Source organism: Staphylococcus sp. ACRSN, assembly GCF_022346615.1.
Taxonomy (GTDB): Bacteria; Bacillota; Bacilli; order Staphylococcales; family Staphylococcaceae; genus Staphylococcus.
In genome coordinates, this window is sequence record NZ_JAKRNS010000006.1 from 1 (window position 1) to 115,343 (window position 115,343).

Consider the following 115,343-nt stretch of genomic DNA (forward strand, 5'->3'; position numbering starts at 1 on the left):
CATATTTTTCTGCTTTATCCATTGATAGTCCCTTATCTGTAGAATTGAATATATACGTAATAAGTATATCCTTATTCATATCAATAACTATGTCTGGATGAGTAAATATTTCTGCGATGTTGAGTGCAATGATTGAATATCGACTACTAAATAATTTTTCTAAACCAGGAAATGTTTGATGGAGTAATTCAACAATCTCAACTTTAAGACGATTTTGTTCATTTTCAATCTCTAGATGAAAACGGGCACGTTCTCTTAATTCAAAGAATATTGTCTCATGTTTAGGTAAGCTGTCCGTTTGTTTGAGAGTAGGCGCTAAATGAGCGAGTTTGTGAGCATCAGACTGATCAGTTTTCCATGATCTTAAAGAACTCGTTCTAAATTTGGCCTCTAACGGGTTCATTTCAATATAGTTGATTTGATTTACACGACAAAATCGTACCATAGCTCTTGAATAGATACCTGTAGATTCAAAAATAATTTGTGGATGATCTAAGTCGTTCAAATACTTTGATAAATAGTTATAGCCATTTTTATTATTTTGAATGGTAAATTCCTCTTGGAATTTTTCATCTTTATAATGTGCAACTACACTATTTCTTTTACTAATATCAATCCCTAAACAATCGATAACTAAAACCTCCTTGTTTAATTTGAGAAGTTTAAACTTTACTTAACCTTTCTCATTTCATTTTCCTATACACGGTTTCAAGAACCCAACATACTACAAACGAATTTCAAAAGGCGAGAGTAAAGCTGACTAGTTTTTTATACGGGTTTAAAACCCAAGAGTCCGCACAGTCTACTCCTCTCTACAACTATAAAAAATAGCTGCGAAAAAATCTATCGTCATAGATTTCTTCACAGCTAATCTTAGTATGTTTATTATTCATTGCTATTTAATACTTTAGAAGAAACGTCTCATTGCTGTAGACATTGGTGGTAATTCATCTAAGTCTAATTTTTTGTCTTCTGTAATTGATCTATATGCCCATTTACCATAATTAATTGCTTCATCTTTTACAATTTTACCTGGTAATGGTGCAGCAGTTGGATCAACATATACGTTAACAATTGTAGGTTTATTTTGACTCATCGCATCTTCAACAACTTCATCAATGCGCTGAGGATCTGTCAATGTATAACCAACACCGCCACAACTTTCAGCAAATTGCGCTAAATCAATATCCGTAAAGTCGATTGCGTATTCTAATTCACCTGCAGCTTGTTGCTCATATTTAATAAATGATAATTGTTGATTGTTTAATACAAAAATTGTCATAGGTAAATCATATTGAACTGCTGTTGCAAAATCTTGCATAACCATTTCAAATGCACCATCACCGGCAATTCCCACGACTTGACGATTTGGGTATGCACGTTTAGCTGCAATAGCACCTGGTAATGCACAGCCCATTGTACCTAACCAACTTGAAATTATAAATTTATTATTTACTGTTAAATCTAAATAACGTGTCGACCAAACCGTTGATGTACCTACATCTATAGAGAAGATTGCATCATCTGTTCTCACTTTATTAATTGCATCCATTAAACGTTCAGGTCGAATTGGGCTACTTTCATCTTGTTTATCTGCAGCCATCCATGAATCCCAAGTTGCTTTACGTTCTAATGTTTTATTTAGGAAATCTCTATTTGATACAAATTTAACTGAATCAGTAAGTTGTTGTAATGCATATTTACTATCACCAACAATTCCAACATTGACATCAAAACGATGTCCAATTGCTTCTGGGTTTGTATCTATTTGTATTGCTTTAATATTTTTCTTAGGTAAATAATCTACATATGGATAATTTGTACCCACCATGATTAATAAATCTGCTTCTTGAACTGTTTGATAAGAAGTTTTAGTACCTATTTTACCTAAGTTACCAATGTTATATGGATGTGCATCTGGTAAGATGCCTTTCGCAGGTAATGTAATAATTGACGGTATTTTTGCTGCTTCAATAAATTCACGAACTTCATCTTTAGCATGCTTAGCACCTGTACCAATTAACATTACCGGGCGCTTACTTTTATTAATCAATTTAGTAGCTTTTTTAATACTTCTTGGTTTTGGTGCAATACGTGCTGGTGGTGCTGTATCGACAGCTGTGTTCGTATTATCCTTAACTTTATTTGTTAATAAGTTATTAGGTAAAATTAATACTGCAACGCCTTTTTTCTCATATGCTGTGCGAATTGCTTCATTAACAATACCGAAAATATCTTTATCGTTTTCAGAGATTTGACGATTGTACACTGCTACATCCTCAACCATTTTGCTAATATCAGTTTCTTGGAAGGCTTTCGTTCCTAATGCTGTACTGTTCGTTTGTCCAGATAGAATTAATTGCGGTACGTTATCCATTTTCGCGTCATACATACCATTTAATAAGTGAACAATACCAGGGCCACCAATACTTAAAGCAACACCAATTTTTCCAGTCAGTTTTGTATAACTTGCTGCTGCTAAACTAGCAACCTCTTCATGTCTTACATGTACAAACTCGATATTCTCTCTTACTGTTCTTAGACTGTCCACGACAGCATCTATTGAATCTCCTGGAATACCATATAAGTGATCAATATCCCAAGCCTGTAAAGCTTTGACCAACGCATGATTTGCTTTAATTTTTGCCATTTAAAATAGCTCCTTTCAAACATTTCACTATATATTTTTTTAAACTTCCAAAATCCAAAATCTATAAAAACAAATACTTTAGTATAAGAAAAGAATGAGTAAAGGTAACAACACAGAGCTCATCACTGCAGTTAATATCATACCTATTGAACTAAAAGCACCGGATTCTATATCCATCTCTAATGCTTTTGCAGTTCCAAATGCATGCGACGCATTTCCATATGTTAAACCTTTAGCAATTGATGTTTCAAATCTACCGAATCGTAAGAGATAAGAACCAACAATACTACCAATTAAACCTGTAGCTACGATAAACATAACAGTAATTGTGTCTATACCACCTAATTGATGAGATACTTCAATTCCTACTGCTGCAGTCATTGATCTAGGTAACATCGTCACAATAACTTCTTTGGAATAACCAAAAATTTTAAGCACGCTATAAACTAGTATGAAATTTAATAACACTGCTGCAAGTACACTACTAAAAATAATTTTCAAATGAGCCATTATCTTTTGACGGTTTTGATAAAGTGGAAAGGCCAGACATACGACCGTACAATTTAATAAATAATTTATCCATTGTCCACCTACCATATAGTCTTGATAACCTCTATTAGATAATAATAATACAATGATGATACCTATGGATGATATGAGTGCTGGATTTAAAAATGGGCTTTTATATCTTTGTTGTAATTTCTTTGCTCCTATATACATGATTACCGTTAGAACAATCATAAATATTGCTTTAAGTATTAACATCTAATTTTGTCCATTCCCGTATCTTGAAATTTTAACCATTTTTTCTGCAATAAAACCTGAAATTAATGCCACACAACATGTTCCAAAAATAACCATTGTAAAGAACAAAATAAAGTTTAAATCAATTTCTGATACAACATCCATAACACCTACGACTGAAGGTATAAAGAAAAATACCATAAAAGTCAAAAAGAAATTCGCACCATCATTCACCCATTTCGATGGAATAATTTTTAGTTGTAATAATATGAAAAATAAAAACAATCCAACAATACTACCAGCAATTGGGATGTGTAAAAATTGCTGTAGTACATTGCCAACATACGTAATTCCCATAATAACTACGATTTGAATGAGTGTTCTTATGATTTTATGTGTGATATGCAATACTCATCATTCCTTTAGAACAGTTATCTCAAACTGCTATATTTTGAATACATTTATAAGTATAGGCTACAAAAACCCATAATAAAAATATTGATTTTCAATACAAAGCATTACTTTTTTCTATGTAATCGTTTTATATTATAGTTATTTATAATCATTCAATATATAACCTTTAAATCCCTATTCTTTGTAAAACATATTAAGAAGCCTTCTAACCATCCAATCAAGATGTTAAAAGACTCCTTACTGTTATACTATATGTAGTTCTCGAATTACCATTATAGATGTAATTTCATAAAATCAATCCACTGTCTTGTGGCATGGCTTAAATATTTATCTTTTTTCCATATTACACCCAGTTCCCAACGCATCGCTTGATCCACAATTTTTATATTTTTAAAATTACTATCTAGCATATTCACAATATTTTCGGGCAATATACTCACACCAAGGTGTGCATTTAATAAGTTTTCTATAAAATTCCATTGTGAAATCTTAGATATTGTATTAGGTATAAAGCCAGCATTTTTAGCTGCTTCTATAATCTTATCATTTAAATAAAAGTCTTCATTAAACAAGATGAAGTCTTCATCTCTAAGCATATGCATTTCAATTTCATCATATTTGGCTAAATCATGCTCTTTATTTAAAACTAAGCGTAAATCTTCTTGATATAAAGGAATCGAATGAAAAATTGTCTTATCGACTGGTAAAGTTGTAATACCAATATCAATTTCATCATTGATAAGTTGTGTTTCTATCATTTTACCGCCGTTTTCAACTAGATTATAAGTTACGTTAGGATATTGTTGGTGAAATTTTCCGAGTATATGAATAAATTGATTCATATTCATTACAGCAGATAATCCAATACTAATATGTCCTGTTTCTAAACCAAGTAAGCTATTGATTTCCTTAGGCAAATCATTATAGAGCGTTAATATTTCCTTACACTTTTGATAGAATATCTTGCCTGCATCCGTTAAAACAAGTTGGCGTTTACTTCTATCAAAAAGCGGCATATTTAATTCTCGTTCTAGGTCTTTAATCGCTTTACTGATAGTAGGTTGCGCAATATACAACGCCTTAGATGCATTCGTCATACCATCTTGGTTTACAACCTCTACAAAGTACTTCATCTGCTTAATATCCATGTACTTCTCTCCTAATTTGAACAAAATGAATGTTTGATTACAATTAGTATAACACTTCTCTAAATGTGACAAAAAAATGTTAGTCACCCTGTTTAGTCATTAAAACTTGTAGGCATCAACTCAATCTACATCATCCGACATCACCAAAGTATCATCTACTTTTCAGTAATATTATTCATATATCTAGCAAGATGTAACATTTCTTAAAAACTTCACTGAATGTCCATGTTTATAATTTCCAAGCTTATTAAACTAACTCTGTTTTTTTATTTTGATTCAATTGATTATCGTTACTTCCATCTAATTTAACAATTTTAAAGCCAATATAGCCGAAAATAATTGAAATGATTGGCACAGTATAATTCAAAATGGCATATGGTGCGTATTCCATTACAGATACACCTAAAGTAGATGCAATAAATACACCACAGGTATTCCAAGGTACGAATACAGACGTAAGTGTCCCTCCATCTTCTAATGCCCTTGATAAATTTTTAGGGTGTAGATTTCTATCTTTAAACGTACGCGCATACATTCTTGAAGGAACAATAATTGAAATATATTGCTCTGAACATGTAATATTTGTACCAATACATGAAACAATAACAGATGTAATAAGTGCTCCAGTTGATTTGGCAAACATTAAAACAACAGATATTAAAGCCGAAAGCATACCAGAATATTCTAATACACCACCAAAAGTCATCGCTACTAACGTTAATGATATTGTATAGAACATAGATTCGAGCCCACCACGATTAAATAATTCATCAACTAATTTATTTCCTGAGTCAATTGTATAGCCTGTTTGTAACGCAGTTAATGCTTCAGTCAAATTACCACCTTGTACTAATATTTGTGCAAAAAATCCTAATATAATACCTACAACAATTGCTGGTATTGCTGGTACTTTGACAACAACTAAAACAATGACGATAAGTGGAATTAATAATAACCACGGTGTAATGACAAATTGCACTTGCATGGTATGTAATATTTTATCGATATTTTTAGTATCAAAATGACTTGCTCCAAATTTCTGTCCAATAACGAAAAAAGCGATTAATGTAATTATCAATGCAGGTATCGTTGTATAAAACATGTGCTTAATATGTTCAAATAAAGCGACACCACTTAATCCAGATGCCAAATTTGTGGTGTCAGAAAGTGGGCTCATCTTATCTCCAAAATAAGAACCACAAATAACAGCTCCAGCAACCATTCCTGGAGATATGCCCATACTAATTCCAATACCCATCGAAGCTACACCAACTGTAGCCATTGTCGACCAACTACTTCCAATAGCTAATGCAACAATTCCACATAACAATACTACAACTGTTAAAAAAAATTTCGGATCAATCAACTGTAAACCATAATAAATCATCGTAGCAACAACACCACTACCGATCCATGATCCTATGATTAATCCAACTAATATAATAATAACAATAGCTGGCAAAGCATGACGAATTCCTTTATACATCATCTCTTCGACTTCATCAAATGTATAACCATGTAACATCGTGACTATAATTGCTACCGCTGTACCAATCATAAGTGGGATATGCGGTTGCTTTTCAAGAATAGCAACTGTAAATAACATACAAATAATCATAATTGCCAATGTGAATACTGCTGAAATAATACCGATTTCTTTTTTCGTTGTGACTTTGTCTTGTTCAGTTCCTTTTTTCTTATTAAACATTTCTAGCGCCTCCCTTTGTTAAATAAATCATACCTAAAAAAGAAAGCGCTTTCAATATTGTTTTTCGTTCTATATTCTATATAAAAAATTAGAAACTTAAATTCAGATTGTTCTTTAATTTTTTCAGAAAACAAGACAATAATAATAGAGTGAGCACACGTAATAACATGCACTCACAACAATTTCATCTTCTATTAATGGAATTGGTAACTATGGTGCCCATTTGCAAATCCTTTTGCAGTAAAAATCCAAGATGCACCATCATTTTCAATATCATTTGCACAAATTAGCAGTTGATTTGTGCCAGGTATAAAAGCGGGATGTGTAGAACGTAACATCTCTCCTTTATCTCTTCCTGGTATTAAAATTTGACCAATTGGATACCCCTTAGGATTAAATACCAATACTCTACCTTGTCCATACATTGCGACATATAGATTATCATCTGCATCAATACAACAGGAATCCGGCCCTTCATGTCCAGTAAAATGATATGGTATTGATGCGCCAAACGGTGCAATTGTTACACCATCTTCTAATAAATCTACTCTATGCAAACGATTAGCATTTGTTTCTGTTATCCACAATGTGCGCTCATCCGTACTGAGTGCAATACCATTAGCCACTGCCAGATTCAGTAGTACTGGTGTTATAGTTTTATATTCTGGATCAACATAATAAACCCCACCTTTAGGGTCAGTGGAATATCCTCTGAAATCAGTAAAATAAAAACCACCTTTACTATCAAATACTAAATCATCCACACAGTATTCTGTATCTATATCAGATAAAATCATCTGTTGTCGCTCACCTGATTGATCTACTGCATAAACGCCACCTGAATCTTTAAAATCTCCTAAATAACATATAAATAATCGACCGTCTTTATGTATTTTCACTGCTGCTGGATTATCCTTTTTTGCAGTAAATAGTTTATTTACCTTTCGTTCAGGCATCTTCACTTTAAAAATTGTTCCACCAAATACTTCACATAAAATTAAATCGCCTTGTCTATCAAAACATAGCCCCTCTAACTGTAAACCATTATCAGAAATTTTCACCCATGGTTCTGCTGTAACAGATTGTAAATTAGATTCATATGCTTGCAATGGAACTGCTGTAGCCGACGCACCTGTATATTCTAATTTTGGAATTTGATTGGACACACTATTCCCTCCTTAATTGTTTTCATACACATTTTATGATAACGCTTACTTCAATGTTAAAAGACACCTCTTATAAAAACAAGCCTAAATGCATCGACTAATAACGATAAACCAATCCATTTACCATCATTAAATATTGCATTTAGACTTACTTAGACAATTACTTTAATGATACATTTGCTCTAATTTCAGATAACAAACGTTCGGCAACCGCAGTATTCGCTTGAGGTTCTTCCTTTAATAATTGAGCAACTTGCTCAATTTCAGCTCCTTGTGCACCAACTACGATAGCTAAAGATTTAAATTGTAAGCTCATATGCCCTTGTTGAATCCCTTCAGACACAAGTGCTCGACATGCTGAGAAATTTTGTGCAAGTCCAACTGCAGCGACAACATGTCCTAGTTCTTGCGCAGAATCTACTTTCATTAAATCTAAAGCTGCCTTCGCAACTGGAAGCACCTTCGTTCCTCCTCCTACAGTTGCTAAAGTCATTGGTACTTCGATTGTACCAACCAATCTATGACGCAACTCATCGTAATGCCAAGTAGCAATACCACGATATTGTCCGTCTTTACTAGCATATGCATGAGCACTCGCTTCTGCACCCCTTGTGTCATTTCCAGTAGCTAATACAACTGCATGAATACCATTCATAACACCTTTATTATGTGTTGCAGCACGATGAATATCGACTTGTGCGAGCACAGATGCACGTTCCATGCGTTTTGCAACCGTACTTCCATCATGATTACCTTTGGTTAGTGAATCCACATCAATTTCACCTTGTACTTTCACCACTGATGCTGTTGCATGATTAGAAAGAATACTCATTAATATATCTATATCCACTAATTCATTTTTTAAGTATGCAGTTATACCTTCTAATATCGTATTTAACATATTTGCACCCATTGCATCTTGAGTATCAACATATATTTTCAACGATAATAACTGTGCTTCCGCAAATGTATCAATTTCAATTTTATGGTAACCACCACCACGTTTTAAAATAGACGGATACGCTTCATCTGCAATTTGCTTTATTTTTGGCTCTAAGGTTTGTAACTTTGCTGATAAGGCTGTCGTATCCTCTACACCATCAAATACAATTTGTCCTATCATCAAACGTTGACTTTCGACAACTTTGAACCCTCCAGTTTGATTCACTAGTTTAGCACCATAACTTGCAGCTGCCACAACAGAAGGTTCTTCCACCATCATAGGTACAATGTAAGACTTATCATCAACTATAATTTCTGGTAGTAAACCAACAGGCAAGGCACCTTGACCAATAACATTTTCAATCAAACTGTCAGCAATTTCTTCCGAAATCAGTGGATCATTTAGAAACATAGCTTTGTTTTCTTCACTTATCCAACCCTTACGCGCTAATTCTTCTAGCTTTTCTTCACGTGATAAATGACGAAATGTCTTACTTAACCTTTCCATCATTCATCCCCCTTTTCAATTAACATAGCAATACCTAAACCGCCACCTATACAAGCAGTTGCAATACCAGTTTGTTTCTGTTCTTGTGACAGTGTATTTACCAATGTTGTCACAAGTCTTGTTCCACTCGCACCAATTGGGTGTCCTAAAGCGATTGCTCCACCGTATAAATTGAGTTTTTCTTCAGGTATGTTTAAATTTTTTGTAACGGGAATGCTTTGAGCGGCAAATGCCTCAGTCATTTCAACAATATCAACTTCATCGATTGATTTGTCTGCTTTGTTTAATAGCTGCGTTACTGCATGATAAGGCGCATAACCCATAAATTCAGGATCACAACCAATCTCAGCATGTTCACCTACATATGCTAATACTTCAAAGCCTTCTTGTTTTGCATAATCTGCATCCATTAAAATCACCGTTGAAGCACCATCATTAATACTTGAAGCATTTCCACCTGTTACCGTTCCATCTTCTTTAAAAATTGTTTTTAATGTTGCCAATTTCTCTACGCTACTATTACCTCTAATGCCTTCATCTGTAGTCATCCACTCACCGTCTACATCTTTTAACGGGACAATTTCATTATCAAATTTACCGGCAACTGTTGCTTCATGTGCTTTACGTTGAGATTCATTGGCAAATTCATCTTGTTGTTCTCTCGTCACATTATATTTTTCAGCAATTTTTTCTGCTGTGATACCCATTGGTACATTCATAAAAGCATCTGTTAAGCCATCATGCATAAAGCTGGCAACTGGTGTTTCATCTTCTTTTAAAATCAGTTTAGGTGCATTGGTCATGCTTTCAACACCTCCAACAGCAACAACCTTTGCTTCCCCTAGTTGTATTAGTTGTTTACCTAAGATAATTGATTTTAAGCCCGAACCACAGACTTCATTGATTGTCATTGCTGGTACAGTATTTGGTATTCCTGCATTTATCCCAATTTGTCGAGCAGGATTTTGACCACTACCGCTCTGTAATACATTGCCATAAATGACTTGGTCTACAACTTCAGGATTAATATCAATAGCTTTCATTGCTGATTTTAATGTTTTCGTTCCTAGTTCTACTGCTGAATAATTACTTAATTTCCCTTTATATCTCCCGATTGGTGTACGTTTAGCGCTAACAATAGCTATTTTATTCATTTTATATCTCCTTTGTAACTATTTTTAAATTATTGTATTTTATTCGTTGGTTTTGGTATGATACAATTGCTTATTTATATACAGAAAGGTGTCGATACGCTTTATGACAGTTGGTATTGATCAAATTAATTTTTATGTTCCAAAGTTTTATGTAGATATGGCTAAACTTGCCGAAGCACGTCAAGTTGATCCAAATAAATTTTTACTCGGTATCGGACAAACTGAAATGTCAGTAAGTCCAATGAGTCAGGATATCGTATCTATGGGTGCAAATGCTGCCAAAGAAATCATCACGGAAGAAGACAAAAAACAAATCAGTATGGTTATTGTTGCAACAGAATCAGCGATTGATTCAGCTAAAGCTTCAGCAGTCCAAATACATAACTTGCTAGGTATTCAACCATTTGCGCGTTGTATTGAAATGAAAGAAGCTTGTTATGCTGCAACGCCTGCGATTCAGTTAGCTAAAGACTATTTAGCACAACGTCCAGACGAAAAAGTTTTAGTCATTGCAAGTGACACTGCACGATATGGTATAAAATCAGGTGGCGAGCCTACACAAGGTGCAGGTGCTGTTGCCATGATGATATCACAAAATCCACGCATTCTAGAATTAAATGATGATGCAGTTGCATTCACTGAAGACGTTTATGATTTTTGGCGTCCAAGTGGCCAACCCTATCCACTAGTCGATGGCGCTTTGTCAAAAGATGCATATATCCATTCTTTCCAAGAAAGTTGGAATGAATATGCCCGTCGTCATAATAAATCATTAAGTGATTTCTCATCACTATGCTTCCATGTACCATTTACTAAAATGGGAAAAAAAGCACTTGATTCTATTTTAACAGATGCTATTGATGAAGAAACAAAAGAACGATTGACTACTGGTTATGATGCGGCGACTTATTACAATCGCTATGTAGGTAATATCTATACTGGTTCACTTTATTTAAGCCTGATTTCATTATTGGAAACACATAACCTTACTGCTGGTGAAAACATTGGTTTATTCAGTTACGGTTCTGGTTCTGTTGGCGAATTCTTTAGTGGTAAATTAGTTGAAGGTTACCAAGATGCTTTAGACATTCAAAGCCACAAAGATTTACTTAACAATCGTACTGAAATCTCAGTAGAAACTTATGAAGCGTTCTTCAAACGTTTTGATGCGTTAGAATTTGATCATGCTACTGAGTTAGATAATGAACATAATCGTATTTTCTATTTAGAAAGCATTAATGATCATATCCGTAACTATAATACCTTAAATTAATCTTTAAATCACTTAATCGCATGTCTTAGAAAATGAAATTACGCATTTATAATTAACATCTATTTTAAAGACTTGTAATTATTAAAAAATCACCTCCACGCTTTATTTTACTAATGCGTTGGGAGGTGATTTTCACTTTTTAATCATCGTCCTGATATCATGATGCTAATCCTCAAGGTTTTGTGCTAAATTTTGGTCTATAATAATCATCCATATTCATGTCTTCTAGCTTAAATAATGCTATTTTTGTATCAATCCCTCCACCATAACCGGTAAGATTACCATCTTTACCTACAACTCTATGACAAGGAATAATAATTGAAATAGGATTACTACCAACTGCACCTCCAACCGCTTGAGATGACATCGTTGTTTTTCCTCTTTTAAGCCCAACGGCTTGAGCTATTTCACCATATGTCACAGTTTTACCATGAGGTATCTCTAACAACAAATCCCAAACTTGTTTACGAAATGCTGTTCCTTCTGGAGCTAAAGGAAAATTAATTTCTGGATTATTTCCCAAGAAATATTCATCTAACCATTGCTTCACTTTGTCAAAAACCGGCAAATCTGAAGACACAAGTTTCTCACTATAATGATTTTCATAATCCTTGTGCTTCGGTAACCACAAACCAGTAAGGTTAATGCCATCAGATGTTAAAGTAATACGACCAATAGGTGCGTCATAGTGAATTTTATAATGCATACAAAACCTTCTTTCCATTCCCTAAAATTATTAACTTTATCATAATGCTATCACTATTTGATGTAAACTAATTGCTAACCACTTGCTTTTCCATTCAAATTCAGATATTAGCAAAATAATATAAAAGGATTAATATACATTCCAATCTATATTTTTCAATTCAACTTATTTAATTTCTTCAACTCATTCACTACGTAAATCTATTATGATATTCACACTCTTATCAGTACATTTTTTTTATTGCTTTAATAAAGTACTTTTTGAAAAATCGTTGCCGATGAAGCCCTTTTCGATATTTTACAAATTGAAATGTTCCATCTTCAGAAATTAACAATTCTTCTAAAATATTCACGCACTGGTCTGTATTGGTAACCATTGTTTGATTTAAATGATTACTGTTCACACCTTCTAATGCACCGACGTACCAATAAATGTGTTGTTCATTATTAACAATAGCTTGATGTCTCATAAACGAAGTGAATTGAGGATACCAAACCGACGGCGAAATTAAGATATACTTGCCAAATATATCATTATGTTTAAACAATGCATATAATGATACCAAACCACCAAAAGAAGCACCGGCAATACCAATATCCTCTCTTTTTTGAGAGATATTAAAACACTTTTTTAAATATGGAATCAATGAGTGGGTCAACCACTCTAGATATACATCCGCTTCTCCTTTATACATAACATCTGCGACTGAAACTGGCCATGGTGTATATTCACTCGTTCTATCATGAGGCATTACACCAACAAATATCACTTCAGCATCTATATCTTTAAACAGATAATCACCATCTTGTACAATAAGGAGTGGATAGTTTCGCGTTGAGTTATTAAAATAACTCTTCGGCAGTTTAATCTTTAATTCAAAATTTCCATAACACAAATTTAGTGTTCTCATATTCATAATTCTCGCCTACTTTCCACACTGCTATCACACTCACTTTTGAATTTTACTGAAAATTATATAATCCAATTTCATTTTCATTTGCATATTCTAAAGCAAGAATTTCTAGCAGATTAATCATTGATGGATTACCTTTCACTTTAATATATTGGAATTTTAAGTTATATGCTTCTGCTCTAATATCCTGTGATTCTACTTCTTGAAAATGATGCTGTTCAATAAATGTTTTTCTAAATTTCGCTGTTCCAGCATCAGATTTTGAATTAAATTGGGCTAGTTTACTACTTAAATCTTTCTGCGTGAGTTTATGCCCGGTCATATATCCACCAGCTTGACCAACAAATAATGGCTGTTTGTCTTCAAAAATCACAAAAATACCCTTTTGATCTTGTAATTTACTTCTACTATCAGCATCAAATTTAAGTGCTTTTGCTTTGTCATATTTAAATAATTTTTTTAGTGGTTTATTATAATCTTCTATTAAAGTTGCCAATTTCTTATCGCCATTCATTAATCCATCATCCTTTGTAAATTTTCTTATTATTTTATATATACACTTAAAAATGAAAAATTAAACTAACAAGATAATGGCTTCTAATCACGAATGCTTATGTCCATCGATTTAAACATAAAAGCTACCAGCAATGATGTCAGGTAGCTCTATCTGTGAAACATTAAATTTTTCTTACTTCAATTTAAATACTTCAATACAGTTAATCCAACAGCTTCGGCTGCAACACGCATTGAAGCTTCACTGATATTAAACTTTGGATGATGATGTGGGTATGCTTTACTATCCTCGGGTGCTGCTCCAGCGTATATAAATACACTTGGTACTTCCTTAGCATAATAAGCAAAATCTTCTGACGGAGGTTGCGCTTCACAACGTTCTATATTTTTAATGGCATCTGTTTTAGCATGAGTAAGCGTATCTACTACAAATGACGTGAATTCCGGGTCGTTATATAATGCGGGATAATCATCATGATATTCGAGTTCACATGTCACACCAAACATTGCTTCTAATCCTTTAGATAATCTATGCACTTCGTACTTTATGGTTTGCTTTGTTTCATCAGTTAATGCACGCACATCCCCTTCAATTGAGACGCAATCCTTTATTACATTAAATTGACCTTTTCCATCAAAAGAACCAATCGTCACTACACCTGTTTCAAATGGATTTAGACGTCTTGAAACCACTGTTTGTAATACTGTTACGAAGTGCGCACCTGCAACAATTGCATCATTGGCAGAGTGCGGTGAAGAGCCATGGCCACCTTGCCCTATTACTTTAAGTTTAAAGAAATCTCTACCTGTTTGAACATTTTTTTCACGGTAGTATATATTTCCAACTTCCATATTACTCATTACATGCAATCCTAATACGTGATCTACACCATCTAATACACCGTCTTTTATCATACCTTGTGCACCTCCTGGAGGTACCTCCTCTGCTGGTTGATGTATGACGATTACTTTACCGTTAAATTCAGATTTAAGTTCTATTAATGTTTCTGCCAAGATAAGCATATATGCGGTATGCGCATCATGCCCACATGCATGCATAATCCCTTTATTTTTTGAAGAAAACGACAATCCTGTTTGTTCTTCAATAGGTAATGCATCAAAGTCAGCACGTATGGCAATCGTTTTCCCTTTCTTACCACTATCTATCGTAACCTTAACACCATTTGGACCAATATTTCTTTCAACTTCACAATCTTTATCTTTATAGAAATCTGCAATATACTGTGGCGTTGCTTCTTCATGAAATGATAGCTCTGGATGTTGATGTAAATAACGACGTATCTCAATCATTCTTTGTTCTTTACTTTTCAAAGCTTCAATTAGTGCTTTTGACATACTATATTCCTCCTAATAATTCTTTTTTAAATGTTAATATAATTTTCTAACTAAATACTGAACACTTATATATTTAACTACCTTGAAAGATACTGTTTGTTAGCAGTTGGTACAGTTAAACTAATAATTATAAATGAAAGCATAGCCATTATTACATTGAGCCACAGTCCCGCTAACGCTCCAATTTGAATATTTGTTATGCTCGTTACAATACCAAACAATGCACCAGATAATGCAATACCAAATGCACCTCCTAGAGATGAAGCCATTTTATAAATACCAGATGCTACACCCACTTTGTCTTCGGGAGAATTTGAAATCGCCATATCTGTTGAAGGTGTCGCATAAAATCCAAGTCCTAAACCATACAATAAATAACCAACTATACAAATAACTACGTAAAGCATGCTTGGTAAAAATGTGAATGAAATTAAAATAATTCCAATCATATTACATGCTGTTCCTAGGAGCATTGGTTTTTTAGCGCCTACTTTTTGTAACACCTTTTCACCCACACGAATCATAAATAATACTGTAATAAGATACGTTATAGATAACATACCTGTTTGAAATGCGTTGAAACCAAGTCCTTTTTGTACATATGTATTTGCTACCAACAACGCACCAGCAACACCATTAAGCAAGAAGTTAGAAAGCGTAGCACCTGTATATGCTTTATTCTTAAATAGTTTAAAATCAATCAATGGATTATGAATTTTGTATTCAACTTTAATAAAGACAATTGTAGATAATACAAACAATACTGTAAGTGCTATGATCATTGGAGATAGTAATCCAAAGGTAGCACTCTGTGTAATCACGACGTTGATACTTAACATCATAATTACGAATAAAATCAAACCTACAAAGTCAAATTTAGCTGTAAGATTACCTTTAGCTTTTGTTTCTGGTGTTCCTTTGATTAGTAACATTGAAATAAGCGCTATAAGTATCGACAATATATAAATCCATCTCCAACCAATAAAAGTGGAAACCATACCACCAAAAAGTGATGCTAATCCAGAACCACCCCAAGAACCAATAGACCAAAAACTAAGTGCACGTTGCCGCTCTTTCCCTTCATAGTAAGCTTTCATTATTGCAAGCGTTGAGGGCATAATAGCCGCAGCAGATAATCCTTGAATAATTCTACCTATTATCAAAAACAAAGGTATATTCGTAATAATAATCAATAGTGAACCGATTATGCTTAACCATAAACCAACATAAGTAACCCTTACACGGCCAATTTTGTCAGCTAAACTACCTGCTCCAACAACAAACATACCTGAAAACAAAGCAGTAATACTCACTGCTATACTAATCGTTCCAATATTACTATGGAATGATTTTTGTAATTCAGGCACAACATTTAATAATGATTGGGCAAACAACCAAAATGTAACGACGCCTAACACTATACCTAAAATCAACTTATTATTACCTTTAAAGTGTTGTGAATTGACTGTTTCTGACATATCTTTTTCCTCCTATAATATAAAATATCTACAACTAAAATTTGCTATTACATCGTGATATTCATTTGACGTATCATAATTCAAATTCATTATAGGAAAGGCACCTTGATTGATATATATTATTTTTGCTATCAATGATAGTTATTTATTACTATTTTTTATTATTTGAGTTATATGACAAAAATAAATGATTCATTTTTGATCTTTTACCATATGAGTGGACTATCCTGTTGAACTCACATTTGTTTAACTCAACTTTTGTTTAGTTCACCATTATCAGTATCCTAGCATTTCAAACCAATAATTATGTCAGTTAACAATGTATCTAGTTTATTGCGTTACTACAATATCATTTTAATCTTCCTTATTATTTGCTATATATCATGACGCTTAACATATTTTCTGTGTCGAAAATCACATTTTTCCACACATCAGTTATATACTTTCTATATATTTATTAAATTCTATAATTTGTATTGCATTCGTAGTTAATTTTATCTGATAAGTAAAATTTGAATTGATTTTAATTTCACTCACTTTTAACTTAGGATAAGTTACACGATTTACATAATCTATAGTTTCTTTATCCATACCATGTGATGTGTTGTATTGTTGCCAAACTTTATATAATGCACCGTGATTTTTATCTAGTGTAAAATGCTTAACTTTATACTTACCAGATATTACATTATTTAGCTCGATTTGATACTCACTTTTATCAGAATTCCGTTTTTGCTTATTCACTATAAAATATGGGTTGTAGTGTTCAGCATCCCATATAACGATTTGAAAATGCGTTCTTTCCCCCACTACTATGCAGTAATCATTTTGGAATAAAATTCTGCTAAATAATTTTTTATAAAACATAGCTGTGAAAAATGCTGGTCTTTTCCCATCAAATTGATGATAGAGATCAATACCAATCACTTGTGACGGCTTCTGTTCTTTATTGAATGATTGATGTATTTCATAATTCAACCAGTAACCAACACAATCTATCGATTGATTTATTTGTAATAATTGTTCAAAAATAATCCCTGCTCTAAAATACTCACCGTTTGTTAAATTTGTATTACCAGTAAGTGTATTCCAATTCAACAGTGTTAGCGATAATGATTTACCATTAGAATCTATTATCTGCTTTATAAATTGAATTTGCTTACTTATGTAATTTTTTGCAGTATCGAATTGAGTCCCCTCAAGAGATTGAAAATCTATAACATCATTTTGATTAGCGGAAAATGCGATACCATCTATCATTCCTATATAATCCTCAATATAATGCTCTAATTGATTATCTTTAAGAAATGGTAAATTCAAAATAAATCTCACTTCAACAAAATAATCACCAAATAATTGTTTAATTTCTAAGAATTGGTGTTTATGCGCACATTGAATATAAATCGTTAATACTAAACCTTCATGCTTAGTAAAAGCATTACACAAATGAATAACTAATTGTTTTAAATCTTTTAAATAACTTTCAAACCGTACTAAAGATTGAGGTGGCACAAGCTCTATACCTAAACCAATCTTATGCATTAACAAATAATTTAGACTTTCATCAATATGCATATAGGGATGGATGTTCGGTATGTTTTCATCACTTTCCATGTAATCTTGATTAAGACGACCAACTTTTATTGGATCTTTAATCAATATATGATCTATACCAATATGAACTTTAATCTCATTTAATTGCTTTTTATAACGTTCAACAAGTAAGTGTTCTAAACTTCCAATTTGAATGATCTGCTTCATTGGTTCTAATCTCTTATCTAAATGTTCAAGACTTATATTTATTACTTTCTGATTTTCAGATGGTTGATTAATGTGTTCTATATTTTGATTGATAAAAAATGAAAGATAATATAAATATTTTTGATAATTCAATGGCTCTTCTACTTTATCTCCGCTCCTTTTGTGTAATAACTTTTGGGATTTTCTTCTATACATTGAAGGCGTTTGGTCCATATCTTTTTTAAAGTATTTAATTAATGAATTAGAAGTATTAAAACCATTTTTAAATGCAATTTGTGTAACAGTTAATTTCGTATGTAACAAGTCTTCCTTTGCATTCTCTAATCTAATTTGATTGACGTATTGTGTGAATCCGATACCAATTTGTTGTTTAAATTTACGTGATAAATATGAAACACTTACATCAAATTTTTCTGCGATTTGGTATAAAGTTATTGACTCATTATAATTTTGCTCTATATATTCGCATATTGCTAAAATACGCTGATCTGTTTCAATAAGTAATGGCAAGTCTTCTTCAACAGTCGGTATATAACGCCCAATAATAAATAATAAATCAATAATCAGTTGCTCTATATAGAGTTTATGAAATCTTCCTTTTCTAATAAAAATAGTACCTAATTTAGCTATTATATGTATGAGTTGTTGGTATGTTGTTCTTTGTAACCGTTGACGATCCAACACGTAAAATTTCAAAATAGCTTCTGTAAGCAATAATTGAAGATATTTTTTAGGTAGATGGATAGTAATATAATAAGTGGTTTCAAATTCTTTAAACAAATAAACTTCATTATGATTGATTATAAAAATTTCTCCTTTTCTAAATAACAGTGCTTCATAATCTTTTTCTATCATCATACTGCCATGTAACACAAGTCCAATTAATAACCCCTCATTAACCCTCTTACGCAAATGTACTTTTCTATTAAATCCTATGTTGTATTCGTAATTCATAATTCACCTCGTTATCATTTATTTTCAATGACATTAAATGTTTTTTCTATAAAATATATTATTTGTTGAAATTTAGACAAAAAAAAGCCCGACATATAAGTCGGACTGTTTAACAATAAATTTTTAATAATTAGATGGTTTATCTTTTGCTTGTTTGTCTTGTAACGCATGACCTTCGATATCGATATTTGGCATAATACGATTCAACCAACTTGGCACATACCAAGATGCTTTACCAAATAAAGCAGTTAATGCTGGAACTAACATCAATCTCACAATAAACGCATCAAACAACACACCAAATGCTAATGATATTCCCATTGATTTAATCATTACATCTTCTTGGAATACAAAGGCAAAGAATACACTAAACATAATCAATGCAGCAGCTACAATAACTGGACCACTTTCTTTAATACCTACTCTAATAGAATATTTATTTTTACCTGTTTTGCTATATTCTTCATGAATACGAGACATTAAAAATACTTCGTAATCCATAGCTAAACCAAAGAGCAAGCCAATCGCAATTACTGGTAAGAAAGCTAGTAATGGTCCTGTTTCACTCACACCAAATATACTTGATAAAAAACCTTCCTGCATAACTAAAGTTGTAAAACCAAGCGTAGCTGCAAGTGATAATACAAATCCAAGTACAGCTTTTAACGGAATAATAATCGAACGGAATACAACCATTAATAAGATAAATGCAAGTACAACAATGACACCCGCAAAGAGTGGAATTGCATTATTTAGTTTTTGTGACATATCAATATTGATTACACTTTGTCCTGAAACTTCAGTTTTGAAGTCATAATCTTTTTTCGCTGTGTCATTATAATCTCGTAAGTCATGTACTAGATTATTTGTAGATTCTGCATTAGGACCTTTTTCAGGAATAACAGCGATTAATGCATAATCTTTATCTTTAGATAATTGTGGTTGTGTCACTAAATCAACATTTTTCTTATCTTTTAAATCTTTAGACATTTTCTGTAAATCTTGTTGTAATGCTTGTGGATTGTCCTTTTTATCTTTAACATTTACAAGCATTGCAATTTGGCCATTAAATCCTTCACCAAATTTATCTGAGATAATATCATATGCTTTCTTTTGTGTAGAATCAGATGCTTTAACACCATCATCCGGAATACCTAGGCGCATATCTTTAATTGGAATTGCTGCTAAAATCAAAATAATTAAACCTATCAATATAGCTACAAATGCCTTATCAACAACAAATTTCGACCAAAAAGTATCAACATCATTTTTAAATTCTGATTTTACTTTTTTTGGTTTAATTTGCTTATGGAATATACTAATTAATGCTGGCAATAATGTTAATGCACTTAGGACTGCAACTAACACACTAATAGCAGATGCAAATCCCATAACTGCTAAGAAGTCTATGCCAACAAGAGATAAACCACAAACTGCAATAATAACTGTAATACCTGCGAAGATTACTGCGCTACCTGCTGTACCAACAGCAAGACCTACGCCTTTCACATGATTAGTTTCTGTTTTCATAATTTGTCTATATCTAAATAAAATAAATAAAGCATAGTCTATGCCAACTGCTAAACCTATCATAATTGCTAACGTTAACGTGATATTAGGGATATCAAACACATAAGTTAATAATGAAATAACACCTATACCCGTTCCAAGACCAAGAATCGCACTAACAATCGGCATACCTGCTGCGATAAATGAACCAAAAGTAATAAATAATACTACAAAGGCTACAATAATACCAATTGATTCTGATGAACCGCCAATCTCAGTACTTTCCATACCTGTACCCATGCGTTCTACTTGTACATTATGTTTCTTTTCTATTTTATCTATCTTATCCTTTACGTTATCACGAGATGTATCAGATAGATTAGTGGCAGAAACATCATAGTTCACATCAGCAAATGCTGTCGTCTTATCTTTACTGATTTGCTTACTTTCAAACGGATCTGTCACACTTTTAACATCTTTATCATCGTCTTTAATATCATTTAAAGCCGATTTAATATCTTTCGTAACTTGGGGTTTTACAATGCCTTCTTTAGCATCACTTTTTAATACAACTCTAATTTGTGCCTTTTCGCTATCTTGCCCAAATTCATCTTCAATTTTTTTATTTGTATCAAGTGATTTCAAGCCATTCATCGTGATATCATTATCAAATTTGGGTGAATTTAATGTAAGTGGTGTAATGATTGCAGCAAGTACAATCACCCATGCTATAATACTCCACCATTTATGTTTTGCGATAAAAGACCCTAATTTATACAAAAACTTCGCCAAACTATTTGCCTCCCTATTTAATCAACGTTATATTTTAAATATATTGTGTAGATTATCTGTTACTTACATAATCATATTAACATACTAATCATTTTTGATTCTTTTATAAAGAATTAATTATATGCATATGTATATTTAAACTACAAAAAAGGAGAATTGTAGAATGAATGAGAATGATTTACGTGTAATAAAAACTAAACGTGCATTAAGTAAAAGTTTTTACACTTTATTAGAAAGTAAAATGTTTTCTTCTATTTCAGTAAATCAAATATGTGAAAATGCATTGATTCATAGAACTACATTTTACAAACATTTCTATGATAAATATGATTTACTTATTTACTTAATAACGGATTTAACTAAAGATTATTTTTCAATAGATTTAAAGGAACGTATTAATAGTCCATTCAGTACAATGGAACAAACTATCAATAATATTCATGAACTAAAAAAAATTGGAGAATTGCAACAAGGAGATAAAGAATTTGAGCGCACAACTGGCAATCATTTTATTAAAATAATACAAAAAGATATTAAGCAGAATGTACATAGAATTGAAGTTGACGCTTCTATTCCTGAAGATTTAATCTTTTATATTTATGGTTCTAGCTTATTCGGTATTATGGAATGGACTCGTGATAATGAAATGAATTGCTCTGCTCAAACACTGGATGCATACTTTCATAAGTTAATTAATATTAAAATTAAAGAGTAATTTCAGAAAATAAATTAAGATTTCCTAATACACACAGTTAACTTATCATCTATCAAATTAGACAATGATTATGCTTAAACTTAGTTATCACTGTGACTATAAGACAAAAACAAGCATAAAATATAAATAAGTTTTTAAAGAAAATAGCGACTGAGACATACTACCTCTATTTAAAGAATAAATGCTATTTAGTTTAGTGGTATTTATTTATAAGAAAATTGCTTATTTATTTTTCTATTACTGTAAAATCACATATATGTACGAAGTATTTTACTGAAACTTTTGAAGAAGTAATACTAGCAGAAGACCTAGGCTAAGACAACATACGAAGCATGCGAGCTAACAATACGAAGTGCCATAAATAAAAAATCAGTAAATGAATATAAAAACTCATTTACTGATTTTTTTCGTACTTATGTGCCAAATAATTTATCTCTATCTTAACTGATATAAGTTAGAACATTTCTGAAACTACTTTTTGCTCTAAGAAATTCAATAAGTAGTCTGGACTACCTGTCTTCGCATCTGTACCAGACATTTTGAAACCACCAAATGGATGGTAACCAACTACTGCTGAAGTACATCCACGATTTAAGTATAAATTACCTACATCGTATTCTTCTACTGCTTTAATCCAGTGCTCACGATTATTTGTGATAACAGCACCCGTTAAGCCATAGTCAGTATCATTCGCAATTTCAAGTAGTTCTTCAAAATCGTTACCTTTAACGAAGCCAACTACTGGCCCAAATATTTCTTCTTGCATGATTCGATCATTTGATTTCAATCCAGAAATAATGGTAGGTTCCACAAAGTAGCCAGTTGAATCGTCTGCACTGCCACCTTGTTCTAATTTACCTTCTTTACTTCCGATGTCTATATAATTTTTAATCTTGTCGAATTGTTTCTTATTAATTACCGGTCCCATATATGTGTTGTTCTCAGTATTACCAAGTGTTAAGTCTTTTGTTAACTTAACTGCCTTTTCTAATACTTCATCATATACATCTTTGTGTACAATCGCACGCGAACATGCTGAACACTTCTGACCAGAGAAGCCAAACGCTGAAGTAACAATAGCTTCAGCAGCTAAATCTGTATCGATATTTTCGTCGACAACAATAGCGTCTTTACCGCCCATTTCAGCAATCACGCGCTTTAAGAATTGTTGTCCTTCTTGAACTTTAGCAGCTCTTTCAAAAATACGTGTACCGGTTGCACGTGAACCTGTAAATGTTACAAAGTGTGTATGCACGCTATCTACAAGGTAATCACCAATTTCTTTAGGATCACCAGGTACAAAGTTTACGACACCTTTTGGTAAGCCAGCTTCTTCTAAAATTTCTATTAATTTATAGGCAGTTAATGGTGTATCTTCTGCCGGTTTTAACAATACTGTGTTCCCAGCAACAACTGGTGCTAAAGTAGTACCAGCCATAATTGCAAATGGGAAGTTCCATGGTGGAATCGTTACACCAGTACCAATAGGTTTGTAGAAGTAATGATTGTGCTCTCCTTCTCTATCCAATACAGGTTTACCATCTGCTAAATCCATCATAGATCTTGCATAATATTCAATGAAATCAATACCTTCTGCTGCATCGCCAACCGCTTCATCCCATGGTTTACCTGCTTCATAAACCATTATTGCTGAAATTTCTTGTTTGCGACGTCTAATAATTGCAGCAACTCTAATTAAAAATTCTGCACGATCTTTATGTGTCCATTTCTTCCATGATTTATAAGCTTCATTTGCAGCTTCAAACGCTTTATCTACGTCTGCTTTAGTTGCTTTTGAAACTTCTGCAATTACTTCACTAGTATTGGCAGGATTGATAGACTGATACGTGTCATCAGTGAATTTATGTTCTCCATTAATTACTAATGGAATTTTTTGACTTAATTCACCTTTAACTTTTTTTAAAACCTCTTTGAATGCTTCGACATTGCCACCATCAGTGAAGTCAATGCCTGGTTCGTTGTGATAATTAACTACCATTTTTCTACCCCCATGTAAGTTTGTAAATAGAAAACTGAAATGGAAACAATCCATTCTTTTTCATTGTATATGTATCGCACAACAAATGCAATCGCTTACAACCATTTTTGTGAAAATTACTATTATTTCGTCTAATTAGCATAATTTATTGTACTTTGTTATTATATTCCATAATATTTCCATATTTTCATAAATATAAACATCAAAATATTTTTACAATTTGTAAACTTAAATTTACATTCTTATATATATAGCTATGTTACATTGGCATATACGCATTAATTTCTAATCATATAAATAGAGAAACATGAAAGGAAACTTAATAAATGAAAACATATACCTCAGTTATTTTTTGGATGCGGACCATTGCTTGCCTAAGTATCGTGCTTATCCATTCAATAACGACAACATTTAGTAAAATGGATTTTGTTGGACATAGTACAATTGTGCGCTTAATTCAACTATTACTTATGTTTAGCACACCATTATTTGTATTTATTTCTGAATTCTTATTAGCTAAAAATTATCATGTGAAAACCAAACCCGGTTTCTTTAAAAATAAATTAATTTATTTAGGTATACCTTACCTATTTATCAATATTGGTATTTCATTCTTTTACTTTAAACCAAAGCATTTCGAAGATTTTCTACACTATTTAAGTGAAACAATGTTTCATGGTGCTGCAATCACGTACTTTATCGTAATTATTTTCCAATTTTACATATTACACTACTTGTTTTCTAAGTATCTAATAAAATGGAAACCGATTCCTGTTATTGTAGGTGCTACAATTTTCGCAACTGCTTACTGGGCTTTTAGACAATTCTTCCCACAGCCAGACAATCCCATATTAGGGTTGTTTTGGGAACGTGAAGGATGGATGTTATTCTTAGGTTGGATTAGTTACTTCTTACTCGGTTTTTATACAGGCGTATATTATGAAACCTTTATGAAGCGTATTAAACAATACACATGGGCAATCATACTTGGCACATTACTTTCGGTTGTTATACTGATAGGCAATTATTTATTAGGAATCAGTACTTGGGTTGAGTCCAAGCGTTTTGATATTCCTTTTTATGTAACTATGGTTATATTATTGTTTTTCTTATTTTCATCTTATATTAAATATGTACCTAAATTCGTTTTATTTATCAGTAATTACTCTTTTTGTATTTACTTAATCCATTATTTCTTTGTTCATAATTTAGGTTTACTAAGAGAAGATAGTACAATTTTAAACATTTCATTTAATTTCATCATTACAGTAACCGTATCAATTTGCTTAGCTTACTTATTTAATCTATTTAAATTTGGTAAATATATTGTTGGTGGTATTGGCAATTTACAATACGAAAAAGTATATGAAAGCTACCGAAATGGTAAGATGGACTGATCATAGCAATATCAATCACCAAAAAAGCACCTTTATGCCCTCATACGATGACGCACAGGTGCTTTTTTATTATTGTTTTAAACTTAATCTATGTTTCTAATGATACTTCCTTCAAAAGACTTTGTTATTGCAATATTCAATAAAAATTCTGATAAAATATAATTAACTCATTTTAAACAAGGGGCTGTTATTATGGATTTAAACAACACAAAACCAAATATTTTAAGGAAAATGATTAGCAATAATGAACTTATTCAGAATACAAGCGGTATGGCAAAGGGGTATGTACAAGCTAATGTCGTTATATTACCTTCAAAATATGCTTATGACTTTTTAAAATTTTGCTTCAGAAATCCAAAAACTTGTCCACTCTTAGATATCTCTGAACGAGGTAATACAACTTTTCCAATTTATGGAAATAATGCAGATATCAGATCAGAAGTGGGTAAATACCGTGTCTATGAATATGGTCAACTCGTTGATGAACCCAAAAATATATCCCATATATTCAATGATGATATGGTTAGTTTTTTAATAGGTTGCAGTTTTACTTTCGAACATGCATTGTTAGAAGCAGGCATCCCAATTCGACATATAGAAGAAAATCACAATGTTCCTATGTTTGTAACAAATATTGCTGCTCATTCTAGCGGTCAATTCTCGGGGAATATAACTGTTAGTATGCGCCCTATGACAATGACACAAGCGATACAAGCTACAGAAATTACGTCACATTATACAGCTGTCCATGGTACTCCGATTCATATTGGTTCTCCAAATACAATCGGAATCCAAAATATTACCCAACCTGATTTCGGTGAGCCTGTAACGATTAAAGATGGTGAAGTTCCGGTATTTTGGGGATGTGGCGTTACACCACAATCAGTAGCACTTAAAACACGACCAGAATTAATGATTACCCATTCACCTGGACATATGTTTATTACCGATGTGTTAGATAACCAACTTAAAAATTAAAAATATTTATCAATTGTTCTTCTAAATAAAACAAGCAACTTGTCACCGTATCATTAACGGTAACGAGTTGCTTGTTTTATTCTTAATTATTAATTGTTTTTACTGGTTTAGCTGGCGTCCCCATAGCTAATACATTATCTGGAAGATCTTTAGTGACTACACTCCCCGCACTAACCACAGTGCCAGAGCCAATTTTCACACCAGGTAAAACCACGACATTAGCACCTAACCACACGTTATCACCAATTTCAATTGGTAATGCTTGTTCAATGCCACTATTACGTGCTTGTATCTCTAAAGGATGATTTGCAGTATATAATCCGCTATTTGGCCCTATAAATACATTATCACCAATTTGAATTGTAGCACAGTCCATCAAATAACAATTATGATTTATAAAGACTTGTTTCCCTAACTTAACGTTGTAACCATAGTCCACTTGAAATGGGCTCAACAACTCTAATTGTTGTGGTTCATATTGAAATATTTTTTCCAATAATTTCTGACGCTGTTCAACTTCACTTGGTTTTGTATAGTTAAGTTCACAGCATAAATCTTTAACATGAATCCTTTCCTCACCTAATGTTTCATCAAAGTTAGCATCATACCACTCTCCAGCTAACATTTTTTCTTTTTCCATCAAGATAACCCCTCCTTAATATTTTAAAATGGTTTATCGAATTATAAATCAATTAATGATGACTTCTATTTAAAATAACTCAATATACGGCACATCAAATTACCTGTATAGTTGCCTATGACATAACCTAAAGTTCCAATAATCAATTATGGTCTGACTAATTTAATACAAATCTTCCTTTAGCTATTGCTATTGCAGCTATTGTAGAACCACCAGCTGTGGCATTACTCGCTAATAAAATTGCTTCAATTTTAAAGTTAAGCCACATTCCAACCATTAAACTTAATCCTAAATTAACGATCAATATTATCATAACAAATATAAATAACAATGACGCTATTTTAATAATAGTAACAATAGATGCCGGTATTCTGATGACTACAAACAAGATATAAATCAAAATGTTCCTATTTCAAAAACACCAGCTCGTTTTTCAAAGAAGTCACCCCATAGACTACGACACATAAAGTGAGCATTGTTTACTATAAATAAAGATCTTCCCCTTTACTTTAACCAAATGTATCGCCAAAATTTTAAAGTCTTAAAATTTCAAACTCAATTCGTTTTTTAAATTTTCTGAAAATAAATTGTCATACTGCTTCGTTATTGATATTCTTATTTTGAGAATGCTTCAAACAAGGGGGACATAATTATGAAAGAAAAAATTGGTTTGATTCTCGGACCATTATTATTTATCATTTTTTATTTTATTCCAAGTATAACTGGTTTAGACGATGCACCAAGAGCCGTATTGGCCGTTACATTATTTGTAGCAACTTGGTGGATTACTGAAGCAATTCCAATACCAGCAACTTCTTTATTACCATTGTTATTATTACCATTAACCGGTGGCACTGATGAAAAAATAGCTGCAAGTGCTTATGCAGATCCTATTGTATTTATGTATATGGGTGGGTTCATTATTGCATTAGCTATAGAAAAGTGTAATTTACATAAACGTATTGCAATGACGATTATATCAATGATGGGTGCAAATAGTAATCGTATTATTTTAGGAACTATGATTGCTACTGCCTTTATCTCCATGTGGATTTCTAATGCTGCTACAGCACTGATGATGTTACCTATCGCACTTGCGTTGATACAAGAAATTAAAGAAGCTCAATTTTTAAAACCTGAATCAACTCATAAATTTAGTAAAGCACTATTGCTTACAGTTGCTTATTCTGCGTCTATTGGAGGTTTAGCTACTTTAATTGGATCGGTACCAAATGCTGTATTTGCAGCAGTTGCCGCTTCTAGTTTAGACAGAAAAATTTCATTTGCCCAGTGGATGATTTTCGCAGTACCTGTAACTGTTATCTTACTTGTTATTCTATACTTCATGCTCACAAAATGGTTGTTTAAAATTGATGATGCAGAAAAAATATCATCTGACTTCGCTAAAAAAGCATTGCATGATTTAGGTCCAATGCGTCGTGAAGAAAAACTTACCGGCCTCGTATTTTTACTTGTCAGTTTATTATGGATATTCGGTGGACTTATCCCAGATTCTATTCATGTTTCAGATACCGTAATCGCTATTTTAGGAGCTATTCTATTATTTTTAATACCATCTAAAAAACATAAAGGCGGTCTATTGGTATGGGATGATATGTCTAAATTACCATGGGGCATCTTATTACTATTTGGTGGTGGTCTATCGTTAGCTGCTGCTTTCGAAGACTCTGGTTTAACTAAATGGTTTGGCGGTATGCTCAGTGTCGTTAAACCATTACCGATGATATTAATTGTAGTTGTAATCACAACAGGTATCTTATTCTTAACTGAAGTGATGTCAAATACTGCTGTTTCGAATATGCTGATGCCAATAAGCATTGGTTTTGCTGCTGCAATAAGTCAAGATCCATTTATCATCATGGGTATTGTAGCATTATCGTCTACATGTGCATTTATGTTACCAATATCTACACCTCCAAATGCAGCAGTATTTAGTTCTGATGAATTAGACATGAAAGACATGGTTAAAGCAGGATTTATTTTAAATATCTTCGCAATAATTGTCATTTCATTCTTTGCTTATTTTTGGTTACCGATTGCCTTTGGCTTATAAATCATTTTATTTTAGAAATAATTTAATTAATAGGGCTAAGGTATGATGGTATATCTATACTGCGGACGCATGTTAAATTCACTTGAACGCATTATAATAAGTATATAAACTTATTAAAGGAGCATTTATTATGAAGCTATTAATCAAAGGAGCTATTGCTATCTTATTAATTTTAGGTGTTGCTAAGACATTCCAAGATCATGATGTAACAACTGAAGCAACAAACTATTACAATCAAATAAGAGAAGGTGAAGTGCTTCAAAATATTGAAAATATTAATTTCGACTCATTAAAAAATTTAAATTTCGATAACCTTAATCCTTCAGATTTCTTTTAAAGTTTAGATGTATAACATGTTCAAGAGGTTGAATGTAAAGTAACATAGGCCAAAACAAACATCGCATATTTATCGACTTTTATATTCAATGTTTGTAATTCTTTTTCAGCATATTGTTTTATATACTTCAGACTAAAGTCATCACTTAGGATATACATTCTAAGTTACAAACACGCCGATTGAAATGATTTTATTTCAATCGGTTTTCTAATACTTATATACCGCTTCAAAACTTCATCTAGAACTTTTGCTAACCTTCTCATATCTCTATCTAATCAACTTCCTTTAGATAGAAAACTAAATTATTTTAGGTATTTAGTAAGTCAATTAATTTTCAATATTCATACCTTATATTTAAATTAAAAAAGCTATGAAGAAATCTATCGTTATTGCTTTCTTCATAGCTTATCTTAGTATATTTAATTTGGAAAAACTAATTCTTAAATTATACTTCTACTTCTCTTATTTAAGATGTAATATAATCTCCGCCATTTACATGAATCACTTGTCCAGTAATATATGAACTATCTGCATATGATGCAAGAAAAACATATGATGGTGCTAATTCTGCTGGTTGCCCCCTTCTTCCCATTGCAGTATCTGAACCTTGATTTTCAACTTTATCTGCACTAAATGTAGCAGGAATTAATGGCGTATATATAGGTCCTGGTGCGACAGCATTTACTCTAATACCTTTATCGATTAATGTAGTAGCTAACGATCTTGTAAAGGCAACAATAGCACCTTTCGTCGCAGAATAATCAATTAAATGACCTGAGCCGCGATAAGCAGTTACACTCGTTGTATTTACAATTGCATCTCCGTTTTCAAGGTAAGGTACAGCAGCTTGCGAAAGAAATATCATACCAAATATATTGGTTTCAAATGTTTCCTTAACTTGCTCTGGTGTTATATCTTCAAATTGATCTCTCGGAAATTGAACACCACCGTTATTCACTAAAATATTTAAATCACCGAAGTCATTGATTACAGATTCAATCAATGCTTTAGATTCAGCAACATTTTTCAAATCATGTGCATATGCGTTTGCTTTGCCACCTAACGATTCGATTTGTTCAACCACATATTGTGCATCTTCGTGTTCATTATAATAGCCGATTGCAACCTCTGCACCTTCTTTAGCAAATAGTAGCGCTACTGAACGTCCAATACCAGAATCACCACCAGTAATCAACGCTACCTTTCCTTTTAATTTACCACCACTTTGATAGGAGTCCATGATCGAAATAGGTTGGGGGTTCATATCTTTTTCAATACCAGGTTGCTTACTCTGAGTATAACCTTTAATTTGTCTGTGAAATTCAGTTAAATTCATCCAATCACTCCTTCATATTCTATTATGCCCGTACCACCTGATTGATTTTCAAAACATTACTTGAATTTAACGTTTAATATTTCCCAGGTGATAATTGCATAAAAACATATCTTATTAAAGGTTATAGCAAGTAATCTATTTTTGTATTACTATTTTTTCTTATCATAAAATAGCTAATACTTTCATAATTGAATAATTGTTTATCATCAATTTCTTTCATAACGCACTCTTAATTTTATAATTAATGCTATATTGAGTGCTTCACAATTCGACTTGAGTGTAAAATAGACATAATAGCAAATATCATAAATATAATTGAGTATACAATCATCACAACATAAACTGGCAACATATTTGTAGAGTTCATGATTTTCATATATGCCTTCGCAGCAAAATAGGCATGTAATAATGATATAACTAATGGCAATGCAAAATTAAATATTACCTTTAACGTCAATCCTTTTAACATATCTCTGTGTGTATAACCAATTTTTCGTAAAATTCTATAGTTAGACATTTCATCCTCAGTTTCATCCATTTGTTTAATATAAATGATACAACCCGCTGCAATTAAAAAGGCTAAACCAAGAAATGATGTCACAAATAATAAAATGCCAATTGAATTATCTAAATCTTGTCTAATAATTTTTTGAGATTCTATATTAGGATTAACTTGTTTTAATATTTTATTTGCAACTGGCCAATCTTTCTTATTTAATAAATTATATCCGTATTGTTTATTAATTTCTTTACTATGTGCACTGAGTTTCTCATATTGTTCTGCACTGACTAACAAAACAGGTTGCCCATAAGTCGCATCCGCTCTAAAATCAACCGTCCGTTGATCACCTATCACTTTAAAGCTTTCAGACGATTGACCTTTAAATTGAATTGTTTTATTCAAATTATATTTAACCATGCCTCCACCAATCGTGGAAACATTAATTAATTTCGCTTTATTCCCATGTACATCTTTATCTTTAAAAAACTCATTACTAGTAATAAACATAGCAGTCGGATTTGACATCAACGAATTGCCTTGTTTAACAAAAAAATCATCATTAGCAATCTTTAAATCTGCTACCTCTTTATATATTGGTTTAAATGGTATATGCGCTTGTTCTAATTTTTGTTCGAATTGTTGAGATTGTTTTTCCGAATTCAAATTAAAATCTTGAGGAGAAGATTCATAAATATTGTCGTCAATTGACGATTTACTGATTGCTCCAAAGCATAAAACGGTCACTGTTACAGCAGATAATGTAGCTATAATAGTCAGAGAAAGTGCATTTTTTTTCATTTTATGCATTATAGAAGAAGTAAATACAACATCAGTAATTGAAATCTTCCCTTGTTTTAGTCTTTTGAGGCTTTTGAAAATGAGTGATACTGAACTTCTGAAAAATAAATAGGCACCAACCGTCGTTAAGAATAATATTGCAAAGACGAGAAACATAATTGCATTACTGTATTTTCCAAACATTTCAGTAGACAAATAGTAGCCTAAGATGACCATTGCAATGCCAACAATACCTGATATTAATTCTAATAAAGTTACTTTTGCCTGATTAACTTCCGTCTTTGTATTATCATTCATCATCGTTAAAATACTACGTCTTCGTAAAAACCAAAAACATTGAATCAATATTAATATAAATGAAAGACACAATAATATGATTGTTTGCGTAACCGCAAGCGGTTGGAAAGTTAATGCGACACTTGTTCTAACACTCAACACTTTTAATACAATCATCAATAATATCTTTGATCCAAACACACCAATTATCATTCCAAGTATACCCGTAACTAAAAACATTGCTGTTTGTTCAATCAAGAGCATACGCATAATATTATTTCTTGTTAAACCAATTAATTGATATAATGCGAATTCTCGTGTTCTTCTCTTAACAAACAAGTGATTAGCATACATTAAAAATATAACAATAATAATAAATAGAAAATTCGCTCCAACCTTAGAACCTTCTTGAATAATTTTCATAGAATTATCATTATTAATACTATTTGTATATTTCAAAGTTACAAAACTAAAATAAAGCACAATACTTACAATCAATGAAAATATATACATCGCATAATGACGAATATTCTGTTTAAAATTTTTCAATACAATTTGATTAAAGCTCATTTGTTACACCACCTAAAGCCGTTTGCATATGAATAATATTCTTATAAAAGGCTTGGTTCGTATCATCACCTTGGTATATTTCTGAATGGATATTACCATCTTTTAACATAATTACTCTATTTGAAAAACTTGCCGCAACTGGATCGTGTGTAACCATAACAATCGTAGCATTCATTTTTCTGTTCATTTCTTCTAATCTATTTAACAGGTCTTGCGCACTTTTTGAATCTAAAGCACCCGTTGGTTCATCTGCAAATATGATAGCTGGTTTGTGGACAGATGCTCGTGCTGCTGCTGTTCTTTGTTGTTGACCTCCTGATATTTCATCAGGATATTTATGACCTAAATCTTTAATACCTAATGCCTCAGTTACTTCATTATAATTATTTTCTTTTTCTTGTTTAGTTAATTTTTGGATTGATAATGGCAACATTATATTTTCTTTTACTGTTAAAGTGTGTAGCACACTATAATCTTGAAAGATAAAACCTACTTCTTTTTTTCGAAAATCCGCTAATGCTTTATTACTCATTTTATTTATCTGATTACCGTTGATTTCTACTGTTCCACTCGTTAAATAATCTATAGAACTAATAACATTTAACAAAGTTGTCTTACCAGATCCTGAAGGACCCATAATCGTTACAAATTCACCTTTTTCAATAGTAAAATCGATTCCCTTTAACACTTCTTGTTGTTGATGCTTATTGCCATATTTTTTAGTTAATCCTTCAACTTTTAAAATTGTCATGTCTTTCACTCCTTGCTTACTTGTTTATAAATTTATTGTAGCGGAACATCAAAATCTTGACGTTTGATTTATATTACAAAGCATTCTATTAAAATAACAACTTTGTCACACGACCTAAAATCTATTAAAACCACTTTATACTTTACATTGAATTTTAATAACTTTTTACTTTAAATACTATGATATAATAATCCAGTTAAATTATTCTTAAGGAGTATCAAAATGATAAATAAATTAAAACGCGAATGGCTAACCGCCCCAGGTACAAATATATTAGCCGGTATTGTCGTAGCACTTGCTTTAATTCCAGAAGCCATTTCTTTCTCAATCATTGCAGGTGTAGATCCTATGGTTGGTTTATATGCCTCCTTTATAATTGCTGTTGTTATATCATTTGTTGGTGGTAGACCTGCCATGATATCCGCTGCCACGGGTTCCGTTGCTCTTGTTGTCGTCCCCTTAGTGAAAGATCATGGTTTACAATATTTACTAGCTGCCACTATTTTGATGGGTATCATTCAAATTTTATTTGGAATTTTAAAAGTTGGACATTTGATGAAATTCATTCCAAATTCCGTAATGATTGGTTTTGTGAATGCTTTAGCAATTATGATTTTCACTACTCAAATAAAGCATATCTTTGGCATCTCTATTCCGACATATCTCTTTGTCATTATCACCTTACTCATTATTTATTTGTTGCCACGTATATTCAATAAGATACCTGCGCCGCTTATTGCAATCGTATTATTAACAATTGTATCAATTTATACAAATGCTGATATAAAAACAGTTGGCGACTTGGGGGAAATTAAGCGGACATTGCCCAATTTTTTAATTCCCGATGTACCTTTCACTTTTGAAACTTTAAAAATCATTTTGCCGTATTCCCTATCTATGGCAGTTGTAGGACTAGTTGAAAGTTTACTTACCGCACGTATCGTCGATTTAGCAACTGATACTTATAGCAACAAGAACTTAGAATCACGTGGCCAAGGTATCGCTAACTTTATCACTGGTTTCTTTGGATCAATGGGCGGCTGTGCAATGATTGGTCAGTCTGTCATTAATGTACGATCAGGCGCAACAACACGACTATCAACATTAACCGCTGGATTATTTTTAATAATTTTAATCATTGTATTTGGTGATTGGGTAATACAAATTCCAATGCCTATATTAGCAGCTATCATGGTTATGGTTTCGATTGGTACATTTGATTGGAAATCCTTTAAATTTATAAAGCGTGCGCCGCGTACAGATGCAATGGTCATGATATTAACGGTAGCAATTGTATTGCTTACGAATAATCTAGCCCTTGGGGTAATCGTTGGTGTCATTGTTAGTGCATTATGTTTCGCTACTAAAATATCTAAAGTTAAAGTTGAACAAAATGTACACAATCAAACTATTCATTATAAGATCACAGGACAAATTTTCTTTGTTTCTATAGATACCATGATGAATCAATTAGATTTAAATCTAAAACATCACACAATATATTTAGACTTTAAACAAGCTCATTTATGGGATGATTCTGCAGTTAATGCTATCGACACACTAGTCGAAAATTACAGTAAAAAGCAAAATACCGTTTACGTCCAACATTTAAATAAAGACAGCAAAAAAATCGTAACTGAACTAACAAAAATTAATCACCAGCACTTATTGTAAATGTGAAATAAACTTAAAAAACCGCTCATACGCAGAACTTACTGCGTATGAGCGGTTTTTTTATAATCTTTATTGTTGACACTTATACGGGTAGGGGGTATATTGTAGTTAAATGATTGATACCTCTCCAATTAATAACTAAATAGCCTTACATAAATATAAAGGAGGATAATTTTATGTCAGAACATAAAAGCACAACATACGATATTACAGGTATGACCTGTGCTGCGTGCGCAAATCGTATCGAAAAGAATTTAAATAAACTAAATGATGTAACTGCGAATGTGAATGTTACAACAGAGAAAGCAACCGTAACTTATGACCCCAAAAATACTTCTGAAGCACAAATTACAGACAGCATCGAAAAAACGGGTTATGGTGTTGCTACGGAACACGTAGAGTTAGATATCATCGGCATGACTTGTGCCGCATGTTCAAATAGGATAGAAAAAGTGTTAAATCGAATGGATGGTGTAAATAACGCAAGTATTAACCTTACTACTGAAAGTGGCGCTATCGATTACAATCCGAACAGTGTAACAACCAACGATTTAATTAAAAAAATACAAAATATTGGTTATGATGCTCATACCAAACAAAATAATATACAAAAAACATCTAGAAAAGAAAAAGAATTAAAAGAAAAACGATTAAAACTTATTATTTCAGCTATATTAACCGCACCATTATTACTGACAATGCTTGTTCATTTATTCGGGGTACCTTTGCCGCGTATATTTATGAATTCTTGGTTCCAATTTGCACTTGCAACACCCGTTCAATTCATCATTGGCTGGCAATTCTACCTAGGTGCTTATAAAAATTTAAAAAATAAATCAGCAAATATGGATGTATTAGTTGCCTTAGGTACAAGTGCTGCTTATTTCTATAGTATTTATGAAATGATCAAATGGCTAATTCATTCAAATATGGAACCACATCTGTATTTTGAAACAAGTGCAGTACTTATCACTTTAATTCTTTTAGGAAAATATTTGGAAACACGTGCCAAAGCACAAACAACGAATGCTTTAAGTCAATTAGTGAATCTACAAGCTAAGGAAGCACGTATTTTCAAAGATAATAAGACTATAATGGTGCCATTAAGCGAAGTAAAAGTTGGGGACCATTTAATCATTAAACCCGGAGAAAAAATACCTGTAGATGGTACAGTCATTAAAGGAACAACTTCAATAGATGAATCTATGCTTACCGGAGAATCTATACCAATCGAAAAAAATATTAGCGACAATGTCATTGGTGCAACAATGAATAAATATGGCACAATTACTGTTGAAGCAACAAGAATTGGAAAAGATACCGCGTTATCTAATATTATTCAAACGGTAGAATCAGCTCAAAGTTCTAAAGCACCGATTCAGCGACTCGCTGATATTATATCTGGTTATTTTGTACCTATCGTCGTTGCAATTGCAATACTCACATTTATTATTTGGATTGCAATCGAGCAACCAGGTCAATTTGAACCTGCTCTCGTTTCTGCAATCGCCGTATTAGTTATTGCTTGCCCTTGTGCGCTTGGTCTTGCTACTCCTACTTCTATAATGGTAGGAACTGGTAAAGCCGCCGAAAATGGCATCTTATTCAAAGGCGGAGAACATATTGAACGCACACATGAAATTGACACTATTGTCTTAGATAAAACTGGCACAATTACAAATGGCCAGCCCGTTGTCACCGTATTTGAAGGTAGTAAAGATACGCTACAGTTACTTGCATCTGCTGAAAATGGTTCGGAACATCCATTAGCCGATGCAATCGTGACATATGCTATCAATAATAATATTGAGTTAATAGAACCTCAACATTTTGAAGCTATACCTGGAAGAGGTATTTCAGCGACATTTAATAACCAACATATCTTAGCTGGAAATCAACGATTAATGTCAGAAAATAACATTGATACTACAGAATACGAATACCAATTACAACAATATGAAGATGATGGACATACTGTAATGTTCATAGCCATAGATGGCCAAGCCAAAGGTATCATTGCTGTAGCAGATACTGTTAAATCAAATGCAAAAACAGCCATCAAAGCACTACATGATTTAGGAATCGATGTTGTAATGTTGACAGGTGATAATGCACGCACAGCAGATGCCATTGCTAAACAAGTCAATATCGATACAGTTATTGCACACGTATTACCTGAAGAAAAAGCCTCTAAAATTGTTGAAATACAACAAAGCAACCACAAAGTTGCTATGGTTGGTGATGGTGTAAATGATGCACCTGCACTTGTTCAATCAGATATAGGTATCGCAATAGGAACAGGTACCGAAGTGGCTATAGAAGCAGCAGACGTTACCATTCTTGGCGGCGATCTACTGCTAATACCTAAAGCAATAAAGGCAAGTAAATATACTATCCGTAATATCCGTCAAAATCTATTTTGGGCATTAGGTTATAATGTAGCTGGTATTCCTATTGCTGCATTAGGCTTACTAGCACCTTGGATTGCAGGTGCAGCAATGGCACTAAGTTCAGTAAGTGTAGTGACAAATGCTTTACGTTTAAAAAGAATGAAATTATAGTTAATTCTATACAACAATTTATAAGGAGGTGAATGTTATGGCTAAAGAAATTATCACAGTAGAAGGTATGAGTTGTGATCATTGCAAACAAGCTGTTGAAGGCGCATTAACAAATCTTAATGGTATAACTACAGCTGAAGTAAACCTTTCTGAAGGCAATGTCACAGTCGATTACGATCCATCACAAGTTACAACAAATAGCATGAAAGATGCTATTGAAGATCAAGGCTATGATGTGAAATAGCACAATAATAGAGCCTAATATCATCAAAGTGCGTTGATGATATTAGGCTCTATTTTTTTATTATATAATTAATTTACACGCAAAGAAGTATCTCCTGTTTGCAATACTTCTATCGTAGCATCTAATGCATCGACAATTAAATTTTTTACAGCTGCATCGGTATAAAAAGCGATATGTGGTGATAAAATAATATCTTTTCGTTTAATGAGCGAAAGTAATAATGGATCTTCCAATTCTACACCACGTTGATCACTCGGAAATAATCCTTTCTCACCTTCATATGTATCTAATGCTGCACCTTTAATAATTCCCTTATCAATTGCCTCAATCAAAGCACTCGTTTTCACCACTGTACCTCGAGCACAATTAATAAATACCGATCCTTCTTTAAAATTAGAAAACAACTGCGCATCAAATAAATAATCATTTTCTTCACTAGCTGGTATATGAACAGTGACAATATCAGCTTCTTGAACTATTTCTGTAATTGTATCTTTATAGGTTAGTATAGACTGTAGTTGTTCATTTTTTATGACATCATATGCTAATACTTTTGAACCAAACCCATTTGCGAATATTTTTGCAACAATACTTCCAATACGTCCTGTACCAATAACTGCTACTGTTAAGTCTTTTATAGATTTAGATAATATAGCCGGTTGCCAACGAAAGTCTTGCTCCTCTGTCTTTTGTTGTATATCATTGTAATTGCGCACTAAATTCAAGGCTTGTGAAACTGTGTATTCTGCTATTGATTCTGGTGAATATGATGGTACATTGGAAATAATCAAATCGTATTTGTTCGCTAAATCAAAATCATAACAATCATATCCAGCACTTCTTTGAGCAATTTGTTTTATACCATATGTATTTAACTTACTATAAACCATTTCAGTTAATGGTAGCTGTTGAGATAACGACACACCATCAAAACCTTGTACGCTATCAACTGTTTCTTCAGTCAATAATCGATGATCTAAATCTACAGACACTTCATTTTCCACTGCCCATGATTCAATATAAGGAATATCTTCTTCTCTCACACCAAATAGTTTAATTTTTGTCATAGATAACACGCCCTTTTAATTATATAAATAACTCAATGATTGCAAACGATTTGCTGCCTCTAAAAGCTGTTCATCATCAAGTGCTAACGAAATTCGCACATAGTTACGTCCACGGTCTCCAAATGGTATACCAGGTGCCGCTAAAATAGATTTTTCTGCTAATAAATATTCAACAAATGCTTCCCCATCATAGCCTTTCGGAGTAGCCAACCATAAAAATATACCACCCTTCATAGGTTCAAATGGGATATTTTTATCAGATAATTTAGCTTCAAATACATCTCTTCTGCGTTTGAAAGTGTCACTTTGTTCCTCTAAAAATGTATCATAATGATTTAAAGCGTATGTCGCAGCATCTTGCAATGCCCCAAACATACCTGCATGTGTGTGTGTCTGGAATTTTTTTAGTGCTTGTATCACATCTTTATTACCTACAGCGAATCCAACCCTAAAGCCAGACATATTATACCCCTTAGATAATGAAAACACTTCAATAGCAACATTCTTACTATTTGGTGCCTGTAAAATACTTGGATTTTTTTGATCAAAACCAAATGCACTATAGGCAAAGTCGTGTACGATCTTAGTCTTCGTTCCATTAAAACGTTGTATAGCTTCATCAAATACATCAGATGTTGCCACTGATCCAGTTGGATTATTAGGATATGTTAAATAGATTAGCTTCGTATTATCTAGTACAGACTGCTCAATTTTATCCCATTCTGGTAAATAGTCAGGCGAATTTAAAGCAAGTGGCTTAGGAATAGCATCTGCTAATTTTACCCCCGCTAAATAATCAGTGTAACCTGGGTTTGGTAACAAAACATACTCATCAGGATTAACTATGCACTGTGGTAAATTAACCAATCCATTTTTTGTTCCATACAATATGCAAACTTCATCTTCTTTATCTAATTCAACTTGGTATTGACGTTGATAAAAATCAACAATCGCTTGTTTAAAACTATCTTTACCATGAAAAGCAACATATTTTTGGTTTTCTGGTATATGTAACGCTTTACTAAAACACTCTAAAATACCATTAGGTGTTGCTCCATCAGGTATACCAACTGCCATATTGATTAAAGGTAAAGGTCCATGTTCTACTTTTTGCCCCATCGTCTTGCCAAAATAACTGTCAGGAATCTGAGATAATCTATCTGACATTACCATAAATTGACCTCCTTAAATAAAAAACTATATACCGAACTTTAGCGGCATATAGTCTCATCCTATGTCCCTATCTTTCAAGTCTATTGCTTGTTGGATTTAGCACAGTACAATTAAAATGTCTGTTGCTGAAGTATCATCAGGCCAATTCCCTCAACTTCTCTGGATAAGTTAATCATATTAAATTACTCATAATTTTATCAGAATATTCTAACTTGTCAATGTAAAAAAAGGACGACCCTTATGGATCGCCCTTTATCTATATTGTTAAGCATTTAATGGTTTAATTAAATCTTACCACCAGTTGTTAGATGAACGGAAAGCTAAAGCAGCGTCTACTGAACCATAACGTTCTTTAGCGTAGTTAAGCATACCTTGAGTTTGTGTTGCAACTGAACCTGTTCCCCAAGATTCTTTAGTTTGACCTAAACCTCTGTATCCTAATTCGTTAACAGCATTTGGGTTACCGCTTGATTCAGGTAATACAATAGTATTCCACATTTCTTCAGTACCACCAGCAGCTAAGAATTGAGATTTAACTGATCCACCAGTTGAAGCAGCTTGTGTTTTAGCAGCTTCGTAAGTTTTAGTAGCTGTGCTTGTTTGAGAAGTTTGTACATTTGAGTTTGATGAAGCTTTTGGAGCTTCTACTGCTTCTACTTGAACATTGCTTGATTGTTGTTGTGAACTTACTTCGTTTGATGATTTTTCATTAGTGTTTGTAGATGCTTGCGCACTTACATCTTGTTGAGCTGAGTTAGATGATACGTTAGAAGTTGCACTTTGTGCACCAGCAGCGTTATAACTCCATGAGAATGATTGACCATCTGAATCAAATTTATATTCGAATCCGCCTACTACAAAGTCATAGTGGTAAGCACCAGCGTGTAATGGTTTTTCGTTTAATTCTGAAGCATTGCTTTGAGCTAATTCAGCTAAGTGTGCTTTGTCAATGTTTTGCTCTGAAGCGTGTGCTTGATTTTGATCTGCTTGAGTTGCGTATCCTGTTACACCTAATGCTACTGCTAATGATGATGCTAAAATAGTTTTCTTCATAATAAAAAAATCCTCCAAATTTAATTCTTTTCTAAAAGTAATTTATATTTTCGTTAATAAAATTATCGTATCTGCTAATATCGTTTAAAATTTATGTCCAATTTTTTGACCACAAATAATATACCATAAATTTCGCGTATTTATATTACATGTATATAACAAAACTTTACAAAAACAGCTCATATATGTAATATTGCAATCTCTTTGTTTTATTTTGCAACGCTTATAATAGCTAAGATAGCGCTATCATATTATGTAAAAAGTTGTTATTACAGGTTAAATTACTACTTTTTCGATTAATTAATTATTTTCTGAATTATTACAACTGCTCTCTTTGTAATAATTCTGTAATATAAAGAAACGCTAAAAATTATATTTATTGGGGCAAAACTTGTAATTTTTTATTTTCAGAAAATTCAATCAGTTGTTTATATATCCCTCTATAACAGTTTTTTTATTTCTACAAAAAAAGATACCCACTTCTAATTTACAGAAATTGTGAGTATCTATTCTTATTATTAAAATAATTAACTGCATGTTAATAATATCAATTCTATGCTAAAAATTTGAAAATATCTCTATTATAAAGTTTTAGTACACGCATATAGAATGCGTTCACGAAGTACCCTATCGTGAATGGAATAATGAAAAATGCAATCACTACCATTAGTAAGTTTAATAATAGAGAATGTTCCATAAATCTAAATGCACTAATTGGTCCTACTAATCCTATAATACCAAAACCAGCTGATTCTTTTGTACCACCTATTCCAATGAATGCTCCAGCAAATCCTGTAATAAGCGCTGTTGTAAATATAGGTAACAATATAATTGGATGTCGTACCATGTTCGGTATCATCATTTTAACTCCGCCTAAAAAAATTGTTAGCGGGACACCGGCTCTATTAATTTTAATTGTTCCTGCCACAAGTACTGCTTCACAGGCTACAATACCTAATGAAGCTGAACCAGCTGCCAATCCACTGATTCCAATTGCTAATGCCGTTGCAACTGTTGAAATAGGGGATATAATAAGAAAACTAAATACAAGCGCAATCAACATTGACATTAAAACAGGCTGTAATTCTGTAAATGAATTAACTAAACTACCTATACCTGTCGTAATCATCTTTACAAATGGTAGGAGTAAAACACCTAGTAAACTTGCTAAAACACCAACAAAAGTTGGCAATATAATCAACGTAAGACTGCCAAAACGTTCTCCAATAACTAATATTATAAATACAGCTATGGCCGCAGTTATCATCGTATTAATTAAATCACCTACACCCATTAAGACCCAGGCACCTGATTTAAATTGTGCGACACCACTGCCGATAAAAGCCGAACTCGCTACGACTGCTGTTGCCAACGGAGATAATTTAAATCGCATTGCGATTAACGCACCTACTAGAATAGGTACCGTAAATTGAATACTTTCTACTATTTGAAGTAGTGTTTGAAATATTTGGTACTTAGGCGCTAATAGTTTGAACAATTCCCCTAAAATTGCATTAGGTATTAATCCAGCAACAATAGCAATTGCTACGCCCGATAATACATTATTAATAAACTGTCTCGTACTTACCTTTATCATAGAAGTTCCTCCTAAGTTGTGATAGGTACTTAATATATCATATTTTCTAAATTTTCAGAATATTAATTTCAGTTTTAAATTATATAATTTCAGTTAGAACCTTACTTCATTAATTCAGCCTTTAAGACTAAACCTTGCCGATCATTTTCGAAAAATTCTATTTTACATAGTTCATACGCATTCGATAGATTCTTATCAAACTGCTCCCATAACCAAAAAGTAATGTTTTCTGCCGTTGTATTCATTTCAGGCAATGTATCATTTAATAATTGCTTATCTAAATAAGGTGCAATGTGCTCATCATAAAGTTTATCTACAATATTAAAATCTAATGCTAAGCCATAAGCATCTATTGGAGATAAGATCTCGACATTAAAATGATATAACTGATTTTTTAAATCTTTATATGCCGTTTCAGAAAAGTAAATTCTATTATCACACACAAATTGAAATTTATTTTTGATTAATACCTTATTACTTCTATATTGATAAGTTTTAGGGGGACGAATGTGGTCAAATTTATTCATATAAATACCTCCTGTTTTAGTTTGTTTTACCCTTTTTCCACAATATAAATTGAAATACAATGTTTTTAATTGATTGTTATTGGTAAAGGTAAAAATGATATACCTTTAAAACAGGAGTGATTTTTTATGTCAATCAAGACACAACGTATTTATGATGAAAAAGATGATAATCAATTATCTGGATTACGCATTCTAGTTGATCGTGTTTGGCCAAGAGGCATCTCTAAGGAACAAGCTAACATAGACTATTGGTTAAAAGATATTGGACCTTCTTCTAATTTAAGAAAATGGTTCAATCATGATGCAGATAAATTTTTTGAATTCAAATCACGTTATCAGAAAGAATTAAAAAATAATAAAGACCAGGCTGAAGCATTTCAAAAATTAAATGAATTAATTTCTGATGCAAATGATGATGTAATTTTATTGTTTGGAGCCAAAGATACTGAACATAACCAAGCGGTTGTTTTACAATCATTATTAAAATAATTTAAGTTATATTCATTACATCAATACAAATTTTGTCTAATCATTACAACTCAAACAAACTATTTTCACCATCAGGTAATTTTTTGATAAATGCTTCTGGGTTTTCTGCAAATCGATTTCCCACCCCATCTTTCATCCTTTGAAAATGTATGTGCGAGCCGGTTGTTTGTTCTCCTGTATTACCAGAAAGTGCAATAATTTCTCCGGCTTTCACTTTATCTCCAACTTTCACTTTAAATGTATTTAAATGCATATACCATTGATGGTACTGACCATTATCTTCTTTAATTTGTACTACTTTACCACCTAATTTATCCTTAAAAGTATTTGTAACAACGCCATTTGTGGCTGCTTTGATAGGTGTATCTTCTGGCAAATCAAAGTCTATTCCATAATGTTTCCCTTCAAAATCACTATATCTATATTTCCCAAATGTTTCTGTCTTTCTACTACCATTGAACATTGTTTGAAAATCATTGTCAGATTCTCCAGGGTCATGACTTTGTTCTGTATATAACTTTGTAATTGTTTCTTTAATTTCAACATGATATTTATAAAAAAATAATATAGCTCCAATTACAATTATACTGACAATTAAAAATTTGATAAATTGCTTCAATAAAATAAAGACCTCCTATTTAATGGATTCGTATAATAATTATACGAACCTAAAAAACACAAAGCGAACAATTGATTTTATAATTATTGTTTCATGTTTATTATAAATAACTTAAACCCATGTTCTATGTTATAAAATCAACATTAAAATAGCTTTATAAAACAAAAGCGATTTAGCTAGTGTTTTATAAAGCATGATTTTAAAATTGCTATTTTTTTCATTTTAAAATGACTAGAAAATTATAATTTATTATAGCTCTGCAAAATATTTTCTATTAGATCCCAAACTTCATCTACGTGTACATCTATTGCAAAATTCGCATTTTTTTCTTTCTGTGTTATATCATTTAAATCAACTGACATAGTACCATAAGTCAATTCACTATTACATTCAATATCAATATGCGTGTATTGCATTGTAAATAACTCTGGTTGTAACAAATACAGTATTGTACATGCATCATGAATTGGACCACCATCCATATTAAAATGTGTCTTATATGTTGATTTAAAAAATTCTAATAATTCTACAACAAAACCCGCAATTTCGTTATCTATTTTCTTAAAACGTGCACTAATTTCATCTGTTGCTAATACTCGGTGTGTAACATCTAAACCAAAAACATTAATTGGCACACCACTTTCGAAGACTCGTTTTGCTGCTTCGGCATCCACCCAGATATTGAACTCTGCAGTTGGTGTCCAATTACCAAATGTGCCACCACCCATAATTGTTATCATTTCAATATTTTCAACAATTTTAGGATCTTTATTCATTGCCATTGCAATATTTGTTAAAGGTCCAGTTGCAACTATCGTAACTTTCGAGTCACTTTGATTAATTTTTTCGATAATGGTGTCTACTGCATGCATATCTGTGGGTTTTAATGCAGGTACTTTGGGTAATTCAGGACCATCTAACCCAGTTTCACCATGAATCTCTGATGCAAACGCAGCTGCTTTAATAAGCGGCCTTGAAGCACCTACTGACACCTCGATGTCTAGTCTTCCCATTATATCTAAAACATTTAATGCATTATTCGTATTTTTCTCTACTGATTGATTACCGGCTACTGTTGTTACTGCTAGTATATCCAATGGACTTTGTTTTGCACCCGCAAGTATTAGTGCAATTGCATCATCATGCCCTGGATCACAATCCATAATAATCTTCTTTGTCATTTTTCTTCACTCCAAATCACTGAAATATAAATGTACAATTTCAAATTAGTGGTGTCATGAGTGTCGTGTATGTTTTTTATACTGTTGGTACATAAGCGCTAAAATAATTAGCCACAATGGTGCAAGTAATACGCCTATTCTTGTTTCTGGATTAACTAGTAACACACCAAAAATAAAGACGAAAAATATAATTATAGCGATGGCCATCTTTCTTCCACCTGGCAATTTAAACTTACTTTGTTTGTGTAAATCTGGTCTTTGTTTCGTATACCTATAATATGCAATTGTAATTAAAGTCCATAAAAATATATTTAAGACAGTTGAAACTGTACTAATATACACAAACACCGTTGTCGCATTTGGTATAAAATAATTTAATAATACAGCAATAAATAAAAATGAACTTGTAATTAAAATTGCTGTGATTGGTACACCTTTTTTATTAGTCACTTGGAACCGTGGCGGTGCTTGTTGTCTATCAGCAAGTCCGAATAATGTTCGACTATTTGCAAAAATACCACTATTACAGGCTGATGCTGCTGCAGTTAATACAACAAAATTAATAATACCAGCTGCAAATGGGATCCCAACAAGTGCAAATAATTTTACAAATGGACTATCCTCAGGATCTAATTTGTTCCATGGAATAATTGAAATAATTACAGCGATTGCACCTATATAAAACAAGAGTATTCTAAAAGGGACACTATTGATTGCTTTTGGAATTGTCTTATGAGGGTCTTTTGTTTCACCTGCCGTAATACCTATAACTTCAATACCTAAAAAGGAAAAAATTGCCATTTGGAATGACATAAAAAATCCAGAAATACCATTTGGGAAAAAGCCACCATGTGTATAAATATTTGAAATAGATGATGTGCCATAAGGTGTTTGATAAGCCATAACAATCATGATAATACCCACGATAACTAATGCCATGATTGTCCCTACTTTTATTAAAGCAAACCAAAACTCCAATTCTCCAAATAAGCGAGTACTCAATAAATTAAAATACATTAATAGTAACACGCAAGCAAAAGCTGACAGCCAGTTTGGTATTTGTGGAAACCAAAACGACACATACTTTGCAACTGCCGTCACTTCTGCCATACCAGAAATAATCCAAGTAAGCCAGTATGTCCAACCTGTAATAAATCCAGCAAGTGAACCGACATATTCATTTGTTATATCAGCAAATGAATTAAATTTAGTATCTGAAAGTAGCATTTCTCCCATAGCTCGCATAAACATAAATAATACAAAACCAACGATTATGTAAGTCAGTAAAATGGATGGCCCTGCCAAATGTATCGACTGTCCTGCTCCTAAGAATAAACCAGTCCCAATTGCTCCCCCGATGGCAATTAACTGTATATGCCGATTACTTAATTCTCTCTTTAATTGATCAGCCATAATTTCAACCCCTTAAATTTGAAATTATACTCTTTAATCATACTACGCCTTATTGACAGTATCTAATTTAGTCTAAAGAATTAGTATTTAATTATTGTTAATGATTAAAAAATACAACAATATTTATTAATAGTTTACCCTTGCCAATATTTAAAAAACTGTTAAATTAAAATTATTAACTTATTTTTATGAAAGGCGGTATTAAATGAAAGCGATATTAATTGGTATTTTAGGTGCGATGTTTTTCTCTGTTACCTTTATCTTAAATCACGCCATGTCAGATTCAGGTGGCAGTTGGCTTTTCAGTTCGTCTTTACGTTTTATCTTTATGTTTCCATTTCTATTTATTTTTGTTTGGATTCAAAAAAGACATCATATTATTTTCAAACATATTAAAGCTCATTATATACAGTGGTTAATTTGGAGTACTTTAGGATTTGTCTTCTTTTACATACCAATTACTTTTGTATCCAATTTCAGTCCAGGATGGCTTATATCTGCAACATGGCAATTAACGATTATCTGTGGTCTCTTACTTGCCCCCTTATTTTATGAATATATAGAACATAATCAACAAACTATCAAAGTGAGAGAACGTATTTCATGGCGTTCCTTGGCAACTTCAAGCATTATGATATTTGGTGTTGTTTTGGTTCAAATACCACATATATCCAATATACAAATGCAAACTTTTATTTTATCAGTTGTGCCTTTAATCGTTGCCGCTTTTTGCTATCCACTAGGGAATCGAAAAATGATGGAGCTTGTAGACAACGAATTAACTACTGTAGAACGTATTTATGGAATGACCTTGGTTACTTTACCAATTTGGATTATAATATTTTTAATTGGTGTCCTTACAAAAGGCTTACCATCATCAAGTCAAGTCGTCCAAACATTTTCTGTCGCAATATTTTCTGGTCTCATTGCAACAGGATTATTTTTCTATGCAACTAACATAGTAAAAGACAATCAATCTAAACTAGCTGCCGTTGAATCTACACAAGCAACTGAAATTATCTTCACATTAATAGGTGAAATGATGTTTTTAGGTCTACCATTACCAGATTCAATAAGCCTTATAGGCATTGCCTTAATCACTTTTGGTATTTGTATATATAGCTTTATGAGTACATTTATAAAAGAAAAACAAACTGAAATTACGTAACGTCATTGCTATTATTCATAAATATATTTCTATATGTATACCCATTCAATCATTTAAGCTACTACATTGACATAGTGGACAGAACGACGGATACTTTAAATGTTTATTGCACATAAAAATTAAGAGGAGATGCATAAATTATGTCTACAACATACACTGATCCACGTGTTTCCAGAACTAAGGCCCTATTAATGAATGCTTTTCGTGAAATCGCAAAAGAAAAGAAAATCCATACTATTACCGTAAAAGATATTACGGACAAAGCTACGGTCAATAGAGCTACGTTTTATGCACACTTTTATGATAAATACGATATTATGGATTATACAATTTCAGAAACAATTCTTAACAATCTAAACGAGACATTAGATATTGCTGATAAATTAGATGAATCTACATTGCGCACGCTTTTTATAAAAATAACAAGCTATATCGAAGAAACACATAATGAATGTAAATTAAATAGTAAAGCCTATGGTGAAGTCGTAGAAAAACGTGTTAAAGAAGAATTAGAAGATATTTTCCTAACATTAATAGAAGATGAAAATCCAAACCAAGATAGAGAGATGCTTGCCTCTAGTGCTAGATTTCTTTCTTGGGGATTATACGGCATCGCTAAACATTGGTTTGAAACAAGCACACATTCTGCAGAAGACTACATTAAAAAATCTTTGCCTTTTTTAGTCAATCATTTATCTTACTAAATAAAAAACGCCCTATAATAAGTTGAAGTATTTCATTTAGCGTAAACATTACAATGTTACATTTCAACTTAACTTTAGGGCGTTTTTATAATTTCAAATATTTAATGATTCATGCTGACTATACTATTCGTTATTATCATTTATAAACTTCAATACGTCACCAGTAATGGCTACTGCATTATTACTTTCACCTTCGATGCCACCATGATGTAATCCAATAAGTTGGTTATTCGCATTGAATACTGGTGAACCAGAGTTACCTCCAAAAGTACTTGCATCATATGTTAATTCTGTTCCTTGATTTCCAATGATTTCACCTGTACTTTCCCACATTGTTGCAAGTGGTTTATCTCCAGGGTAACCTGTTACGGTCATTGGATCGCCTTTTGATGTCGATGCTGCGTCTTTTAGTGTTGCAGGTTGTACTACTTCACCAACCGATTGTCCCTTACTATTCGGATTAAAATGAACTACAACTAGATCTGCATCCCCAGGGTATTGCTTAACTTCTTTTTCTTTAAAAGTTCCATAAGGAAATGTATTTTCATCTTTGGCAGCTGGTGAAAATGACATATTGCCATCTGAAAGATTAGCTACATGTTTATTAGTTAAAACAGTATTTTTTCCTACTACAACACCCGTAGCAATACTATCACCCATACTTATGTATCCAATAGATTGATAGTGTCCACTTGTCGTATTATCTATTTGTTTCCTATCTTCATTCGGTAATATAACTTTTTGAGATACTTCAGGCGATTGGTTAACGTTATTATCTTTTTGTTGAGTCGTCGCTTGTGAAGTTTGGCTATCCTTATTACTTAATTGCTCATTCGTATTTGCAAAACTGTTGAATGGTGCTATTGCTAAGATTAAACCTAGTGATAAAGTAATACTACTTAATACTTTTCTCAAAAACATAAATAACCTCCAAAAAAATATTTGTCTTCTTAAATTTAAAGAATTTATCAAAAATAATCAAATGATAATAAAAATAAATTAATATATTTTCGTTAGTACAACTTTTATTTTTACATTTTTAATACACTTTTATTAGAAGTCAAACCACTATTTTCCACAACATATTTTATAATTTGTCGTTTAGACAATAAATTACATGAACTGTCGTTTGCATTGTGTTTCAAAAGCAAATACAATCTTATCTAGACAACAGGTGTTAGTTAATTAATAGATGTTGTTTAGTAAAATGTTTAAAGGAGGGATTAATATTTCAACAATACAAGCACATAACGGTTTTCATTATGCTTTTAAATCACAACGACTAACTCTTGGATTGATGATGCCATTCGATGACTCAACACATGAAGCTTTGTCATTTTCAAAACAAGCCACATTAGCAAATTATGCTGAATCACTTGGTTTTGCTAGTTTATTTGTCAGAGATAGTCCTCTTTATAGTCCAGAATTAGGAAATATCACAACTAATTACGATCCATTTGTCTTTCTTGCGTATATTAGTAGTAAAACTTCAAATATTGCATTAGGAACAGCAAGTATTGTTGCGACGTTAAGACATCCTATTCATATAGCTAAAGCAACAACATCCTTAGATTTAATTTCTAATGATCGACTATTACTCGGTATGGCAACAGGAGACCGTCAATTTGAATTTCCTGCCTTTAATATTGATAAAAAAGATTTATCTGAGCTTTTTCAAACTACAATATATAATGTCAGAGCCTTATGGAAAACGCATTCCCCTACTATGATTGGTGATGATATACAGCTATACGATGAAGCAGGTTTACAAACACTACCAAATCATAAGCAAATTCCAATGTTTGCAACAGGATACGCTAAGCAAAATATGGATTGGATTAAATCAAACATGGATGGCTGGTTATTTTATCCACAAGCCTTCCAAGAACAAAAAGCCCTATTAAAGAAATGGCATGACCAAGATGTATTTAAGCCATTTATGCACCCATTAGCTATTGATTTATCAAGCAATCCTAATGAGCTTGTCACCCCTATCAAAGGTGGCTATCGATTAGGTAGCAAAACCTTATTGAATATATTAAAAGCATATGAGCGTATCGGAACAAACCACATTATTTTAAATTTAAAATCAACGGACAGATCTTATGAATCTATGTTATCGGAAATTGGGAGTGAGATTATCCCTTCATTCCCACCACATTTATCTAAGGAGGTAAATTAAAATGAAATTATTAGATAGAATAAATACATTGGCAAATAAAGAAAAACAAGTAGCACTATCTGCTGAAGAAAAACAAGAGCAACAAGCATTAAGACAAGAATATCTAAAAATGATACGCGGACAAGTAATCAACACCTTTTCAACTTTAAAAGTCGTTGATCCTTTAGGTGAAGATGTTACACCTGACAAAGTATATAAACTTAGAGAAGAAATGGGTACTCTAGATTTACATTAGTACTTCCCATAATTCAAACTAGTGTGTAATCACACAAAACGGCAATCTCTTTTGAATATCATTAGAGATTGCCGTTTTTCATTAATTTAATTGTCTATAATTTTTAGAATTAAAGAGGATTATTATCCATACAAACAAACTCGTAAAGGCTGATATAGCTAACACATTAAAAATGGAAATATCCATTGTATTCAACCCAGAAATCACAACGTAAGATATTGGATCAAATCCTGTCATAGCAAGAAATATCAAACTCATCACTCTACCAGTCACTTGCTCATCAGTAAATTCTTGTGCCATTGTTATAAAGGGAATATAGACAAATGTATACGATATACCTATTAGTAATAGTATTAACATTTGAAGTATCAATGTGGTCACTTGAGTGAATGCAATGAGCAATACTATCATGATAAGTAATGTAAAGAGTGTTAACTTCCCTCGACCTTTTTGGAAAGTAATGACACTTAATAACCCTGTACCAACCAACATACCTACGCCCAAGCTAGACTGTAAATATGTCAGATTAATCGGTGTACCTCCGAGTGATTCTACAATAATAGGTATGCCGACACTTAATGCTCCTAAACCAAAGAAATTGGCCGTTATTAATATAATAATACCTGTTATTAGAAAACGAGATGATTTTACATAACGAAATCCTTCTACAATATCTTTTACTGGTGTATTATTTGATCTTTCTTTTGCGTCTTTTTCGTCAATAAAATGTGGGAATACAAAAATTGCTGATAAAAATACAAAGATAAGTGAAATATAAAAACTTGTAGCAATTGAATAATGTTCCATAATAATACCTGCAATGATTGGTCCGAAGATGAAAGAAATTTGTGTGCCACCCTGGAACAGTGAGTTCGCTCGTTGTAATTGGCCCTGTGTTACAACTTTAGGTATTAACGATGTACTGGCTGGACCGAAAAATGCATCTAACATGCCAAAACAAGCTGCTAATATCATTAATGGAACAAGCGATAATTGGTGATTAATAATTAGGAAATACAGAATGACAAGTATCACACATTCTGCAATATTCGAATAATACATAATCGTTGTCTTCTTAAATTTATCCGCAACCATCCCGCTAAAAGTCATCATAATTAATCTTGGTACAGTAGCAGAAACTAAAATATAACCCAATGCCATTGATGACTTTAATTCTTTTACGGCATACCATGTAATCGTTGTTAAAATTGTACTGAATCCAACCATTGCAAAAACACCCGCTAATAACATTAGCATAAATGTACGGTTAAATATCAGTTTATTAGATGTACTCAATGTTTCGCCCCCTAATTTTCCTTTTGTCATACATAATGTATAAATTTTCTAAACAAGAAAATAAATTTTATGTCAATCTATGTATTGTTGCCAAAAGTTGCATAAACAATAAAATTAATAGTTTCTTAGAAGGGTACATTTTCTTCGATGTTCTATTACTACAAACGACTAAAGAAACACTACAAACATTTTTGTTAATCATTATATAATATTTATTTTCGCAACTTGTTATCAGTATAACAAATTTAATTTGAAAATTAAGAAATTTCTAATTAAATACTAATAATCTTTTAATATAAATATAACAATATTATTTATATTCTTATTAGACAACGAATTAAATGACTTGTGGAACACTTGTATCAAAAAAACACTCAATCAACGACAACTTACTGTCTCGAAGATTGAGTGATATCTTTCCAATTCACATACTATGATGCGCTTTATTTTGTTTTTAAAATTTTGTTGATAGATTGGTCGACACTTCTTTCGTAAATACCACCAAATTTAACTAAATGAACCATTAACAAATACAAGCGATAATATTCTAAACGTTTTTCAGCTCCTTTTGCTAACGGATAATGTTGGGCATATGTCTCATAAAAATCATCCGTGAAGCCCCCAAATACAGTTGTAATACCCAAATCAAATTCTCGATCACCATATAATGGTGCTGGATCAAATAAAGCAGGGCTCCCGTCTTCTAGGAACATATAATTGCCTCCCCATAAATCTCCATGCAATAAAGAAGGTTTACTTTTATGCATTGAAAGTTCTTCCACAATAGTAGCCCTTACTTGTGCGTAACTGTTCGCATCTTCTTCAGTCCATTGGCCAGTCTTAAGTAAAGTATCCTTTAAATGGTCTAATCGTTTCTCTACAAATATTGTAATCCAACTATCTGACCAAGTATTATCAAAGGTGATATCACCACCTTGATATGGTAAATCAAATCCAAATCTTTGGTTTGGTTCATGTTTACTATGCAATTTTGCTACCAGTTCCCCTAACTGTTGTTGACTTCCTGATACGCCTTCTTGTAAATAGGATAAAATTAAATAAGCATCCCCTTCAATCACACCACTTTCTATAACTCTCGGCGCATTTATACCCGCTTCCTCAAATAACTTTAAACCTTCAACTTCTGCAGCATAAAATGCTTCACTGGTATTTCGTTGCACGAGTAAAAAATAATTTTCATCTTCTGTTGCAATTCGATATGCTTCATTGACATCACCACCACTTACAGGTGTAATACTTTGAATATGCGATATCGGTAAATATGCTTTCCACTTACTTTCCAATATGACTCACTCCAAACTATAGTTATCTTTACTATTTAGTATATCCATGTATAAAGTTTTTTAAGCATATGCTATCTACAATTTCATCGATTCACTCTAGGCATAAACTCGCTAAAATGCTAGTCTATTAATAACAGTACTTTCTATAAAACAGTGTATTTAATTAACACTTATCTCTGTTCTCTTCATATATAGTTTTCTATAATGAATGTAATAAAAAATTTGATAAATGGAGCGAGAATTTCATGTATAAACTAATTAAGCCTTTACTCTTCAAGTATGATCCTGAAAAAGCACACGGTATGACAATTAATGCTTTAAAATTAGTTCAAAAATATCCACAAACATTGCCTTTAGTGAAACAATTTTTCCATTATGAAAATGATATATTAAATCAAGTTATATCAGGTGTAACATTTTCTAATCCAATCGGACTTGCTGCGGGCTTTGATAAGTCATGCGAAGTACCAAAAGCATTAGAATCTGCTGGATTTGGTTCAATTGAATTAGGCGGCATCACACCCAAGCCACAGCCTGGCAATCCTAAACCACGTATGTACCGACTTGTCGAAGACCAAGCGTTGATTAATAGAATGGGCTTTAATAATCTTGGTATGAATAAGGCTTTAAGTAATTTACGTAAATACAGCTATACACTACCTATAGGACTAAACGTTGGAGTGAATAAAAACACACCTTACGATGCACGTTATCAGGATTACATTAAAGTGCTTGATACGTTTAAAAATGATGTAACATTTTTCACAGTTAATATCAGTTCACCCAACACTGAGAATTTACAAAAATTCCATGATGAAAGTGAATTTTCTCAACTTTGTTCTGCAATAGAAACTTTTAAGAATGAAGAGAACATCGACGTTCCTATTTTTATAAAACTAACATCTGATTTAGATACAGAGAGCTTAGGTCATATGTTACCGTCTATTACACAAACCTTTGATGGTATAATCTTAGCTAACACTACACAGCAACGTGATGGCTTACAATCTGAAAATCGAATTGAAACTGGCGGATTGAGTGGTCGTCCACTTTTCGAAAGAAATATCTCACTTATCAAACATGCGTATAAAGAAACAAATGGCACATTCACAATTATTGGAACTGGTGGTATTTTCACAGTAGATGATGTTATAACGATGTTAAGAAGTGGCGCTTCCCTTGTACAAATATATAGTTCTTTAGTATTTGAGGGACCAGGACTCACTCGCAAGCTTAACAAAGCACTTGCACAATATCTTAATTCAAATGGTTACAACAATGTACAGGAAATCATCGGTTTAGATGCTTAAACACGTTACATTTTAAATTAGTAACTCTCAATGGTAATCTGTTATGAGTAAATAATAATTTATAATAATTTTATTAGGGTATGCCTATAATAAAGGAGGTGCTATTATGTATAAAAAAATATTAGTAGCATATGACTTCGACAACTCATTCAACAATGTACCTAAAGAACTAGTGCGTTTAACATCTGGTTCAGCTGAATCTGAAATTACAGTGTTCAATGTTATTACAGAAAGTGAGTTACAAACGTCTGTAAAGTATAACGATATCCATTTTGAACAATTAGCTAAAACAAAAGGTAAAGTAATCAAACCATTTATCGATGAATTAGAACAATTAGGTTTAAATGTAACTGTAAAATTTGGAACAGGTAATATTCGAAATACCATTTTAGAAGAAATAGAAGAACATGATTATGAAATTATAGTGATGAGTAATAAGCGTTCAAAACCAGATATTAAAAACGTTTTAGGTAATGTGACACATAAAATTGCCAACCATGCACATATACCTGTATTAATCATTAAATAAATTAAAAAAGGTTGCGTCGAACACAACATCGACGCAACCTTTTTTATTGATATTATCACTTAATATAACGTTCTATAACCCTTAACACACCTGAATCATTGTTTGAAGGTGCTCTATGATTAGCTACTTTCGCAACTTCTTCACTACACGCTTCCATAGCATAACTATGTGGTGTTAAACCTAGCATTTCAATATCATTATTCGCATCACCAAAAGCTAATAATTCATCTTGCTTAATATCCCATTGCTCTAATAGCGCTTGAATCGCTACACCTTTGTTCACTTTAGGTAAAATTAGATCTAAACTATCGTTGCCACTCGTAACTGCGCGTAAATGCTGTGAATATTGATATTCTAAATCTGATTTCACTTGTTCTAATAAGTGTCCATCTTTAATACGCATTGCAACTTTCACAAAGTTATCGTTCTCAATATTTTCAAATTCTTTAACTTTTTGTATATCATAATAGTAATGACTTAAAAATAATAAAAAATCATCCGTCACATTTTGCAATACATAAGCCGTACGTACTCCACTTAACACGATATCTCTCACTTTATGCTTTACAATAATATCGTTTAATATTTGAAAAAGTACAGTTTTATCAAAATAATGTGCATCCAATATTTCATCCTGCCAATATGTTACCGCTCCATTTTCAGCAATAAACGTTATGTCTTGCGCTTTTCCTGGGAACAGTGACTTCAATTGCGCATATTGATTACCACTCGCAACAATAAACTTTATTTGTTTGTCTTTCATCGTTTGAAATAATTTATCAAAATACAATTCATCCAAAGTATGATCAGACCTCATTAAAGTACCATCTTTATCCACTGCTATTACTTTAATCAATAAATTTACCTCCATTTTTCTTTTTCACAATTTGCTAACACCAGCGAGCTACATGGCAATAACATTATATAAATGCCCATCAATATCACTAAACAGACCGCCATAGAATCCCTCGTGAGACGTACCTCTTTCTAATACTTTTCCATTTGCTGACACCACTAAATCTAATAGCGCATCCACTTCTGCATTAGAACGCACAGACAATGATATAATTGCCTCATTACTTCCAATATCCGCTAGTTTAGACACCTTTTTAAACTGTTCTGTTTCAATTAACATGATAACTTTATTATCAGAAGTTGCAATCCCTCTCATTTTATCAATCATTTCATTAGATTTCTTAATTTCAAAGCCAATTGCTTTATAAAATGCTTCACTTTTTTCTAAATTAGTGACAGGTAAATTCAACCATGATGATGTAATTTCCATAGAATACCCTCTTTCATTCAAAGTTACTATTACATCTTTAATTTAACATAAATCTATATGTAAATTTACTCACGCTTCATTTGACACATTTATTTTATTCATTTAAAGTTCTTATCATCTTTATTATAAAATAAAAGATAAATTTAAATCTAATGTGTGGTGTTTCACATGTTTTATTAATGAAACTCTGTATCATGTACCACCACTTAGCTCAAAAAATTGGAGGACAAATATCAATGACCCGTAATATTAAAGTACACGTATTACATACAGGTTCTGTTATTGTAGACTCAGCATTACCATTTAATCATAAAAAGAATTTACCCTTTACCTGGCAAGGAATCCAACAGTCGAGACGAAAACAAATGCGCCTACCTGTTTCTATATATCTCATTGACCATCCTAAAGGGCTTGTATTAATAGATACTGGGTGGGATACATCTCATCGACATCAAAATCATAAGCAAACCGCTTCACGTCATTTAAACAAGGTTGAATTACCTCAAGGACAGGCAGTACACGAACAATTATTAAAATTAGGCATTCAAATTTCTGACATAGATTATGTTGTTTTAAGCCACTTGCATTTAGATCATGTATCTGGTTTACGTCATGTATCTGACGCTAATAATATCATCGTAAGTGATGAAGAATGGTCTGAAGCAAATAACAACAAATCCTATTATGAATCCCATATGTGGAATAATATTCCCATCGATACTTTCCCACTAGAGCACAATGGTGTAGGACCAACTGGAAAGTCTTTCGATTTATTTAATGATGGTACAGTAGAATTTATTCATACACCAGGACATAGTGCTGGTCACTGTGCCACACGTATCAAAAGTCATAAAGATGCTGAGCAATTCTTATTATTAGCATCTAATGTAGGCTATTCAGAGCCTTCTTGGAAACATGGTATCTTACCCAAGTTTGTAGAAGATAAAGATGATGCGATTAATTCATTAAACTGGATTAAAGTTCAATCCTGTAACCCAAATTGCATTGAAGTAATCGCAAATCACGATCCACATGTGGAACCCAAAATCATTAATTTATAACATAGCTTTAGATGGTACAAACAGAATTTGTGTACACAATGCTTTGTAAAAGAACAGTTGACACTACAATTTCGATAGAAATGTTTCGAAATTGTAGACAGTTATAAATATTTTTCTGTTTTTTCGAAATTATCTAAATATTCCGATTGATATATGCTATGATATGAATTATATTAATAACGTTATTAAATTTTGCGAAATGAGTTTTAGGGAGTGGTTTATGTATGACGGGATTTTTTCAAAAAATATTAAAAAAAGAGGATCCTTCGGTTTATCAAGTTAAAGATGCACATTTAAATCGCACATTAAAGGTTAAAGATTTTCTTGCCTTAGGCGTTGGTACGATTGTTTCGACATCAATTTTCACTTTACCTGGCGTGGTCGCTGCTCAACACACGGGACCAGCCGTAGCTTTATCATTTTTATTCGCCGCTATTGTTGCTGGTTTAATTTCTTTTGCTTATGCTGAGATGTCGTCTGCAATGCCTTTTGCAGGTTCGGCTTATTCATGGATTAATGTTGTCTTTGGCGAAGTATTTGGATGGATAGCCGGATGGGCTTTATTAGCCGAATATTTTATCGCTGTTGCTTTTGTAGCTTCAGGTTTTTCAGCTAATTTGAGAGGTTTGGTATCACCATTGGGCATTGAGTTACCAAAATCTTTAGCCAATACATTTGGTACAGATGGTGGCGTTATAGATTTAGTCGCTGCCGTTGTCATCATTCTAACAGCATTGTTACTCGCACGTGGTGCATCTTCTGCCGCACGTATTGAAAACATCTTAGTTGTTTTAAAAGTATTAGCTATATTATTATTTATTGTTGTCGGTTTAACTGCAATACATGCCAGTAACTATGTCCCATTTATTCCAGAGTACAAAGCTACTGAAGCTGGTGCTTTTGGTGGATGGCAAGGTATTTATGCTGGTGTATCAATGATATTCTTAGCTTATATTGGGTTTGATTCAATCGCAGCTAACTCTGCAGAAGCAATTAATCCGCAAAAAACCATGCCTAGAGGTATATTAGGTTCATTAGTAATTGCCGTAATATTATTTGTTGCAGTAGCACTTGTATTAGTAGGCATGTTCAAATACTCAGATTATGCTAACAATGCAGAACCAGTTGGTTGGGCATTAAGACAAAGTGGTTTCGGTACTGTTGCAGCCATTGTACAAGCTATTTCAGTTATCGGTATGTTTACCGCATTAATTGGAATGATGTTAGCAGGATCAAGATTACTATATTCTTTCGGACGTGATGGCTTATTACCACCTTGGTTAGGAAAGCTTAATAAAAATAAATTACCTAACCGTTCATTACTTGTATTGACAGTCATTGCAGTAATTATTGGATCTATGTTCCCATTTGCCTTTTTAGCACAGTTAATTTCTGCTGGAACATTAGTGGCATTCATGTTTGTCGCTTTAGGTATGTTTGGCTTACGCCCTAGAGAAGGAAAAGATATTCCTGTACCTGAATTTAAAATGCCCTTTTATCCAGTGCTACCAATCATAGCATTCATTAGTGTTGCAGTAGTATTTTGGGGTCTTAGTGGTGAAGCAAAATTATATACTTTAATATGGTTTGTTATTGGTTTACTTATCTATCTTATTTATGGCATAAGCCATTCTAAGAAGCATTCAAAACCAGATTAACAACACGATAATAACTTAATTTTAAATATTACATAAGACTTTATGTTTTAGAATTATGGGAAAAATTCAACGTAATATATTTATCGATATTAAGTCACTATTTTCAAAGCATTTAGGCAACGTTACTTTTGTTGTCTAAGTGCTTTTATTATTGGCTCTCTTTCTATGGATGTTGTCTCATCCTTGATTTTCGGCTGACATTATTCCCTCAATAGTCTCGAAAAAACATTTCAAAAATTATTATGCTTTCACATTAAAGTAATATAATATGAAAGTCCTTTTTTTATATTACTACGTCTATTGCAACAATTTTGCAACTTACTAATGCCGAGAGCGTAGTATAATTGAGAGGTTACAGGCTCAAACTATATCTTATGCAAATAGCAAATTTGAAATCGCATGATTTTAAATATAAAAGCGAGCTAATCTTTTACGGATTAACTCGCTTATTTTAAGTATAGGCTATTTATATCTTCGCACAGACTTCATTGTGGCAGATATAAAATAAACAATCTTAATATGTCCAAGATCACCTATTTTATAATATCTCTGTATTTATCTTGTATATTAGTATAGTTTAACAATGAATTACTCATTACAATGCATTTCAATCAAGCTACGCATCGATGAAAAATCAACTTTCGCTATTAATTGTTCATAAGTTGCGATTGCTTTTTCTACTACAGTCAATCCTTCATCTGTTAAATAGATATACATTGCTCTTTGATCTTCAACACATTCCTGTCTCACGACTAATGGTTCATCAATTTTTTCAATTCTAACAATAAGTCTAGACATCGCACTTTGACTCAAATCTACTATTTTTATTAAGTCATTAATTTTATATTTTTTTCCTTTTGCTTTATAAATTTCATATAAAACATAAAATTCTTTTAAACTCAAATTAAACTGTTCCTTCAATGATTTCTCTATCATTGTATCTATATAATGTACATATTTTGTCAATTCAATCCAATTTTCAATCTTTTGTTGTTTTTCCATCATATCCCTCCTTACTCTTTCAATAATCATTTCACTTGTACTATAACCTTTATATAAATAATAACATTTTTCTATCGTTGAACTCACTCATATGTTTACAACAATATATTTTAACCGAAGCTAGCTTTTTAATCATCAAAAAAATCTAGTATTACATTATTACATGCAATACTAGATTTTGAATAGCACTTCATTTTATCTATTCCTTCTTCTGAACAGGTTGATGAACTGTGAATGGCTGACCTGAAATAAAGCCGAATATAGCGATTAATACTGCAACAACCATGAGTACTATCAATGGAAGTGACCAACTTCCAGTTAAATCCGAAATCATTCCCAAACATATTGGTCCTACTGCAGCTAATAGATAACCAATAGATTGTGCCATACCAGATAACTGATATGATTGTTCAATATCTTGAGTTCTCAAGACAAAAAACATCATTGCTAAACTATATGTTGTTCCTGCACCAACACCAATTAATATTAAGTAAAGTACAATTGCGGCATTAGGTAAATAAGCAACACCTAATAAACCTATGAAAAATGCACTTGCTCCAAACAAAGCTAAGATACTTTGCTTTTTCATGCGTCCTGCAATGATTGGTGCAATAAATGCTACTGGAATAATACCTAGTTGATTCACCGTTACAAGCCAACCTGCTTCACTTTCTGAAAAGCCTTTAGTCGTCAAAATAATTGGTAACCACGCAAATAAACTATATGGTATAAATGACTGTAATCCCATAAACAATGTAATTGTCCACGCTAATTTAGATTTCCAAACACTTTTTTTAGGTTCTTTATCGATTTGTGCAAAAACCTTTTTTTTACGAGAACGTAAATATGGAATACGTAACACTAAAACAAGTGCAGCAATGATTGGCACAATCAACCAAATTTGCATGGCAATTCGCCAATTCATTCCTGGTGCAACAGCAAGCGAAACTGAAAGTCCTGCTGCTAATGCACTAATAAGGTTCATCGTTACCGAATACATACCTGTAACAAATCCCATTTGTTGAGGAAAGGAGGATTTAATTAACCCAGGTGCCATCACATTTCCGACAGCTATAGCAAACCCAACAATGATTGTGCCGATAAGCAATAAATTCGCTCCACCAGTACCCCTTAACCACATACCTATAGCTAAAATAACCATAGAATACATCAAAGTCCGTTCCATGCCAAATTTCTGAGATAACTTAGGAATAAATGGTGAAAATAATCCAAATGCCACAAGTGGTAATGTATTCATTAAGCCAACTAAACTATTCGATACTCCCAAATCTTCTTTAAAAAATGGAACTAACGGTCCTATAGATGATATAGGTGAACGCAAAGTAGCACCGATAAATAATACAGCTAAAAAAAGTAATATTGTAAAATATTTATATCTATCTATTTTTAGCATTTGCCCCCTCCTTTTCAATTTTGTCGAATAATGTTCTACAATTTTTATGTTATTTAAAAACACTATCACATTGATATAATGAAGCTCAATAACATTTTATAAATAATATAAAAATATCGTACGAATTGCTTTATCATAACTTATTACCACTATTTGAAAATACAAACATCAAAGTACAAGTCAAAAAAGCTACTCCCTCTTTATTTATAAAGAGAAAGTAGCTTCTTTGTATACACGTTTCTACTAGATTGGAACATATCTGTGACCATAAAATCATCAACTAAACAGCCATCTTTTAACACTACAATTCGATCAACCAATGATTGTAGAAATGCAATATCATGAGAAATAATGAGTAATCCCTTTCCAGTCAAATTGTGGTAACGCTCTAATATATCTTTCATTCTATTTTCTGAAATCACATCTAAGTTAGCTGTAATTTCATCGCAGATAAGTATATCCGGCTCTAACATAAATGACCGCAACATATTAAAACGCTGTAATTGCCCACCGCTTAATACGTCTGGTCTTTGATTTAATAAGTTTGGGTGCAACTCCATAAATGCCAGTAACTCATTTAACCGTTTATTCAATACTTTAGTAGTAGCATGCGGATAATATTTAATTGCCTCATCCATCGATTGTTGTATTGTTCGTTTGGGATTAAAGCTATCGAATGCATTTTGAAAAATGGGTAACATAGTTAAGCCATCATTGTCTATCTTACCAGTCGTGGGTTTTAATATCCCTAATATTAAGTGTGCTAATGTTGTTTTACCAGAGCCACTTTCTCCTACAATACCTATCTTTTGCTGATTAGAAAAAGTTAAATTTATATCATGCAACACTACATGCTTATTATAAGTAAAAGTCAAATGCTTACATTCAATCATCTATGCTTGCCCCATTTCTTATCTGGCTACGTGCATTGAACAACGTTAAACTATAGGGACTAATCTCACCAGCCCTAAAATATTGTACATGGCTATAATCAACAATTTCTCCTGCTCTAATCACTGAAATCCAATCACTAAAATTTAGAACGTGGGACAGATCATGTGTAATTAGCAATAATGTAGTATGATGCACTTCTGTAAGATGTCGAATTAAGTTCATAATTTCATGACCATTAACAACATCTAATGAAGATGTTGGTTCATCCGCAATAATAATCTCTGGTCTTAACATGATTACACTTGCAATTTGTACGCGTGCAAGTTGTCCACCAGAAAGGTTAAATCTATAACTTTCAAAAACTGGAACCTTACCTAATCCAACAGTTTGCAATGCTTGAGCTACAATTTGTTTCGCAATTTTATATGTAACTTTAAAATGTGCACGATAAATAGAGACGAGCTGTTTTCCTAATTTTGTATGGTCATTAAAGCTATGACCATAGTCTTGTGCTATAAAACCAATCGTTTTCCCAAGAAGTGATTGAACATCAATAACGTGTTCACCTTCAATTAATACATCGTAATTAGAAAAATGTAATGATGGGTCTAGCTGATGAACAATTGCTTTAGCAGTTAGACTTTTTCCTGAACCACTTTCCCCTATCAAAACATTGATTTGTCCCTTTTTTAAAGTTAGATTTAAGTTCTTTATCAAATATTCATTTATTTTATTTTGTACACTTAAATTATTGATTTCTAACATTTTAGGCATCTTTATCACGCTTTCTTTGTATGAGTCTATCCCTCAATGTATCTCCCTTTAGATTGAAAATTAATATCGTTATTGTAATCATAAATGCTGGTGCTAACATTTGTAATGGATAAGATTCAATATAATCTCTACCTGCATTCAACATTGCGCCCCATTCTGGTGATGGTGGTTGTGCGCCTAACCCTAAAAATGACAAGGATGATATATACAAAATAATTTTACCAAAGTCCACAGTCATTAACACAATTATTGATGGTATTGCTTGGGGTAAAAAATGTTTAAAGATAATGACATGACCAGGGACTTTAAGCATTTTAGCCATTTGAATATAAGGTTTTTTTACTTCAATACTAACAATTGATCGAGTTAACCTTGTGTATGTCATCCACTTTATCAACATAATTGCTATGACTAAGTTCCAAATACTTGGTTTAAAGAAACTGGCTAACGCAATCATCAACACAAATTCTGGAATGCTTAACCCAATATCAATTACACGCATAATTATTGTATCTATTAGCCCTTTTTTATAACCAGCTAACAGTCCAAATGGCACCCCAACAAGGACAGTGAGTAGTAATGTTAACAAACTTACAATCAATGTGTATCGCGCGCCAATAATTATTCTTGCTAGTAAATCACGACCATAATCATCTGTACCTAACAGATGATGTAAGCTCGGCGCTTCCAGTGTTTGATTTAAATGTACGGTTAATGCCGAGTCTTTAGACACGAATAATTGAGAACCCATAATAACCACAATAAATATGACAAACAGATAATAGATTAATGGTTGCTTTAGTAATTTCATAAAGGACCACCATCCAGTTGCTCAGTTGATTTCGAACTTTTTTGTTGCACTGTACGGCGTTTAGGATCAAGCCATAATAATAATAAGTCGCTCACTGTGTTAGCAATAATGACGCAACACCCAATCATCAGCACGATACCTTGTATAACAGGATAGTCTCTCACCCTAATACTATCTACTAAAAAATGCCCAACTCCTGGAATACCGAAGAGATTTTCTATTACTACTGTACCTCCGATTAAGCTACCAACAGACATACCCATTACAGTAATAATTGGCAATAAGGCAGGCTTAAATAAGTCTTTCCAAAATATATAAGATTCAGTCATTCCTCTTAATCTAGAAGCACTCACTTCTTGTGACTGATATAGCTCAAGAAGATTTGAGCGCATCAACCTAACATAATATGCACTCATACCAATACTTAAAGATAGAACAGGTAGAATATAACTAGTAACATGGTCTAACCCTGAAGATGGTAAGATATTCAACCTCTGTGCACAAATATATATCAATATCGTTCCTAAAAAGAATGAAGGAATACTCACCGTGATGGATGTCGTAATCCGAATCAATTTGTCAATCCATGTGTGATAATACTTAGCAGCAATCGTACCTAGAGGTATGCTAATAAATAACACGGTAAACATCGTCAGGAAGGCAATGATTAATGTTGGCGGTGTATAGTAAAGTAACGCTTTACTTACAGATTCACCTGTTTGATAACTTGTACCAAAATTTAAGTGCGCAATTTGTCCTAACCACTGACCATACTGCACAAAAATAGATTGGTTTAATCCTAATTTTTCCTTCGTTTCTGCCACTTGTGTCGAAGATACATTAGCAACATCTAAGTGTAATATTTTATTTACAGGATCGCCTGGCGTTAATTTCATTAAGATAAATGTGATAGTAGAAAGGACAAATAATACTATGATCATTTGTCCGATTCTACGAATTATTTGAGTTATTATCATTTTTTAATATTCACCTTATAATCAATTAAATAAATACCTTCAGGTGATGCTTTCAGTCCAGTTACAGTTTTATTTAGTCCTACTATATTATCACTATATGCAATATAACTATTTGCATAATCTTTATTTGTTATCGCAATAATTTTATTTGTCAGTTGATTACGTTCTTTTTTATCTACTGTTTTATTGAACTGTTCAATCAAATCATTTATCTGAGTGTTGTTATATTTTCCAGCATTAATCGCACCATCTGTTTTGTAAGCTTGGTTAAAGAAATAGCCTGTATCACCACGTGGAATTGTCCCAAAGCTATATAAAGAAGCATCCCATTGCCCCTTATCCTTCAAGTAACCATCAATATCATCGACATTGCGCAACGTAATATTGATATTAGCTTTCTTAGCGTCTGATTGTATGACTTGGGCTATTTTAGGTAATTCCGGTCTTCCATTATAAGTAGATACAGTTAATGTTAAAGGATGAGATTTTGTATAACCCTCTTCTTTCAATAAGGCTTTGGCTTGTTCTATATCTTGATGTGTCACCTTTTTGTCGCTTATGAAATCTAATTTAGTATTGAAAGGACCTGATGCAGCAGTAGCATGATTTTTGTAAACTTTTTTCGCTATTGCTTCTCGATCGATTATCTTATCAAACGCCTCTCGTACCTTCTTGTTCATTTTATCGCTTTGATGATTATACAGTACTAAGCTCGTTCTATAACCAGGTACACTTGAAATCTTAGTGTTTTCGCCTTTATCAAGCGCATCCACTTTTTCTACTGGCACGTCTGTAATGACATCCGCTTTGTTAGCAGATAAATCATTGGAACGCGTACTACCATCTTCTTGATAACTGACATTTACATAATCAAGCTTAGGTTCGCCTTGCCAATAAGTTTTATTTTTACTAAGTTTTATTTTTTGTGATTGTTTATATTCAGTTATTTTATATGGACCTGTACCCACCGGCATTTTATTTATGTCACCTTTAGCTTCAGTATCATAAATTGCTGCAAATGGACTCGCCAATTCGGACACAAGTTCCGGGTACGCTTCATTCGTTGTAATAGTCAAATTCTGTCCATCAACTTTAATATTTTTGATAGGTAACGAACCTTTAACTAAATCGCTTTTCTTCATACTTTGTAGCAAACTATTTTTCACAGCATCTCCAGTTACTTTTTTACCATTTTGGAATTTTATATCATCCTTTACTGTCAATTTTAATTCAGTTGGTGATACCTGCTTATATTCCGAGACGAGTAATTTTTTCACTTTTCCGTCAGTGTTCACTTTAAATAATGATTCTGCAGCGCCCACTTTAACCGGTACATCAGTCTTGTACGGTGCAACTGAAGTTGTTTTTAAAGGTAATTCAACATTTAATGTCTTGCTATTTTCTTTATTCTGAGCGCCACTGCATCCTCCAAGTAAAACTATGGATGCTGCGATAACTCCTAATACTTTCTTCAATCTATCTTCCTTCTTTCACAAAAAAATGATTTCATAAATACAATTATTACCATTTTACCTAATACTACTTAAATCAGTTTCGAGGTTCTGTAATTTCATTTTGTTTCATTCGATTACCTCCAAACAACATAATCCATGTTGCAATAATAAATGGTAATGTAAAAACGGGTAGCCCAAATGGCGTTAATAACGTTGTCATACCTGCGTGCAAAATAACTGTTAATAATAAGCCTAAAACAATACTAATCGTTCTTGAAATTATCGTTCGAAAAGCAATACCTAATGCTAATACAGTTAACACGACATTATACGCAAATAAACCATTATTGATTTGGTCATGATTTGCACCAAGCAGACTAACAGCAATTAAGCCAATCAAATTAGCAATAACGGCATATAGTCCAGCACGTCTTGATGCAATAAATATTCCTACCAATATCATCAAACCTGTAACGACATGATTTAATAAAAAAATCTCGCTAAATCCCGTAAAAAATGCCTGTAAGCCTTGCACATTATTTCCTGAAAAAGTAATTTCTTGAACCTTATTAGGCAAAATATGTACATTTGCATTTACAAACTCAAATTGAAATGACATGAGTAGTATCAACCAACTTACAAATACGTAAGGTATTGTTAACATCGGTATCCCAAAGGGTTTAAAAAATTCTCGTACAGCAGATCCAATCGGCATCGTAATGATGACTGCAAGTAGCACAATAATCAAACTGTACCATTTAGGAACTAAGAACAGCGTCAATGCAATTGCCGTTAATACTGGATTAAAACCTGCTAAACCTTTTTCAATTTCAGAATCGCTATAATTAGTCCACTTAGCTAACAATAAAGCGATAATACTGCCTATAAGTGCCATTACGCCTACTTTCCAACTACCAAAAAACAAGCCAATTAAAATACACAGGCCAGTTACAGCATTTTCTAGAAGTAATACTTGCGAAATATTTCTAAGCAAAATTTTTATGATATTCATGTCGTCACCCAATTCTTTCTCTCTAGACTCTATCAATTTTATATTAAATGCTATACGATTTAAAGCTTAACGCGTTGGTTATATTTTTTACAATTACTAATTTTTTTCTAATAATAAAATGTGTAATTCTTGTAGTCGACACATAATCATCTTATTATAAAAGAGCATGCATATATATTATGTGTACAATTTTTATATTTGGAAGGTCGTGAGTTTCGTGCATTTTACTCAAAGGGAACAAGATAAGTTAATGCTTGTAGTTGCAGCTGATTTAGCACGCAGACGTCAACAAAGAGGTCTAAAGTTAAATTATCCGGAAGCAGTGGCTATCATTAGCTTTGAATTATTGGAAGGTGCGAGAGATGGTAAGACAGTCGCAGAACTTATGAGTTACGGGAAACAAATATTAAATGAAGACGATGTAATGGACGGTGTAGCAGATATGCTTACTGAAATGGAAATAGAAGCAACTTTTCCAGATGGCACAAAGTTAATTACCGTTCATCACCCAATCGTTTAAGGAGGATATATATTGAAACCAGGTGAAATTATAGTCAATAATACTAATATTGAAGTTAATAAAGGACTAACAGGTACTGTATTAAACGTCAAAAACACTGGTGATAGACCGATTCAAGTTGGTTCTCATTATCATTTCTTCGAAGCTAATCCTGCACTTCAATTTGATCGAGAAAAGGCGTACGGGAAACGCTTAGATATTCCGGCTGGTGCTGCAGTACGTTTCGAACCAGGTGATGAAAAGGAAATTCAACTTGTGCCGTATCGTGGTAACCGTAAAGTATATGGTTTTCATGGTGATGTGAATGGAACAATTGATGAATCACGCGTCTACCAACCTAAAAATCATACTGATGAAGCACTTCAGATAGACAAAGATGATAGTAAAAATGTGAATAAAGAAAGTGGGTATAAATCATGAGTTTCAAGATGACACAATCACAATATACCAGTCTTTATGGCCCAACGCTTGGTGACTCAGTGAGACTTGGTGATACTAATTTATTTGCTAAAGTAGAAAAGGATTATGCTATATATGGTGATGAAGCAACGTTTGGCGGTGGTAAATCGATACGTGATGGTATGGCTCAAAACCCTAACGTTACACGTGATGACAAACAAGTAGCTGACTTAGTCATCACAAACGCAATGATTATTGATTATGATAAAATCGTAAAAGCTGATATCGGAGTAAAAAATGGGTATATCATGAGCATTGGTAAGTCCGGCAACCCTGATATTATGGATAATGTAGATATCATTATTGGTGCGACAACCGATATCATTTCTGGAGAAGGCAAAATTATTACTGCTGGTGGTATCGATACCCACGTACACTTTATCAATCCAGAACAATCACAAGTAGCTTTAGAAAGCGGTATCACTACACATATTGGTGGAGGTACAGGTGCATCTGAAGGTTCAAAAGCAACTACTGTAACTGCTGGTCCATGGCATATCCATCGTATGTTAGAAGCGGCAGAAGCACTACCTTTAAATATTGGATTCACAGGAAAAGGTCAAGCGGCTAATCCTACCGCACTAGTTGAACAAATTCATGCCGGTGTTATCGGATTAAAGGTTCATGAAGATTGGGGCGCAACGCCTTCAGCATTACATCATGCATTAAGTGTTGCAGATGAATACGACATCCAAGTGGCTTTACATGCTGACACACTAAATGAAGCTGGCTTTATGGAAGAAACAATGGCAGCAGTAAAGGACCGCGTTTTACACATGTACCATACTGAAGGTGCAGGTGGTGGACATGCGCCTGACTTAATTAAGTCAGCATCTTATTCGAACATTCTCCCTTCATCTACGAACCCAACACTCCCCTATACAATTAATACTGTTGACGAACATTTAGATATGGTTATGATTACACACCATCTCAATGCAGCAATACCAGAAGATATCGCTTTTGCAGACTCACGTATTCGTAAAGAAACGATTGCAGCAGAAGATGTGCTTCAAGATATGGGTGTATTTAGTATGGTTAGTTCAGACTCTCAAGCAATGGGACGTGTCGGGGAAGTCATTACTCGAACATGGCAAGTTGCTCATCGAATGAAAGAACAACGTGGTTCATTAAAAGGTGATAGCGATTACGATGATAACAATAGAATTAAACGTTACATTGCTAAATATACTATTAATCCAGCGATTACGCATGGCATCTCCGATTATGTCGGATCTGTCGATGAAGGCAAATTAGCTGATTTAATTATGTGGGAACCAGCATTTTTTGGCGTTAAACCAGATGTCATTATTAAAGGTGGATTGATTAATACTGCAATCAATGGTGATGCTAACGGTTCTATCCCTACTTCAGAACCATTGAAATATAGAAAAATGTATGGACAGTATGGCGGCAACATGCAAAGTACATCTATGACTTTTGTTTCTACAACTGCATATGAAAATGACATTGGACAGCTACTTGGTTTAAAACGTAAGCTCAGACCAGTACATAACATACGCAAATTAAGTAAGAAAGATATGAAAAACAATAGTGCAACGCCAAAATTAGAAGTAGATCCACAAACTTATGAAGTATTTGTAGATGGTAAAAAAATCACTAGTGAGCCAGCAAAAACACTACCTCTGACTCAACGATATTTTTTATTTTAGGAGGAAAATATATGATAGTAGAAGAAATCGTAGGTAATATTGCAAATCTACCAGAACACGAAAAAGGCAAACATATTGAAAAAGTTTATCTTGAAAATTCTGATTTAGTAAAACGTATACAACGTGTTAAAACTGATCATGGCAACGAACTAGGTATTCGTTTAAAGCAACCCATAGACTTACAGTACGGAGATATCTTATACAAAGATGATACTAATATGATTATTATCGATGTTAATTCTGAAGATTTACTTGTAATTAAACCTCGTAATTTACAAGAAATGGGTGATATCGCGCACCAATTAGGAAACAGACACTTACCAGCACAATTTACCGAAACAGAAATGTTAGTTCAATATGACTATCTTGTTGAATCATTACTCAAAGATTTAGCTATTCCTTATTCACATGAAGATCGTAAAGTGAATCAAGCATTCAGACATATAGGTCATTCACATGATTAATCACGCAAACTTGCGCTTGTTTCAATTTTGCGATTCTCAGTTTCCTACTGGTGGATTTAGCCATTCATTTGGACTAGAAACCTATATTCAAAGAGGTTCAGTATATGACGAGACAACATTCCAACAGTGGCTAACATTGTTTATTAATGAACAACTTACCTACTCAGATGGCCTGACGATGCGATTAGTATATAAAGCTTTACAAGATAACGATACACAATCATTGATTCGTTTAGATCATTTATTGTTTGTGCAAAGTTTGCCTAAAGAAACTCGTCAAGGCGCAAAACAAATGGGAAATCGTATGGTGAAATTAGCACTTGAGTTATATCAAAGTGATTGGATGCGTTGGTATCATGAGCAAATGAAAAATAAAAACGTACATCTTCATCCTGCAATTTGTTTTACCATACTTGGACATTACTTTGATGTGAAAATTGAAACGATTATCGATTATTACTTATATCAAAACGTTTCAAGTTTAACTCAGAATGCAGTACGTGCAATACCGCTTGGTCAAACAGCTGGTCAACGTATAATAGAGCAGATGATTCCCATTATGCATAAAACTCGTAAACATATTTTCACTTTATCAGAATCTGATTTAGGCCTTACTGCCCCAGGATTAGAGATAAATCAAATGGAACACGAAAACGTAAATGTAAGAATTTTCATATCATAAAATTAGGAGGAAAATTATGTCAGATGTAATAAAAATAGGTATTGGCGGCCCTGTAGGCGCAGGAAAAACACAACTTATAGAAAAAATTGTGAACAGACTCTCAACAGAAAAGAGTATTGGTGTAATCACAAATGATATTTATACAAAAGAAGACGAAAAAATTCTAGTTAATTCTGGCGTATTGCCAGAAGATAGAATTATCGGTGTTGAAACTGGCGGGTGTCCACATACAGCCATTCGTGAAGATGCATCTATGAATTTCGCTGCAATAGATGAGTTACTTGAACGTAACGAAGATATCGAATTAATCTTTATAGAATCCGGCGGCGATAATTTAGCAGCGACATTCAGTCCGGAATTAGTTGATTTTTCAATTTACATTATCGATGTTGCGCAAGGTGAAAAAATTCCACGTAAAGGTGGACAAGGTATGATTAAATCAGATTTCTTCGTCATCAATAAAACAGATTTAGCACCATATGTCGGTGCTTCTTTAGAACAAATGGCCATCGATACAAAAGCTTTTCGTTCTACTCGTCCATTTGCTTTTACAAATCTCAAGACAGATGAAGGACTAGATGAGGTTATTGATTGGATTGAACAAGATGTGTTTTTAAAAGGATTGGTTTAATGCCAAAATCTAACACAACATGGACAGGACAATTAAATTTAACAGTCTTCAATAATGGTAAAAGGTCAGTTGCACGTGATATCTTTTTTGAAAAAGCATTAAAAGTGATGCGCCCTATTTATTTAAATCAATCCACTATTCCAACATTTTATATTGTAAATGTTGGTGGTGGATACCTTGATGGAGATCGCTATGTGATGAATTTTAATGTAGAAGATAATGCATCTGTGATACTAACATCACAAGGTGCAACAAAAATCTATAAAACGCCCTGCGATCGTGTAGAACAATACCAACATTTTAATATTAAGGAAAACGGTCATCTTGAATATGTAGGCGATCCAATTATTGCATTTGAAAATGCTAAATTTTACCAACATAATACTTTTAATTTAACGGCTTCAAGCTCGTTATTTTACACTGATATACTAACACCAGGATACTCAAAAACAGATAAGCAATTTAGTTATAATTATATGCAGTTACTGAATGAAATTTATATTGATCAAATACTAGTTGTTTACGATCACATGCGTTTAGAACCTAAAAAACAGTCAGTTTATGATATTGGTTACATGGAAGGCTATACACATCTAGGATCTTGCTTTTTTATTCATCCACAAGTAACACAAAAAATGATAGATATGCTGTATGACGAAATTAAACATTTCCAGCAAACACATGATTGCAGAATTGGTATTACTAAACTTGCGACACATGGTTTCAGTTTACGTATTCTCTCTAACAAAACACAGCTTATAGAAAATATTTTAACGACCACTCAACAATATGTTAATCAAACAATTTTTAATCGTGATATCAATTTTTTAAGAAAATATTAAATGTTTCATATTACTAGCGATAAGCAAGCAATCGTACAGTATGTCTAACGTATCAATTTAAAAATACAGCCTGAGATATTACTATTGTCTCGGGCTGTTAATTATTGAATTATACACAATTTAAAATCTACAATATGAACTCTATTTATGCCATAATATTATATAATAGCATTATTTTAGGAGGCGTATTTAGGTGACAGAATCTTATATTTATAACAATACTGTACATCCTGATTGGATTGATCATAACCAACATTTACATGACGCAAAATATTATGACTTATTTAGTGATGCAGTCGTTGGTTTTTTTGAATCAGTAGAATTATCTAAAGACTATAGAAACGATTTAAACGTTACAATATTCAGTCTAGAAGCACATATTTCATTTTTAAAAGAATTATTGGTAGAAGAACCTTTTTATATCAAAGTACAACTGCATGATTTCGATGAAAAGCGCGTGCATTTATTTTTAACAATGTATAATACGAATGATGAACGCTGTGCTACATATGAAGTAATGATGATGGCTGTTGACTTTCAAACAAGAAAAAGCACCACTTTCCCTACTGAAGTTTATGAAAAAATTGCAAACTATTATCAGCAACAAACTTCATTTGATCAACCTAATCAATTAGGTCATGTCATAGGGATTCCCAAAAAGAAATAATATTAAAGTAAGCAAAGCCGTCTGATATGATAGTCAGATGGTTTTTTATAAATACCATTTAATTGCTTCATAAATAACAAAAACAGTTCCTCGATGATTAGCTTAATAAACACTCATTTAACTTTCTATAATATCAATTATAGATTTCTAAATCACTTCACGATTTTCACTCAAAATAAAATATTATCATATATTTACATATAAAGAAGTTTGCAAATCTTTAGATAATCATTAAAATAATATGAAAGAAGTACATAATTTCTAAATAAATAGGAAGTGGTAATTATGAAACGTACTGAAAGAAACAAGCGTGAATACGAGGAAGATAGAAGATTAGAAGAAAGTCATTATTATAATGAGCGAGATCAAAGACGAGAGCAACAATTAGAGTATGAAAATGAAAAATCTCATAAATCTAAAAAATGGTTAATCGCTATTATTATTGTTCTAGTTGCTATCGTTGCCGTATGTTTAACACTGTTCTTCATTCATAAAAATAGTACTGTATCAAATGATACTAACCAACATGCAACAGAACAACATGAAGGTAACCAACCGAATGCATCCAATGACTATCAACAACAGACACAGTCAAGCGACATTAATAACCAAATTAATAATGCAAAAGATAAAATTCAAAACAACAAAAATAGTGAAGCAATTATCAATAACCTACAACAAAAAATAGACAGTTTAAAAAATAACGAACACAATACTACTGATAAATCACTAACAGAAGATTTTCAACAACAAGCAGATAAATTAAAAGAAGCAAACAATGCACAATTAAATAATGAAGATCAATCTAAGGTGAATCAGTTATTAAGTGACATCGATCAGAAATTGAGTTCAATCAAGGATAAAATAAATACACTATTTGATAAATAGTTACTATAAAGCTCAAGAGACCAGGACATAAATATTCAATCTCAAAATAAGCGAACCAATAATACGAAAAATATCGTAAATTAAAAGCCAGAAAATGACTATAAAACTCATTTTCTGGCTTTTTTAGTGTTTATCTCCTAGTTATTCGCTATTTCCTAGGAAATTATTCATTAACAGCGTCTAAAGCTTGTCTTAAATCATCTACTAAATCTTGTGTATCTTCAATACCAACAGAAAGACGTATCAATCCATCAGCAATGCCTTCTTTTTCTCTAATATCCTTTGGTATAGACGCATGTGTCATCAAAGCGGGAACCGATATTAAACTCTCCACAGCGCCTAAACTTTCAGCTAAAGTGAAATATTGTGACTTCCGAATCACAGATTTTGCAAGTTCAATATCTTTGACTTCAAATGCTACTACACCCGTATGACCATCTGCTTGATTCTTATGCACATCATGATTTAAATGTGTCTCAATACTTGGGTGGAATACTTGTTGTACCGATGGATGTGCTTGCAACATTTCAATGATTGCTAAAGTATTTTTTTGTACTTGTTCCATACGTAAACCTAATGTTTTAATACCTCTTATTAATAAATAACTATCTTGTGGACCAAGTACACCACCAGTTGAATTTTGAATGAATCCAATTCGTTCTGCTAAGTTTGCATCCTTTGTAGCAATTAAACCACTAACAACATCACTGTGACCGCCTAAATATTTTGTTGCAGAGTGTAAAACAATATCGATACCAAATTCTAATGGATTTTGGAAATAAGGTGTCATAAATGTATTATCTACAACCGAAATTAATTGATGACGTTGTGCAATTTCCGCAGATTTTTTTATATCTGTTACACGCAATAATGGATTGGATGGTGTTTCGATATATAACATTTTAGTTTCTGGTTTGATGTATTGTTCAACTTTAGTAATATCTGTAGTATCTATAAAGTCCACATCTATACCATATCGTGTAAATACCTTTGTTAATGCTCTATATGTCCCACCATAAACATCTGAGTTTAATAGTAAATGATCACCTTTATCCAACAACATAATTACAGCAGAAATTGCTGCCATACCAGAACCAAATGCAAATCCAAATTCTCCTTGCTCTAAATCTGCAATCAAACTTTCAAGCGCACTTCTTGTTGGATTTGCTGTACGAGAATACTCATACCCTTGTCTTAAATCTCCAATTTCATCTTGCATATACGTGCTTGTTTGATAAATTGGCGTTGTTACTGCACCAGTATACGGATCAGTAGTTAGTCCCCCATGTATTAATCTTGTTTTTTTATTCATTTCACATTCTCCTTATAATCAAATATTTGCTTCGACATATAACGATCGCTACCATCAGGGAATATCGTGACAATAATCCCTTTATTGATATGTTTTTTCACTTCCAATGCGCCTTGTAAAGCTGCTCCTGAAGAACTACCAACTAGTAGACCCTCATCTTTTGCCAACTGTTTCACATTTCGAAATGCATCAACATCTGAAACTTTTATAATGTCTGAAATTAAGTCTTTGGACAAAAAGTTAGGCCATGCTTCAGCGCCAATGCCTTCAATATCATGTACGTGTTGTTCTCCACCACTCAAAATAGAGCCCTCTGGTTCAACAATTACATTATCGACATTATATTGAGACAAGTGTTGAGCTACCCCGGTAAATGTACCACCAGATCCAACACCACTTACAAAATAATTAATTTCAGGTAATGATGAGGTAATTTCTTTCGCTAAAGAATTCACATATGCTTTCGGATTCAAATCAGATTCAAATTGATTCACGTAAAATGCGTTGTTTTCCTGCGCAAATTTGTATGCTGCTTCTCTTGCTCCCCGCATACCATCTGCACGACGAGTCCTGTTAACGTTCACACCAAGTGCTTTCATAATTGAAATTTTTTCTTCCGAAAATCCTTCTGGCGCGAAAATTACACAACGTAACTTAAAATGATTCGCAGCTATAGCTAAACCAATCCCTGTATTTCCTGCTGATGCATCAACAATTGTATCGCCTTCTTGAATGTAATTATCTTCTATTGCTTGTTCCACTAAAAATTTCCCTAGTCTATCTTTAATACTTCCACCAGGGTTAAACTGTTCTAACTTGGCATATATTTGTATATCCTCGTCACTAAATGTTTCTAATAATACCAATGGTGTATTACCAATCAAGTCATACGCTATCATTTTAGTCCTCCATAATGGCTTGAAATTACGTTGTAATTCATTCCCTACTATACAGATAAGGATTATATACAAAAACAGTGTGTTTTGCAACTTATTTACATAAAAATATTGTGATTAGTCACTCCAAATCAATTCCTACTTAATAAGTAAGAAAAACCTTGTAAATGAACGAGCAGTCTAGTATAGTCTAATTATCAGAAAATTCTAAAAATAGGAGGAGTACAATATATGACTAAGAATCAATGGCATTTAGATACCTTATCAATTCACGGTGGACAAGAAGTAGATGATTTTTCAAAATCAAGAGCAGTACCAATTTATCAAACTTCAAGTTATGTCTTCGACAGCACAACACATGCACAAAATTTATTTTCACTCGCAGAGCCTGGTAATATTTATACACGAATCATGAATCCTACGCAAAATGTTTTTGAAGAACGAATCGCCGCTTTAGAAGGTGGGATTGGCGCGTTAGCGACCTCATCTGGGCAGGCAGCAATTCATCTAGCTCTATTAAATATTGTAGAATCCGGTGATGAAATCGTCGCTTCTTCAAATTTATATGGTGGTACATACAATTTATTGAACATTACCTTTAAAAAATTAGGAATCAAAGTTCACTTTGTGGATCCTAGCAATCCAAATAATTTCAAAAAAGCCATTACAGATAAAACGAAGGCTGTTTATGCTGAAACTATTGGTAATCCAAGAATAGATGTTCTAGATATTGAAGCAGTAGCAGAAGTGGCACATGAACATGGTGTGCCATTAATTGTAGATAATACTTTCCCTACCCCTTATTTATTACGTCCATTTGAGTTTGGTGCAGATATTATTGTTCACTCAGCTACTAAATTTATCGGTGGACATGGCACATCTATTGGCGGTGTTATAGTGGATAGTGGAAATTTCAACTGGGATAACGGTAAATTCCCTGGTTTAGTAGAACCAGATGAAAGTTATCACGGCGTATCGTATGTTAACGATGTTGGTGCAGCTGCCTACATTACTAAGGCACGTGTACAACTTTTACGTGATTTGGGTTCTGCAGTTTCCCCATTTAATGTACATGAATTTTTAATTGGTTTAGAAACGTTACATTTAAGACTTGAACGTCATTCAGAAAACGCATTAAGTGTTGCACAGTATTTAGAGCAACATCCAAATGTAACTTGGGTAAATTATCCAGGACTAGAAAGCAATAATTATTATGAATTGGGTCAAAAATATTTACCTAAAGGCCAAGGTGCCATCTTAACATTTGGTATCGATGGTAGTGTCGATGATATTGCTAATTTTGTAGAAAATTTACGTTTATTCTCACATCTTGCAAATGTTGGAGATTCAAAATCTTTAGTTATTCATCCAGCTAGTACAACACATCTTCAATTGTCACCAGAAGAACAACAAGCATCAGGTGTCGTTCCTGAACTTGTTCGATTATCCATAGGTACTGAAAATATTAACGATATCATTTCTGATCTCGATCAAAGTTTATCTAAAGCTTTGAATACAAATAAAGTTTCTGAATAATGATTCACACATATAATTTCTAAGTAATAAATGTTCACTGTCATGAATAAAGTTACTTAATAAGCGTCTAAGACATACCTGTCTGGACGCTTTTAATTTGTTCAAACCGCTCATTGCTTCTCTAGTCATTACTTATGATTTAAACTTCCCCTATCAGGTCAGTCTCCGTTCACACAACCCACAGTCTACCTTCATCAAAAATCACTAATTATATACATATATTAAAAAATATTTTGAAATTAACACTCAATATTGGGATAATAACGATAATCATTTGTTTAAAAGGGAGGGACCAATGGTGCAGCAAACAAAGGACAAAATAACAATACAAGTTATTCTACTGGCTGGTAAAATATTACTTTCCTCAGGTGCCGAAGTTTCAAGAGTAGAAGATACAATGCGTCGCATGGCCATATGTATGGGTTACTATCAGAGCCAAGGTTATGTAATTAATGTTTTTATTAATTTTTCATTAAGCGCAGAACATGATACACGTATTTTAAGAATTGATAAAAATATTACTAATTTACTTAAGATATACCAAGTAAATTCCATATCTCGTCAACTAACGAATAATCATATATCTATCGAAGAGGCTTTTGAACAATTAAAGCATATTGATCATAGTTCAGTGTCTATCAAACTATGGAAAAAGGTTATTGCCGCTGGTATTATTTCTCTATGCTTTTTATATTTACAAGGTGGTACATGGCCTGAAATGATTACTACTTTATTTGCTGGCGCTATTGGTTTCTATATCGTGGAATTAATGCAAAGTAAATCACTAACAATGTTTATACCAGAATTTGTTGGATCGTTTATCTTAGGTACAATAATTATTTTCGGATCTCATATCTTTCATATAGAAAAAACCTTTGGACCCGCAATGATTGCTTCCGTAATGCCTATCGTGCCTGGTGTATTAATTACAACTGCAATTCAAGATTTATTTGCACGCCATATGCTTATGTTTACTGCCAAATTTTTAGAGGCACTTGTCATTGCATTTGCAATTGGATCCGGTATTGCTATTGCATATGTTACATTTTAAGGAGGACCATAATGACTATTATTTTCACATTTATATGTAGCTTTTGTGCATCTTATTTTTTTAATGTCATTTACGATGCACCAAAAAAATTATTTATTCCAGCTGGTTTTGCTGGTGCAATGGGTTATATGGTTTACTTTATATTGATGGAAAACTTTCATATGGATAGTATTTATACAAGTTTACTCGGTAGCTTAACATTAGGTTTGATAAGCCATATTATGAGTCGAATATTTAAAGCGCCAGTAGTTATTTTCATGATTCCTGGTATCATCCCTTTGGTTCCTGGTAGTATTGCGTTTAGAGCTACGCAACAACTTGTCACTTTACAATTTACAGATGCAACAAATACTTTTATTCGTGCAATTCTTATTGCCGGTGCAATCGCTTTAGGATTACTGATATCTGATCAGTTATCTAAAACTTTAAATATTCGTAAACTCTGGGCTATAAAAAGAAATAGATTATAAAAAAGACTTCACACATTATCTGATACAAACAATATAAAGGATAAAAGTCACTTTATATATATTGTTCCATTTTGTGTGAAGTCTTTTTGTATTACTAGTTTATAAAGTACAAACCAGTTAACACGTTAGCTTCAAGGCTACTGATATCTATTTGAATTGAACTATTTTGAATAAGGTGATGCTTGCGAATGTACGCACCTAAAGTTTCTTTATATGGCAACGGACTCTGCGTTACACCACCACCTAAAACAATATGATAAATATTAAAGATACTAAAGATGTTATTACATAGTTGCTGCGTTAAATTAATAACCTCGTCTACCATTTTAAATACCGCTTCATTGTCATGTTGCATATACATATTAATTGCTTCACGTGTTGTCACTGGTCTTTCCAATAATGTACTTGCTTTTCTACTAATCGCTAATCCTGAAATTTCATTTTCTACACAACCATACTGATGACAAACCGGACATTGATAATCACTATTATTTTTTATCACTGTATGTCCAATTTCTCCAAAGTTACCGTCCACTCCAGAAATCAATTTTCCATCTTTAACATATGCCATACCAACACCTGTACTAATGGTTAGATATACAAAGTCATTCGCTTCTGATTTTATATATTGATATTCTGCTAATGCTGCGGCATCTGTATCATTTACAAATTTCGGACTAAATTGACTGTGCTGTGTAATGTACGCCCCCGCATTGAATTGATTATACTGCTGTAAATTAGGAGGATTTAAAAACAACCCCTTTGTATAATCACAAGGTCCAGGCATTGCGATATTTAGTACATTTGTTTCAATATCTTCATATGATTCCACAAATTGATTAGCATAATTAATAATCTGTGCAAATTGTTGCTCCGGACTTTCTTTAATCGTTTCAAATTTATTACTATCAATAATATCAAGTTCCTCATTGACGACACCAACGATGGTCTTTGTGCCTCCAATATCCACACATAATTTCAACATGTCTCCACTCCATTTCTCATTCATACTCTACAACCTACACATAACTTGTAATTAGTGTTAATTCTCCTGTAATTATTATATCTATATCTTCTGCTGTAAGGATAAAGTGATTACCTTTAGTCAAATCATACTGCGCACCATTCACATTGATCGTCCCCTTACCTTCAATGACAGAAAACAATACATAACTTTGCGGTTTTTCATATGTCAATTCACCTAATATTTGCCAACGTGATACTGTGAAAAATGAATTCGATACAAATTCTGTATAAGTTTGACCTTGTATCGTCGAGTCTTTAGGTACCGTATTAGGCGAAGCATTATTTAAGTCGATTACTGCTTTACTTTGTTCAAGGTGCAATGCTCTTTGATTACCTTCTTTATCTGTTCGATTATAATCATAAATACGATATGTCGTATCAGAAGATTGTTGTGTCTCCAAAATTTGTATACCCTCACCTATAGCATGCACTGTTCCCGCAGGTACATAATAAAACTCTCCAAGTTTAACTTTGACCCGTTTAAATAAACTTTCAAACGCTCCTTCATCAATTAAGCGGTTTAATTCTTCATTATCATTAGTATTTACACCATATATAATTTCTGCATTTTCTTTAGCATCTAATATATACCAACATTCAGTCTTACCATACTCACCTTCATGTGCTAATGCATAATCATCATTTGGATGCACTTGTACAGATAACTTATCATTCGCGTCTAATATTTTAGTAAGCAATGGAAATTTGTTCTCTTTAGGATTACCAAATAAGGCACTATCTTCTTTCCATACTTGGTCTAAAGTTTTTCCTTTATGCGGACCATTTTTGATTGTATTTGGACCATTTGGATGTGCTGAAATTCCCCAACATTCTCCAGTATGATCACTAGGAATTGTGTAATCAAATGATTTCAATCCACTGCCTCCCCAAATGCGTTCTTTAAATTCTGGCTCTAAAAATAATACCATTTGTTTATACCTCCGCTATATTTCTTTTAATATTTTAAAAATGTCATCTTTATTCTGTGCATCAATTAACTGCATTCTCGTGTCATCATTCATCAATTTACGGCCTAACCATTGAAAATGTAATTTTAGGAATTAGTGTTCATTTTCAATCAAATCAATATATACCATGCTTTTATTAATATATACTTCAATACCTACAATATATGTTCTTATCACTTATATTGTAGGTCTAATTTATTTTAGTAGCAAGTTTCAATAAAATAATTTTTTATAAAATAAAAAGAAACCGAGATATAAAATTCTTATCAATTGAAAAAAGACAATTACTATTAAAATATTATAGAAATTACATTTTCATTATTAATTTAGTTTATGAATACAACGTATTTTAGCGAGACGCTTGAGGGAACAGGACAAGCTGAATACTACAGGCTGAAGCTGTCCCCTAAGCAAGCGAGCTAACAATACGAAATATTGATAATAAAGAAGCACTCAGATAAATTTGATTAATTCATCTGAGTGCTATTTTTCTGGAATTTATGTCCCATACTTTTTCTATGAAATTTATATTTAGATAATATTATTTTTTACTTTCATATGGTATAACATCTTGACCATATTCTTTTTTAATAAATGACTTCATATCATCCGATTGTAATACTTTTAACAATGTTTGGTATTTTTTATCATCTTTATGCCCTTTTTGAACAGCAATTATATTAGCAAATGGAGATGATTTCCCTTCAACTGCAATTGCATCTTTGTGCGGAGTTAATCCATTATCAATGGCATAATTAGAATTCATAATAACTGCTGCGCCTTCTTTACTTTTATATGTTTTAGGTAAAAATTCTGCACCTTGCTTATTATTAAATTTAAGTTGTTTTTTATTTTCGACTATATCTTCAAATTTAGCATCTTCAATTTTGACACCTTTTTTAATTTTAACTAAACCTTTATCAACAAAGAATGATAAAAATCTTCCCTCTTCAGCAGGATTGTTTGATACATAAATAGTTGATCCTTTTGGTATATCTTTAATATCTTTATATTTTTGACTATATACTCCCATTGGCGTTGTAAATACTTTACCAACCTCTTCAATATTATAGTTATGGTCTTTTCTTTCCGCTTTAAGGTACGGTACATGTTGGAAGAAATTCGCATCCACATCACCTTTATCTAATAATTTATTTGGAACTTTATAATCATTAACTGTCTTTATTTTTAAATTGTAACCTTTTTTCTCCATTGCTTCCTTAGCGTGTTCCAATACTTCACCATGAGGTGCTGGCGATGCTGCTATCGTTATTGTTTTATTGGCCTCATTTCCACTAGATTTTCCACAAGCAGTTAAGACACTAATTAAACCTATGAGTAAAAGCGTATATGTAATTTTCTTCATGCTATTCTCCTTTTCTACATATATAAAAAATACCTTCTCTTTAATTTTTTAAAAGAGAAGGTATAATACTTCTCTCATCTTCGAAAGCTTTACACTTTCTGTGAATTAGCACCATTTCGATTAACGACGGTTGCTGGGTTTCATCGGGCACATCCCTCCACCACTCTAGATAAGAGTTTTAAATATGTAATTTAATTTATTTAATCCTAGCATTCTACTCATATTTAGTCAATATAATTTTTAGAATTTTCTGTACAATTAGTAATAAACTGCTTTATAACAATACTTTGTTCCATGTGAAACACCTAAACCATACTTGATTATTAAAAATGATTCATAATAACCATTGCGCAATAAGCAACCAAATTATTCAATGCATGTAATCCAATCGCTACAGATAATTTTTTCCCTGTCTTTAAATAAACAAATGCAATACCTATAGCAATCAATAGATACATTACAATTTCTAATGGTGATTTAGCTTCAGTAACATGTAATGAGGCAAATATGATTACTGATATTATAGACATTATAATAAAATTAAATTTTTTCCCTAATTCACCTATAAGTAAGTGTCGAAATAAAAATTCTTCGGTTACTGGTGCAATAATCACTACTGAAAAGAATGCTAAAATCGTAGAAAATGGTGTCACAAACATTTGTTCAATCAATTTATCATTTTCTGTTTCTTCAAATTTCCATGCTTCTGGCGCAAATATATTAACTAATTCTGGATAAATTACCTTTAATATAAATAATACAATAAACGTTACGATTATTAATTTCCAATAGTGTTTTATATTTTTTATCCCATTCATTAATTGTTGTTTAAATGAATGTCTATAGAACAATATCCAAATACCAAACAACACAATAAAAACCATAAGCTCAATAATTTGTTGTACGCTATCAAATATTTGTCCTTCAAAAAATGATGTTCGCCAACCTATAACAATGCTTATTATTAGAGCCAAAACCATATATATTATAGAAAATAGAATTGAACTGATAAAATAAATTACTGGTAAAGTAAAGTCTAACCATTTAACATCTTTCCATTTATATGTATATGTATTTTTAAATTTCATATTTTTTCTCCTTTCACACTTAAAAATAACACAAAAATTATATTGTATACATAGTTTTTTTATACCAATAGCTATTTTTCAAATACTATATAATTACTAATTATTACCATGAGCATTTTATATGCATAGATGTATCTTAATAGTGGTATAGAAGTATTAAATCTAATAATACATATTTATGGGGAGTTGTTTGATGATGCGAATTCTAGTTTTAGGTGCAGGTGGAATCGGAGGATACTTTGGTGGTCGTCTCGTTGAAAATGGAAAGCACGTCACTTTTTTAGTTCGCCCTAAACGAAAGTCATATCTTGAAAGAAATGGTTTAACAATCCATAGTGAAAATGGTGATTTTACTTTTAACCCTAATCTTATTACTAAGCATGATCATGTAGAACCATTTGACGTTGTATTGCTTTCTTCAAAGTCATACCATCTTGAACATGCTATAGATGATTTAAAACCTTTTATCCATCATAATTCAACAATTATACCTTTGTTAAATGGAATCGCGCACATACCAAAATTACAATCTGCATTTAATGCAAAACGTATCATGGGAGGTTATTGTGTAATTGAAACAACATTGAACACTTCTGGTGAAATAGTGCATACGAGTAATTTTGATAAGCTTTATTTTGGTGAATTAAATGGAGAAGACAGCGAACGTGCAAAGCTTATACAAGATGTTTTCTCTAATACAAAGGCGTCATTCATAATGAGTACAGACATAACTCAAGGCATGTGGCATAAATATTTAATGATTACAGTACTTTCTGGAATCACAACGTTAATGCACGCGCCCATAGGACCAATTAGAGATAGTTTAGGTGGCACTGCATTTATTGAAACGTTATATAATGAAGTAGCTGCAATCATGCGTGCTGAAGATGCACCTATAGATAAGGACATTGTTTCAAAATATATGAAATCACTTAATCAATTATCCTATCACTTTAAGACTTCTATGCAACGTGATATGGAAAAAGGTTTCAATATAGAAGCTGATCACTTACAAGGCTATTTACTTACACTAGCTAAACAACATAATATTGATGCACCAATTTTAACTACAATTTATCAAAATCAAAAGGTATACAAAGAAATGTTAATGTGACTTTTGACGTGTAATCGCAATAACTAACATGTTGCTAATAAGAATTATCTTAAATTTCCCGTCAAAAGATGAACAATATAGCGGCGTAATGTACCATAAAAATAATAAAGAGAGTGAGACAGAAATCATTTAAAAATTGATTTCTGTCTCACTCTCTTATTTTAAAAATTGATGTTCTAAATCATTTAAATGATCTGATCAAGTACTTAATGATTTTATAAATTTAATGATTTTATATAGTCAATTACATCTTGTGACATTTCATCATTATTTAATGCAAATTGTATCGTTGTTTTAACAAAACCTAATTTCTCACCAACATCGTAACGTTCACCTTTAAAGTCATATGCATATACTTTGTCTTTATTATTTAAGCGTTCAATTGCATCTGTCAGTTGGATTTCTCCACCAGCACCGATTTCTTGTTTCTCTAAATAGTCAAATATTTGTGGTGTTAGTACATAACGCCCCATAATTGCTAAGTTTGATGGTGCAGTACCTGCTTTTGGTTTTTCTACAAATTTATTAACACTAAATAAACCTTCATTAGACGATTCAGGATCAACAATGCCATATCTATGTGTTTCATTTTCTTCAACTTGTTGTACACCGATTATTGATTTTCCTGTTTCTTCATATTGGTTCATTAATTGTTTTATTGCAGGCGTTTCAGATTGGACAATATCATCACCAAGTAAAACTGCAAATGGTTCGTTACCAATAAATTGTTTAGCAGACCAAATGGCATGTCCAAGTCCTTTTTGTTCTTTTTGTCTTACATAAAACATATTAGCTAAATTACTAGAATGTTGTACTTCATCTAGTAATTTTTGTTTACCTTTTTCCTCTAAAATCATTTCTAATTCTTTTTGATTGTCAAAGTGGTCTTCAATTGCTCTTTTATGTTTTCCTGTAACAATTATAATGTCTTCAATTCCTGCTTCAACAGCTTCCTCAACTATGTATTGAATTGTTGGTTTATCTAAAATAGGTAACATTTCTTTAGGCATTGCTTTGGTAGCAGGTAAAAATCTTGTTCCTAATCCAGCTGCTGGTATAATTGCTTTTTTGATTTTCATTTTTCTCTCTCCTCTATAAGTAACTACAAACAATTTTCATCTTTTTATTTAAGTGTTTATTTCATATATTTATACGTCTCAATTGAAGTAAACTATGAAATACTATTATTATTTCATTCTAACAAAAAACTTTTCTAATTTAGACTTTTTATGCGCTAATGTTTTTAATAAATTCTTATAATTTTGAACAGCCGTTTTATATTTCAATCGTTCATTCGTCTCCACTTTAGTCAGTGGTTGTTCAACAATTTGTGCCATTTTTCTAGCAAAAGCATCAATATCATTAGGTTCAACTAAATATCCTGTTTTACCTTCTTCGATGATTTCTCTTGGACCATACTTAACGTCATAAGAAATAACTGGACAACCTGCATCAATACTTTCCATAATTGTTAATCCAAATCCTTCATAATTGCTTGTTAGTAATGAGGCTTTTGAATTTTTAAATTCTAATAATGGATTATTTGTAAATTCATTGATTTCAATAAAGTCATTTAATTTATATAAATCTATTAAATCTTGGATCATTTGTAGTTGTCCTGCTTCGTCCTTACCAAACATAACCAATCGCGTCGTATAGCCAAGTTGTCTAAAACGATGATATGCCTTAATTAAATGATCTAATTGCTTTTGTTCCCCAAACCTTCCAATATAGATAAAACGATCTTGCACTTCGCTTTTATCATATTTAGGTGGTTGTCGCAGTGTGAAATGTGGAATAACTGCAAATTTATCATCAGCAATTGTATACATACTTTGAATATCATTTTTTTGATGGTTTGTTAATACTAAGAATTTCGTCACTTTTTCATTATGTGTTAATGCATACTTGTATGAACCTTTAACCTCGCCATTATTCAAATGAGAATTATGAAATACCAATACATTTTTTGTATCGTTTTTTTGACTTAATAACGGTCTATCTAATAATCTTGCATCATTAAATACGATATCTCCATCCGTTAAACGTTCTTCCAAATAATATTGGAATAATTGTTTTTCTGTAGAAAATGCTTTATACATCCTGCCATCTTTATAAAGTTGTATGAGTAATAACGTCGTTTTCCCATCATCAGCAAAGAATTTTTCACAGTATTTATGCCCATCTCTATCATAAAATTTTTCTGCGATTTTCCCATATCGCTTAGTAGAAAAATATGTTTTCTTATGTAGTTGTCCAAATTCATTATAATGCCATCGCTCAACTCGCTTTTTAGAGTATGGTGTCATAAAATCCTCGAAATCTAATATATCACTCCCTGTTTTAAACTTGCGGTATAGTACATATGTATCACCATCATAATAGCGAACGATATCTTGATTATTCGTATTGATTTTTTCTTTTAATCCTTTAATTTTACGACTTGTTTTATAATATTTCGCTTTTTTTCTATGCTTAGCATTTGGCTCATATAATAAATTATTCCCAGCTAACCAATCATAAACATTTTCTACTTTAATATTTGCACCCAATTTGCCAGATTCGATAAAACTTTCAATAACTTGGTGGTAATCTGCATTGTAATTCGTCGTTAAAATGGTGTTCGATGCAGAAAGTTCTTTATTCATTAACTTCACACGACTTAATAACGACTTAGTTCTACCTCCATGTACTGGAGGTAGAGTCGATGTAATTGTATACAACACTATCTCTCTCCCTTGTATCACTAAATTCAATAATATTTTTATTCTACCACGTTATGCATGTTATTTATATTTTTTTATTAATCACAACATTGTTTTTATTAAAATATCTGCACATTATATCAATTACCAAGTTTAATCACACAATACTTAAATAAAAAGACATAAAAAGAGCCTAAGATATATTCTTAGACTCCTATATATTTTAATTTATGAAAACATTACAAATGTTTTATTTATCACTTTGATTAACGCGTTTTTGGAATAATATTGCAATAAGCGCTACAAGTATAATTAATACAACAATACCAATTAACCCTAAATATTTGGCAATATTACCAAAGATAATACCAACTACTAGAAAATCTGTATCAGAAAATGTAGTTGCTGCGCCACCTAAATCTCCTAAAAATGGTAAGAATAACATTGGTAAAAAAGTAATCAGTAAACCGTTTAACGCTGCACCTGCAACAGCACCGCGAATACCACCGCGCGCATTACCAAATACACCTGCAGTGGCACCTAAGAAGAAATGTGCCACAACACCTGGCAAGATAACTACGCCCCCAAACAAGAATAATACAAACATACCTAATACACCCACAATAAAGCTAACAAAGAAGCCAATTAATACGGCGTTTTGTGCATATGGGAAAACTATAGGACAATCTAATGCTGGTTTGGTATTTGGTACTAACTTTTCAGAAATACCTTTAAATGCCGGTACTATTTCTGCAAGAATTAAACGTACACCTGTTAAAATGATAAACACTCCAGCCGCAAAGGTAACCCCTTGTATTAATGAAAAAACAATAAAGTTTTGTCCTTTACTAATTTCATTATGTACATAATCTGGTGTTGCAAATAATGAAGCTATAAAATAAAGTGCAATCATTGTTAGTGATATACTAATCGTACTTTCCCTTAGAAAACTTAATCCTTTAGGAAAATTGATTTCTTCAGTAGATTTTGATTTCCCTTTAAATAACTTACCAACTTGTCCTGCTGCCCAATAGCTAACCGTACCAAAATGCCCTAAAGCAACTTGATCATTACCTGTAATCTTCCGCATCGTAGGCTGGGCCAACGCTGGTAAAATAGCCATAATTAATCCTAATATAACTGATCCTATAATAACCGTCATTGTTCCTGTTATATGGCCTACAGACAATAATATTGCTAAAAATGCAGCCATATAAAAAGTATGGTGACCTGTTAAAAATATATACTTCAAGTTTGTTACACGTGCAATAATAATATTAACAATCATTCCAAACATCATAATTAATGCAGCAGTTGTGCCATATTTTTCCAATGCAATCGAAATAATTGCTTCGTTATTAGGTACTACACCTTGAACACCAAATGCATGCTGAAATATTTTTCCAAATGGTTCTAAAGATTGTGTGACAACATTGGCACCAGCACTTAAAACTAAAAATCCTAATATTGTCTTTATAGTTCCCGAAGTAACATCCGCCGCTGATTTCTTTTGTACTATCAAACCAATCAATGCAATTAAAGCAACTAGTATTGCTGGTTGACTTAATATATCAACAATAAAATCAAGTATCGGTTTCATCCAACTACCTCCCAACTTGTTATAAAATATTCAACGTTTTTAATTTGTCATTTAATTTCTCCTGGAGTTCCTCTTTATCCAGAATATTATCTAATACGATTACATCACCTAAACTTTTAGTATTTTCTTCTAAATCTCTTCCACATATAAACAAATCTGCCATGTCAGGACTTGCCGACATTACATCACTGTGTTCAACTTTAATATCTGAAGGCGCATTTAATTGCTTCAATGCCTCTTGGGCATTCATCTCAACCATAAAACTACTTCCTAAACCATGACCACATACTACTAAGATTTTCATATTCATCATTCTCCTTTAAAAATATTTAAAATTTCGTTTTCTGTTGTTGCATCTATTAATTTGTTAACTGTTTCTTTATCACTTAATAATAAAGCTAATTTCCTAAGTATTTCTAAATGTCCATCATTGTCCACAGCACTTAATACAAAGATTAAACTTGCATAATGATTATCTTGAGAAAAATTAATATGTTGATTTAATTTCAATAGACTTAATCCCACTTGCTTTACATCTTCACTGGGTCTTGCATGCGCAATAGCTATTTCTGGTGCAATAACAATATAAGGTCCAAGTTCTTTAACACTATTAATCATTGCGTCAATATAACCTGTTTCAAAATAACCTTGATTGAGCAATGGCCGTGCTGCGATATCTATTGCTTTTTCCCAACTATCTACTTTTTCGTTAATCTGAATTTTATCTAACGATAATATTTCCAAATCCTTTGTCCCCCCTTTAATTTGCTATGATTTACTAACCTCATTAATACATTTAATAATCTGCTCCTTATCTCCCGACAACATCACATTTCTTGCCTCATCATCCATTATTAATTCACTCAATTGCCGCAATGCATTCAAATGAACTTGAGGTTGTTTAGTAGCTAATGTGACAATGATGTAAACCGGATCGTAAGTATTGTGATCGAATGTAATACCTTCTTTATAATGGATAAAACTAAATCCTACCGATTTAGTCACATGATCATGATTTGCATGAATCAATGCGATATGAGGACTAATAACCATATAAGGTCCAAATGTATCTAACTGTTTCATAATGTCATCAGCATATACACAATCTACGATACCGTCATCTTCTAATAATTTGACACTTTGTCTAATAGCTATATCACGTGAAACCCACTTTTGTTGGGTTAAAATTCTAGAATCTAATAACACATCTTTTAAATTAGGACCGATACGCTTTGTTTCATCTACATACTTTTCACGTGCATTATTTATAATTTCATTCAGTTGTCGGCGATCATTTTTGTTTAAAAATGGACTCACTTTAACAATAGGTACGGTCGCTTGCTCAAAAGGTACCGTGGAGATAATATAATCTATGCCTTCATGTTTTATTAAAGTATCAGTTACTTCATAAATTGAATACGCATCAACTACTTCCAACTCGGGATAAATATGGTCTAATCTACTTTTCAATAATTGTGATGTTCCAATGCCAGAACCACATAACAGTATGACTTTTATCGTCTTAGAATCTTGCTTACTAATACGTTCCATTGCCGAAGCAAAGTGTAACGTAATATACGATAATTCATCTTCAGTAAATGAGACGTGAAATTGTTCTTCAATTCCCCAGATATGACGTTTAATACTATCTATTAACTGAACATATTCCTTTTGAACTTCATTTTTAAGAGGATTTGGATGACTCATCTCAAATTGTAAACGGTGAATAGCTGGTCTTAAATGAACAATTAAACCAGTCAATAATTTATTATCTACCATTAAATCAATTCCCAAGTCTCCACTCATTCTTTCAATTAATTGCTCAACCATTATTTCTAATTCATCTAATTCACTATTGTTTCCACTAATATCTGAAGTCTTAGCTCCTAATAAATGCAAAGTAATAAATGCGGCTTCACTTTTTGGAAAGCTAATATTAAAAATCTTTTCAAGCTGTGTTTGAATTTGCTTAGCCACGATAAATTGACTTGTTTGAGCTAATTTTTCATATTCTGCTAGTGGGATGTCGAATGTAAAATCTTCTTTAGTTCGATGAATGGCTATTAGTATATGGTATATCAAACCATCGATAGCGCTTTGGACAAGTTGATACTGCGTTTTAAATAATGTCTCTGTCACCGTACGTCGTATAGATTCTAGTTCTTTATTTGAAAATAATTGTTGTCCAATATTAGGTGTATGTGTTTGGAAATATACATTCACTCTATCTGCATAAGCTTTTCTATAACGTGCTTCATCACCTTTAATTACAAACCCTTTATTTTTTATATATTCAAGTTGTAAAGATTGTGATTCTACCCACGTTTGCACACGCTTTAAATCTTCAACTATTGTTCTTCTAGATACAGAAACCAAAGTTGCTAAAGATTGAGAAGATGTTGGTTCAACTGATTCAAAAAGTTTTAAAATAATGTAAAGTACACGTTCCTCTTTCGAATAATGCATAGAGATATTAGAAAAACGTTGTGTCTCTTTATTCAGAAAATTTGAATGCGTAACAATTCTAACGCCTTCATTTTTATTCCGTGTTATCTTTAGAGACAATTGTTCCGCCATACTTTCCAAATATTCTAAATCATATTGGATTGTCCTTTCAGAAATATTAAATTGTAATGCCAATTTATGAATAGTGATAAAGCTTTCTTTTTCCAGTAAGAAAGTTAATATTTGTTGCTGTCTTTTACTTAACACATCAGCAACCTCCTTACACTTTTATTGTAAACGCTTTCTTTAAGTTGTGGATGTGTAAAGTAATTCGTTTATGAATACGAAAAATTTCACATCTAATTAGAAAGTTAATTTATCGTAACATAATCTAAATATTTCTAAATTTATTCACTTTGTATATTGCTCAATAACTAATTAACTATCCTTTTTAATCAGTTCAAAATAAAAGCAGTACCTCACACGATTTAGAGGCACTGCTTTTATTATATTTTTTGAAAATGTAAATAATCTATTTCATGATTAGTATCTTTGTGAAGTACTAAATCTGCTCTTTTTTTAGTTGGCATAATATTTTTCTTTATATTCACTTCATTGATTGATTGCCAAATATCAAGTGCCAACTTTTTAGTTTCATTATAATCCAAATCTTTATATTGATAAAAATGTGACTGTTCATTTTGAAATGCTTCTCTCTGTAATTTAAAGAAACGCTGAACATACCATTGCTTCATTTGATCAATTTCTGCATCTAAATATATTTTATAATCTAAATAATCACTCACTAATTCCTCTGAATAATTATTAGTTTGAAAAATATTAACGCCTTCTATTATTAATACATCAGGTTGATTAATATCATGATATGCATCTTGAAGTCTATCATAAGTCAGATGTGAATATGTATACGTAGGTACATTAGGCATGCCACTTTTAATTTTATTTAAATCTTTAATTAACGCTTCAGTTTCATAACTTTCTGGAAATCCCTTTTTAGACATTAAATCTTTTTCTAATAAAACTTTTTTAGGATAGATATAACCATCTGTTGTTATTAACTCCACATTCCAATCGGGATTGTATGAGCGCATAAGTTCTAATAATAACCTAGACATCGTACTTTTCCCTACTGATACTCCACCAGTAATTCCAATGATAAATGGTAGTGGCTTTCGTTCTTTCAACATATTATCTTGCACGAATGAAACAAATGATTTATCTACTTTTATCTTCTCAGTCAAATATTGAACAAGTGGTATGTATACATCATTGATTTCTTTTTGTGTAAGCTTATCATTCAAACTCACAATTTTATTTAGATCTAGTTGTTTTGTTTCAATATTTTTAGAAAAAGTGTTTTGTTGCCATTCATTTCTTGTAAAGTGAATCACTTTCATTAGCTCCCTTTAGACATACCGATTATATATTCTAACTGCATCTAACACTTAGTAAGATTGTACGCCGTTAATTTTATATTTTCGTTCAATTAGATTCAAAGGTATTTTATCACACAATAGAAAAAACATCCTTAGCAATGGACTTGCCTCCATTTGCTAAGGATGTTTTTATTTATGTTAAACTTCGTTTAAAATATTTAGAAATTTTTGTAGTTCTGTAGTTTCAGGATGATTAAAGATTTTTTCAGGTGATCCTTGTTCAGCAATTACGCCATCATGAATAAAAACAATCTTATTAGAGACTTCTCTAGCAAAACGCATTTCATGTGTTACGATGACCATCGTCATACCTTCATTAGCTAAATCTTTGATTACACGTAATACATCATTAACTAATTCAGGATCCAAAGCTGAAGTCGGTTCGTCAAACAACATGACCTTTGGATTCATTGCCAGTGCACGTGCTATAGCGACACGCTGTTGTTGTCCACCCGATAATGCATTTGGACGTTGATCTTTTACTGCAGTAAGACCTACTTTTTCAAGTAAAATCAGTGCTTGCTTTTCCGCTTCTGGTTTCTTCACCTTTTTAACGGTAATAAGACCTTCCATTACATTTTCTAATGCCGTCTTATGTGGGAATAAATTATAGCTTTGAAATACCATTCCTGATTGCTTTCTAACAGTGATTTGAGACTTCTTATCATCATTTTGATAAGATGATCCATTTACATATACAATACCGTCTGTCGGTAATTCTAATGCATTCATCATTCTAAGTAATGTTGTCTTACCAGAACCTGATCTACCAATCAATGTAACAACTTCACCCTTATCCACTGTTAAATCGATACCTTTAATAACTTCTTGATTATCGAATGATTTTTTTATATTTTTTAATTCAATCATGAGCGGTACCCTCTTTCAAGATAAGATTCGTAGAAGTTTTGTACGATTGAAATGATAAAACAAACTACCCAATACATCAATGCTACTAAACAATAAATTGTTAGATACTCGTACGTTGTCGAAGCAACCTCTTGCGACTTTCTAAACATTTCTCCTACGAGAATAAAACCTAATAGTGAAGTATCTTTAATTAAACTTAAAAATGTATTACCTAGCGCAGGTACTGAAACACGTATTGCCTGTGGCAAGATGATACGTTGCACAGTTTGACGGTAATTCATACCAATAGAATATGCAGCTTCAGTCTGTCCTTTTGGAATCGACATAATACCACCACGAATAATTTCCGATGCATATGCACCAACATTAAGGGACAAACCAATAATAGCTGCAATGACTGGTGCTAAGGTCCATTGATTATCTGAATCATTTGTGAGTAAACGTCCTAATTCTGGAATACCGTAAAAGATAATGAATAACTGAACAATCATCGGTGTTCCACGGATAATTGAAATGTAAAAACGGGCAATTCCTCTTAGTATTTTACTCGTCGAAATTCGCATCAAGGCAGTGATTAATGCAATTACAAGTCCCAATACAAATGTTACTAATGTAATTGGAATTGAATACTTCACTAACCCTTCAAGCATAGGTAAAAAAGCTTGACCTGCAGCATCTATTGCATGCTGCTGCTCATCATTAAGGTTTAGAAACATCTTCGCCAAACCATTTCTTACTTATTTTAGCTAATTCACCATTATCTTTTAATTTCTTAATTGCTTTATTTACCTTTTCGATTGTTTTATCGTCTTCTTTTTTAGTGAAAGTAAATGCAGACTGACTCTTCTCAGCATTACCTTCAATTGCTTTTACTTTAGCATTAGGTTTTTGCTTTTTATAATCAAGGTATGAAACATTATCGTTAAATGTTCCATCTACACGGTTTGATTGCAATAAATCCATAGATTGATTAAAACCGTCAACTTTAGTTAGCTCTGCGCCTTTAGATTTTGCTAATTTACCATAGTTAGATGTAAATGTTTGTGCTAATTTTTTCCCTTTTACATCATCAAATGATTTGATATCTTTATTATTTTTATTCACTACCAATACTGCTTTTGAATAAGTGTATGGCTCTGAAAATTTATATTTCTCTTTACGTTCTTTATTAATACCTACTTGGTTAGCTATTACATTAAAACGTCCTGAATCCAATCCTGCAAACATTGAATCCCATTGTGTTTCTTTAAATTTAACTTTATAACCCATTTCTTTTGCTACTGCTCTCATCACTTCAATATCGTAACCTGTTAACTTATCTTTTTTATCGTGATATGTGAACGGCGCATACGTTCCTTCTGTTCCAACAACAAATGTTTTATCTTTACTAGCGGTTTTAGTCTTGTTATCGCTACTTTTCTTATCAGAATCATTATTGCCACATGCGGCTAACGCCAACACTAAAACTAATGTAATGACACTATACAAAATCTTTTTCATTTCCTAACCCCTATTCTTATTAATCTAATCGGAATAAAAGTATTCTATTCCTAAGATCGTATTTAGTCAATAACTTTTTAACAAAAATGGTCATTAATTTTTAACTACCCTTTATTCATATGAATTAACACGGACCACTTTATAATAATAATCAGCCCACACATATAAAATAACAGTATATGACACAATCATTTTATAATTATGTAGAAACGATTCTAATTTATGATTTCTATAAAAATATCATCATTCACTTTCCACAGAAATGATTACGAAAATTTTTTTCATTTTTCTTTCGAGTACAAAACAAATTAAACAGAGGTACTTTATGTTCAAAAAGTTTTACAATCTAAAAAATAGACAAACCAAATGCAGTTACCCACATATAGTTTGTCTACATTTTGAGACTATAATCGCGTAAATCACTCAAACATATAGTACTTTACTGTATAAATACATACTACTTCTGCGTCTCAGGCACTAAATTATCATAATCAATTTCAAATCCCATATCTTTAATCATGTCAAAATCTAATTTATTAGGTTGACCACCAGTAATCAAGTAGTCCCCTACAAAAATTGAATTCGCAACCATAAGTGACATAGATTGTAGTGCTCTTAAATTAACTTCTCTACCACCAGCAATCCTAATTTCTTTCGTCGGATTAACCAATCTAAATAGTGCTAAAATACGCATACATTTCATTGGTGTTAAGTCATCCATTTCTCCAAACTTTGTCCCCTTAATCGGATGTAAAAAATTAATAGGAATACTGTCAGCATCAATCTCTTTAAGTGCAAATGCCATATCTACTCTATCTTGCAAACTTTCACCCATTCCACAAATCACACCTGAACAAGGTGAAATATGATGCTTTTTCATTGTTTCTACCGTATCAACACGCTGCTGATATGTATGTGTAGACACCACATTACCATGATAATTTTCACTTGTATTTAGATTATGATTGTATCTATCGACACCCGCATTTTTCAACTTTGAGGCATGTTCATCTTTAGCAATACCTAAACATGCACAAATTTTCAATTGAGGATGTGAGGCTTTAATATCCTTAACTGTATCTGCTATATAATCTACTTCTTTATCACTCGGTCCTCTACCGCTCATTACAATGCAATATGTACCAATATTATTATCATGTGCCACTTCAGCACCTTCAGAAATTTTATCCTTCGAAACTAAACCATAGCGTGTTTTTTTCTTCATATCACGCGATTGTCCACAATAACCACAATCTTCTGGGCAAATACCACTTTTCGCATTTAAAATCATATTTAATTTAACCTTATGTCCATAATAGTATTTACGTAATTGATACGCTTCATCTACTAACGCTAAGGTATCAATTGAGTTGTCTGTATATATTGCATATGCCTCTTCTGGAGTTAGTGTTTCACCTTTTAAGATACGATTCGCTATATTCAATTTAATTCCCCCTACTTTAATTTATGAAAAGTATATCACTAATGTAAACTAATTTCATTATTAAGTTTACATTAGTGTGTTATAACTATTTACTATCCAAAATAAAATATCCTTTGTGATTCAACTTAAAATATAGAGGCAAAAAAGACCAACTTAGTTTCAAACTAAAATTGGTCTTTGATATCCTTAATTTGTTTACTTCCCAAAATACACTGCATCATCAACAATAATCTCTACATTAGGGTGCGTGTGCAATATAGAAGCAGGTAAGTCTTCCGTTACATCACCATTTAATAATCTTTCTATGATTTCACTTTTACTATTACCTAATGCAAGCAATATAATACGTTGTGCCTTCATAATTGAAGCAATTCCCATCGATATCGCTTGCTTAGGCACCAACGCTTCATTTTCAAAATGAATACTATTTGCACGAATAGTAGATTCACTCAACTCCACAATACGGGTCGTACTATCAAATGATGCTCCAGGTTCATTAAACCCAATATGACCATTTTCACCAATACCTAATATTTGTATATCAATCGGTCCTAAAGTATTCAATGCATGCTCATAATCATTACATTCCTTCTCAACATCAGAACTTAATCCATTAGGAATATAAATATAGTTAGGGTTCCAAGTATGATTGTATTTAAATAGCTGCTCTTGCATATAAATATGGTAACTTTGAGGATGCGTTTTACTTAGACCAATATATTCGTCTAAGTTAAATGTACGAATACGATTTAAATTTAATTTATTTGCTTCAATCAATGTATTGAGATTTCGGTACACATCTAACATGGTATTACCTGTAGCTAAACCTAATACTGCATCAGATTTACTGTCAATTACTTTAAACAATTCAGTAGCTACGTATTGACTTGCCATTGCTGCATTTTTCAAATTAATCATCTTCATCGTTTTGTCCTTCACTTTCTTTAATATAATTAGAAATATTAATTGCTAGATAATAATACTTCGATATCATTTTTTATATTTGTCACATGAGGTCCGTATATAATTTGAATACCATTCCCTTTTTGTATAATACCTTTAGCCCCAGTAGTCATGATCATACTTTCATCTATGAGGGCACTGTCTTTTAAGGTGATACGTAATCGAGTTGCACAACAATCGACAGTGTCAATATTTTCCGCTTCACCTAACCCTTTAATAATCGTCACCGCTCGTTCTGATGGATCTACTTCATCTATCATTGATTCATCTTCTCTTCCTGGTGTTTTAAAATTGAATTTTACAATTAAATATTTGAATATAAAATAATATATTAAGAACCATATTACACCTATCGGTAACACTAAAAGAAAGTTCGTTTTAGCATTACCTTGTAAGACGCCAAATAATAAATAATCAATAAATCCACCACTAAATGTTTGACCAATTGTAATATTAAAAATATCTGCCATCATAAATGCTAAACCGTCTAAAAAAGCATGTATAAGATATAAAATAGGCGCAACAAATAAAAAGCTAAATTCTAACGGTTCAGTAATCCCTGTTAAAAAGGAAGTGAGTGCTGCCGATAACATTAAACCGCCTACTACTTTCTTTCGATCTGGTTTGGCAGTTTGATATATTGCAAATGCTGCGCCACAAAGACCAAACATCATTGTAATAAAACGCCCTGACATATAACGAGAAATACCTGAATAGAATTTTGTGATATCAGGATCTCCCAACTGAGCAAAAAATATATTTTGTGTACCTTGGACTAAGTGACCTTTTACTTCTAATGTGCCTCCTAGAGCTGTCTGCCAAAAAGGTAAGTAAAATATATGATGTAACCCAAATGGTCCAAGTAGCCTCAATATAAAACCAAAGAAAAATGTACCAACCGCACCTGTTTTATCTACAACACCTCCAACTAGATAAATACCATCTTGAATCGTTGGCCAAGTAAAGAATATGACTACGCCAAGTATCATTGATGATAATGACGTAATAATTGGTACAAAACGTGAACCCCCAAAGAATCCTAGATACGTAGGTAAGGCGATATTGTTAAAACGATTGTGCAATAATGCTGTCATAACTCCAGTTATTATGCCACCAAACACACCAGTTTCTACAGTTTGAATACCTAACACTAAACTTTGACCTGCATTAATCATTTCTTTTTCAGCTACTAGTGAATTAGAAATAATTAACAAACCATTCATCGAGGCATTCAATATCAAAAAACCTAACATCGCAGAAAGTGCAGCTGTCCCTTTATCCTTTTTGGCTAAGCCAATTGCAACACCAACTGCAAATATAACTGCTAAATTTTGAAATACAATATTCCCAGCTGCTGACATTAATGTAAATATGTTTTGTAGCATGCTGATATTCAGTAATGGATAGGCCTTTACCGTATTAGGATTACTCAAGGCGCCACCAATACCAAGTAGCAAACCAGCAGCAGGTAATATAGCAATAGGTAACATAAACGACTTTCCAAATTGTTGTGCTTTTTCAAACCATGAACTCATTATATAACCCCCTATCGCTTTAAATATAGCGGTTAAGAAAATGGTATTCAACAATTTATTAACTTTTGAAAAATATTTTCAAAATCACTTAAAGTGATTGCATAATAACCATGTAAAAAACAGAACAAATCAAACATCTAAATTATTCATTATCACTTAATCATAATGAATAATATTAAAAAAATGATTTATTCGGTCTCTTTATACTTTTGTTAGGTTAAAAATTTAAAAACAGGCTGGGAACGATTTACTTTCCCAACCTGCTTTTCATATATCTTATTCAAATTTAAGTATTAAATTAACTTATATTTTAAAATATATCGCCTAATGTAACAGACATGATTGCTTTAATAGAATGTAACCTATTTTCAGCTTGATCAAAAACGACTGAATGTTTACCTTGAAACACATCATCAGTCATTTCCATTTCTGTTAAACCATATGTTTCATATATTTGTTGACCTACTTCAGTGTTTAAATCATGGAATGCTGGTAAACAATGTAACACAATCACATCTGGATTCATTGTTTGCAGTAACATTGATTCATTCACTTGGTATGGTAATAACTGATTTATTCTTGTTTCCAATACAGATTGATCTTCCCCCATTGAAAACCATACATCAGTGTAGATTGCATCTGTTTGATAAATCGCTTTTTGAACATCTTCAGTAATTAACAAATTACTTCCAGATTGTTCAGCATACTTTTTCGCTAGTTGTTGTATTGACTCATCTGGTTGCAACGATAAAGGAGCAGCAATATGTACATGCACCCCAAGAATTGCACCCGTCACAAGTAAATCATGCGCAACATTATTTCTAGCATCACCAACGTATGTTAACGTCTTACCTTTTAAAGTTCCGAGGTTTTCTTTTAAAGTAAAGAAATCAGCAATCATTTGCGTTGGATGCCATTCATTTGTTAAGCCATTCCATACTGGCACATTTGCATTTTCTGCCAATGCCTCTACATCTTTTTGATGAAATCCTCTAAATTCAATACCATCATACATTCTGCCTAATACCTTTGCTGTGTCAGACGTGGACTCTTTTACACCTAAGTGAATATCTCCTTGACCAAAGTATTCTGGATATGCACCTAAATCATAAGCAGCCACGCTAAATGCAGAACGTGTTCTTGTAGATGGTTTTTCAAAAAGTAACGCCAAATTTTTCCCCTTTAAATAAGGATGTGGTATGCCTCTTTTTTTCTTTTCTTTTAATTCACCAGTAAAATCAATTAAAGTATTTAATTCTTCTGTTGAAAAGTCACATGTTTTCAAAAAATGTTTACCTTTAAATGTTTGCAATTTTTTTAATGCTGTTGTGTACGCCCCAATTACATCACTCCAATATTAATATAAGATTAATATACATAATAAAGGTATTTTACACAGAAATCAAGTATAAATATACTGTTTATTGTATATTGTTGAAATTAACTAATTTCTTTCCTCTTTTTTTATTTAAGTCGTGCCCATTTTTTCAGAATTTAACAGTTGTGTAAGATATAGAATCATTTAGGAATTGTACTCAATCAAATATTTACACTTTAGAATATAATGAATCGAGTTACGGACTGTTTATTTTAAACAACCTAAAATTTTATATAATTTATATAGCCTAATAATTCCGGAGGTGAAACCACATGTCTAGTGTAATTGTTGAATTAATTAAGCAAATTCTATCTCAATTTGTTTCTGGAGGATTTCAATAAAACGATAAATTTTCTCATTCATCCACTACTTTTTGCATTCATCCATTTTACCTTTCTCAATAAATAAACATCACAAATGTTTACAGTGATGAATCAATTCAAAGCATCATAACTGTATGTTATATATAAATTTAAAAGCACATAGAATAATAAACACTCAGGTTTATATTCATAATATATGCTGGATATATAGCACAATAAAAATAGAGGTAAAGACGTTAATAACATCTTTACCTCTTTATAATTAATACCACAGTTGATTGATTTGAAAATTTATAATTTTTCATTTTTTTCTACTAATATTTGATAATTCAAAGTTATATACTTTACGACTACTTTTACTATTATTAATAACTTATCAAACACATCATATTCTATATATTGAATATAGTTGTATAAATATTAACAAAGTATGAAGTTATTCAATCGCTTGTTTTTTTCTATTTTTAATACGCTCACGTTCTTCAGGCGTTTTTAAGAAGCGTGTCATAATTGCACTTGCAACATATAAACCAAACAATAAGTACATCATACCTTGTACCCCGATACTATCATAAAACAGTGCCACTAGACCCGGTCCAACGAATACACACAAACCGGCACCTAAATTTAATATTGCCATGGCTGGTCCTTTATCTCCATCATGTACCAGTGAAGGCACAAGTGCTGAAATTGGTACAAAACCAGCTAAACACATCCCCCATAAGAAACCAACTGTTCCTACAACTAATACATTTCCCGTAAATATTTCAGGTATAAAATATAAGCCCAATGTGAAAATAGCACAGCCTATCCCACCAATATAGGATATTGTATTTTTCCAACCAATTTTATCACTCAATGCACCAAATATTAAATTAAATATAATATTTGCAATAAATATCGTTCCCCAAATATTCAACCAAGTCGTGGTCGCAATACCTTTGCTCGATAAGTAAATTGGTAAAAATAATGGAAATGCGTATTGTGCTGCTTGATTTATAATACGTACAATACAAGCGATAGCAACTCTAGGTTCCCTAAATAAAATCGTAACACCTGCGCCTACTTCTTTAATATGATCTTTAAATCCTTCTTCTCTTTCTTCAAGTTCAAATTGATCTCTATTCACAACAATCGCTAAAAATGCACCTATAATAACCCAAATAATTGCCGTCCATAAGGTTATAAAATGACCAAATAATTGAATTGCCATTGAAGAATAAAATGCACCGAGTACACTCAATCCTCCAGTAAATACAAACCAGAACCATCCAACAGCTGCACCTAATCTTTTTTGAGGCGAGCGATAAGCTACCCACACTAAAAAGGAATATGCAAATAGTGGATAACCAAATCCTCTAATTGCATAGGATGGTATCATTAAATCATAATTCATAGAAGGTATTGCAAATCCTACAAATATAATATGACCTAAAATATATAGTGCTGTCCCTATAAGCATAACCTTTCTTGGGCCTATAATTTCAACTAATACACCCGAAAGCCATGATCCGATAGCAATTGTCACACCATAGCACGTCGTTAGTACTGCAGTTTGCTGTACAGATAAACCATTGTCATGCAAATATGGACTTATCCAAGCTAATTCTAAACCATCCCCCATCATAAATAATAATACGCCAATATATCCCCATAACAATGTTGGAGGCATTCCCATTTTCGCTAATTTTTGATTCATAAAAATTCACACCCCTTTAAAATAAATACTGTAAAATTGCATAATAAAATTTTGATTTAGTTATATTTACTTGCATTACGGATTTACAAAGTTAATATACAAAACATTTTAGAAAGCGTTTTCATTTGTTAGTGTTATATTATTTCATTTTTTCTAACAATGCAAATTTATTTTCGTTTATTTTCATTTATTTTCGTTTTACATTTTGGCATTTTCTATAATCACTTGAATTTTACGTTTTAAAAAGTAGCTATATCATGTATGTATCCGTTGCCATAATACTAATTTATTACTCATTAAATTACATACTTCTCTTAAATATTTTTGAATTCACAAAATAAATTCTTAATATTATCATCTTTTTTATTAATCTGTTACAGTACAGTTAAAATTAGAATCATATATTGTTTAAACTTAAGGGAATGGATGGGGGATCCTATGAAATTTGAACAAATCACTTTACTAACATCAAATTTTACTGAAACGATGCAATTTTATGATGAAATACTAGAATGTCCAGTACAAAAGATAAATGAGGACTGTTTTAATGTAGAAATTGGGGAATCTACTTTAGTATTCCAACGTACTAATGAATTAATGCAACCTTATTATCATTTTGCAATTGATATACCATATAATTACTTCTACGACATGAAGCAACATTTTCAAAATATATTGTTTTTATTAATGGAAGAAGGTAAACATTCTGTTTACTATGAGTCTTTTATTGCACATTCAATGTACTTTAACGACCCTTCTGGTAACATCGTTGAATTAATCGCTAGAGCAACCAATATAACTGATGAACCTGAATTTTCTAGAATTAGTGAAATGAGTTTTGTATGTAACGATTCAACAACACTATATGAAGCACTGTTAAACTATAACGTAAGCACTCACAACGATACAAAGTTCAATCCAAGAGAGTTAAACTTTGTGGGCGATGCAAAGGATGAAAACTACATCCTAATCACGCCAGAACAAAGAAAATGGCTATTTTCAGATAAAATGTCCTTGGCATTTCCAATCACAATAACAACAGAGCAATTTCAACTATCTTATAACACTAAGAATCAATGGAAATTGCACTCACTTTAAAACTTACTATGTATGACTTTTATCATTACCTTACACTTTCCGAAATATTATGCAGACAATATTTAATTGTTATATTAAACAAATACCTAACTCTTTTTAAATATAATTAAGAAAAATTATTAAATTACATCATCTTAAATATGATTTGCAATTTAATCATAAGCATTTTTCTTATCAAAATAATAATACGGATGTATAATTTATATAGTTTGTAAAAGGAGTGGTATATTATGAGCACATTTTCAAATGAGGAAAAAGTGCAAATATTATCTGATATTGTAGAGATTAATACAGTAAATGATAATGAAATTGAGATTTGCGAGTATTTGCAAAAATTATTCGCGGAACATGGCATTGAAGCAAAAATTGATAAAGTAGACGAACGTCGTGCAAATTTAATTGCTGAAATTGGTGAAAGTGGTCCGGTTATCGGTATATCTGGTCACATGGACGTCGTTTCGGAAGGTAATCGAGATCAATGGAAATATGATCCATTCAAGTTAACTGAGGAAGATGGCTTTTTATACGGTCGCGGTGCGGCAGATATGAAATCAGGACTTGCAGCTTTAGCTATTGCATTAATCGAAATAAAGCATTCTAATGCATTAAAAAATGGCCGTATTCGATTCCTAGCCACTACTGGCGAAGAAATGGAACAACTTGGTTCCCAACAACTCTATGAAAAAGGCTATATGGATGATGTAGAAGCTTTAGTTATCGCTGAACCTTGTCAGGACATGCTTGTTTATGCACATAAAGGTTCTATGGATTATAAAATCAAATCAACAGGTAAATCTGCACATAGTTCCATGCCAATAATTGGCGTCAATGCGATTAAACCATTAATAGAATTCATCCAAGATATAGATGAAGCATATGCTAGAATTTCAAAAGAGGTTAAAGGTGAGTCATTAGATTTTACAAATCTCTTACAGAAATTCAGTACATCATTGCCATCATCTATCAATAAAGATGAAATTGAAGATGTCTTAAAAGGTCTTGTTATAAGTAATACATTAATACAAGGCGGTGTCCAAGTGAACTCCGTACCTGAGTCAGCCGATGCAGATTTTAATATCCGAACAATACCAGAGTATAATAATGATCAAGTTAAATCATTGTTTGCGGATACTATAGCAAAACATAATAATCAAGGTGCACATTTAGAAAGTGATTTATACCTAGATTTAGAACCCGTACTTACAACTGGACAAAATGGTTTAATCGAATCTGCTAAGTCTATTGGCGATCGCATGTTCAATAAAGATTTACTTGCGTCTCCAATTGGTGGTGTAACTGATGCATCAAACCTTTTACGTGGTAAAGATGAATCGTTCCCATTCCTTGTATTTGGGCCAGGCAGTGAACCACATCAAGTAAATGAACGTGTGGAAAAAGCAATGTATTTTAAATTTATCGACTTTTACATTGAGTTATTAACAACATACGTCAAAAAATAATCAGATATTAATATACCCTAGATTATAGTTCAATCCATATTGAGATTAGCGTACTATAGTCATTAGTCATACTCATAAATAAAAAGCGTTCAAAACATACTATTCAATTTGAATATGTTTTGAACGCTTTTTTCAAGTTATCTTTTGTCTTCTGTTTTATTTAATAAATCTACAAATTAATAGCTACTTTAACGTTGTATCGTTGTACCGACTTTAGCGCCTTTCACCAATTTGTCTATCACATGTGGTTCATTCCCAGCTGCAATTACTACTTTTTGACAACCTAGTTCAATGGCTTCCACTGCATCTTGAACTTTTGGAATCATACCACCATATATATCTTCTTTATCAATAAAATATTGAATGCTTTCAGCGTTTAACTTTAATTGCACTTCTTTATCAATAATTACACCCGGAATATCACTTAATAAATAAATTGGTGCTGTTAACGCTTGAGCGACCTTATATGCCAATGTATCTGCATTAATATTATATAATTGTCTCGTATCTTGTTTAATACCGATAGAAGCTAAGACTGGTATAAAATGATTAGTTAAATGTTGAAAAAATTCTGTATTCATATCAATCGGTTCACCTACAAAACCATACTTTTCACTGAGTGGATTAATATCAAAAAGTTTCCCATCAATACCATTTATTCCTATACTTATATTACTATTATGATTCATCTTACTGACGAGTTGTGGGTTAACTTGTCCAATCAGTGTTTGGCTGGTCACAGACAATACGGTTTCTGTTGTCACGCGTAATCCATCTTCAAATTTAGGTGCAACACCTTCATTTTCTAATGCTTTGTTTATAAATGGTCCACCCCCATGAACGATAATGGGTTTATAACCTTGTTTTTTTAATGTGATAATATCTTCAATAATTGATTCATGTAAGTGTGTTAATGTACTGCCGCCTATTTTTATAACAATATAACTCACTATGCCAACTCCCCTTATGTTCTATATGAAGCATTAATTCGGATATAATCATATGATAAGTCACAACCATATGCTGCTGCTTCACCTTCGCCAGATCCTACATTAACTTCAATTTCAATGGTATCAGCTTCAAGTTGTTCTTTTAGCTGTAATTCATCAAATTCAAGTGCCATTCCTTCTGCTACAACTGGCACTTCTGCTAAAGTCACATAAGTTTCGTGTGGCTCAACATTTTGGGAAGCATAACCTATTGCTGTGATAATTCTACCAAAGTTTGCATCTTCTCCATGTATAGCTGATTTAACGAGGTTCGAAGAAACGATACTCTTAGCTATCATTCTTGCTTCTTCTGAATCAACTGCACCTTTAACTTTCGCTGTAACTAATTTTGTTGCACCTTCGCCATCTTTCGCTATCGCTTTGGCAAGATACTGCGTTACAAAATTCAAAGCATAATTAAATTTGTGCCATTCTGAGTGCGCAGGTGTAAGCGCATTGTTTTTAGCTTGTCCATTTGCCATAAATAGAACCATGTCATTCGTACTTGTATCACCATCTACCGTAATCATATTAAATGATTGGTCAACCGATTGTTTCAAAGCGGTCGTCAAATCAATACTTTCTATGTTAGCATCTGTCGTTACAAAACCTAGCATTGTTGCCATATTTGGATGAATCATGCCAGAACCTTTAGCCGTTCCACCTATCGTTACAGTCTCACCATCAATTTCAACTTGAACTGAAAGGTGTTTCGTCATCGTATCTGTCGTTAAAATTGCCTCACTAAAGAAATCGCCTTGGTTAAAGCCATCTTTCATCACATTTTGCGTACCATATTTAATTTTATCCATAGGTAAAAATGAACCAATGACACCGGTTGAAGCCACACCAACATTATGTGCAGGCAAATTTAATTGTTCCGCTACCCACGTTTGAGTATCTTTAGCATCTTGTAACCCTTTTTCACCAGTACATGCGTTTGCATTTGCTGAATTTACAACAATTGCTTGTAGTGTTTGATTATTATTAATACATGCTTCCGTTACTTGTAAAGGTGCTGCTTTAAAACGATTTAATGTATAAACACCCGCTGCTGCTGCCTCATTTTCAGAATAAATCCATCCAAAATCTTTACGTTTTTTTCTTAATCCAACGTGAAATCCACCAGCTACAAATCCGGAAGGAGAACTAACATCACCTTGTAAATCTACATTCAGTTGATCTAATATATCTATTGTTTCAATATCTTTCATAGTATCTCTCCTTCTTTTTTATGGGTATACTGGTGATTGATTTAATCCAGTTGTTTCTTCTAATCCGAACATTAAATTTAAATTCTGTATTGCTTGACCACTTGCGCCTTTAACTAAATTATCAATGACTGAAACAATTACAGCTGTTTGTTGAGTTTCATCAACATATAAACCAATATCACAGAAGTTACTTGCATATACTTCTTTTGTCTTTGGATATTCACCCAAATCTCTCACCCGAACAAATGGTTTATCATCATAATATTTCTTGTATGTTGCCTGTAAAGCTTCACTTGTAAGTGGTTGTTTTAATTTGACGTAAATCGTCGATAAGATACCTCTTGTCATCGGAACAAGATGAGGTGTGAAAATAACATTGATATTTTTATTAGCTACTTTAGTTAAATACTGTTCAATTTCCGGTTTATGTTTATGTTTTCCAATACCATAAGCGCTAAAGTTTTCATTCATCTCGGAATAGTGGACGTTTTGTGAGAGTGACCTACCTGCTCCTGAAACACCTGTCTTTGCATCGATGATGATTGAATCTGTATCAATCATTTCTTCATCTATGACTGGATGTAATGCCAATAATGTTGCCGTAGGGAAACAACCTGGATTTGCAATTAAGTTCACTTCATTTCGTTGAATTTCTGTCCACTCAGCAATACTATAATCTGCATTATCTAATTGTTGTTGTGATGCAGCTGCTTCACCATAAAATTGTTGATACACATCCCTATCCTTCAATCTAAAATCACCTGATAAATCAATGACTTTAATACCTTGTTCTACTAATTGAGGTGCTATGTGTTTACTCACATTTGAAGGTGTTGCAAAAAATACGACATCACATGATATAGCTTCATTATTTAACGCTTCGTAATGATGTGTTATGTGATTTAAGTGAGGAAATGTCTTACTAATCGGCTCATCAACCTTTGAATGTGAAAAAATATATTTAATTTTTACTTGCGGATGTTGTGCCAATAATCGAATTAATTCGACCGCACCATATCCACTTCCTCCTACAATCCCAACTTCTATCATAACGTTCATTCCTTTCTGAATATTCGCACTTTTAATGGTATTATTTATTTCCTTTTTCTAATACTTCAGTTATCACTTTTGCTACTGTAGCTATTTCTTCCTCATCTATTACTAATGGCGGTGAAATTCTAATAATATTACTTTGCGTTTCCTTACATAACACGCCTTGTTCAATCATTTCCAAACAATACGGTTGTGCTGGTTCGTTAAGTTCGATTCCGATAAATAATCCCCTACCTCTGACATCTACTATTAGTTTACTATCAATAATTTGTAATTGATTCAGCAATTTTTGTCCTAATTCTGCTGATCTTTCAATTAATTTTTCATCAATTAATACATCTAAAGCTTCACTGGAAACTGCACATGCAAGAGGATTACCTCCAAATGTGGAACCATGTGTACCTGGTGTTAAGACGCCCATAATATCAGCATTAGCAAGTACTGCCGAGATAGGATAAAGACCGCCACCTAGTGACTTACCTAGTAAATAGACATCTGGTTCTACATTCTCCCATTCCATAGCAAAGAGTTTACCTGTACGTCCTAAGCCAACTTGTATTTCATCAGCAATAAGTAAGATATTATGTTCATTACATAAATTACGTACTTCCTGAATAAAATACTCAGGCGGTATATTGACGCCACCTTCACCTTGAATAGGTTCTAAGATGATTGCTGCTGTATTTTCATTGATCAATGATTTCAGATGTGTCACATCACCATAATCAATTGTATGCATATTATCTAATAAAGGTGTAAATCCTTTTTTATAGCTCTCTTGTGAAGACAATGAAAGAGCACCTAATGTACGCCCATGAAAATTTCCATTCATCGCAATGATTTCAGGCTTACCTTCTGAAATACCTTTTACATCTGTTCCCCACTTTCTAGCAATCTTAATTGCTGTCTCAATGGCTTCAGTACCTGTATTCATCGGTAAAACTTTTTCTTTATTTGAAAGCCTACAAATTTTTTCTTCCCATTCACCTAAATTGTCACTGTAAAGTGCTCTTGATACCATGGTGATTTTTTCACTTTGCTCTTGGAAAGCTTTAATAATTTTAGGATGACAATGACCATGGTTAACGACTGAAAATCCTGATACACAATCAATATAGCTATTTCCGTCTACATCCCAAACTTTAGCTCCCTTACCTTTAGTTAAAGCTAATTTTAATGGACTATAATTATTAGAACTGTATCGATCTGTTAATTCAAATAAATCGTTCATTTTAACCCTCATTCCTTTATATTTATTCCTGAAATTGAATTAATATTCAAAATAATACACTGATATTGTTAATTAGTCAAAGATTATTTTTAAAAAAACTGCATAAGTTAATTCTTTTATTTAACCACATTACCGTATTTTTAGTTTTTTAAAAATCACTTCAACACTTACTACGCTTTAAACCAACAAGATTAATAAAATGTATTTATTTTGCATATTTCACAAACAATATTTTTTATTTTTTCATATCAATTAATAAGCCAAAAAATTCACCCTTATAGGGAAATAAAAAAGAACAAACTGGTGCATAAATAGTCCAGTTTGTTCTATTAATAGTTATCAATGTTTATTCTTGATTTTCTAACTTTTGTTCTTCTTTTAAATTCTGACTCATATCTTTGTTAATTTTTTTCGCACGTTTAAAGTACACACTTTCGAAGTAGCTTGTTGTACCAATTTTATAAAAGATTAATGCGACGATAACAATTACAACAAAGTCATATGGGTAATGAATCCAATTCATACCATTAAATTCTTTACTACCTATAAATGATAAGAAGGCAAGAATAATTAAGTATAAAATAATCCATAAACTACCGCCGATTTGTTTTTTCGTATTTTTCCAATTCATCTTATATTCATAGAAGAAATAGATTGGCAGACCTAAAATGATAATAAATATTACTTCAGCTGTCGTTGGCCACATAGCCCAATAAATCGCTAGTGACGCTAATACAAATGAAAATGGCGCCATAAATCTCAACATATTCGCACGAAATGGTCTATGCATTTTAGGAGCCATTTTACGTAACGATATGACTGTGGTTGGACCAGTTAAGTATGCCACTAACGTTGCTGTAGAGATTACACTAGCTAATACTGCCCAATCTCTAAATAGTGATACCATTACCATACTAATAATTGCATTAAAAACAATTGCAACACGTGGAATTTTATATTTATCATTCATTTTGCCTAAGAATTTAGGAATATGTCCATTTTTCTCCATTGCACGTAATACACGACCTGTAACAGCAACAAATGATACACCTGTACCAAATGGCGAAACAACTGCTTCTATATAAAGTAAGATAGCTAACCAGTTTAATCCAAGTAGAATGGCCATATCAGCAAATGGTGAGTTGAAATTAATTCCACTCCATCCTTTTGAATGTATCATGTCTTGCGGCATAGATGTGATAAATGTACTTTGTAATACGATATAAAGCACTGCACTTAATGTAAGTGAAATTGCAATGCCTCGCGCGATATTCTTCTCAGGTTTTTGAATTTCTGACCCCATATTAATGATAGTTTGGAATGCATTAAATGAGAAGATGATACCAGATGCTGTTGTTGCGGCAAAAATTGGTGCTGAACCATATGGCATAAATTGTCCAGGTGAATGACCGTAGTTACCAGCATCAAATCCAGAAATCATTAACATAATAATTGTCAATAATGGTACACCAAGTTTAAATACCGAAATTAAGCTCGTAAATGATGTAAGCAATTTAACTGACCAATAGTTTAATAGAGAAAAGATAATTATAATCACGAATACCGTAAGTAAACCAGAGTTACTGATTGAACCATCCTTCATTAAACCACTCGTAAATTTTGCCCACTCCCAAGGCCAAGAGCTCATGTATTGAACTGCTGAAACAGCTTCAATTGGAATGATTGTAACTAGTGATACCCAGTTTGCCCATGCGGCAATAAACCCAAGTAAAGAGCCATGTGTATATTGGGCATAGTTACTCATCCCACCTGATTGTGGAAACATTGTACCAATTTCAATATAGTTATATGCTATAGAGCCTATAACTACAAAACCTATAATCCATGAAATAATTGCAGCTGGGCCAGCGATAGAAGACGCTTCCCATGCACCAAATAACCAACCTGAACCAATTAGCGATCCAAGCCCTAATAGTACAAGCTGCGACAAATTAATTTTTTCACTCTTTTTCTGTTTTCCCATAAAAACTCCTACTATTCATCGTTTTATATTCATATCAAGGCAAATGTACAATGTATACACTTTCTTGTATATGTTGTTATTATACGCATATTAAAATTCAAGTCAAATCAACATTCTAACCAGTAATAATTGCATAATATTGCATATTAATTCGTTTTTTAAGCTATAATTGCATAAAGATAGAACGCAACTTATCGGCTTTCCGGTCACTATATAAAGTCGATGGAGCATTTTTCATCGATGTTACTCATTTATTCATAAATAGTATATTCTCCTTCATAACAACAAAAGTTTCAAACACGCTACAATCCTTGTCACACCAATGGTTCAAGTTCGATTTAACCCTAAAACACAAAGAATTTGTTACATATTTTACTTTTTAATGTATTTTTACATAAATAATTGTTAAATATGGATTTAAGTGATTTTATCTCACTAAAATCACCGTTTTATAATGTTACTCAAATATAAAATTTCAAAATAAGCTTATTTTTTTGTATTTAATTATCCTTTTTTACTTATTAAATAGATAAATAACTGTACCGTCTAACTAATTACTTATTGAGTTTGTTTTCTTCTTCCCACCATAGTGCTTCTTTTGGATTACTAACCACTTCCTCATATTCCTTTTCAGTTTCAACATTTGGATATGAACCTTTTAATGACTTATTGGAAGTTGATTTAAACATCGTTACAAATATGATAAGTCCAATGACATTTATAAACATTAAATAATAGGAAGGTGCAATTTCTTGTCCTGTCGTTTCTACTAATGTGGATAATATAAATGGTGTTAGTCCACCAAATATAGCAGCACCTATGTTATAAACCAATGACAACGTTCTTAATCTGACTTTTGTATGGAACATACTAGGTAATAATGAGGGCATAACACCTTCAAATGTTGCCATAAAACAAGCGATAATCAGTAGACCAACAATGATTACCGGTAAGACCGGGATACTCATCAACCAAAATGCAAATATTGAAAATAAACTAAAACCTGTTAGACCAAAGAGGATAGTTCTTTTATTACCCACTTTATCGCTATACCAACCAAAAAAGAATACTGCTGGTATCATTACTACCATTGTCAATGTACTTAACACGGACCCCATTGCACCACCTAAATTGATTGTCTTATTTAAAAATGAAGGCATAAATGAAAGAACCATATAATTTGCAACATTTAAAAATGCAACACCTGTGAAACATACAATAATATCTTTCCAGTAGTATTTAAATATATCTAAATATGAATATTCTAATTCCTCTTGTTCTTCTAATGTAGATTCATATGCTGGGCTTTCATCCAAACTAGAACGTAAAATAATACCAACAATACCAAAAGGTGCGGCAAGAATAAATGGTATACGCCATCCCCAATCTGACATTTGTTGATCATTTAAAAAGGTATACATCGCACCAACCAAGACAGCTGCCATGATATTTCCTATTAAAGTACCAATTTCCAACCCACTTCCTAATTTACCTCTCGTTTTATCAGGAGCAGTTTCTGCAATATAAGTCATTGCGCCTGCATATTCCCCACCAGTTGAAAATGATTGTACCATTCGAACTAGTAATAATAATATCGGAGCCCAAATACCAATTTGCTCTTGTGTTGGCAGTAAACCTAACACAAGTGTTGATGCTGCCATTAATAAAATTGTAGTAGATAGAACGATTTTACGCCCATATTTATCTCCCAAATGACTGAAAAAGATACCCCCAATTGGGCGCACAATAAATGCGAAGGCAAATACAGCAAATGTTGAAATAATTTGCATTTCTGATGGTAAATTACCAAAGAAATTCGCACTTAGTATTACAGCAAGTTGTGCGTATAAACCAAAGTCAAACCACTCTATAGCATTACCTACACCTGTGGCAATCACACTTTTTTTAGTTTGATTTGTATCTACCCTATTTACTTTTTCTCTTTTAAATTTCACTTAAAAACACCCCTTAAATTGTACACGTACTTTATTTTAAATAGCCTATGCACAAAT

General features: G+C 32.4%; 102 protein-coding genes, 1 pseudogene and 2 riboswitches. Of the genes and pseudogenes, 33 read left to right on the top strand and 70 right to left on the bottom strand.

The features are described 5' to 3' along the window. The 9 genes from MHZ36_RS06905 to MHZ36_RS06945 all read right to left on the bottom strand — a co-directional run. On the bottom strand, positions 1-631 hold a 631-nt coding region (locus MHZ36_RS06905), incomplete at its 3' end, for an IS110 family transposase (RefSeq protein WP_239230892.1). A 276-nt stretch (positions 632-907) separates the two neighbouring features. Then, a complete protein-coding gene (locus tag MHZ36_RS06910; protein ID WP_239230596.1) occupies positions 908-2,650 on the bottom strand; it encodes a pyruvate oxidase in 1,743 nt (580 codons plus the stop codon). A gap of 78 nt (positions 2,651-2,728) precedes the next feature. Further along, a complete protein-coding gene (locus MHZ36_RS06915; RefSeq protein WP_239230598.1) occupies positions 2,729-3,415 on the bottom strand; it encodes an LrgB family protein in 687 nt (228 codons plus the stop codon). Continuing rightward, entirely contained in the window at positions 3,416-3,802 is a 387-nt protein-coding gene (locus tag MHZ36_RS06920; RefSeq protein ID WP_481867127.1) for a CidA/LrgA family protein, read from the bottom strand. It lies immediately after the preceding gene. A 278-nt stretch (positions 3,803-4,080) separates the two neighbouring features. Beyond that, the gene (cidR, locus tag MHZ36_RS06925) at positions 4,081-4,956 is read right to left on the bottom strand and encodes a cidABC operon transcriptional activator CidR (RefSeq protein WP_239230600.1); all 876 of its coding nucleotides are present in this window, start codon (positions 4,954-4,956) and stop codon (positions 4,081-4,083) included. 247 nt (positions 4,957-5,203) lie between these two features. Beyond that, positions 5,204-6,664: a Na+/H+ antiporter NhaC gene (nhaC, locus tag MHZ36_RS06930; protein WP_239230602.1), complete on the bottom strand. Its 1,461-nt coding sequence runs from the start codon at positions 6,662-6,664 to the stop codon at positions 5,204-5,206. 194 nt (positions 6,665-6,858) lie between these two features. Beyond that, on the bottom strand, positions 6,859-7,830 hold the full coding sequence (locus MHZ36_RS06935; RefSeq protein WP_239230604.1) for an SMP-30/gluconolactonase/LRE family protein: 972 nt from the start codon (positions 7,828-7,830) through the stop codon (positions 6,859-6,861). A gap of 160 nt (positions 7,831-7,990) precedes the next feature. Further along, positions 7,991-9,280, bottom strand: a complete 1,290-nt coding sequence (locus MHZ36_RS06940; RefSeq protein WP_239230606.1) for a hydroxymethylglutaryl-CoA reductase, degradative — start codon at positions 9,278-9,280, stop codon at positions 7,991-7,993. Further along, positions 9,280-10,434, bottom strand: coding sequence for a thiolase family protein (locus tag MHZ36_RS06945; protein WP_239230608.1), 1,155 nt, complete (start codon positions 10,432-10,434; stop codon positions 9,280-9,282). Before MHZ36_RS06945 ends, MHZ36_RS06940 begins: the two co-directional genes overlap by 1 nt. A gap of 103 nt (positions 10,435-10,537) precedes the next feature. Here MHZ36_RS06945 and MHZ36_RS06950 point away from each other — a divergent pair, with 103 nt between their 5' ends. Next, entirely contained in the window at positions 10,538-11,707 is a 1,170-nt protein-coding gene (locus tag MHZ36_RS06950) for a hydroxymethylglutaryl-CoA synthase (RefSeq protein ID WP_239230610.1), read from the top strand. 172 nt (positions 11,708-11,879) lie between these two features. On the opposite strand, the gene MHZ36_RS06955 is transcribed toward MHZ36_RS06950, so the two are convergent. The 7 genes and pseudogenes from MHZ36_RS06955 to MHZ36_RS06985 form a co-directional block, all read right to left on the bottom strand. After that, complete coding sequence (locus MHZ36_RS06955) at positions 11,880-12,413, bottom strand: methylated-DNA--[protein]-cysteine S-methyltransferase (RefSeq protein ID WP_239230612.1); 534 nt, start codon at positions 12,411-12,413, stop codon at positions 11,880-11,882. 223 nt (positions 12,414-12,636) lie between these two features. Continuing rightward, the gene (locus tag MHZ36_RS06960; RefSeq protein WP_239230614.1) at positions 12,637-13,329 is read right to left on the bottom strand and encodes an alpha/beta hydrolase; all 693 of its coding nucleotides are present in this window, start codon (positions 13,327-13,329) and stop codon (positions 12,637-12,639) included. Between the two features lie 46 nt (positions 13,330-13,375). Further along, positions 13,376-13,840, bottom strand: a complete 465-nt coding sequence (locus tag MHZ36_RS06965) for a hypothetical protein (protein ID WP_239230616.1) — start codon at positions 13,838-13,840, stop codon at positions 13,376-13,378. A 179-nt stretch (positions 13,841-14,019) separates the two neighbouring features. Next, a complete protein-coding gene (locus tag MHZ36_RS06970; RefSeq protein WP_239230618.1) occupies positions 14,020-15,195 on the bottom strand; it encodes an amidohydrolase in 1,176 nt (391 codons plus the stop codon). 77 nt (positions 15,196-15,272) lie between these two features. After that, a complete protein-coding gene (locus MHZ36_RS06975) occupies positions 15,273-16,673 on the bottom strand; it encodes an MFS transporter (protein ID WP_239230620.1) in 1,401 nt (466 codons plus the stop codon). A gap of 435 nt (positions 16,674-17,108) precedes the next feature. Continuing rightward, positions 17,109-19,388, bottom strand: coding sequence for a transcriptional regulator AryK (aryK, locus tag MHZ36_RS06980; RefSeq protein WP_239230622.1), 2,280 nt, complete (start codon positions 19,386-19,388; stop codon positions 17,109-17,111). Positions 19,389-19,514: 126 nt separating this feature from the next. Beyond that, positions 19,515-21,689 (bottom strand): annotated as a pseudogene (locus MHZ36_RS06985) (MMPL family transporter); the annotation flags it as partial. Between the two features lie 163 nt (positions 21,690-21,852). On the opposite strand from MHZ36_RS06985, the gene MHZ36_RS06990 reads away from it, so the two are divergent. Then, entirely contained in the window at positions 21,853-22,404 is a 552-nt protein-coding gene (locus tag MHZ36_RS06990; protein ID WP_239230624.1) for a TetR/AcrR family transcriptional regulator, read from the top strand. A 454-nt stretch (positions 22,405-22,858) separates the two neighbouring features. Here MHZ36_RS06990 and pruA read toward each other — a convergent pair whose 3' ends face one another. After that, positions 22,859-24,403 (bottom strand): L-glutamate gamma-semialdehyde dehydrogenase, encoded by a 1,545-nt coding sequence (pruA, locus tag MHZ36_RS06995; RefSeq protein WP_239230626.1) that lies wholly within the window; start codon positions 24,401-24,403, stop codon positions 22,859-22,861. Between the two features lie 326 nt (positions 24,404-24,729). On the opposite strand from pruA, the gene MHZ36_RS07000 reads away from it, so the two are divergent. Beyond that, the gene (locus tag MHZ36_RS07000; RefSeq protein WP_239230628.1) at positions 24,730-25,800 is read left to right on the top strand and encodes an acyltransferase family protein; all 1,071 of its coding nucleotides are present in this window, start codon (positions 24,730-24,732) and stop codon (positions 25,798-25,800) included. A gap of 192 nt (positions 25,801-25,992) precedes the next feature. Then, a complete protein-coding gene (locus MHZ36_RS07005) occupies positions 25,993-26,778 on the top strand; it encodes a putative hydro-lyase (RefSeq protein ID WP_239230629.1) in 786 nt (261 codons plus the stop codon). Between the two features lie 82 nt (positions 26,779-26,860). On the opposite strand, the gene MHZ36_RS07010 is transcribed toward MHZ36_RS07005, so the two are convergent. Beyond that, positions 26,861-27,421 (bottom strand): sugar O-acetyltransferase, encoded by a 561-nt coding sequence (locus MHZ36_RS07010; RefSeq protein WP_239230631.1) that lies wholly within the window; start codon positions 27,419-27,421, stop codon positions 26,861-26,863. Positions 27,422-27,575: 154 nt separating this feature from the next. After that, on the bottom strand, positions 27,576-27,818 hold the full coding sequence (locus MHZ36_RS07015; RefSeq protein ID WP_343237206.1) for a DUF819 family protein: 243 nt from the start codon (positions 27,816-27,818) through the stop codon (positions 27,576-27,578). Positions 27,819-28,070: 252 nt separating this feature from the next. Between MHZ36_RS07015 and MHZ36_RS07020 the strand changes: the two genes are divergently transcribed. Together MHZ36_RS07020 and MHZ36_RS07025 are read left to right on the top strand one after the other, a co-directional pair. Next, positions 28,071-29,492, top strand: coding sequence for an SLC13 family permease (locus tag MHZ36_RS07020; protein ID WP_239230633.1), 1,422 nt, complete (start codon positions 28,071-28,073; stop codon positions 29,490-29,492). A 130-nt stretch (positions 29,493-29,622) separates the two neighbouring features. Then, positions 29,623-29,829, top strand: a complete 207-nt coding sequence (locus tag MHZ36_RS07025; RefSeq protein ID WP_239230635.1) for a hypothetical protein — start codon at positions 29,623-29,625, stop codon at positions 29,827-29,829. Between the two features lie 466 nt (positions 29,830-30,295). On the opposite strand, the gene MHZ36_RS07030 is transcribed toward MHZ36_RS07025, so the two are convergent. From MHZ36_RS07030 to MHZ36_RS07040, 3 genes are all read right to left on the bottom strand, one after another. Then, complete coding sequence (locus tag MHZ36_RS07030; protein WP_239230637.1) at positions 30,296-31,165, bottom strand: SDR family oxidoreductase; 870 nt, start codon at positions 31,163-31,165, stop codon at positions 30,296-30,298. 247 nt (positions 31,166-31,412) lie between these two features. Then, positions 31,413-33,311, bottom strand: a complete 1,899-nt coding sequence (locus MHZ36_RS07035) for an FtsX-like permease family protein (RefSeq protein ID WP_239230639.1) — start codon at positions 33,309-33,311, stop codon at positions 31,413-31,415. Next, the gene (locus tag MHZ36_RS07040; protein ID WP_239230641.1) at positions 33,301-34,062 is read right to left on the bottom strand and encodes an ABC transporter ATP-binding protein; all 762 of its coding nucleotides are present in this window, start codon (positions 34,060-34,062) and stop codon (positions 33,301-33,303) included. Before MHZ36_RS07040 ends, MHZ36_RS07035 begins: the two co-directional genes overlap by 11 nt. 222 nt (positions 34,063-34,284) lie before the next feature. On the opposite strand from MHZ36_RS07040, the gene MHZ36_RS07045 reads away from it, so the two are divergent. The 3 genes from MHZ36_RS07045 to copZ all read left to right on the top strand — a co-directional run bounded on the left by MHZ36_RS07045 (position 34,285) and on the right by copZ (position 38,541). Further along, positions 34,285-35,736, top strand: coding sequence for a SulP family inorganic anion transporter (locus MHZ36_RS07045; protein ID WP_239230643.1), 1,452 nt, complete (start codon positions 34,285-34,287; stop codon positions 35,734-35,736). 176 nt (positions 35,737-35,912) lie between these two features. Next, positions 35,913-38,297, top strand: a complete 2,385-nt coding sequence (locus tag MHZ36_RS07050) for a heavy metal translocating P-type ATPase (protein WP_239230644.1) — start codon at positions 35,913-35,915, stop codon at positions 38,295-38,297. 37 nt (positions 38,298-38,334) lie between these two features. Continuing rightward, a complete protein-coding gene (gene copZ, locus MHZ36_RS07055; protein WP_239230645.1) occupies positions 38,335-38,541 on the top strand; it encodes a copper chaperone CopZ in 207 nt (68 codons plus the stop codon). Positions 38,542-38,609: 68 nt separating this feature from the next. Here the strand turns inward: copZ and MHZ36_RS07060 are convergent, their stop codons facing one another. The 5 genes from MHZ36_RS07060 to MHZ36_RS07080 form a co-directional block, all read right to left on the bottom strand. Continuing rightward, positions 38,610-39,608, bottom strand: coding sequence for a D-lactate dehydrogenase (locus MHZ36_RS07060; protein ID WP_239230646.1), 999 nt, complete (start codon positions 39,606-39,608; stop codon positions 38,610-38,612). 15 nt (positions 39,609-39,623) lie between these two features. Next, positions 39,624-40,781 carry an aminotransferase class I/II-fold pyridoxal phosphate-dependent enzyme gene (locus MHZ36_RS07065; RefSeq protein ID WP_239230647.1) on the bottom strand — a complete coding sequence of 386 codons (1,158 nt, stop codon included), beginning with the start codon at positions 40,779-40,781 and terminating at the stop codon, positions 39,624-39,626. 64 nt (positions 40,782-40,845) lie between these two features. Beyond that, a riboswitch (SAM riboswitch) is annotated at positions 40,846-40,951 on the bottom strand. 121 nt (positions 40,952-41,072) lie between these two features. Next, positions 41,073-41,834 (bottom strand): aggregation-promoting factor C-terminal-like domain-containing protein, encoded by a 762-nt coding sequence (locus MHZ36_RS07070; RefSeq protein ID WP_239230648.1) that lies wholly within the window; start codon positions 41,832-41,834, stop codon positions 41,073-41,075. A 553-nt stretch (positions 41,835-42,387) separates the two neighbouring features. Continuing rightward, positions 42,388-43,431: a PTS sugar transporter subunit IIC gene (locus tag MHZ36_RS07075; RefSeq protein ID WP_239230649.1), complete on the bottom strand. Its 1,044-nt coding sequence runs from the start codon at positions 43,429-43,431 to the stop codon at positions 42,388-42,390. A 101-nt stretch (positions 43,432-43,532) separates the two neighbouring features. Continuing rightward, positions 43,533-43,958, bottom strand: coding sequence for a 6-pyruvoyl trahydropterin synthase family protein (locus MHZ36_RS07080; RefSeq protein WP_239230650.1), 426 nt, complete (start codon positions 43,956-43,958; stop codon positions 43,533-43,535). Between the two features lie 126 nt (positions 43,959-44,084). Here MHZ36_RS07080 and MHZ36_RS07085 point away from each other — a divergent pair, with 126 nt between their 5' ends. Next, positions 44,085-44,447 carry a DUF488 domain-containing protein gene (locus MHZ36_RS07085; protein WP_239230651.1) on the top strand — a complete coding sequence of 121 codons (363 nt, stop codon included), beginning with the start codon at positions 44,085-44,087 and terminating at the stop codon, positions 44,445-44,447. Between the two features lie 43 nt (positions 44,448-44,490). Here the strand turns inward: MHZ36_RS07085 and MHZ36_RS07090 are convergent, their stop codons facing one another. The 3 genes from MHZ36_RS07090 to MHZ36_RS07100 form a co-directional block, all read right to left on the bottom strand. Beyond that, positions 44,491-45,066 (bottom strand): M23 family metallopeptidase, encoded by a 576-nt coding sequence (locus MHZ36_RS07090; protein ID WP_239230652.1) that lies wholly within the window; start codon positions 45,064-45,066, stop codon positions 44,491-44,493. Positions 45,067-45,305: 239 nt separating this feature from the next. Continuing rightward, positions 45,306-46,247, bottom strand: coding sequence for a nucleoside hydrolase (locus MHZ36_RS07095; protein ID WP_239230653.1), 942 nt, complete (start codon positions 46,245-46,247; stop codon positions 45,306-45,308). A 54-nt stretch (positions 46,248-46,301) separates the two neighbouring features. Continuing rightward, positions 46,302-47,660 (bottom strand): amino acid permease, encoded by a 1,359-nt coding sequence (locus tag MHZ36_RS07100; protein ID WP_239230654.1) that lies wholly within the window; start codon positions 47,658-47,660, stop codon positions 46,302-46,304. Between the two features lie 205 nt (positions 47,661-47,865). Between MHZ36_RS07100 and MHZ36_RS07105 the strand changes: the two genes are divergently transcribed. Both MHZ36_RS07105 and MHZ36_RS07110 read left to right on the top strand, forming a co-directional pair. Next, positions 47,866-48,828 (top strand): DMT family transporter, encoded by a 963-nt coding sequence (locus MHZ36_RS07105; protein WP_239230655.1) that lies wholly within the window; start codon positions 47,866-47,868, stop codon positions 48,826-48,828. A gap of 140 nt (positions 48,829-48,968) precedes the next feature. After that, positions 48,969-49,532, top strand: coding sequence for a TetR/AcrR family transcriptional regulator (locus tag MHZ36_RS07110; RefSeq protein WP_239230656.1), 564 nt, complete (start codon positions 48,969-48,971; stop codon positions 49,530-49,532). Positions 49,533-49,655: 123 nt separating this feature from the next. Here the strand turns inward: MHZ36_RS07110 and MHZ36_RS07115 are convergent, their stop codons facing one another. Next, on the bottom strand, positions 49,656-50,453 hold the full coding sequence (locus tag MHZ36_RS07115; RefSeq protein WP_239230657.1) for a trypsin-like serine peptidase: 798 nt from the start codon (positions 50,451-50,453) through the stop codon (positions 49,656-49,658). A 307-nt stretch (positions 50,454-50,760) separates the two neighbouring features. Here MHZ36_RS07115 and MHZ36_RS07120 point away from each other — a divergent pair, with 307 nt between their 5' ends. Continuing rightward, entirely contained in the window at positions 50,761-51,714 is a 954-nt protein-coding gene (locus MHZ36_RS07120; protein WP_239230897.1) for an LLM class oxidoreductase, read from the top strand. A 1-nt stretch (position 51,715) separates the two neighbouring features. Continuing rightward, entirely contained in the window at positions 51,716-51,949 is a 234-nt protein-coding gene (locus MHZ36_RS07125; RefSeq protein ID WP_239230658.1) for a DUF896 domain-containing protein, read from the top strand. An 81-nt stretch (positions 51,950-52,030) separates the two neighbouring features. Here the strand turns inward: MHZ36_RS07125 and MHZ36_RS07130 are convergent, their stop codons facing one another. Both MHZ36_RS07130 and MHZ36_RS07135 read right to left on the bottom strand, forming a co-directional pair. Beyond that, the gene (locus tag MHZ36_RS07130; RefSeq protein WP_239230659.1) at positions 52,031-53,245 is read right to left on the bottom strand and encodes an MFS transporter; all 1,215 of its coding nucleotides are present in this window, start codon (positions 53,243-53,245) and stop codon (positions 52,031-52,033) included. A gap of 443 nt (positions 53,246-53,688) precedes the next feature. Continuing rightward, entirely contained in the window at positions 53,689-54,549 is an 861-nt protein-coding gene (locus MHZ36_RS07135; RefSeq protein WP_239230660.1) for a fructosamine kinase family protein, read from the bottom strand. A gap of 245 nt (positions 54,550-54,794) precedes the next feature. Here MHZ36_RS07135 and MHZ36_RS07140 point away from each other — a divergent pair, with 245 nt between their 5' ends. Together MHZ36_RS07140 and MHZ36_RS07145 are read left to right on the top strand one after the other, a co-directional pair. Further along, complete coding sequence (locus tag MHZ36_RS07140; protein ID WP_239230661.1) at positions 54,795-55,859, top strand: quinone-dependent dihydroorotate dehydrogenase; 1,065 nt, start codon at positions 54,795-54,797, stop codon at positions 55,857-55,859. A 106-nt stretch (positions 55,860-55,965) separates the two neighbouring features. Further along, on the top strand, positions 55,966-56,388 hold the full coding sequence (locus MHZ36_RS07145) for a universal stress protein (protein ID WP_239230663.1): 423 nt from the start codon (positions 55,966-55,968) through the stop codon (positions 56,386-56,388). Positions 56,389-56,443: 55 nt separating this feature from the next. Here the strand turns inward: MHZ36_RS07145 and MHZ36_RS07150 are convergent, their stop codons facing one another. Both MHZ36_RS07150 and MHZ36_RS07155 read right to left on the bottom strand, forming a co-directional pair. Beyond that, positions 56,444-57,244, bottom strand: coding sequence for a Cof-type HAD-IIB family hydrolase (locus MHZ36_RS07150; RefSeq protein ID WP_239230665.1), 801 nt, complete (start codon positions 57,242-57,244; stop codon positions 56,444-56,446). 48 nt (positions 57,245-57,292) lie between these two features. Further along, the gene (locus tag MHZ36_RS07155) at positions 57,293-57,673 is read right to left on the bottom strand and encodes a VOC family protein (RefSeq protein WP_239230667.1); all 381 of its coding nucleotides are present in this window, start codon (positions 57,671-57,673) and stop codon (positions 57,293-57,295) included. A 236-nt stretch (positions 57,674-57,909) separates the two neighbouring features. Between MHZ36_RS07155 and MHZ36_RS07160 the strand changes: the two genes are divergently transcribed. Then, complete coding sequence (locus MHZ36_RS07160; RefSeq protein WP_239230668.1) at positions 57,910-58,734, top strand: N-acyl homoserine lactonase family protein; 825 nt, start codon at positions 57,910-57,912, stop codon at positions 58,732-58,734. 224 nt (positions 58,735-58,958) lie between these two features. Continuing rightward, on the top strand, positions 58,959-60,392 hold the full coding sequence (locus tag MHZ36_RS07165; protein ID WP_239230670.1) for an APC family permease: 1,434 nt from the start codon (positions 58,959-58,961) through the stop codon (positions 60,390-60,392). 588 nt (positions 60,393-60,980) lie between these two features. On the opposite strand, the gene MHZ36_RS07170 is transcribed toward MHZ36_RS07165, so the two are convergent. From MHZ36_RS07170 to yut, 8 genes are all read right to left on the bottom strand, one after another. Next, positions 60,981-61,394: a MarR family winged helix-turn-helix transcriptional regulator gene (locus tag MHZ36_RS07170; protein ID WP_239230672.1), complete on the bottom strand. Its 414-nt coding sequence runs from the start codon at positions 61,392-61,394 to the stop codon at positions 60,981-60,983. 199 nt (positions 61,395-61,593) lie between these two features. Then, the gene (locus MHZ36_RS07175; protein WP_239230674.1) at positions 61,594-62,808 is read right to left on the bottom strand and encodes a CynX/NimT family MFS transporter; all 1,215 of its coding nucleotides are present in this window, start codon (positions 62,806-62,808) and stop codon (positions 61,594-61,596) included. 200 nt (positions 62,809-63,008) lie between these two features. After that, positions 63,009-63,701, bottom strand: coding sequence for an ATP-binding cassette domain-containing protein (locus MHZ36_RS07180; protein WP_239230676.1), 693 nt, complete (start codon positions 63,699-63,701; stop codon positions 63,009-63,011). After that, a complete protein-coding gene (locus MHZ36_RS07185) occupies positions 63,694-64,467 on the bottom strand; it encodes an ATP-binding cassette domain-containing protein (RefSeq protein WP_343237207.1) in 774 nt (257 codons plus the stop codon). The genes MHZ36_RS07180 and MHZ36_RS07185 overlap by 8 nt, the downstream gene beginning before the upstream one ends. Before the next feature lies 1 nt (position 64,468). Continuing rightward, entirely contained in the window at positions 64,469-65,287 is an 819-nt protein-coding gene (gene nikC / locus MHZ36_RS07190; protein ID WP_239230680.1) for a nickel transporter permease, read from the bottom strand. Then, entirely contained in the window at positions 65,284-66,264 is a 981-nt protein-coding gene (nikB, locus tag MHZ36_RS07195) for a nickel ABC transporter permease (protein WP_239230682.1), read from the bottom strand. Before nikB ends, nikC begins: the two co-directional genes overlap by 4 nt. Then, a complete protein-coding gene (gene nikA / locus MHZ36_RS07200; RefSeq protein ID WP_239230684.1) occupies positions 66,261-67,739 on the bottom strand; it encodes a nickel ABC transporter substrate-binding protein in 1,479 nt (492 codons plus the stop codon). Before nikA ends, nikB begins: the two co-directional genes overlap by 4 nt. A gap of 73 nt (positions 67,740-67,812) precedes the next feature. Then, positions 67,813-68,730, bottom strand: coding sequence for an urea transporter (yut, locus tag MHZ36_RS07205; RefSeq protein ID WP_239230686.1), 918 nt, complete (start codon positions 68,728-68,730; stop codon positions 67,813-67,815). 217 nt (positions 68,731-68,947) lie between these two features. On the opposite strand from yut, the gene MHZ36_RS07210 reads away from it, so the two are divergent. From MHZ36_RS07210 to MHZ36_RS07250, 9 genes are all read left to right on the top strand, one after another. Next, positions 68,948-69,250: an urease subunit gamma gene (locus tag MHZ36_RS07210; protein ID WP_042740403.1), complete on the top strand. Its 303-nt coding sequence runs from the start codon at positions 68,948-68,950 to the stop codon at positions 69,248-69,250. A gap of 12 nt (positions 69,251-69,262) precedes the next feature. Beyond that, positions 69,263-69,670 carry an urease subunit beta gene (locus tag MHZ36_RS07215; protein ID WP_239230688.1) on the top strand — a complete coding sequence of 136 codons (408 nt, stop codon included), beginning with the start codon at positions 69,263-69,265 and terminating at the stop codon, positions 69,668-69,670. After that, positions 69,667-71,382 (top strand): urease subunit alpha, encoded by a 1,716-nt coding sequence (gene ureC / locus MHZ36_RS07220; RefSeq protein ID WP_239230690.1) that lies wholly within the window; start codon positions 69,667-69,669, stop codon positions 71,380-71,382. Before MHZ36_RS07215 ends, ureC begins: the two co-directional genes overlap by 4 nt. A gap of 11 nt (positions 71,383-71,393) precedes the next feature. Continuing rightward, positions 71,394-71,846: an urease accessory protein UreE gene (gene ureE / locus MHZ36_RS07225; protein ID WP_239230691.1), complete on the top strand. Its 453-nt coding sequence runs from the start codon at positions 71,394-71,396 to the stop codon at positions 71,844-71,846. Next, complete coding sequence (locus MHZ36_RS07230; protein WP_239230693.1) at positions 71,839-72,528, top strand: urease accessory protein UreF; 690 nt, start codon at positions 71,839-71,841, stop codon at positions 72,526-72,528. Before ureE ends, MHZ36_RS07230 begins: the two co-directional genes overlap by 8 nt. A gap of 16 nt (positions 72,529-72,544) precedes the next feature. Then, positions 72,545-73,159: an urease accessory protein UreG gene (gene ureG, locus MHZ36_RS07235; RefSeq protein ID WP_239230695.1), complete on the top strand. Its 615-nt coding sequence runs from the start codon at positions 72,545-72,547 to the stop codon at positions 73,157-73,159. Beyond that, positions 73,159-74,001, top strand: coding sequence for an urease accessory protein UreD (locus tag MHZ36_RS07240; RefSeq protein ID WP_239230697.1), 843 nt, complete (start codon positions 73,159-73,161; stop codon positions 73,999-74,001). Before ureG ends, MHZ36_RS07240 begins: the two co-directional genes overlap by 1 nt. A gap of 193 nt (positions 74,002-74,194) precedes the next feature. After that, positions 74,195-74,668: a thioesterase family protein gene (locus tag MHZ36_RS07245; RefSeq protein ID WP_239230699.1), complete on the top strand. Its 474-nt coding sequence runs from the start codon at positions 74,195-74,197 to the stop codon at positions 74,666-74,668. Positions 74,669-74,953: 285 nt separating this feature from the next. Then, a complete protein-coding gene (locus MHZ36_RS07250) occupies positions 74,954-75,556 on the top strand; it encodes a hypothetical protein (RefSeq protein WP_239230701.1) in 603 nt (200 codons plus the stop codon). Between the two features lie 163 nt (positions 75,557-75,719). Here MHZ36_RS07250 and MHZ36_RS07255 read toward each other — a convergent pair whose 3' ends face one another. Then, positions 75,720-76,868: a bifunctional cystathionine gamma-lyase/homocysteine desulfhydrase gene (locus MHZ36_RS07255; protein WP_239230704.1), complete on the bottom strand. Its 1,149-nt coding sequence runs from the start codon at positions 76,866-76,868 to the stop codon at positions 75,720-75,722. Continuing rightward, on the bottom strand, positions 76,865-77,767 hold the full coding sequence (locus MHZ36_RS07260) for a PLP-dependent cysteine synthase family protein (RefSeq protein ID WP_239230707.1): 903 nt from the start codon (positions 77,765-77,767) through the stop codon (positions 76,865-76,867). Before MHZ36_RS07260 ends, MHZ36_RS07255 begins: the two co-directional genes overlap by 4 nt. Positions 77,768-77,995: 228 nt before the next feature. Between MHZ36_RS07260 and MHZ36_RS07265 the strand changes: the two genes are divergently transcribed. The 3 genes from MHZ36_RS07265 (at position 77,996) to MHZ36_RS07275 (ending at position 80,821) form a co-directional block, all read left to right on the top strand. Continuing rightward, on the top strand, positions 77,996-79,300 hold the full coding sequence (locus MHZ36_RS07265; RefSeq protein WP_239230709.1) for a homocysteine synthase: 1,305 nt from the start codon (positions 77,996-77,998) through the stop codon (positions 79,298-79,300). Between the two features lie 295 nt (positions 79,301-79,595). Then, positions 79,596-80,351, top strand: coding sequence for a threonine/serine exporter family protein (locus tag MHZ36_RS07270; RefSeq protein WP_275432168.1), 756 nt, complete (start codon positions 79,596-79,598; stop codon positions 80,349-80,351). A gap of 11 nt (positions 80,352-80,362) precedes the next feature. Continuing rightward, positions 80,363-80,821 (top strand): threonine/serine exporter family protein, encoded by a 459-nt coding sequence (locus tag MHZ36_RS07275; RefSeq protein ID WP_239230713.1) that lies wholly within the window; start codon positions 80,363-80,365, stop codon positions 80,819-80,821. Positions 80,822-80,915: 94 nt separating this feature from the next. Here the strand turns inward: MHZ36_RS07275 and MHZ36_RS07280 are convergent, their stop codons facing one another. The 4 genes from MHZ36_RS07280 to MHZ36_RS07295 form a co-directional block, all read right to left on the bottom strand. Further along, positions 80,916-81,830: an ROK family protein gene (locus tag MHZ36_RS07280; protein WP_239230715.1), complete on the bottom strand. Its 915-nt coding sequence runs from the start codon at positions 81,828-81,830 to the stop codon at positions 80,916-80,918. Positions 81,831-81,840: 10 nt separating this feature from the next. Continuing rightward, complete coding sequence (gene manA / locus MHZ36_RS07285; protein ID WP_239230717.1) at positions 81,841-82,776, bottom strand: mannose-6-phosphate isomerase, class I; 936 nt, start codon at positions 82,774-82,776, stop codon at positions 81,841-81,843. A gap of 580 nt (positions 82,777-83,356) precedes the next feature. Then, positions 83,357-84,181 carry a MetQ/NlpA family ABC transporter substrate-binding protein gene (locus MHZ36_RS07290; RefSeq protein ID WP_239230720.1) on the bottom strand — a complete coding sequence of 275 codons (825 nt, stop codon included), beginning with the start codon at positions 84,179-84,181 and terminating at the stop codon, positions 83,357-83,359. A gap of 71 nt (positions 84,182-84,252) precedes the next feature. Next, positions 84,253-84,357: riboswitch (SAM riboswitch) on the bottom strand. 147 nt (positions 84,358-84,504) lie between these two features. Further along, a complete protein-coding gene (locus MHZ36_RS07295; RefSeq protein ID WP_239230722.1) occupies positions 84,505-85,269 on the bottom strand; it encodes a CPBP family intramembrane glutamic endopeptidase in 765 nt (254 codons plus the stop codon). 196 nt (positions 85,270-85,465) lie between these two features. Between MHZ36_RS07295 and panE the strand changes: the two genes are divergently transcribed. Next, a complete protein-coding gene (panE, locus tag MHZ36_RS07300) occupies positions 85,466-86,383 on the top strand; it encodes a 2-dehydropantoate 2-reductase (RefSeq protein WP_239230900.1) in 918 nt (305 codons plus the stop codon). A gap of 215 nt (positions 86,384-86,598) precedes the next feature. On the opposite strand, the gene galU is transcribed toward panE, so the two are convergent. From galU to MHZ36_RS07375, 15 genes are all read right to left on the bottom strand, one after another. Then, positions 86,599-87,462 carry a UTP--glucose-1-phosphate uridylyltransferase GalU gene (gene galU, locus MHZ36_RS07305; RefSeq protein ID WP_239230724.1) on the bottom strand — a complete coding sequence of 288 codons (864 nt, stop codon included), beginning with the start codon at positions 87,460-87,462 and terminating at the stop codon, positions 86,599-86,601. Positions 87,463-87,570: 108 nt separating this feature from the next. Beyond that, positions 87,571-89,109 carry a glycosyltransferase gene (locus MHZ36_RS07310; protein ID WP_239230726.1) on the bottom strand — a complete coding sequence of 513 codons (1,539 nt, stop codon included), beginning with the start codon at positions 89,107-89,109 and terminating at the stop codon, positions 87,571-87,573. Positions 89,110-89,338: 229 nt separating this feature from the next. Beyond that, positions 89,339-90,688, bottom strand: a complete 1,350-nt coding sequence (locus MHZ36_RS07315) for a PTS ascorbate transporter subunit IIC (RefSeq protein ID WP_239230728.1) — start codon at positions 90,686-90,688, stop codon at positions 89,339-89,341. 19 nt (positions 90,689-90,707) lie between these two features. Next, positions 90,708-90,992 (bottom strand): PTS sugar transporter subunit IIB, encoded by a 285-nt coding sequence (locus MHZ36_RS07320; protein ID WP_239230730.1) that lies wholly within the window; start codon positions 90,990-90,992, stop codon positions 90,708-90,710. A gap of 5 nt (positions 90,993-90,997) precedes the next feature. Further along, entirely contained in the window at positions 90,998-91,432 is a 435-nt protein-coding gene (locus MHZ36_RS07325) for a PTS sugar transporter subunit IIA (RefSeq protein ID WP_239230733.1), read from the bottom strand. A 24-nt stretch (positions 91,433-91,456) separates the two neighbouring features. Next, entirely contained in the window at positions 91,457-93,400 is a 1,944-nt protein-coding gene (locus tag MHZ36_RS07330; RefSeq protein WP_239230736.1) for a BglG family transcription antiterminator, read from the bottom strand. 239 nt (positions 93,401-93,639) lie between these two features. Next, positions 93,640-94,545, bottom strand: a complete 906-nt coding sequence (coaA, locus tag MHZ36_RS07335; RefSeq protein ID WP_239230738.1) for a type I pantothenate kinase — start codon at positions 94,543-94,545, stop codon at positions 93,640-93,642. Between the two features lie 183 nt (positions 94,546-94,728). Beyond that, positions 94,729-95,460 carry an amino acid ABC transporter ATP-binding protein gene (locus MHZ36_RS07340; protein ID WP_239230740.1) on the bottom strand — a complete coding sequence of 244 codons (732 nt, stop codon included), beginning with the start codon at positions 95,458-95,460 and terminating at the stop codon, positions 94,729-94,731. After that, entirely contained in the window at positions 95,457-96,176 is a 720-nt protein-coding gene (locus MHZ36_RS07345) for an amino acid ABC transporter permease (RefSeq protein WP_239230902.1), read from the bottom strand. Before MHZ36_RS07345 ends, MHZ36_RS07340 begins: the two co-directional genes overlap by 4 nt. Further along, entirely contained in the window at positions 96,160-96,960 is an 801-nt protein-coding gene (locus MHZ36_RS07350) for an amino acid ABC transporter substrate-binding protein (RefSeq protein ID WP_239230741.1), read from the bottom strand. Before MHZ36_RS07350 ends, MHZ36_RS07345 begins: the two co-directional genes overlap by 17 nt. A gap of 457 nt (positions 96,961-97,417) precedes the next feature. Next, the gene (gene bioB, locus MHZ36_RS07355; protein WP_239230743.1) at positions 97,418-98,404 is read right to left on the bottom strand and encodes a biotin synthase BioB; all 987 of its coding nucleotides are present in this window, start codon (positions 98,402-98,404) and stop codon (positions 97,418-97,420) included. A gap of 195 nt (positions 98,405-98,599) precedes the next feature. Further along, on the bottom strand, positions 98,600-99,328 hold the full coding sequence (nagB, locus tag MHZ36_RS07360) for a glucosamine-6-phosphate deaminase (RefSeq protein WP_239230745.1): 729 nt from the start codon (positions 99,326-99,328) through the stop codon (positions 98,600-98,602). Positions 99,329-99,366: 38 nt separating this feature from the next. Then, positions 99,367-100,902 (bottom strand): PTS transporter subunit EIIC, encoded by a 1,536-nt coding sequence (locus MHZ36_RS07365; protein WP_239230746.1) that lies wholly within the window; start codon positions 100,900-100,902, stop codon positions 99,367-99,369. A 310-nt stretch (positions 100,903-101,212) separates the two neighbouring features. Then, positions 101,213-102,244 (bottom strand): ornithine carbamoyltransferase, encoded by a 1,032-nt coding sequence (gene argF / locus MHZ36_RS07370; protein ID WP_239230905.1) that lies wholly within the window; start codon positions 102,242-102,244, stop codon positions 101,213-101,215. A 795-nt stretch (positions 102,245-103,039) separates the two neighbouring features. Then, positions 103,040-104,302 (bottom strand): MFS transporter, encoded by a 1,263-nt coding sequence (locus MHZ36_RS07375; protein WP_239230749.1) that lies wholly within the window; start codon positions 104,300-104,302, stop codon positions 103,040-103,042. Between the two features lie 438 nt (positions 104,303-104,740). Between MHZ36_RS07375 and MHZ36_RS07380 the strand changes: the two genes are divergently transcribed. Beyond that, the gene (locus tag MHZ36_RS07380) at positions 104,741-105,400 is read left to right on the top strand and encodes a hypothetical protein (RefSeq protein WP_239230750.1); all 660 of its coding nucleotides are present in this window, start codon (positions 104,741-104,743) and stop codon (positions 105,398-105,400) included. A gap of 230 nt (positions 105,401-105,630) precedes the next feature. Beyond that, a complete protein-coding gene (locus MHZ36_RS07385) occupies positions 105,631-106,860 on the top strand; it encodes an ArgE/DapE family deacylase (RefSeq protein WP_239230752.1) in 1,230 nt (409 codons plus the stop codon). Between the two features lie 188 nt (positions 106,861-107,048). On the opposite strand, the gene argB is transcribed toward MHZ36_RS07385, so the two are convergent. The 6 genes from argB to MHZ36_RS07415 all read right to left on the bottom strand — a co-directional run bounded on the left by argB (position 107,049) and on the right by MHZ36_RS07415 (position 115,286). Continuing rightward, positions 107,049-107,810, bottom strand: a complete 762-nt coding sequence (gene argB, locus MHZ36_RS07390) for an acetylglutamate kinase (RefSeq protein ID WP_239230754.1) — start codon at positions 107,808-107,810, stop codon at positions 107,049-107,051. Positions 107,811-107,824: 14 nt separating this feature from the next. Further along, positions 107,825-109,063 (bottom strand): bifunctional glutamate N-acetyltransferase/amino-acid acetyltransferase ArgJ, encoded by a 1,239-nt coding sequence (gene argJ / locus MHZ36_RS07395; protein ID WP_239230756.1) that lies wholly within the window; start codon positions 109,061-109,063, stop codon positions 107,825-107,827. An 18-nt stretch (positions 109,064-109,081) separates the two neighbouring features. Then, a complete protein-coding gene (gene argC, locus MHZ36_RS07400) occupies positions 109,082-110,113 on the bottom strand; it encodes an N-acetyl-gamma-glutamyl-phosphate reductase (protein ID WP_239230757.1) in 1,032 nt (343 codons plus the stop codon). Positions 110,114-110,153: 40 nt separating this feature from the next. Further along, complete coding sequence (gene rocD / locus MHZ36_RS07405; protein WP_239230759.1) at positions 110,154-111,347, bottom strand: ornithine--oxo-acid transaminase; 1,194 nt, start codon at positions 111,345-111,347, stop codon at positions 110,154-110,156. A gap of 346 nt (positions 111,348-111,693) precedes the next feature. Further along, positions 111,694-113,331, bottom strand: a complete 1,638-nt coding sequence (locus MHZ36_RS07410; RefSeq protein WP_239230761.1) for an APC family permease — start codon at positions 113,329-113,331, stop codon at positions 111,694-111,696. A gap of 554 nt (positions 113,332-113,885) precedes the next feature. Continuing rightward, positions 113,886-115,286, bottom strand: coding sequence for an MFS transporter (locus tag MHZ36_RS07415; RefSeq protein ID WP_239230763.1), 1,401 nt, complete (start codon positions 115,284-115,286; stop codon positions 113,886-113,888). Positions 115,287-115,343 lie beyond the last annotated feature (57 nt).

What these genes read in the sequence shown, in the direction of transcription:
- galU (WP_239230724.1), bottom strand. Translation starts at nt 87,462, where the DNA reads ATGAAAATCAAAAAAGCAATTATACCAGCAGCTGGATTAGGAACAAGA.
- MHZ36_RS07385 (WP_239230752.1), top strand. Translation starts at nt 105,631, where the DNA reads ATGAGCACATTTTCAAATGAGGAAAAAGTGCAAATATTATCTGATATT.
- nagB (WP_239230745.1), bottom strand. Translation starts at nt 99,328, where the DNA reads ATGAAGATGATTAATTTGAAAAATGCAGCAATGGCAAGTCAATACGTA.
- MHZ36_RS07160 (WP_239230668.1), top strand. Translation starts at nt 57,910, where the DNA reads ATGACCCGTAATATTAAAGTACACGTATTACATACAGGTTCTGTTATT.
- MHZ36_RS07025 (WP_239230635.1), top strand. Translation starts at nt 29,623, where the DNA reads ATGAAGCTATTAATCAAAGGAGCTATTGCTATCTTATTAATTTTAGGT.
- MHZ36_RS07080 (WP_239230650.1), bottom strand. Translation starts at nt 43,958, where the DNA reads ATGAATAAATTTGACCACATTCGTCCCCCTAAAACTTATCAATATAGA.
- ureG (WP_239230695.1), top strand. Translation starts at nt 72,545, where the DNA reads ATGTCAGATGTAATAAAAATAGGTATTGGCGGCCCTGTAGGCGCAGGA.
- MHZ36_RS06910 (WP_239230596.1), bottom strand. Translation starts at nt 2,650, where the DNA reads ATGGCAAAAATTAAAGCAAATCATGCGTTGGTCAAAGCTTTACAGGCT.
- cidR (WP_239230600.1), bottom strand. Translation starts at nt 4,956, where the DNA reads ATGGATATTAAGCAGATGAAGTACTTTGTAGAGGTTGTAAACCAAGAT.
- MHZ36_RS07375 (WP_239230749.1), bottom strand. Translation starts at nt 104,302, where the DNA reads ATGAATCAAAAATTAGCGAAAATGGGAATGCCTCCAACATTGTTATGG.
- MHZ36_RS07265 (WP_239230709.1), top strand. Translation starts at nt 77,996, where the DNA reads ATGACTAAGAATCAATGGCATTTAGATACCTTATCAATTCACGGTGGA.
- argC (WP_239230757.1), bottom strand. Translation starts at nt 110,113, where the DNA reads ATGATAGAAGTTGGGATTGTAGGAGGAAGTGGATATGGTGCGGTCGAA.
- MHZ36_RS06975 (WP_239230620.1), bottom strand. Translation starts at nt 16,673, where the DNA reads ATGTCAGAAACAGTCAATTCACAACACTTTAAAGGTAATAATAAGTTG.
- MHZ36_RS07340 (WP_239230740.1), bottom strand. Translation starts at nt 95,460, where the DNA reads ATGATTGAATTAAAAAATATAAAAAAATCATTCGATAATCAAGAAGTT.
- MHZ36_RS07035 (WP_239230639.1), bottom strand. Translation starts at nt 33,311, where the DNA reads ATGAGCTTTAATCAAATTGTATTGAAAAATTTTAAACAGAATATTCGT.
- MHZ36_RS07275 (WP_239230713.1), top strand. Translation starts at nt 80,363, where the DNA reads ATGACTATTATTTTCACATTTATATGTAGCTTTTGTGCATCTTATTTT.
- yut (WP_239230686.1), bottom strand. Translation starts at nt 68,730, where the DNA reads ATGAATATCATAAAAATTTTGCTTAGAAATATTTCGCAAGTATTACTT.
- aryK (WP_239230622.1), bottom strand. Translation starts at nt 19,388, where the DNA reads ATGAATTACGAATACAACATAGGATTTAATAGAAAAGTACATTTGCGT.
- MHZ36_RS07125 (WP_239230658.1), top strand. Translation starts at nt 51,716, where the DNA reads ATGAAATTATTAGATAGAATAAATACATTGGCAAATAAAGAAAAACAA.
- MHZ36_RS06965 (WP_239230616.1), bottom strand. Translation starts at nt 13,840, where the DNA reads ATGAATGGCGATAAGAAATTGGCAACTTTAATAGAAGATTATAATAAA.
- MHZ36_RS07290 (WP_239230720.1), bottom strand. Translation starts at nt 84,181, where the DNA reads ATGAAGAAAATTACATATACGCTTTTACTCATAGGTTTAATTAGTGTC.
- MHZ36_RS07030 (WP_239230637.1), bottom strand. Translation starts at nt 31,165, where the DNA reads ATGAATTTAACTGAATTTCACAGACAAATTAAAGGTTATACTCAGAGT.
- MHZ36_RS07100 (WP_239230654.1), bottom strand. Translation starts at nt 47,660, where the DNA reads ATGGCTGATCAATTAAAGAGAGAATTAAGTAATCGGCATATACAGTTA.
- MHZ36_RS07250 (WP_239230701.1), top strand. Translation starts at nt 74,954, where the DNA reads ATGAAACGTACTGAAAGAAACAAGCGTGAATACGAGGAAGATAGAAGA.
- MHZ36_RS06940 (WP_239230606.1), bottom strand. Translation starts at nt 9,280, where the DNA reads ATGGAAAGGTTAAGTAAGACATTTCGTCATTTATCACGTGAAGAAAAG.
- rocD (WP_239230759.1), bottom strand. Translation starts at nt 111,347, where the DNA reads ATGAACGATTTATTTGAATTAACAGATCGATACAGTTCTAATAATTAT.
- MHZ36_RS07240 (WP_239230697.1), top strand. Translation starts at nt 73,159, where the DNA reads ATGCCAAAATCTAACACAACATGGACAGGACAATTAAATTTAACAGTC.
- MHZ36_RS07060 (WP_239230646.1), bottom strand. Translation starts at nt 39,608, where the DNA reads ATGACAAAAATTAAACTATTTGGTGTGAGAGAAGAAGATATTCCTTAT.
- MHZ36_RS07045 (WP_239230643.1), top strand. Translation starts at nt 34,285, where the DNA reads ATGATAAATAAATTAAAACGCGAATGGCTAACCGCCCCAGGTACAAAT.
- MHZ36_RS06990 (WP_239230624.1), top strand. Translation starts at nt 21,853, where the DNA reads ATGAATGAGAATGATTTACGTGTAATAAAAACTAAACGTGCATTAAGT.
- MHZ36_RS06955 (WP_239230612.1), bottom strand. Translation starts at nt 12,413, where the DNA reads ATGCATTATAAAATTCACTATGACGCACCTATTGGTCGTATTACTTTA.
- MHZ36_RS07050 (WP_239230644.1), top strand. Translation starts at nt 35,913, where the DNA reads ATGTCAGAACATAAAAGCACAACATACGATATTACAGGTATGACCTGT.
- MHZ36_RS07280 (WP_239230715.1), bottom strand. Translation starts at nt 81,830, where the DNA reads ATGAATGAGAAATGGAGTGGAGACATGTTGAAATTATGTGTGGATATT.
- pruA (WP_239230626.1), bottom strand. Translation starts at nt 24,403, where the DNA reads ATGGTAGTTAATTATCACAACGAACCAGGCATTGACTTCACTGATGGT.
- MHZ36_RS07095 (WP_239230653.1), bottom strand. Translation starts at nt 46,247, where the DNA reads ATGACAAAGAAGATTATTATGGATTGTGATCCAGGGCATGATGATGCA.
- MHZ36_RS07020 (WP_239230633.1), top strand. Translation starts at nt 28,071, where the DNA reads ATGAAAGAAAAAATTGGTTTGATTCTCGGACCATTATTATTTATCATT.
- MHZ36_RS07380 (WP_239230750.1), top strand. Translation starts at nt 104,741, where the DNA reads ATGAAATTTGAACAAATCACTTTACTAACATCAAATTTTACTGAAACG.
- MHZ36_RS07175 (WP_239230674.1), bottom strand. Translation starts at nt 62,808, where the DNA reads ATGCTAAAAATAGATAGATATAAATATTTTACAATATTACTTTTTTTA.
- MHZ36_RS06915 (WP_239230598.1), bottom strand. Translation starts at nt 3,415, where the DNA reads ATGTTAATACTTAAAGCAATATTTATGATTGTTCTAACGGTAATCATG.
- MHZ36_RS07085 (WP_239230651.1), top strand. Translation starts at nt 44,085, where the DNA reads ATGTCAATCAAGACACAACGTATTTATGATGAAAAAGATGATAATCAA.
- MHZ36_RS07255 (WP_239230704.1), bottom strand. Translation starts at nt 76,868, where the DNA reads ATGAATAAAAAAACAAGATTAATACATGGGGGACTAACTACTGATCCG.
- MHZ36_RS07320 (WP_239230730.1), bottom strand. Translation starts at nt 90,992, where the DNA reads ATGAAAATCTTAGTAGTATGTGGTCATGGTTTAGGAAGTAGTTTTATG.
- ureE (WP_239230691.1), top strand. Translation starts at nt 71,394, where the DNA reads ATGATAGTAGAAGAAATCGTAGGTAATATTGCAAATCTACCAGAACAC.
- MHZ36_RS07165 (WP_239230670.1), top strand. Translation starts at nt 58,959, where the DNA reads ATGACGGGATTTTTTCAAAAAATATTAAAAAAAGAGGATCCTTCGGTT.
- MHZ36_RS07115 (WP_239230657.1), bottom strand. Translation starts at nt 50,453, where the DNA reads ATGTTTTTGAGAAAAGTATTAAGTAGTATTACTTTATCACTAGGTTTA.
- MHZ36_RS07295 (WP_239230722.1), bottom strand. Translation starts at nt 85,269, where the DNA reads ATGAAATTTAAAAATACATATACATATAAATGGAAAGATGTTAAATGG.
- MHZ36_RS07315 (WP_239230728.1), bottom strand. Translation starts at nt 90,688, where the DNA reads ATGAAACCGATACTTGATTTTATTGTTGATATATTAAGTCAACCAGCA.
- MHZ36_RS07230 (WP_239230693.1), top strand. Translation starts at nt 71,839, where the DNA reads ATGATTAATCACGCAAACTTGCGCTTGTTTCAATTTTGCGATTCTCAG.
- MHZ36_RS06950 (WP_239230610.1), top strand. Translation starts at nt 10,538, where the DNA reads ATGACAGTTGGTATTGATCAAATTAATTTTTATGTTCCAAAGTTTTAT.
- MHZ36_RS07000 (WP_239230628.1), top strand. Translation starts at nt 24,730, where the DNA reads ATGAAAACATATACCTCAGTTATTTTTTGGATGCGGACCATTGCTTGC.
- nikB (WP_239230682.1), bottom strand. Translation starts at nt 66,264, where the DNA reads ATGATAATAACTCAAATAATTCGTAGAATCGGACAAATGATCATAGTA.
- nhaC (WP_239230602.1), bottom strand. Translation starts at nt 6,664, where the DNA reads ATGTTTAATAAGAAAAAAGGAACTGAACAAGACAAAGTCACAACGAAA.
- ureC (WP_239230690.1), top strand. Translation starts at nt 69,667, where the DNA reads ATGAGTTTCAAGATGACACAATCACAATATACCAGTCTTTATGGCCCA.
- MHZ36_RS07110 (WP_239230656.1), top strand. Translation starts at nt 48,969, where the DNA reads ATGTCTACAACATACACTGATCCACGTGTTTCCAGAACTAAGGCCCTA.
- MHZ36_RS07170 (WP_239230672.1), bottom strand. Translation starts at nt 61,394, where the DNA reads ATGGAAAAACAACAAAAGATTGAAAATTGGATTGAATTGACAAAATAT.
- MHZ36_RS07070 (WP_239230648.1), bottom strand. Translation starts at nt 41,834, where the DNA reads ATGAAGAAAACTATTTTAGCATCATCATTAGCAGTAGCATTAGGTGTA.
- MHZ36_RS07140 (WP_239230661.1), top strand. Translation starts at nt 54,795, where the DNA reads ATGTATAAACTAATTAAGCCTTTACTCTTCAAGTATGATCCTGAAAAA.
- MHZ36_RS07075 (WP_239230649.1), bottom strand. Translation starts at nt 43,431, where the DNA reads ATGATAAAGGTAAGTACGAGACAGTTTATTAATAATGTATTATCGGGC.
- MHZ36_RS07270 (WP_275432168.1), top strand. Translation starts at nt 79,596, where the DNA reads ATGGTGCAGCAAACAAAGGACAAAATAACAATACAAGTTATTCTACTG.
- MHZ36_RS07410 (WP_239230761.1), bottom strand. Translation starts at nt 113,331, where the DNA reads ATGGGAAAACAGAAAAAGAGTGAAAAAATTAATTTGTCGCAGCTTGTA.
- MHZ36_RS07105 (WP_239230655.1), top strand. Translation starts at nt 47,866, where the DNA reads ATGAAAGCGATATTAATTGGTATTTTAGGTGCGATGTTTTTCTCTGTT.
- manA (WP_239230717.1), bottom strand. Translation starts at nt 82,776, where the DNA reads ATGGTATTATTTTTAGAGCCAGAATTTAAAGAACGCATTTGGGGAGGC.
- MHZ36_RS07155 (WP_239230667.1), bottom strand. Translation starts at nt 57,673, where the DNA reads ATGGAAATTACATCATCATGGTTGAATTTACCTGTCACTAATTTAGAA.
- copZ (WP_239230645.1), top strand. Translation starts at nt 38,335, where the DNA reads ATGGCTAAAGAAATTATCACAGTAGAAGGTATGAGTTGTGATCATTGC.
- MHZ36_RS07180 (WP_239230676.1), bottom strand. Translation starts at nt 63,701, where the DNA reads ATGATTGAATGTAAGCATTTGACTTTTACTTATAATAAGCATGTAGTG.
- nikC (WP_239230680.1), bottom strand. Translation starts at nt 65,287, where the DNA reads ATGAAATTACTAAAGCAACCATTAATCTATTATCTGTTTGTCATATTT.
- MHZ36_RS06945 (WP_239230608.1), bottom strand. Translation starts at nt 10,434, where the DNA reads ATGAATAAAATAGCTATTGTTAGCGCTAAACGTACACCAATCGGGAGA.
- MHZ36_RS07365 (WP_239230746.1), bottom strand. Translation starts at nt 100,902, where the DNA reads ATGAGTTCATGGTTTGAAAAAGCACAACAATTTGGAAAGTCGTTTATG.
- MHZ36_RS07345 (WP_239230902.1), bottom strand. Translation starts at nt 96,176, where the DNA reads ATGTTTCTAAACCTTAATGATGAGCAGCAGCATGCAATAGATGCTGCA.
- MHZ36_RS07065 (WP_239230647.1), bottom strand. Translation starts at nt 40,781, where the DNA reads ATGGTAATGTCAGATAGATTATCTCAGATTCCTGACAGTTATTTTGGC.
- MHZ36_RS07005 (WP_239230629.1), top strand. Translation starts at nt 25,993, where the DNA reads ATGGATTTAAACAACACAAAACCAAATATTTTAAGGAAAATGATTAGC.
- MHZ36_RS07260 (WP_239230707.1), bottom strand. Translation starts at nt 77,767, where the DNA reads ATGATAGCGTATGACTTGATTGGTAATACACCATTGGTATTATTAGAA.
- MHZ36_RS07185 (WP_343237207.1), bottom strand. Translation starts at nt 64,467, where the DNA reads ATGTTAGAAATCAATAATTTAAGTGTACAAAATAAAATAAATGAATAT.
- MHZ36_RS07145 (WP_239230663.1), top strand. Translation starts at nt 55,966, where the DNA reads ATGTATAAAAAAATATTAGTAGCATATGACTTCGACAACTCATTCAAC.
- MHZ36_RS07350 (WP_239230741.1), bottom strand. Translation starts at nt 96,960, where the DNA reads ATGAAAAAGATTTTGTATAGTGTCATTACATTAGTTTTAGTGTTGGCG.
- panE (WP_239230900.1), top strand. Translation starts at nt 85,466, where the DNA reads ATGCGAATTCTAGTTTTAGGTGCAGGTGGAATCGGAGGATACTTTGGT.
- argJ (WP_239230756.1), bottom strand. Translation starts at nt 109,063, where the DNA reads ATGAAAGATATTGAAACAATAGATATATTAGATCAACTGAATGTAGAT.
- MHZ36_RS06960 (WP_239230614.1), bottom strand. Translation starts at nt 13,329, where the DNA reads ATGAATATGAGAACACTAAATTTGTGTTATGGAAATTTTGAATTAAAG.
- MHZ36_RS07040 (WP_239230641.1), bottom strand. Translation starts at nt 34,062, where the DNA reads ATGACAATTTTAAAAGTTGAAGGATTAACTAAAAAATATGGCAATAAG.
- MHZ36_RS06970 (WP_239230618.1), bottom strand. Translation starts at nt 15,195, where the DNA reads ATGTCAAAAGCACTAATTGAAGCTTTGAAAAGTAAAGAACAAAGAATG.